Origin of the sequence: Vreelandella gomseomensis, assembly GCF_031451645.1 — a bacterium.
In the GTDB taxonomy this organism is placed as follows: domain Bacteria; phylum Pseudomonadota; class Gammaproteobacteria; order Pseudomonadales; family Halomonadaceae; genus Vreelandella; species Vreelandella gomseomensis.
Window position 1 is genome coordinate 1 of record NZ_JARWAI010000010.1, and the last position, 115,343, is coordinate 115,343.

A 115,343-nucleotide genomic window follows, 5' to 3' on the forward strand; every position below is an offset into this window, starting at 1 on the left:
GCACGTTCTTCAGTGCAGAGTTCAGAATATGACATGGATACAACACCCTACCGGTTTGGTCAGGTGTTGCACTCAGAATTTGCGGCCGAGCCCCCTCAAAAACGGCCACCCATTGCCCGTTTAAAGGTGACACGGTGTATTTCTCGCTGGGTGAGAGTAGTGATGTTGCTTGGAGTTATGAGCAGCCGGTTGAAGTGATGGAAGCGTTAGCGGGTAGGGTGGCGTTTGGTGGCGATTCTCAGGTGGAAGTGTAGTGCAGGTTAGTATCTTGGACAGATAAAAAACATGGGGCTAACAAGAAAATAATTATACTTTTTCTCATTTTTTTAAAAATTAAATAATCATTTAAATGGTATATAATTGGAAAAATTATGCAAGTAGTGAGATTAGAGCATTTTGTTAGAGCTGCAGAGGATATTGGCTCTCATGGTGACAATGACATGTTGCCATTTGATATCGATAATAGGTTTATTTCAGACAAAAGTGAACAGTTGGCCAAGGTTGCTTACCAATTTTTTAGCGGTTTAGAAAGAGGTGGGAAAAGTAATGCGAGTGATAAGATAAATTCAATTAATGTGTTTACGGAAAGGCTTTTATCTCCTGCCGGGGCGAGTGGATTTAGAATATCTACCAAAATTCACCCTTTCTGGAATATATATTTAAATGGGTTGGCGATAGCAATAGCAGAAGAAAATGAGGGCAATAGAAGTAGGTTTGCTCATTCATATAGGTTTGTTTCTGTTGGAGATAGTTTGTTTGATAGGGATCAGTCATGGAGAGCATATAAAGAAGCTACAATAAATAATCCAAAAATAAAAGACTCAAATTCCTATGTGGTACAGACTGATATATCAAGCTTTTATGAGCATATATACCATCATAGAGTTGAAAATTGCATAGCTGATCTCTTTGAAAAAGATTCTACTGTAGCTACTCAAGTTGATCGGCTGTTAAGTAAGATTTCATCTGGTCGTTCATTTGGTTTACCTGTGGGAGGGCAATGCTCTCGAATTTTAGCAGAATTGTTAATGACCTCTATTGATCAACTGCTAACACAATCCGGTGTGGTATGGCATAGATATGTAGATGATTACACACTGATTGCAAGTAGCCAAGCTGAAGCTTATAAGTTTTTATCAATACTTTCTAATGCATTAGCGGACTATGGTTTGTCACTTAATAGAACAAAAACTACAATATTGAAGTCGCAGCATTATGAAAATTTTGTTCATGCTCAACTGTTCTCAGAGGACGGGAGTGCAAGCAAGTTAAAAGAAATTGATTTGCACTTTGATCCCTATTCTGATAATCCGGACGAAGATTATGAAGAGCTTGTTGATACAGTACAAAAATTAGATGTGCAACATCTCCTTGGGCTTGAGATTCATAAGAGTCAACCTGATGCCTTTTTGATAGCTCAGATTAGTAGAACTCTTAAACTACATGATACAAGTGTGGCTTTGAATCTTTGTAGAGTTCTACTCTCACCATCTAATTTACATTCGTTTAGGGGGTCGTGGTCTACAATTATAAGAGGTGTAGGTTCATTGCGATCGGATGATGAGTATAAAGGCATTTTTCATGAAATTGACGAGTTGATTGATAACGTTATACTTACATCTAAGCACCTTTTGCTTCCTGAAGCTAATTGCTTACATTTTTTACGTATACTAAGACATCAAAAAACAGATATTAGGTCTCGATATGTTTATCAGGAGGTTTTTGATAATACAAACTCAAGCACGATTAAGCGAGCGTGCATTGATTGCTTTAGGTGTTGGAGGGATCGTCCGTCATTTATTCAAGTAAGGAATTCTTGGCATACATTAAATCCTGAAGTCCAAAGAATGCTCTGGCTGGCATCATATCAGTTTGATGATGAAGGAAGGCATTTTAGAAACCAAGTAAAGAAAACGATTAGCAACTTATGGAGCCTTGGTTTTGAGAAAAAAGGTAGTCAGACTTTTGAAAACTTGTACATAGATTGGGTAGAAAAAAATGCGATTTCATAGATTGCCAGTCAAAGATCCTAGAACCGTAGCTAGAGACATACCAGGTATATGTGATCTTCTTTTTCCTCAATTACTACCTGCGATTATTACCTATTTGAATAGGCACGCTAAGAGCGTAAAGAACTGTGAATCAATACCTGATTCTCATGTGAGAAAAGCATCTATCAATGCTGCAATGCTCTTCGAGGTTGCATACGTAAGAACTGAGCAAATACTGATGGGCAACAGTGATGAAAACTGGGACCTATACTTAAAAGCTGCGTTAAATAGACAGGAAAGATATTTTGATGCGGAGTTGCCAGAGAGTTTTACTGAGCATGATTTAGGTGTTGCGAGAGCTGCTTCTAATAATCTTGTTTTTGCTCTTGATAAATTTAAAGAATGGTCAGGTTTTAGTGTTGAGTTATCACCAACTATTCCTGGTTATCAATGGATTGCAGAAGGTCAGGGGGACTTTTCATTAGGCGCTACTTTGATAGAAGTGAAATGTACAAGCAAAAACTTTGGTTCAGCCGATTATAGGCAATTGTTGATTTACTGGTTGTTAAGTTTCGCTGCCGCTATAGAGGGCAAGTCGAAAGAGTGGAAGAGTTTTGTTTTGTTAAACCCGAGGAGTAATAAATATATTGAATTAGAATTTGATGAGCTTATTAGTTTTTCTGCTGCTGGAAGATCGAAAATCGAAATACTAGAGCTTTTTAATTCAATCGTATCTGATCAGTCAAATAAAGTTAACATTTAGCCGCCCATCATCTTGGTGAAAGTAATATGGAAGACTTAGATGGTTTTTAGGATGGGTTTTTGCTAGTTATTAATAACAAATTATGCAAGTTATTGATGAATAATAACTTCATTACTCATCCTTATCCTCATCACCGCATCATTCAAATCAAAAGCCCGCGTTTGGCTTTGATGAGTGTGAACCATTCGGGGGGGCGCGGATGATGCCGGTGTAGACCTGCTCGCGAGTGAGTATGGGCGTGGTCAGCAGCAGCAGGGCGGTGTGCAGAACTCTAAGCTCTGGGATCTGTGTACTGTCATCGCGAACACGGTTTCTCCCGCGTGCAGGAAGGAAGGCACCACCCAGTGTAAGGGTAATGCTAATATTGCTTATAATTAGCTACAAGCCGTAGTCATAGGAGATAATTAACCCTTTCAGTTTTACGATTCAACACTCTCACGCTATTTTCATGACTGGTTTGTTTAAAATGACCCATAAATATTAAGTAATTTTATTCATTAGGTTGTGATTTTGGTGAAGACTAGCGAGGCACCTAGTGCTATTAGTGCAATGCCAATACCCTTGTCGACGATGCTTTGCCGTTCAAGTATTCGCTTACGCATAGCAGGCGCGGCGAAGAATAGTGCGACAATGCTAAACCAAACCCAGTGGGCGGCTGACATGAATATACCATAGGCAAAATTTTGACTCAGAGTACTATCAGGTTGGACTACTTGGGTATAAGTAGAAATTACAAATAGCATTGTTTTAGGGTTGAGAGCATTTGTGAGAAACCCCATCCTAAAAGCAGCGGTAGGTGATGGAGCGATATTTGAAGTCTCCCCAAACGTTAGCTTTGTTGTATTCGTTAGTGATTTATATCCCAAGAAAATAAGATATGACGCTCCAATGATTTTCATAGCCATAAAAAGCGTGGGAGACTCTACGATAAGTACAGCAATGCCGAACATGGTGTAAAACACATGCACTTGGACGCCGCAGGCAATCCCTAGAGCTGAAAATAAGCCAATACGCGAACCAAATGCATAACTATTGCGCGTTACCATCGCAAAATCTGGGCCTGGACTAATAACTGCTAAAACAGTTATAGTAGCTACTGCTATCAGCTCATTCATCAATGAAACTCCAATAGTGAAGGCGGGGCACATGCCCCGCCTAATTTTCAACGCTTATTGAAAGTAATAACAAGAACATCACGGTAGCCATGCTCATTTGAGTCTTCTGCTGTTATGGGGGTTACCCCATGAAGGGTCCTCTCATCATTTACAATTGCAGCATCGAAGGGTGTAGTGAGAGTGTGTCGAACAAGTTCTTTCCTTTCTCGGTTGTAGATGCTGGTTTCGCCGTTAAGCACATTTTTACGATTGACGAGCATCATAAATACAAAGCTCACTCCATCACGATGGATGCCTTCGGGGGTAGGTAGTGCCTGATTATCAGTAGCAATGATCCGGAATTGATGCACCTCAATATGCCAGCCATAAAATGGGGCGATACTGCTAAATGTTCGTCGGCACAGTTCAAGTGCTGCCATCAATATTTTACAGTCGGCTATTGAAGGCTCTATAGGCGCAAAATCTCTAGCTATCCCACCATTAAGGGTGTTGTAGTCAAGACTCTGGTAATGCGGTTGGCGTGGTTCAGGTTTAACGCTTGAACTGGGCTCAGCACTGTAAACCCCATGGCGACGAAAGCGGTACTTGCCTCCATCTTTCATATGTTGATCTTGTTCCAGGCGGTTCCAGCTGTTCTGAAAGTCTTCCCAATCTTCTAATAAACTTTCGTCATCTAGTGTCAATAGGTTACGCACATGCTTAGCAGGCAGTAGTACGAAGTCATTTTTTGCAATTTCTTTGCACAAATCAATCACTTCGCTATGAACGCGATCATGCATGCGCGGTTGTGGTTGTGGCGGCATTGGGGACGATATATTTTGCATCACTTAACTCCCTGTATAGTTTATGTTGCACCTCTTTTTGAGGTGATTTAATTATTGAATGCTTGAAAAGCTTATAAAAGCGATTTATCGTGAAGTAAATCTGATAGATTTCATCGAGTATATGAAACTTCCATCGCTTGCTTCATTCCGCTTTTTCGAAGCGGCCGCGCAGACAGGTAGCTTTGTTAAAGCCGCCGAATCCTTGCATGTCACACACGGTGCAGTCAGTCGGCAGGTACGGCTTTTAGAAGATGCTTTGGGTGTCGAGCTATTTGAGCGGCGCAATAGGGCCATTTTTCTCAATGCAGCAGGCCGTTCATTACATGAGGTGACTCATTCAGTTTTCGAGCAACTTGAAGGTGCTGTTTATCGACTACAGCATACTGCTCAGAATGAGGTGCTGACTTTATCATGCGAACCAACCATTGCTATGAAATGGCTAATCCCACGATTACCCGCATTTCATGAAGCTAATCCCGATATCAATCTTCATCTAGTTGCTGCAGGTGGCCCAATCGACTTTGCACGAAGCGGCGTTGACTTAGCGCTGAGACGCGATGACTTTCACTGGGAGCCTGATATCTTTGCAGAGAAGGTATGCGATGAGTGGGTAGGGCCAGTAAGCCGAGTTAAGAAGAACATTAATGACAATTTTGAAGGTGAGTGCCTGCTACATGCTGGCACTCGTCCTAATGCCTGGCCAACTTGGGAAAAGCTTTCCAATATACCTACCAAAGGAAGCTGTCGAGTTGAGTATGAACATTTCTATCTATGTATACAGGCTGCTGTTTCTGGTTTAGGTGTCTCTATGGCGTCTTTCTTAATGGTTCAGGACGAATTGGAAAGCGGACAACTCCACGCACCTTATGGTTTTCTGTTGGATGGCTCAGCATACTATCTCTTATCACCTGAACCACTAGACATGAATAACAAATGTGCGTGTTTCGAAAGCTGGTTAAAAAAGGAAATGGCAGCTTGTCTGAAGTCATAACAAGATTAAATGGTTAGCCAGCGATCCAATAACCACTCCTACGCAAACTAACAATTACTGATAACACTAATGATATCTTTAGTAAGTAAAGCGCCTTCGACTGGTGACCATCGCCGCCAAGACACCTATATAATGCTTGAATCGGCACTCCGGCTAGGAGACCAGGATGGCAAGCTAGTTTGTATGCATTCGTGTACGGGACAATATGTACGTTTCTAGGTCATTCATTGGCAAGCCGCCAATTTCCTGGCATTTGGAGCGCCCGACGAAAAAATATAGCCCTAGCGACCATGTATGTTCAGTACGGCGATTTCATCGATTCCCGAGAGAAACGAATCAGTAGCCCCCGTGAATACAGGCATACAAACCGCCGTCGAGATGAGAGGATGCAATATTTGATTCGTCATACGGCGTTCTCTGGTGATAACCGGTAGCTGGTTATCGGATCTCCTTTTCGGCATCAAAGCTATAAGTCCGTAAATCATCAAAATAGATTGTCCCCCCGACCCGCATGACCTTTCCCTGTTGGTGAGCAAACCACAGAAGTTACCACTCATGTCGTGCCCGCCTTACCCCGTTGCCAGTCTGAATATTTTTATCAGTACCAAAGCCGAGATCAAACGGCTCAAAGAAGGCAAAGACCACCAGTTGGACTGCAAGGTAGACGGCGCTGGCGACATGATGGTCACTGCCCAGTTTGTGAAAAAGGCCTGAATAAGATCGCACATCCGGAATCGCGTCGACTGTTCTAGCTAAACGTCGAGACTCATGAACCCTTGGTCCGTGATCGCAGCTCGGCAGCCAGATTGGTGCGAGGCTTACTTTTAGCTGACGCAGCAGATTATATTTCTATTTCTCCTGGCATAATTGAGAGTTGTTTGGCCGGGTATTGAACCGAGTTATCATGACAACTATCTGTACACCCACGGCGATTATAGCGGCAACCGCCGCTGCCTTTGGCAGGGTTGAAGGTGTCAGTAATTCATTCTCGAGCAATACTCCACCAAGCATCGCGCCTATGGCACTGCCCAAATAGTTGGCGGAACTGTTCAAGGCAACTGCGACGCTGCCATGATCCGGTTCCAAGTCGAGCAGAACGTGTTGTTGCGGAGCCAGCGAGGACCAGCCCATCGCCCCCCAGAGGAGAAATGGAAGGAATGACACGACGGCAGGAACCGAGGCAGTTAACGGCAGACTCAGCAGGGAAAGAGAGAGAATCGATAAAATCACAAGAAGCACTATGCCGGGATGGCCGGTCCGATCAATAATGTGTCCTACAGAAAACGCTCCCGCGACACCGCCGATTCCCCATATCCATAAATAGACCGATGGATCCGCTCCCTTTCCTAGGTCGTTCAGCATGGGCGCGATGAAGGTGTATAAACCCAAACTGGCGATAGCCGTAAACAGGGTGACGGTCACTACAGAGGCGATACGAGGGTGCGTCAGCATCTTTAAGCGAGCACGTAGCGATGGTGGAGGGGCGACTGTGACCGCAGGTAGTTTGGCAAGTATCCCTATTACCGTGACTAGGCCTATCAATGCGACCAATAATAGAGTGGCCTGCCAGCCGAATTGTTTGGAAATCTGAATTCCGATAGGTACTCCGACGACCGTTCCGGTACCCATGCCCCCCAAAATCATGCCCAACGCACGTCCCTTGCGCTCTTTCGGGACCAGAGTGCCAGCAACAGCTGCAGCAACTGGTGCGAAAGTACCGGCACCAGCACCGGCAATACAACGCGACACGATTAACAGCGTAAAGCTGCTGACTACGACCGATAGGACATTACCGATTATGAATAGCGTCATAGCCAGTACGAGAATGCGCCGGATCGGTTGGCCTGCCAGCGCTGTTGCGATTATAGGGGCTGCAACGGCATAACAAAGCGTGAAGGCTGTTACCACCTGAGCGGCTTCACCTTCAGAAATACTGAATGAGGCTGCGATGCTGGGTAGTATACCGGCAAGGACATAAGCATCTAGTCCTAGCGCGAACATCGCGCCGGATAAAAGCAAAAGGTTGAACATGGAAGACATCCCAATTGGGCTCAGCCCAAGATTTCGGCCGAGAGAGTGGATGGATCAGCAGGGCTACGGCTGCCGCGGATGCGATAAGTCCCTACAGACACTGCCTCCTGCTCCATCCGGTTGAGGAGCTGCTGCAGACGCAGTGAATTGTCGAGATCGCAAAAGGGGATCTCAGGTTGAATCCTGTTTTCCGTGTAATCGACCGCTGCACGTACAAGCCGGGTTAACTTGGCTATAGTCGGGGTACTCATACGAGAAGTACCGTTATCAGTTGTTATCTCAACCAGGGGTGGGTCATCAGGTCGATCTGGATCACGAATCGTCAGTTGATCGTAATCCCAGTAGGGGGTGTCATAGACTGCATGCGCATATACGTTTGTGCCATCAGGGCGGTTAAAGACGAAGTCGACCGTGCGCTGACGAACGATATTTACGAAGCTGCTGTAGCCAGTAACCACCGCTTTATTGAGTTTGGCTCCGATATACAGGCTATCTAGTATTGACGACCCCGAGATAGAGAAATCTGAGTAGGTGCCGACTGAATGACCAAACTCGAGGTGTGCTGCGTTCCCCATCACATATTCGATCAGATCCAAGGAGTGGATTATTTCACTGACAGCACCACTCGTGCGCCGGTGATCATTGATGCGATCCTTGCCCCATATGAAGTGAACTCTGGATAGCGTTAGGTCGTGGTCATACACATAATTCCTAAGCGCTTGGGTGATCTCGGAATAACGCTCGACCATGTCCATACCAAAGCCGATTGTGCTCTGCATGCTTGTGCCTATACGCAGCAGATCATCAGAGCAATTAATCAGTGGCTTTTCACAAATCACGAAACCACGATATCCCTGAAGCTGCTGAAGCACGCTGTAGTGTTCGCCATCGGATACAGAGACCACCACTATGTCAGGCTTGTATTTTTTTAGAGTGGTTGCGATATCGCCATGAACAGGGATGGCCCCTCTTACAGGGGAACGGTTGACACAAATCGTCTCGATTGTGTCGCATGGCTCATTGGCTCGCTCAAGGTTGAGTTCACTGAAAGCATTCAGAAAACGCTGTCCGGCATAACCAAGTCCGATAATTAGAACTTTCATGATGTGCCCCTTAGACGTGGATGGTAGTAGAGCAGCTCTTCTCCGGAAGGCTCGAAGCCGAATGATGAATAAAGCCGTCGGGCGCTGGGTGTGGTTTCAAGGGTCACCTCCTCAATGCCAAGTTCTGAGAACCATTCCAATAGGAAATGAATCAGGGTCCGGCCAAGCCCCTGCCCGCGCCATGCCGGATCGATAACCACTGTCTGTATCCAACCGACACGCCCGTTAGAGCAATGAACGCCTGGAACCCGTTGATTCACTATGCCAATGGCGCAGCCCATGGCCTGGTTCGTTGTGGACTGGCGTGCGACTGCAACCCGTACCGTTTCATTGTCGGTAAGCCGATATTTGAGCCATTCCTGATAGGCACTCCGCCAGCGTTGTTCATCTTCTCGGTTCCGGGCTGCATAGTGAGCGGGCCCATTCGATAGCAGATAAGAGCGCAGCGTGAGGAGACGGGGAATGTCCCAGTCCATTGCTCTTTCGATAAGGATGTCCACCATGATTGGTTCCCTTACTTACGCTGTAGATATGGAAGATTTGTATTCTTGCCGGGGTTGAAGAAAGGGAATCTCAAACTTATGAAAAGTATCCTCTAGAGCTTCTATTAACTCCCCAATATGTGTCTCGGTATGACAGGGGGTAATGTTGATACGGAAGCGTTCAGTGCCTTGCGCCACAGTCGGCGAGTTAATCGGCTGTATATAAATGTTGTGATTATCGGCTAAATAATTGGCTGCTTGTGTACACTTAATGGCGTTACCAATTGATATTGGAAGGATATGTGTATCTGAACAACTCATGACGGGAATGCGTGCTTCATTTAGCCGCCGTCGAAGTATCCAGCTCTTGGCTAGTAGCGAATGACGCTCTTTTTCCGATTTTTTGAGATGTTCGATGCTTGCGCAGCAGGCCGCTACGACTGCTGGTGGTAGGGCAGTAGTGAAAATGAAGCCAGTACAGTAGGAGCGCACAGCATCAACCAAGGGGAGTGAACCAGCAATGTAACCGCCGATGACCCCGACTGCCTTGGCCATTGTGCCCTGAATGATATCGATCTGGTGATCAATCCCAAGTTCGGCAGCGATACCGGCTCCACGCGGGCCATACATACCTACTGCATGGACTTCGTCAAGATAAGTCAGGGCATTGTGTCGCTTAGCTAATGTAACGATTTCCTGGATGGGGGCGATGTCACCATCCATTGAATAGACAGACTCAAAAACAATAATCTTTGGAACATCTACTGGCGCTGCCTCAAGCTTTCTTGCAAGGTCGTTCACATCGTTGTGGGCGAAAATATGTCGTGTTGCACGGGAACTACGGATGCCATTAATAATGGAAGCGTGGTTGCTAGCGTCTGAAAATACCTGGCAATTATCGAGCAATCTCAGCAGGCATTGCAGAGTAGCGTCATTTGAAGAGAATCCTGTGGGGAAAATCAGAGCGGCTTCTTTATCATGCCAGTCAGCGAGAGAACGCTCGAGATCTATATAGTATGAGTGAGAGCCGCCGATATTTCGTGACCCGCCGGCCCCAGCCCCATGAGAACTGACGGCAAGGGCCATTGCCTCAAGAACAGATGGGTGTTGGGACATGTTGAGGTAATCGTTGCTACACCAGATCACCGCGCGTTCATCATAATTGCCATCCAGATAACATTGGGGATACTCACCGCAGACACGGTCGATTTGACGGAATACGCGATACTCTCCCGATGCTTTCAACGCATTGACTCTATCCTCGAAAAGATTGCGATAGCGCATAGTGGCTCCGATAGGTTGACGATGAGTAAAAACCGGCCACAACGCATGAAGCGGTGTGTGACTTGAAGACACCGACATGCTCTCCGAACACAGACGTAGGGGTACAGATACAGGTGGGAAGACTTTGCGAGGCACAGAATTGCTAATTTATAATCTGTACCCTACTTTCAGCGAGATGCAAAATGCAGGCGCCGATTTATCAGGATCTTGCTGACACTATCGAGGATATGATCCGCAGCGGTGTTTATGGGGCGGGTGAGCGGATGCCATCAATTCGTGCACTCAGCCGAGAGCGAGGGGTCAGTATCTCGACAAGTGTGCGAACCTATCATGAACTTGAACGCCGCGGTGTAGTTCAGGCGTTACCGAGATCAGGCTATTTCGCGGTTGGTCAGCATGAGTCTACCGGGTTACCGGCAATGGCTCGTTTCAGTGAGCAACCCTTACAGGCCAGTAGTGGTTCGGGCGTGCTGAAAATACTCGAAGCTGCCCACGATACCAGTGTCGTCGATTTCGCGACTGCCCGGCCTGCTATTGATGTCCTCCCGGATCGAGAACTGCTCCGTGCGAGTCGCCAAGTATGGAAGATCGAGCGTAGGCGGTTGATGAGACCTGCGTATCCGCCGGGTATTGAGGAGCTCCGTATACAAGTGGCAAGACGCTTGGCAAAAGTTAATTGCTTGGTCAGTCCTGACGAATTGATCATAACGCAGGGTTGTCAGGCAGCTATGGCGCTGGCACTGCGAATATTAACCGAACCGGGTGATGTGGTTGCTGTTGAGGCTCCAACGCACTATGGAATTCTGGAGTTGGTCGAGCACCTTGGCCTGAAAGCCCTACCGATTCCCACTGATCCGGCCTATGGCATCTCTATGAACGCCCTCGAGCTGGCGTGTCAGCAGTGGTCGTTGAAGGCCTTTATCGTTGTCCCAAATTTCAGCAATCCGCTTGGCTATTGTATGTACGACGTATGCAAACAACGCATCGTTGATGTCGCCCGGCGCTATGACGTGGCTGTTATCGAAGATGATGTCTTTGGCGAGCTGCGCGAGAATCGTCAGCGCCCCAGTCCAATCAAGCGTTGGGACGAAGAAGGCCTCGTCTACTACTGTGGCTCGACTTCCAAAATGTTCGGTTCAGGTTCTCAGGTGGGCTGGCTGACGGTGCCTCGTGAGGTTATGCAAAAAGCTAGAGAGATTCAGTATGCCCACACCGTTACCGTTGATATGTATGCCCAGTTAGCTACAACAGAGCTGTTAACAAATTCCAACATTGACCGTTTTCTCAATCATGCCTCTGTGGAGTACAACCGACGTACAACAGCCTTGGCATGTCGTGTGGCGGATAGCTTTCCAGCAGGTACTCGGATCAGCCGACCCCGGGGAGGTTATCTGCTGTGGGTCGAGCTTGCCGAGGGCACAGATACCTCGGAGGTGTTCGGTGAGGCGTTAAAACAGGGGATATCTTTTGCACCTGGTGCACTTTTTTCTGTTGATCACCAGTTCAGCAATTGCTTACGTCTCAATGCCAGCGAGTTTAATACCCGAAAGTCGGAAAAAGCGTTGATCCGATTGGGTAAATTGTTTGACTGAATACAAAAGAACATCGTCATTGAACACCACAAGCTATCATGTTGGATAAACTTTTGAATCCCATACGATCAGATGAGCTTCGGCGGATGAGCCTCTAGCTAGTACTGATCCGCATTCGAGGCACCTCGACGACATCGAGCTATCACCTTCTTAATCCGTTCTTCGGCGAACTACTCGGCTTGTCTAATACTAGGGGAGCTGTTGCGCATGGCGGGTTTCATTGGGGGCAGCGTTGATTGTATTCGGTCTGCTCCTGACCACCCAGGCAAGCTGGAGGGTAAGGCAGAGTTAATTACCAACACCGAACCCCGCGCAGTGCTCCATCACGCCAGTCAAGGCAGTGGTGGGTCGGTCGCAGTGAAATAGATGCGGCATAAATATGACCCAAGTCATATCCGTAGCCTAAAGTTTGATGAGGCAAGCGTGGGATTCAACGAATTTTGCTGCTAGGCTAATTTTACTAGAGCTACAAAGCCGCAGGGAACAATCTAATGCCGCAGGCACCACGCATCGAGCACCACCCCGTTAGCCAACGCGTGCAGGTGCATGTGGAGGAGAAGCTGCTTGCCGACTCCAATCAAGCCCTCGAACTGCGTGAAATCGGCTACCCGCCGCGCCATTATTTCCCGCGCGAAGACGTGAGGATGGATTTGCTTACCCCCTCTGAAACGACGAACCATTGCCCCTTTAAAGGGCATACGGTGTATTTCTCGCTGGGCGATAAACAAGATATTGCCTGGAGCTACGAACAGCCGATTGAAGGGATGGAAGTGATAGCAGGTAGGGTGGCGCTTGGTGGGGCAGAGAACGAGTGACGTCTTTTGATCCGGAGCGGACGTGCTGTGAAATGTAGCAGGAGCGCGAATTTTGGATATGCAGCCTAATGAAAATTAATAGCCAAATGAATCATAGGCTTGGAAGAGCCTGACAGGCTGCATTTGTTGGGAAAAAGTGTTGGCACGTTCAATCAATCATAGAACGCGCCGTCTAATACGCTGTTAAAGGGAATATTTTTCAGGCATGAAGTTTAAAAATTTATCTTTTGTATTCATTTGGCTTTTTCTGCTCGTATCTCTAGCATTCATACCTCAACGCAGTTTGATTCCACCTTTCTCCGTAGAGGCTGCCTTGTCTTGGATAGGGATTTTTGCCCTTTCGGTGCTCACAATAAGAAGCCTATTTAAAGCTAGAAATGAGTACGGCGAGTTTTTTCTACTTTTAAAGTCCAAGTTGAAGCCTAAGCCGCTCAAGGCAAGCAAAACAGTTGATCGATTAATATTGAGTGGTGGTGCCTGTTGGTTTCTGATTCTTCTTTTTAAGGATAGCCTTTTCCTCATACCTCTGTTTATTTTTGGTGCGATTCTGATGGTTTGGGGGCTTTCTCTATACTTAGAGGAAAATGGAGTTTATAAGTTTTCGGAGACACGCCTCTCCAATAAGTGGGTTTTGGCTGCAATATCTTCCTCTGTTTTATATTGGGCGGGCTTCACGGCTGCATCACAAATAAATTCAGTTTTTGGTATCGATCCTAGCTTTTTCCCTTTTTCCTTCTCGGCAATGATTGTATTTAACGTTGCCACCTTGCTATTTCTGTTAATGATTCCGGTTCTCCTTGCTTCAAGCGCTGTTATGGTAGTTGGTTTTATATCTGAGGTTAAAAATAGAGAGGTGAGCAAAGACAATTCTGCAATACTACCGTTCGTAATAACCTTTAGCGCCTACGCGTCAATTTTTGGACTGATGATGCTGCAGCCTGCAGTACAAGTGCAAGCAGCGAGGTCAATAGCTTTGAAGACAGACTTCAACTCAAAAAACGTATGTCAGTCAGAGTGGCTCAATGGGAGGCCCGTCATATTTATAGGTCCAAACTCGAAATACGTTTTGGCGCAATCAAAAGAAAATGCCGAAGAGTTCAAGGTCCAAGAATGTCTACCTCTTTAACAATCGCGTCAACGGGATCGCTTTGTTCCGCTGCCGCTCCACAAATCGGCCCGTTACGCCGGCGTTATACAGAAAAATTCGAATGAGGTTTATATGAAGCTACGGAAGGTAATCGTCCACAACTTTCGTTCAATTTTGGATAGTGAATTTGAAGTATCTAATTATGGACTGATAGTTGGTGAGAACAATTCGGGAAAGACGAACCTTCTAAGCGCGTTGCGTGTTTTCTATGAGGATGGAGGCACTAAGTTCGAGCCATCTAGAGATTTTCCCAAGGTTGCGACTAGTGATAATGAATCATGGATAGAGCTGCACTTTGCAACAACAGATATTGAACAAGACGGATTGAGGGATGCATATAGATCTTCAGATAAGGTTCTGAGAGTCCGGAAGTACCTCCAATCTGATGAAGGAAAGGTTAAGGCAAAACAGTCTAATATCTATGCTTACGAAGATGGATCATTGTCTGAAAATCTTTTCTACGGGGCTGCAAATATATCCTCATCTAAGCTTGGCTCAATTATTTACATACCCGCTGTAAGTAAGGTGGAAGATACACTTAAAACAACAGGGCCTTCTCCTTTTAGAGATTTGATTAATCTTGTAATGAAGAAGGTCATAGCGAAGAGCCCAATTTTTGAAAGCCTAAATATAGCCTTCTCTGATTTTAACGAAAGTTTCAAAGAAGAAGAGTCGAGCGGCCTATCTATAGAAGCGATAAAAAATGATATTAATGGGGAGCTTTCGCAATGGGGTGTTGGGTTAGATATTGAGGTTACTCCAATAAAAACCGACGATCTTGTTAAGAATCTTCTGAAGCCACATATAGAAGACCAGAAATTAAATGGGCAACGAGTCGACATCGGCTCATTTGGTCAAGGTCTTCAGCGGCATTTAATCTATACGCTTATAAAAATGTCTGCGAAGTATTCCAACACTGCGCCGCAGAGTAAAAAAGAATTCAATCCCGACTTTACGCTGTTATTGTTCGAGGAGCCAGAGGCTTTCCTTCACCCTTCTCAGCAAGACGTGCTTTTTAGAAGCCTTAAAGAATTGGGGAATACCGAAGGTCAACAAGTACTGGTGTCCACGCACTCTGCACAATTCGTAGGAAAATCAGTCGATGATATTCTATCAATCGTTCGCTTACACCGGACTGAAGAGCACACTGAAATTCATCAGTTAACTAGCGCCAAGCTACAGGACCTTTTGGATAACAACCTGGTTGCCGCGAGAGCATTTGGCGAAGACGCAGATCCTGCTTTCGATCAAAAGGCAAGGATGGCGGACGAAGAGCTTAGATATTTTCTTTGGCTAGATTCGGAACGGTCGAGCTTATTCTTTGCCAGGCATGTTCTGCTTTGCGAGGGTGCATCAGAGAAAGTCTATTTAGACTACTTGGCAGACAATGAGTGGGGTTTTCTGAGGGATTCCAGAGTTTATGTTTTGGATTGTCTTGGAAAATTCAACCTACACAGGTTTATTCATTTACTGACTGAACTCGGCGTACCTCATTCTGTCCTTTTTGACGGCGATAATGACCGGGGTAAACATCAGAAATGGAATCAAATAGTAAATGATGCGGCTACGCATCTTACTCTGGGAATCCATCAGTTTGATGAGGATTTAGAGGATTTTCTTGGTTTACCTAAACCAGCAGGAAGACCTGACTTAAAACCCATCAACGTTATAAAAAGTCATGTTTCTGGAGGCATCGACGCAGCCAAAAAGCATGATCTTGAGAACATTGTCCGAAAAATCATGAATGTATAACAAAGTGGTCAACGGGACGCCAACTACGCTGCGCTCCGTTGCCGCCCATTACCACCGGCGTTAGATCATAAGAATTATTTAGGGAGATTAATTTGGACATCGAAGATGAGTACAACCAAGAAGAAATTGAGGAAGCAGAAAGGGCTAAACAACTCGTTGACGAGATAATCGAGCGTTGCGAAGAAGCCGGCATTGAATATGAAGATTTATGTGCCACTGAAGATTTTGGCATTGTCGATGTTAATCTTGATATCTATTTACCATCAGGTCGAAAAAAACGGGAAGTAAATCTTTACAGCATTGATGACCTTGAAGAATTAGTCAGTATTGATTTTGAAAAATATGTTGTTATTGGTAATTACGCCGCGGTATGTTGTTACGATAAAGGTACAATCGAAACTGCCTTTCAAGTAGTTGACGAGGTCCGGGTAAGCCTTCCGTTTTTTCGGCGTCGTTTGCTTAAGAAGCTTGGGTTGATGGTTGACGGAGAGAATGAAATTACTCCAGTTGAACTTAGCTCAGATGTTGGTGGACACAAAGTGAGAATCACATTAGGACCACTAAGCAAAGAGCTTCATGTATTGGCTGCCCCACCTCGCGGGCTAGATATTGGGTTAGTGATTCATCACCCAAAATTTTCTACTCATGCTGACGCACTGCGTATTCTAGAGAAGTTTTGTCACGCTTTGTTTTTTCAAATTGAATCAAAAGCAAGCTTGGGAATAACACTGCTAAGAAAGCGAGATCGAAGAATTTCGTTAATTTCAAATAAAAACCCAATTAAACTTGAGTTTCCAAAATACGAATATGATGATGGCCCTATGGCCCTCTATTGGTATGCTCGTAGTGCTAAAAACATGCCTTTGTTGCAATTTCTGGCATTCTATCAGGCTATAGAGTTCTATTTTCCCGCATACTTTAATGCTGAAGTAAGTAAAAAGATGAGGACAATAATTAAGGACCCTGCGTTCCGGGTAGATCGTGAGGCCGATCTTGCACGGTTAGTTAATGCAGCTAGGTCTAGATCAGGAGCAACAGGCAGCGAGAGAGAGCAGTTGCGGGCGACATTACGCGAGTGTATTGATGATGAAGTAATTGCTAGTTTTCTTGAAGATAGTAAAGAAAGACCTGATTTTTTCTCCTCTAAGCAAAAAGGACTTACTGCTTGCACGTTAAACGCAAAGAATAAAGGAGCAACTTTGGTTGATCAGGTAGCTGATCGAATATATGACATTAGATGTAAAGTGGTGCATGTAAAGGCAGAAGAAGGTGAAACAGAGTTAGAGCTTTTGCTACCGTATACTGAAGAGTCAGAAAAACTTGGCCACGATATCGAATTGGTTAGAATTGTAGCCAGAAAGGTTCTTGTTGCCTCCAGCAGCGCTATACGGGCTTCTTGAGATATGAATATAACAAGTGCAGACACGGCGACGCCCATTACATTGCGCCTTTGGCTCCACTCCATGTGCGCGCATGCTGCAAGCGTTAAATTTCCTCCAACCCACTAACCCTCATAACCTCCCTAGTCACCGCCTCATTCAACACCCCGCGCTTGGCTTCGACGAGCGTGAGCCAATCGCGGGCGCGGGTGATGCCGGTGTAGACCAGCTCGCGGGTGAGGATGGGGTTGATGGTGGGCGGTAGCAGCAGGGCGGTGTGGTTGAACTCCGAGCCTTGAGATTTGTGCACCGTCATCGCGAACACGGTTTCTACCGTGTGCAGGCGAGAGGGCAGCACCCAGCGGATGGGTTTTTCTACATCGCTTGTAGGGAAGGCGACTCTAAGTAGCGTTTTACCCGGCGTGCGGGGATCAGGCACTGCTAGCGTGATGCCGATATCGCCGTTCATCAGTTTCAGCCCGTAGTCGTTTTGAGTGACCAGCACCGGGCGGCCTTCATACCAGCCTTTTTCCAGCGTGAAGTCACTCCCATACAGCAGTTTTTCGTGGCGCAGCGTTTTGGCGATGCGCAGGTTCAAACCTTCTACTCCCCACGGCCCTTTGCGCAGCGCGCAGAGCAGCTGGAAGTGGCTGTAGGCGCTTAACACATTGCTTGCCCAGTCGTTGTAGGCGTCTGCATTTTCCTCAAACGATGCCCCGCGCGGTCGCTGGGTGTTCAGTACGTTCAGGTAGTGGCGGTAGCCGGTGGGTGGGGCGATGGGGGCGCCGTTGTGGTCGGTGCGGCCTTCGCCGCCGTTGATAAATTTATCGTGGCTGCCGTGAATGACCAGTTTATCCAGCGCGGCGTCGTCGGTCAGCGTCAGGTGGTGCAGGTCCGGGTAGCCGTGGCGCAGTACCTTGTTCAGCGCCTGGTGTTTTTCCTGGTCGCTTTGGGCGTGGCTTGGCTGGTTGATTGCCTGTGCCAGCTGGCCGATGCCGCTGTACTCGTTAAAGCGGTGGCTGACCCGCAGCATGGTAATCGCCTGGTCGAGGGGCTGGCCCTGGGCGTCGATGTAGTCCGGCGGCAGTGGCTGGCCGGTGGCGCTTTCCAGCCATTGGGCGGTCTCTGGCGTGTAGTGGGCAGCCTCGGCGCGGCGGCACAGGTCGCCCAGTACGGCACCGGCTTCCACCGAGGCGAGCTGGTCTTTATCTCCCAGCAGTACCAGCTGCGCCTGGGCGGGCAGGGCGCGCAGCACGGCGGTCATCATTTCGATATCCACCATCGAGGCTTCGTCGATCACCAGCACGTCCAGCGCCAGGGGATTGGCGGCGTTGTGGCGGAAGTGGCGGGTGTCGGGCCGGGCGCCCAGCAAGCGGTGAAGTGTGGTTACCTCAGTGGGAATAGACGCCTTTAGCTGTTCGGTAACGGCTTCATCGCACAGGTCGGCCAGTGCCTCCGTCGGCAGCAGGCTTACCTGACCGGCGATGGATTCATTTAGCCTGGCGGCGGCTTTGCCGGTGGGCGCGGCGAGGCGGATGCGTAGCGGTTGGGCATCGGGCTCAGCCAGTTGCAGGGTTTGCAGCAGGGCGAGCAGGCGCACCACGGTGGTGGTTTTACCGGTGCCGGGGCCGCCGGTGATGATGCCGAAGCGGTTGCGGGCGGCGAGTGCGCAGGCGGTTTTTTGCCAGTCTAGGGTGGTGGTGGGCTGGAATAGAGTATTCAAAGCTTGGGGGAGTATTCCGGGGTGACTATCGTCACCCATCGCCCGATGAATCTGGCTCCTACAAGTACCAGCGGGCTCCGTGCCTGAATCTATCGTCCAATGAATTGGGCTCCTACAAATACCGTTACCTTCTTCGCCGGTGAGGCGGTTGGCGATTTCCTGGTGCAGGGTTTGTTCGTATTGCCAGTAGCGGCGTAGGTAGAGCTTGGTGGTGTTGCCGTTGTGGCTGACGACCAGCGGGGTATTGCCGGGGCCGTTGCTGGCTAGCATGGGGTGGTGCAGGGCGGCTTGCCAGTCGGCGAGCGTTAGCGTGGCGAGCACCTGGCTGGGCAGCGGCGGCGGGTCGGTTAGGTCGTCGCCTTCCGGCGGCAGCGAGAGCGCAAAGTCCGGCGCGTTGAGCGTGGCGTTTAGATCCAGGCACACATGGCCGCGGCCTAGCTGGTGGCTGGCAAGCGCGGCGCCGAGTAGCAGCAACGGTGGGGCGTCCGGTGCTTCCATGGCGAGGAAGCGCACCAGGGCGCGGTCCAGGTCCCGCAGCCAGCCACGTGCTACCCAGCGTTCGCACAGTGCCAGTAGTTCGGTCGTGTCGCTTAGCGCAATGTGAGCGCTTACTTGCGTGGCATCCGTCGTGGGCGTTGGTTCGCTTGCCTCTCTCTTCTCTTTTGGCTCGCTCGTTTCGGCGGCGGTATCGTCGAACAGGTCAAACGTTTGGGTGTCGCCTGGGTGGCCGTTGGTGCTTTTGCGGCTCATAGCGTGGCCTCTTGCGACGTGGTGGAAACCGGCTCACCGGCAAACAGGGCATCCAGGGCTTCGATCAGTTCAACCGGGGCGGGCTCGGCAAAGACGCCGCGCCCTGGGCTGCGGCTGCCGCGCAGAAACACCGTCATCGAGCCGCCCAGGTGCTGGTGGGGGTCGTAGTCGGGCAGGCGTGCCTTGAGTAGCCGGTGCATGGCCAGCAGGTAAAGCGCGGCCTGCAGGTCGTAGCGTTTGGTCAGCAGCGCCTGGCGCAGGGCCTCGGGTTCGTAGGCGCTGTCATCCGGCCCCAAATAGTTGGATTTCCAGTCCAGCACGTAGAAGCGCCCTTGGTGCTCGAAGGCCAGGTCGATAAAGCCTTTCAGCATGCCGTTCAGGGTGTCGGCATCCAGCGCGGGCCGTTCAATCCCATGCAGTAAGTGCTTGCTAACCAGGGCGTCGATGGCCTGGGTGTTGACCTGTTTGGCGGCGAACCAGAACTCCAGCTCGACCTGATAGCTGCCAAGCTCGGTGAGCGGAACGCTGTCGCTGTGGTTCAGCGGTAAGGGCGTGGTTAGCAGTGTGGTGAGCCAACCGGCCAGCGGTTCTTGCCATGCCTGCCAGCCGCGCAGTTGCACCCGCCGCCAGAGCAGATCATCAAGGGTAGCGCTGTCGGTCGCGGCGGTGGCAAAGCCTTCCCTGCCTGCCCATTCCAATAAGCCGTGCAGGAAGGTGCCGGGGCCGGGGCCACGCGGAAACTTGTGCAGGTGAAACGCGTCCGGCTCGGAGAGATCCTGAGGTTCATCCAGCACTTCGAACGCCGTGGCTTCCTGGGCGGTGGTGGGCTCCAGGGGCGTGGGCACGGGGGCGGTGAGCGTACCGGAAAGGCGCAGCGCCGAGTAGCTGGCAATCCACCAGTGTTCCTTGGCGGGGCGTTTGGGCGTGCGGGCGTGCCCCAGGGTGGTGGTTTGCTGGGGCGGCGCAAGGCGCAGCGCCGTGGGCTCGGGGGGCGCATCAACGCGAATGTCGCTGCCTTCAACCAATTCCGCCAGCTTGGCGGTGAGTGCCTCCGGGTCGAGGGGCTTGCCACCGTTGATCAGGTGGCCGATGGCGCTGTTTTCCAGCCCCTTGAGCGGCGCCATACCCAGCCAGGTGGCGTGGCGGGCGCGGGTGAGCGCCACGTAAAGCTTGCGCAGGTCTTCGCCCAGGCGCTCGCGGTCGGCGGTGGCTAGGGTCTCTTCATCGGCGCTCAGGCTGAGTTGCAGGTTGCCGAGGGCGTCGTGCCAGCGCAGCGGCAGGTCCTTGTCGCTGACCGGGCGGTGGTTGGCGATAAACGGCAGAAATACCAGCGGGTACTCAAGCCCCTTGGACTTGTGGATGGTGACCACCTTGACCAGGTCGGCGTCGCTTTCCAGGCGCAGCTTGTGGCTGTCGCCGTGGCTTTCCGGGTCGGCGATGGCGTCGTAAAGAAAGCGAATCAGCGCGTGTTCGCCGTCCAGTTCAGCGCTTGCCTGCTGGAGTAGTTCGCCCAGGTGCAGCAGGTCGGTAAGCAAGCGCTCACCGTCTTCGAACTCGGCCAGCAAGCGGGCGGGAATGTCGAAGTCCACCATCATGCGGCGGACCAGCGGCAGTACGCCCTGGCGCTGCCAGAGGCGGTGGTAGTGGCTGAACTGCTCGACCCGCGCTTCCCAGGCCAGCTCGCTTTGTTGCAGGTGGTCCAGGTCGGCCAGGGTAAGACCTAGCACCGGCGTGGCCAGGGCGGCGCGCAGGTGGGCTTCGGCCTGGCGGGAGCTGGCCAGCGGTTCGGCGCAGGCGCGCAGCCAGCGTTCTACCTGGGCGGCCATGGGTGAGCTGAATACCTTGTCGTGGTCGGAAAGGTAGACGCTTTTGACGCCACGGCTGGCCAGCGCCAGGCGAATCGCACGGGCTTCCTGCAGGCCGTTGACCAGCACCGCCATGTCGGAAGGCTTGAGCGGCGTGAGCTGGTCGTCTTTCTGGAAGCCACTTTCTGCCTGTTGCCCGGCGCTGAGCAGTTCGGTCATGTGCGAGGCGCAGCGCTCGGCCATCTCGGTCTGGTAGGCGGTTTTGGAAAGCGGTTCTTCGCTTGGAAGATTCCAGAGCGTCATGGCGGGCAGCGGTTGGCCCTGGTGTCTCAGCTGTTCGTCGCGGCCTTTGGCGGTCACAGGTTGGAAGGGCAACGGGTTGTCGCCGTCTTCTTCGCGGAACAGAAACGCCCCGGCGGGTTGCCGGTCGGCGTAGGCGAAGCAGTGGTTGACGGCCTCGACCATGGCGCGGCTGGAACGGAAGTTGGTGCCCAGCGTGACGTGGCGGCCGGCGGTGTCCTGGCGGGCCTGCAGGTAGGTGAAAATATCCGCGCCGCGAAAGGCGTAGATGGCCTGCTTGGGGTCACCGATCAGCAGGATGGCGGCGTCGCGGCGGGGCTTGGCGACCTCGAACACCGCGTTGAAGATGCGGTACTGGATGGGGTCGGTGTCCTGGAACTCGTCGATCAGCGCGACGGGGAACTGGCGCAGGATCTGCGCGGCCAGGGCTTCGCGGTTGGGGCCTTGCAGGGCGCGGTCCAGGTGGCTGAGTAGGTCATTGGGGCCCATTTCGGCGCGGCGTTCCTGTTCGCGTTCCAGGCGTACCTTGCACCATTGCACGGCGTGAATCAGCAGGTCGTTGCGCGGTTCCGGCAGGGCCTTGAGCGCCTCGGGCAGTTCGGCCAGCGCTTCAAAGGCTTGTGGGCAGGGCGGCGTGCCATCTTTCCATATCTCGGCCATGCCCTCCGGGGTGAGGCGTTTCCAGGCGGCGGGCGTCAGCGCGGGGCGTTCCAGGTCGCTTTCGCTCCATTCGCGCAGCGCGCCCAGCCAGTTGGCGCGGCTTTTAGCGTTGAAGCTTTGGCCTTTGAAGGCCTTGCGCTTGGCGGCGTCTTCAAGCGCGGGCACCAGTTCGTCCAGCCAGGTGGGCCAGGGGGCTTTCAGGGTGCTGAGCGTTGCCTGGCGTTCGGCCTCGGCGGCGCTCAGGGTCTCCGCCGGGTCGGGGCGCTGGCTGCCGAGGGCCTCGCTTTCGGCGAGCAGCCGGGCGACCTGGGCGTGCAGCTCGTCGGGGGATTTCCAGTAGCGGGTAATGTGGCCGAGTGCTTTGGCATCCAGCGGGTAGTAGAAGGTGCGCCAGTAGTCGCGCACCACTTCCTGTTCCAGCTCGTGCTGGTCGTTTTCCAGGTCGAGGGAGAACAGGCTGCCGCTGTCGAAGGCGTGCTCGCGCAGCATGCGGTAGCACCAGCTGTGGATGGTGGAAACCGCCGCTTCGTCCATCCATTCCGCGGCCAGCTCCAGGCGCCGGGCGCAGGCGGGCCAGGTGGCTTCATCGTATTGGGCGCGGAGCTTTAGGAGCAGCGGGTCTAGCTTGGCTTGCGGTGCTGCTCCGCCGGGGGTATGCCGTAGAGGAGGTTGTCCGACAGGGATGTCGGACGTAGCGCCCAAGGATGGGTTCACAGCGCCTCCTCGTAGGCATACCCCCGGCTCCTCATGCAATACTTCTGCCCGAAACACCCCGGCGGCTTCTACCAGCCGGTTGCGGATGCGTTCGCGCAACTCCTGGGTGGCGGCGTTGGTGAAGGTGACGACCAGGATTTCCGGCGGCGTCAGCGGTCTCACAAAGGCGGTGTCGTCTTCGCTGTGCTGACCGCCCAGCACCAGTCGCACGTATAAAAGCGCAATGGTGAAGGTCTTGCCGGTGCCCGCGCTGGCTTCTATTAGCCTGCTGCCGTGGAGGGGTAGGCGTAATGGATCGAGTGGTGCGGGCTGGCTCATGACGTATCCTTCTAATCAATCGGGAGCGCTTCGGCCAGGACGCTTGCCTGGGTGGGGCTTGGCTTGTCCGTCGATACGTAGGTGACGATGTCCACCGGCAGCTTGAGGTATTTTTCGAGCACCTGCTTGAGTGCAGCACAGGACTGCGGCGGTATCGCTGTCCGGGAAATCAGCAGTAGCTCAACGCTGCCGCCTCGCTCGGCATCATCTAGCCTTGAGCCAAACACACGGGTTTCCACATCATCACCGATAAACTCGCTCACGCCAGACAGAATGATGGTGCGATGTGTTTGGGTAATACGCATGAAGCTAGCCTCCTTAACTGTATGACAGCCCCGCCACCTGATAATCTTGTTGCCGAGCCATTGGGGTGCATTCTAGTTTACGCTACCGGCGGCTTCGGTTCATTCTAACGACGGGATCTCATGCTGACATCGCTGCTGGATAACGACTTTTACAAGATCACGATGCAGAACGCCGTGATCAAGCGCTTTCCCTATGCCCATGCCCGCTATGCCTTTATCAACCGTGGCGAGCACGCGTTTCCCGAAGGCTTCGGCGCCACGCTGCGCCAGGAAGTGGACAAGATGGCGACGTTGCGGTTGAGCGATGCAGAGAAGCGTTATCTCGAAATCACCTGCCCTTATCTCGACCCTACCTATCTCGACTTTCTCGCCGGGTTTCACTACAACCCCAGCGAGGTGAGTATCGAGCAGCAAGGGAGTGATCTTTCGGTGATTATCGAAGGGCCCTGGTACCGCACCATTCTCTGGGAAGTGCCGTTGATGGCGTTGATCAGCGAGCTCTGGTATCGCATGCGCGGGGTGACGATCACGCCCGAGACCGATGCGATGGTCGAGCAGCGCGCCCAGGAGAAGATCGAGCTCTACCGGCGGCTGGGGCTGAAGATCGCCGAGTTCGGCACCCGCCGGCGTTTTTCCTTTGAGGTTCACGACCGGGTGGTGGGGGCGCTTGGTAACTATGGTGGCGAGGCCTTCAGCGGCACCAGCAATGTGCTGTTGGCCATGCGTCACGACGTCAAGCCGATCGGCACCCACGCCCACGAGTGGTTCATGTTTCACGGAGCGCGCTTCGGCTTCAAGATGGCCAATAGCCTTGCCCTTGAGCATTGGGTGGATGTGTACCGTGGGGATCTGGGTATTGCCTTAACGGATACCTTCACCACGCGGGCCTTTTACGACAGCTTCGATAAGAAATTCGCCAAGCTGTTTGACGGCGTGCGCCACGACAGTGGCGACCCGATCGATTTTGCCTCACAGACCATTGCCCACTATGAGCGCCTGGGGATTAACCCGCTGAGCAAGACGATTATCTTTTCCGATGCGTTAACGCCCGAGAAGGTCGAGCGCATTCACGCTTTTTGTAAGGATCGCATTGGGATGGCATTCGGCATCGGCACCAACTTCACCAATGACGTGGGTGTTGAGCCGATGAACATGGTGATCAAGATGGTCGAGGCGCGCCCGGAAGGGCAGGGCTGGCTGCCGGTGATCAAGCTTTCCGACGTGGCGGAAAAGAACACCGGCGACCCGGAGATGATCTCGCTGGCGAGGCGGATATTGTCGCTTAATGGGAAGCGTGATTAGCGCCTGCTCGAGGAGTTTTCCAGCGCCCTGCGCCAGATCGTGGCCTTTGAGTTGGAAACGCTGGAACCCGGTGCGGATTAGTCATCCCTTTACCGATTTGTGTAGAGGGGCATAGAGCGCCTCGGTCAGCGCGGCGAAGCTGTGTGCCTGTTCGCGGTGGTCATTGAACAGCCGCTCGAAGCGGGGCCACTGGTGGGCCAGGTACTCGCTTTGGGCGACTTCGCCGGTCTGGAAGCGGCCGCCGTCATAGGCGCCTTCGGCGGCGGCGTAGGCGTCGCTTTCCCGGCCTTTTTCTTCAGCGATCTCCGGCGTGCCTAGCTTGGTCAGCCAGGCAAACGCCGCCTGGGGGGCTAGCGGTAGCGGGGCTTGAAGGCCTGCTTGCCAGGCGGTCATCTGGGTGTCCAGGTGGGCGCGGGCGGTGTCGGCGGCGATGGGTTCCAGCGTGATGTTGCCTGCCTTGGAAAGTAGCTGGGTGGTCATCGGGCCGCTGAGGTTGCCCGCCAGGTGCGCCACCCAGGGGCGCAGCAGGTGGGTCCAGCGGTACTGACCGCGCCCGCTGCCCTGGCTGATCAGGCTGCTGCTGAGGAGTAACAACCGGCAGCGCTCGCCGGCCTCGTTCTGGCGCAGTTCGTTCAGCCAGTCTTCCAGCACGATGCCGTCGGCACTTTCTACGCGAACCGGCTCCGGCGCGGGTAAGGCAATGGGCCACTGGTCCAGGGCTTCCTGATAGGCGCTGAACAGGTCGTCCATGGGTTCGGCCAGCGACTCGCGCATGCGCTCCCCAAAGGCCCCCATGGCGAGCACGCCCTGGCGCTGGAAGCGTTCCAACTGGGCGTCGAGGGCTTCCAGGCGTGGCTCGCCGTTGTCCACCGCGTGGCGCTGGGCGGCGATGAGCCGGTCCTGCAGCTGCCAGTTCTGCAGGCCGTCCAGGGCGAAGGGTTCGGCGTCCAGCTCGGCGATGGCTTCCTGCTCGAAATACACCCCTAGCCGAGTATTGAAGAAGCTGCGCACCGGTTCGCGCAGAAAGCCGCCCAGTTGGCCGAGGGACAGGCTGGCGGGGGCGTTTTCCGGCGGGGGGAGCTTTTCGGGCTGAGACCGTGGCGCTCTGGGGGATTGATCGTCGCGCCATTCATGGACCCCACGCCACTCATGGATATAGGTGAATAGCTGGGCGGACTCGGTGCTGTCTTCGAAATAGCGGCGGCTGAATGGCTGCAGCGGGTGCTCGGTGGTCAGGGGATCCAGCAGCGGCACGCCGTTTTCAAAGTGCCAACCGGCGGCCAGGTGGTCGCGCAGCTGGCCGACCAGCACCGAGGGCGGAAGCGGCGTGTTGTCGATCTGGCTGCGGCCGACCCAACTGATGTAGAGCTGGTCGCGGGCGGAGAGCAGCGCTTCGAGAAACAGGTAGCGGTCGTCTTCCCGGCGGGAGCGGTCGCCGGGGCGGTAGTCGCTGCCCATCAGGTCGAAGTCCAGCGGCGGCTGGGAGCGGGGGTATTCGCCGTCGTTCATACCCAGCAGGCACACCCGCTTGAAGGGGATGGCGCGCATGGGCATCAGGGTGGCGAAGTTGACCGCCCCGGCCAAGAAGCGCTGGGAAAGGCTGTGCTCATCGATCTGCGCGAGCCAGTGTTCGCGCACCATGGAAAGCGGCAGCGGATCCTCCAACTGGGCTTCGCGGCTGCTTTCGAGGATTTGCTGCAGGCCGTTTTCCAGCTTGGTGAGCATCACGCTTTCCTGGGCGTCGTCGGTCAGGAAGAAGGTTTCCAGCAGGGTGCGCAGCCGTTCTACCCAGCTGGCGGCATCGGTGGGCTGGCGGAAGGTCTCCCAGGTGGCTTCGAGTTTTTCCAGCAGCGTCGCCAACGGCCCGGCAAGGCCCGCTTCCAGCCCGCCGATATCGTCGAACGGCTCGATGCCCTGCCAGGCGTCGCCGTCGCCCACGGTGTAACCCAGCAAGAGGCGGCGCAGGCCAAAGGCCCAGGTGTTCTGGCTGAGCCCGCCGGGCAACTCCAGGGTTTGACGCTGCTTGGCGTTGAGCCCCCAGCGAATCCCCGCGCCTTCCATCCAGCGCTCGAGCACCGGCAGGTCGCGCTCTTCCAGCCCGAAGCGCTGGCGCAGGGCGGGGACGTCGAGCAGGTCCAGCAGGTCGCTGACGGACAGGCGCAGCTCCGGCAGGCGCAGCAGCTTTTCCAGGGCGATCATCATCGGCAGGCGGTGGCGGCTGGCCTGGTCGGAAAGCGTGTAGGGAATGAAGCGCGGGTCGTCGCTTTGAAGCTGGCCGAATACTGCGTCGATGTGCGGCGCGTAGCGGTCGATATCCGGCACCATGACGATGATATCTCGCGGGCGCAGCTCGGGGTCGGCGCTGAAGACGGCCAGCAGCTGGTCGTGGAGAATCTCGACTTCCCGCTGGGGGCCGTGGGCGATATGAAACACCAGGGAGTCATCCGCCGGGTCGAGGGCGGGCCAGTGGGTTTGGGTTTCCGCTACCGGGCGCAGCTCGCGGATATCGTCCTGCAATTGGCTGAGCAGGCAGCCGCGTTCGCCGGAAAACGGCTCGAACATGTCGATGCGCAGCGCCTGCTGCTCGAACAGGGTCTGGTAGTCGCCGGTGTCGTCGTGCTCATCCAGCAGGCGCAGGTAGTCGCGGCCCTGTTTGCCCCAGGCGGCGAGCAGCGGCTGGGCGTGAAGGTGCAGGGCATCGTCAGCGTCACCGGTGCCCAGTACGTCCAGCGCTTCGGGCATGCCGGTCTTGCGCCGCTGGCGGTAGCGGCTGGCGCGGAGCAGGTCCTTGTGCTCGATGATATCCGCCCAGTAGTACTGGCAGGGGTTGTGCACGCAGAGCACCACCTGGCAGCAGCGTGAGAGCGCTGCCAGGGCTTCCAGGGTTTGCTGGGGCAGCGACGAGATGCCGAAAATGATCAGCCGCCGGGGCAGGCCCGGCGGGCAGGCCTGGCCCTCAAGCTGTTCGGTGGCCTTCAAAAACCGCCGATGCACCTGGGCGCGGCTGCTGTCGAGGCCCGCAGCGCCCTGGGTGGCGGCCACGTCTTCGCGCAGGATGCGCCACAGGGCGGGCTGCCAGCGCTGGTGGTCTTCCAGCGGGCGGGCCTCGCCGCGAGCGGTGATCAGCACGTCCTCGCCGTTGGCCCAGGCGTCCAGCCAGTCGGCACGATACACTTGGTACTGATCGAAGAGGTCAGCCAGCCGCTCGGCCAGCTGGTAGTGCTTGCGCTGGTCGCGGTCGACTTCCAGGAACTGCGCCAGCGGCGCGAACACTTCCTGCTCGGCCAGGGTGGGCAGCAGGCGGAGTAGCCGCCAGACCAGCCGGGATTTGTCGAACGGCGAGGTTTCCGGCACGGCGTCTTCGTTGTGCGATACGTGAGTCAGCACCGTGCGGTAGGCCTGCCACAGAAACCGCGCGGGCAGCATCACGTCCAGCGCCGCCGCAATCCCCGCGCCGCCGTTTTCCGGGTCTTCCGCCAGCGCCAATTTCAGCCACTGCCCGATACCGTTGCTCTGCACCAGGATGGTTTCATTCTCCAGCGGCGAGAGCGGGTGCAGGCGCATCCATTCCACCGCCAATCCGCGCAAATCTTCCAGGCGGTTGCCATGCACCACCATGAAACCTGGCGTTAGCGATGTTGGCGAAAGCAGCGAATTGGCGGGCATGCGCAAGGTTCCTTCACGGCGGTGGTGGTGGCTAAGGGTATGGTGCCATAAGTTAACGTCTTGCGGGATGCGTATTGGAAAGAGGAACTTTTACGACAAATGAGTTATCATAAAAGATAACCTTCAGGGAGCTGGGTAATGTAAATAGGCTCGTATACGCCAACGTGAGGTACAACGGTCATGAGCTTACAAGCACTAAAGGATAGGGCGCTCCAAAATCCCGAGGTCAAAGCGGAATACGAGCGCTTGGCACCTGAGTTTGAATTGGCCAACACGCTGATCACCATGCGACAGCAAGCAGGCCTGACTCAAGACGAATTGGCAAAGCGTCTGCATACCCAAAAAAGTAATATTAGTCGGCTAGAGCGTGGTGACAGTAACCCCGGTTGGAAAACGCTTCAGCGTTATGCGAAAGCCTGCGGGTTTGAGTTATCAGTGCAGGCTCAGAGGCATAACACGGCCGTCTAGGAAACTAGTGAAATGAGATGTCCGCGGGAGCATAGCGTTCCGTCGCAATAAGTTAACATCTTGCGGGATGCGCGGTAAGCGCGTTAGCTATGTGCTTTCGGCCGTGAAAGCGGTTCGATGGACAGGCGCAACCCTAGGGAGTTGGCGACTTTGCTGATGGTTGAAAATGCCGGATTGCCTTCCCCAGACAGGGCTTTGTAGAGTCCTTCGCGGCTCATGCCCACGTCCTTGGCAAGTTGACTCATGTTGCGCGCACGGGCGATATCACCGAGTGCGGCTGCGAGAAGTGCTGGATCATTTTCTTCCATTACTGCGTCAAGATAAGCCGCAATATCTTCCTCAGTTTGAAGGTAATCGGCAGTATCGTAGTGGCTGAAAGTGACGTTAGAAACGGTCATAGAATTACTCCTTCCATTGCGCGGCAATGGCTTTGGCCTGTTCGATGTCGCGGGACTGGCTGATAGCTATAGTTGGCAGTGCTGAAAGTGTCAACTTTGGTTTACACTTGATGATAAGAAAAAGCAATAATCAGCATACTGTTAAGGCGCTTTAAATGAACATCTTGCGGGATGCGCGATATATCGCCAAGCTATGCCGATACCGTGAACAATGCTGAGAGATATTTCCCCATGACTGAGTCATCACAAAATTCCCGCCGTCATTCTTCCGCAGTGGTCGATGGTCCAGGCAAAGCCGCCAGCCGCGCCATGCTGCGCGCCGTGGGTTTTAACGATGAGGATTTCAAAAAGCCCCAGGTGGGCGTTGCCTCGACCTGGAGCATGGTGACGCCCTGCAACAGCCACATTGGCGAGCTGGCTGAACATGCCCGCGACGGCGCAGACGCGGCGGGTGGCAAGGGTGTGATCTTTAACACCATCACCATTTCCGATGGCATCGCCAACGGTACCGAGGGCATGAAGTACTCGCTGGTGTCCCGCGAGGTGATCGCCGATTCCATCGAGACCGTGGCGGGCTGCGAAGGGTTTGATGGCCTGGTGGCGATTGGCGGCTGCGACAAGAACATGCCCGGCTGTGTGATGGGTCTGGCGCGGCTCAATCGCCCCAGCGTGTTTGTCTATGGCGGCACCATCATGCCCGGCGAGGGGCATACCGATATCGTGTCGGTCTTCGAGGCCATGGGCGCGCACTCACGCGGCGATATCGACCTGATCGAACTCAAGAACATCGAGGAAACGGCGATTCCCGGCCCGGGTTCCTGCGGCGGCATGTACACCGCCAACACCATGGCCTCGGCGATTGAAGCCCTGGGCATGAGCCTGCCAGGCAGCTCGGCGCAGAACGCCATTTCCCGCGACAAGCGCGAGGACTGTGAGGCGGCGGGCGAAGCCGTGCTGGCGCTACTGGCCAACGATATCAAGCCTTCCGACATCATGACCCGCGAGGCGTTTGAAAACGCCGTGACCGTGGTCATTGCGCTGGGGGGATCGACCAACGCCGTCCTTCACCTGGTGGCCATGGCGCGCACCATTGGCGTCGAACTGTCGCTCAAGGACTTCACCGAGATCGGCAAGCGCGTGCCGGTCGTGGCTGACCTGCGCCCCAGCGGCCACTACATGATGAGCGAGCTGGTGGCGATTGGCGGTATTCAGCCGCTGATGAAGATCCTGCTCGACGCAGGCCTGCTGCACGGTGACTGCCTGACGGTCACCGGCAAGACGTTGGCGGAAAACCTCGCCGACGTTGAGCCGTACCCGCTGGACCAGAAAATTATCGCGCCGCTGGGTAACCCACTTAAGGCCGAAAGCCATCTGCGTATTCTCCATGGCAACCTGGCGCCGGAAGGGGCGGTGGCTAAGATTACCGGCAAGGAAGGCACGCGGTTCAGCGGTTCGGCACGGGTGTTTGGCTCTGAGGAAGAAGCCCAGGCGCGCATCAATGACGGCACCGTCGTGGCCGGGGACGTGATAGTGATTCGCTACGAAGGCCCCAAGGGCGGCCCCGGCATGCGCGAAATGCTCACGCCTACGTCGGCCATCATGGGCCGTGGGCTGGGCAGCGACGTGGCGCTGATTACCGATGGCCGTTTCTCCGGCGGCAGCCACGGCTTTGTCGTTGGCCATGTGTCCCCCGAGGCGTTCGAGGGCGGCCCCCTGGCGCTGGTCGAAGACGGCGACACCATCACCATCGACGCGGTGGCCGACACCATTGAAGTGGCGGTTTCCGACGACGAGCTGATTCGCCGCCGTGCCGCCTGGCGCCAGCCGACACCGCGTTACCGCCGTGGCGTGCTGGCCAAGTATGCGCGGTTGGTCAGCTCCGCGAGCACTGGCGCGGTCACCGACAACGAAGAGTAAACGACAGTCAAGCGGAACGTTGTCATGTGTATGTCAAACGCCAGGGATAACCTGGCGTTTTTATTGGCGTAAAGGAATCGTTTCAATGGCGACGCAAGCGAACTCCAAGACGTCACGGGTCAGCGAAGTTTTCAAGGCGTTTCTGCTGCTCGGGCTCACCTCCTTTGGGGGGCCGGTGGCGCATCTGGGTTACTTCCGCAGCGAGTTTGTTGCGCGCCGGAAGTGGCTGACGGAAAGCGCCTACGCGGATATGGTGGCGCTGTGTCAGTTTCTACCTGGCCCGGCCAGCAGCCAGGTGGGCTTTGCCCTGGGGCTGATGCGGGCGGGCCCCTGGGGCGCGGTCATGGCCTGGCTGGCGTTTACCCTGCCGTCGGCCATTGTGCTGGTGCTGTTCGCCTTTGGCGCTGCGGTGCTTGAGGGGCCGATTGCCAGTGGTATTATTCATGGCTTGAAGGTCGTCGCCGTGGCCATTGTTGCCCATGCGGTGTGGGGCATGGCACGTAATCTCTGCCCGGACCGTACCCGCGCGGGTATCGCCCTGGCCGCCGTCTTTGCCGTTGTGGCGGTGAGCGGGCCGCTGGGGCAGGTAAGTGCCATTGTGCTGGGTGGCGTCGCCGGGCTGTTGCTATGCCGGGGCGTGGCCGCGGCCGCTGAAAGTGATCCACTGCATTTCCCGGTGTCGCGCCTGGTCGGCATCATCGCCCTCGTGCTGTTCGGCGGGCTGCTGGTGTTACTGCCCCTGTTGGCCGGCATGGCGATCTGGCTGGATATCACCGATGCCTTTTACCGTTCAGGCGCGCTGGTGTTCGGCGGTGGTCACGTGGTGTTGCCGCTGCTTGAAGCCGAGGTGGTGCAGTCGGGCTGGGTTTCCGCCGACGAATTTTTGACCGGCTACGGGGCGGCTCAGGCGATCCCCGGGCCGCTGTTTACCTTTTCGGCCTACCTGGGCGCGCTGATACCGTCAGGCGGTAGCTTGCTGACCGCGACGCTTGCCCTGCTGGCGATTTTCCTGCCGGGGTTCTTGCTGTTGGTGGGCGTACTGCCGTTCTGGAATCACTTTCGTCAGTGGCAGTGGGCTCAGGCGCTGATGCGCGGTGCCAATGCAGCGGTAGTCGGTATTCTGGGGGCGGCGCTCTATGATCCGGTATGGACGAGTGCGATTGTTGGCGCTCCCGAGTTTGCCCTGGCGCTCACCGGCTTTCTGCTGTTGAGCGTGTGGAAGCTGCCTGCCTGGGCGGTGGTGATCGTAGTGGCGTTTGGCGGCGTGTTGATTGCGCCCTGAGGGCGTTGCATGAAGCGGGCACAAAAACGGCCGCTGCAAGGGCGGCCGATATAGCGAGAGAAAAACAGCCAATAGGAGGCGTGGAGGATCTATTCGCTATGGCGCCTCCATTTCCAGCGTGCGACGCAAAACGTGAAGTTCATCCACGTTAAGGTGCTCAAGCTTTCCAGCGAGCAGGTCGCTGACCTTCTGAACGGGTAGCCCCGCTCGGCGGGCGATTTCACGGCTTCCCATGTCTGATACCGCAATCAGCCGTGTGATGATACGCATAAGACGCGTGCGTTTTTCGAGTTCCCTGACATCGAGGTCAGGGCTGCTTCGCGGAGGATCGAGCAGATCCGCGTGGGCAGTTGAGCGTGCCGTACTCATGAGGCTCCATCTGTCTGAAGTGACATCGACACAATGCCGCCAACCGAAGGGCTTTTCAATACCTTTTTTGGCGAAAATTTCATGACGTGCAGACCCCCCCGAAAAGCCCTTGGCTCTGGTAAACTAACCGCTTAATTTTTTTGCGTGCCCCGTCGCATGGGGGCACGGTCTATCAGCGTTTTGACAAGGCCTCGGGCCGGGGAGTAGTGGCATGTCGTCGAACAGCGCACCCAAAGTGGGCGTGATCATGGGGTCAAAATCGGACTGGCCGGTCATGGAGCACGCGGTGGCGATGCTCGAGCGGCTGGGCGTTGCCTATGAAACCCGGGTGGTGTCCGCCCATCGCACGCCGGACCTGCTGTTCGACTATGCCAAGACCGCCGCCGAGCGCGGCCTGCAGGTGATCGTGGCCGGGGCCGGTGGTGCTGCCCACCTGCCGGGCATGGTGGCGTCCCAGACGCCGTTGCCGGTGCTTGGTGTGCCGGTGGAGTCCAAGGCGCTGAAGGGGCTTGATTCGCTGCTCTCGATTGCCCAGATGCCCGGTGGCATAGCGGTGGGCACCCTGGCGATCGGTAAGGCAGGCGCGACCAATGCGGGGTTGCTGGCCGCGCAGATTGTCGGATTGCACGATGCTGCGGTGCGCGACGCGGTGGAAGCATTCCGCGCCGAGCAGACCCAGGCCGTGCTGGATAACCCCGATCCGCGCCCCGATGCCCAAGCGACCTGAGGAGTACTGCTCATGAGTTCTGTCATTCCTGCTAATATCGGTGTGCTGGGCGCCGGCCAACTGGGCCGCATGCTGGCGCTTTCGGGCTATCCGCTGGGCAACCGGTTCACCTTTCTGGATACCACCGGCAGCCCCAGCGCCGGGATTGGCGAGGTGATCGTCGACCCCGATAACCAGCACTTGGCGGCCTTTCTCGACAGGGTCGAGGTGGTGACCTACGAGTTTGAACACCTGCCGGTGGCCCTGGTGCGGGAAATCGAACAGCACAAGCCAGTCTACCCGGGAAGCCGGGCCATCGAGGTATGCCAGAACCGCGTTGAGGAAAAAGCGCTGTTCGATCGCCTGGGCATCCCTACGCCGGCGTACCGCGTGGTGGAAAGCGCCGACCAGTTGGAAGCCGCCGCCCGCGAGCTGGGCTGCCCGGTGGTCGCCAAGTCGGTGACCGAAGGCTACGACGGCAAGGGCCAGGCGGTGTTGAAACAGCCCGAACAGGCGCAGGAGGCGTGGCAATCGATTGGCCATTCGCGGTTGATCGTCGAGGCCTTTGTCGATTTCGTGCGCGAGGTGTCGATGATTGCCGTGCGCGGCCGTGACGGCCAGGTGGTTTTCTACCCCATGGCGGAGAACCAGCACGTCGACGGCATCCTGCGCTATTCGGTGGCACCGCTGCCGGATCTGGACGAACGCGTTCAGCAAACCGCCGACGGCTACATCCGCGCGCTGCTCGACGAGCTGGACTACGTGGGCGTGCTGGCGCTGGAGCTGTTCCAGACCCGCGATGGTAGCCTGCTGGCCAATGAAATGGCGCCGAGGGTGCATAACTCCGGCCACTGGACCATGGACGGGGCGGTGACCAGCCAGTTCGAAAACCACCTGCGCGCCGTGCAAGGCCTGCCGCTAGGCAGCACTGAGGCCACTGCGCCGACCTGCATGGTCAACGTGATCGGCCGTGAAGGCGACAGCGCGGCGCTGCTGGCGATTGGCAATACTCATCTGCATCGCTACGACAAGGCCGAGCGTCCGGGGCGCAAGCTGGCCCACGTGAATGTGGTGGCGGAGACCCATGCCGAGCTGCTCGACAAGGTGCGCGCCTGCCAGGCATTGCTGCCCGAGGCACCGCCGGTGGCCTGGAGTTTCGAGTCAACCCTTTAAGTCTGGTAGCCGCTTTTCCAGGCGGCTTTTTTGTGCCCTATCGATCCAATAGTCAACTTAAGTCGCCAAGGATTGGAAAATCGGCTAAAAAGGATTGAGTTTATTCATGAATAAGAATGGCTTGAAAGCCAGCTTGGCAACATAAGGGACATTGTATGCCAGAGCCTTTTAGCACGGCAGTCGCGTCGGGTCTGCGCAGCCGGTTTCAACGCGAACACCACATTGCGGTGAAAAGCCTGCGCGGCGAAAAGGTACGCCTGCTCTACGACAACATGTGGGCGCCGGTACTCACCAGTATCGTGGCGGCAACGCTGCTGGTGGCGGCGCTATGGCCCGAGGTGGCGCACTGGAAGTTGATCGCATGGTGGGGCCTGCTGGTCGTGGTGTCGGGCATTCGCCTTGGCCTGGCCTATCGTTTTTATCGCCTGCCGGCGGCGCAACAGCAGCGTCATCGCTGGCTGCGTCGTTTCAGCATCGGCACCGTTGCAGCGGGGTGCGTCTGGGGGCTTGGCAGCTTCGAGCTGTTTGACGGCGACCTGCCGGGGCAGGTCGCCGCGCTGTCGATTGTCATGGCCGGGATTTCGGCGGGGGGCGTGACCACGCTTTCCGCCGTGTGGTGGGTGTCGCTCGGGTTTGTGCTGCCGATCATGCTGCCCTTGCTGCTGCAGTTCTTACTTCACGGGTCGTCGCTGTCGATACTGGTCGGCGGCATGCTGGTGCTGTTTCTGGGGCTGATGCTGGTGACCAGCCGACGCTTGAGCCGCATTATTCATGACAATATCTCGCTGCGCGTCAGCATGGCATCGCGGGAAGCCCTGCTGATGGAAAGCGAGGATCGCTATCGGTCGATCTTTCACCAGTCGCCGATGGGCGTGATGCACTTCGACGAGCACGGCACCGTGACCGACTGCAACGGCAAGCTGCTGGAAATTCTCGGCGTGGAGCGGGCGCAGCTGATCGGCTATTGCATGCTCTCGCCCAATGCCGACAGGGCGGTTGCCAGCGCCGTCAGCGACGCCCTGCGTCAGGGCACCGGCTACTACGAAGGCACCTATTGCCTGCCCAACGCTCCTGAAGGCACGCCGCTGCGGGCGTTTTTCAACGGCGTGCACAGCGCCAGCCAGCGCATGGTCGGCGGTGTGGCGATGATCGAGGACTTCACCGAGCGCAAGCGGCACGAAGCCATCATCTACCGGCAGGCCTATTACGATGCGCTCACCGACCTGCCGAACCGGCGCATGTTCATCGAGCACCTGGAAACCCTGTGCGCCGGTGACCAGCACACCAGCGGCCTGCTGCTGTTCATGGATCTGGATCGCTTCAAGCTGATCAATGATACGCTTGGCCATGCTGCCGGTGACGATCTGCTGGTGCAGGTTGCGCGCCGTCTGAGTGCCAGCCTCCAGCCCGGCGACATGGCGGCGCGGCTGAGCGGCGACGAGTTCGTGCTGCTGGCGCTCACCGAGACCAGGACGCCCGAGGCGCTCGAGGCCTGGGCCGAGGACTATATGCAGGCGCTCCAGCAGGCGCTTGCGCCTCCTTATCGTCTGGGGGCCCAGGTTGTCGAGGTGACTCCCAGCATGGGCTACGCCTGTTTTCAGTCCTGGGGCTGCGACCACGGCGACCTGCTCAAGCAGGCCGACCTCGCCATGTATCAGGCCAAGATGGAGGGTCGCGACCGGTGCCGCCGCTATCACCCCTGGATGCGGGACGAGGCTGAGAAACTGGCCGGATCCCGGACGCTGCAGGAAAATGCCGCCAAGTAAGCGGGCCGCCGAACAACCAGACGCGTTCGGACGCGACGGGCAACCTAGGGGGATATGTTTCAATGCCACAGAATGTGAGTGCGTCGACGCCGCTGGATTCGGGTAGCCCGGACGACCATGCCGATTCCGGCAGGGCCCGACGGTTGACCTGCGAAAAGGTGCATATCCTCTACAGCAACCTGTGGCAGCCCGTATACGCCGGTATCCTGGGCGCTGTCCTGCTCGTCGGTATCATGTGGGAAGCCGTCGACCACGTGGTATTGATCAGCTGGCTGGTGGCCATCATCGCCATCTCGCTTGTGCGTTTGCGACTGGCATCGCTGTTTCTCCAGGCGGAGACAGCGTCACAGGCGCGCCCGATATGGACCGTCTGGTTTGCGCTCGCCGTTCTGGTGGCGGGGTGCGTCTGGGGCTTGGCCGGTGTGCTCATGTTTACCCCCGACCGCCCTGAATACATCGCGGCGCTGGCGATTATTCTCTCGGGCGTGGCGGCCGGAAGCGTGACCATGATTTCCGCTATCTGGTGGATCGTGATTCTGTTCCTGTTGCCGATTGGCCTGCCCCTGCAGTGGATGTTCTTCACATCAGAGGTGCCGACCCACACCATGATGGGGATTGTCATGGTGGTATTCTTGAGCTTGCTGGTGCTGACCAGTCGGCGTCTGGGGCGCATCATCCACGACAATATTTCGCTGCGCGTCAGCATGGCCGACCGCGAAGCAACCATTTACCGCCAGGCTTACTATGATGCGCTGACCGACCTGCCCAACCGGCGCATGTTCATCGAGCGGCTGGAAACCTTGTGCACGGGCGACCAGCACGCCAGTGGGCTGGTGCTGTTCATGGATCTGGATCGTTTCAAGCTGATCAACGATACGCTCGGCCACGCCGCCGGTGACGACCTGCTCATTCAGGTCGCCCAGCGTTTGAGAGCCAGCCTGTACGACGGCGATATGGCGGCGCGGCTGAGCGGCGATGAATTCGTGCTGCTGGCCGTCACCGACGCCCAGACATCCGACGCCCTGGAGGCCTGGGCCGAGGCGTATATGCACTCGCTACAGCAGGCCCTTTCGCCGCCCTATCGCCTGGAAGCCCGGACTGTCGAGGTCACCCCCAGCATGGGATATACCTGTTTCCAGGCCAGCGGCTGCGATTACGGCGAGCTGTTGAAGGAAGCCGACCTCGCCATGTACCAGGCCAAGGAGGAAGGGCGTGCCCAGTGGCGCCGCTATCAGCCGTGGATGCTGGATGAAGCGCAGCGGCTGGCTCAGGTGCCTTTCAGCGATTCGGCTAGCCCAGCTGGCCGCTGATCAACAGCCACAGCGCGATCAACGCAAAATGCCCCGGATACCAGCTCAGCCACAGGCGCCTGGGCATTGTCCATTGCAGGTCGGGAATGCGCCTGGCGGCGCCCGCCGCCAGCACCAGCACCCCAATACAGGTGCCCACCGTGAATGACTTGGCCATGTCGGAGCTGTTCATCTGCCCGGCAATCCACAGGGCGGGAAACGCGGCCAGCCCCGCCCACAGCCGGTTATAAAAGTCGCCGCTGGTTTCACGCAGCGCCTGCATGGCAAACATCATCAAGGGGATCAGCAGCAAGCCGTTATGGCCGTACTCGACCCAGAATCCCAGCAGGTACCAGAGCGTCACGCCGGCCGCTGCACCGGCAAGCACCCAGCCAAAGGGCAGGTTCTGCCGCTGATACTGCTGCCAGCCAAGGCGAACGAGCGCGCCGATGGCCAGGCCGCTGGCCAGGGTAAAGCAGACATTGAGGATAAAGGCGTCGGACTCGCGGGGCATCAGCATATAGGGCAGCTGCGCAACCATGCCGATCACCAGGATACGCCGTGCGTAACGCAGAGGGTTGCGGGTATTGAACAGGCCATGCCAGGCGACCATGGCGGCAAACAGCGGGAAGGCGATGCGCCCGATGGATGATCCCGCCCAGTCAAGCTCCCAACTGACAGGCAGCACGTAGCGGGTAAGGTGATCCACCGTCATGGTGAACAGCGCGAGCCATTGACCCCAAGCCGTCCAGCGGGATGAAGGTTTGGGTAATGTCGCCGCTTGGGCCATATGACCTCCGTGTGCATGGTCGCTTGGGTGGGCGTTGCAGTAATCGCGTCTGCCTTGCTAAGGCAATGACCCGCAATCGGGAGGAGGGTTCACTCAAAGCTGCGTTGCGTAAGGGAAAAGGTAAAGTGGCAGGGGGGAGAGGCGGGGATATCGCCAGACAACCTTCCCCGGCGGGCGCCAGGGAAGGGCAGCGATGGCGCTTACTCGACGTCGAAGTAACGCGCGTAGATTTCGTCGTAGGTGCCGTTGTCACGAAGGGTTTCGAGGGCGTCGTTGAACTGCTCGGCAAGTGCTTCGTCGCGTTGGCGGAAGGCGATACCAAAGCCGTCGCCGAAGTATTCTTTCGGCTCGGTCAGCATGTCGCCGACGACGACGTAGTCGCCTTCTTCGCTATCCAGCAGCGTGGACTTGCCCACCGGGAAGTCGAGGAACAGGATGTCCAGACGCTCGGACTCCATATCCAGTACCATGTCATCGGCGGTCGCGTAGCGATTGATATCGGCCACATCGCCGTACATGTCGGTGACGTAGTTGTCCTGCAGGGTGCCCCGCTGAACGCCGATGGTCATGTCGGTCAGCGCTTCTTCGCTAATCTCGTCCAGCTCGGTGCCTTCAGGCGCAAACCAGGCGGACGGCGGGGTGATGTAGGGGTCAGAGAACAGCACCTGCTTCCGACGGTCGTCGTTGATGGTCATGGACGACATGATGGCATCGTATTTACGCGCCATCAGGCCGGGGATGATGCCGTCCCAGCCCTGTACGATCCACTCGCAGCTCACGCCAATCTCGTCACACAGGGCGTTGCCCAGGTCGATATCGAAGCCGGTGAGTTCGCCGTCAGGGGTGCGATACTCCATGGGTTCGTAGGGAACGTCAACGCCAATGCGGACTTCTTCGCCGTCCTGCGCCTGGGCGCTGGTGGCCGCGATGGCCAAGCCGAGCAGAGAAAGTGTTAGGACTTTTTTCATTGTGAGTCTCCTGAGGGATGTAATCACTGAATGGTGAGTAACATAACCGCTGTTAGCTTAGCGCCGACGCGAATGGTTTGTCGACGCACGAACCAACGTTTGTTTCACACTAGCCGTTCTGCGGTTGCAGGTGGGCCAGCAGTTTTTTCTCCAGATGGCGGAAGAAGTACAGAATGGCAAAGGTCAGGCACAGGTAAATGGCCGCGACGAACAGGAACGCCTCGAAGGGCGCGTAATAGCGGGCATACACAAAGCGGGCCGCGCCGGTCAGGTCCATGATGGTCACCACGCTTGCGATGGCGCTGGCGTGAAGCATGAAGATCACTTCATTGCCGTAGGCGGGCAGGGCGCGACGGAAGGCGCTGGGAATGATGATCCGCCGCATGGTCAGCCCGGGGGACATGCCATACGCCCGTGCCGCTTCGATTTCACCTTTCGAGGTCGACTTGATGGCACCGCGGAAAATCTCGGTGGTATAGGCTGCCGTGTTCAGGGTGAAGGCAATCAGCGCGGGAACGAACGGGTCTTCGAGAATGATCCACAGCCACGATTCCTGAATGCCGTCGACGAACACCACGCCGTAGTAAATCAGGTAGAGCTGGATGAGCAGCGGGGTGCCACGAAAGACATAGGTGTAGGCGAAAATGGGCCATTTGATCCAGCCATGCCGCGAGCCTCGACCGATGGCCAGCGGCACGGCGGCGACCAGACCGATGACCAGCGAGAGGAACACCAGCTGGACGGTGGTCGTCAGACCTTCGCCGTAGTGCGACAGCGTCTGCAGGGTAAAAATACTGTTGTCGGCGAGCTGAGCCTCGAGCCAGGATAAAAGTGCTTCCATCAGTCTGCCTCCCCATAGCCCAGGCTATAGCGCTTTTGAAGGTAGGCGAAAAACCACTCTGACACGCTGGCAATGAGCAGATAGATCACCGCCACGACCATCATGAACAGGAAGGGCTCACGGGTGGCCTTGGAGGCCTCGGCGGCCACGCGCACCATGTCGGAAAGCCCGATGACCGAGACCAGCGCTGTGGTCTTGAGCAGCACCATCCAGTTGTTCGACAGGCCCGGCAGGGCGTGGCGCATCATCTGGGGAAAGCGGATGCGGCGAAATACCAGCGAGTTGCTCATGCCGTAGGCCTTGCCCGCCTCGATCTGGCCGTGATCCACCGCCATGAAGGCGCCGCGGAAGGTTTCGCCCATGTAGGCGCCGAAGATCAGTCCGATGGTCACCACGCCGGCCACGAACTCGTTGATATTGATGAAAATATCGATATCAAACTGATAGTAGAGCCAGTCGGTGATCATGTTGACGCCGATCTGTCCGCCGAAGAACAGCAGCATCATCAGAACCAGGTCGGGCACGCCACGGATAACGGTGGTATACAGCGTAGCCGTGCGGTGGGCTATCCAGCTGCGCGACATCTTGGCGACGGCAGTCACCAACCCCAGCACAATGGCGAGCAGCAGCGATAACAGCGCTAGCTGAACCGTTACGCCGGCGCCTTCCAGCAGGCGCGGGCCATAACCATGAAGATCAAGCATAGTGAGCCTCGCGAATCAGTATTTAGGCGCCAGGAATTGCTTCAGGCGCGGAGATTGAGGATTGCCGATCAGCTCTTCAGGTGGCCCCGCTTCTTCCACCATGCCTTCGTGGAGGTAAATCACCTGGCTCGAGACGTCCCGGGCAAAGCTCATCTCGTGGGTGACGACCACCATGGTGCGGCCTTCTTCGGCCAGGCCGTGCATCACCTTGAGGACGTCGCCTACCAGCTCGGGGTCGAGCGCCGAGGTCGGTTCGTCGAACAGCATGACCTCGGGATCCATGGCCAGTGCCCGGGCAATCGCGCCGCGTTGCTGCTGGCCGCCGGACATCTGCGCCGGGTAGGCATCGGCGCGGGCGGTCAACCCGACTCTGTCGAGCAGTGCATGGGCGTGCTCGATGGCCTCTTTCCTGGGCTTGCCCAGCACATGGATAGGCGCTTCGATGATGTTTTCGAGCAGCGTCATGTGCGCCCACAGGTTGAAGCTTTGAAACACCATCGACAGCTTGGCACGCATCTGCACGACCTGCTTCCAGTCGGCGGGCTCGCGGCCATGACGGGTCTGCTTGAAGCGGATTTCTTCGCCGTGCACGAAGAGGTCGCCTTCGTCCGGCTGCTCGAGGAGGTTCATGCAGCGCAGGAAGGTGCTTTTGCCTGACCCCGAGGCCCCAATGAGGGTAATCACATCGCCTTTATGGGCCTGCAGGGAGAGCCCTTTGAGCACTTCCGTATCGCCAAAGCGTTTTTTTATATGTCGCACTTCAAGAGGAATGGGCGTAGCGGCCATGTCATTGGCTCCAATACTGAGTTGCCGCAGCAACAGTGAGTGTTGAGGGCGGCTGGCGCGAAAAAAGGGGCGATTCTATCAGGCTAAACGGCGGGTGCACGCTTTCCTGATGTTTTTATGGCTCGACGTTGGTCGTAGTGAACGCCTAGCGGGTGATCATCGCCACTGCATTGTTATTGTCAAACGTTCATTCTGCGGGTGGCGCGCAGGGGGCCACCAGTAGCGCGGCACGCGCGCCTGTTTCAACGTTGGCGTTGGGAAACACCACGTGGAGCGGGGTGTCGCCCACCCTGAATTCTCCACTGACGTCGTCCTTGGCCAGGCAGGTGCCGGGCGCAAAGCGGGTAAAGTTGGGCGTGTCATCGGCAAAGCATAGCGTGAATGCGTCGCCGTGACGCATCAGTTCGTGCTGTACGCGGAAATAGGGAACCGATGCCGTTGCCCCAGCTTCCGGAGGCATACCTTCGCCGAGGCGGCTAATCAGTGCCAGCATCGGCTGCAGCGCTGCCATGTCGTTTTCCCCGAAGGGCGCCACGCGGCCGAGCTCGAAAGTAAAGGACTGAGCGCCGTGGTAGTGCTTGCTGTAGTGGGAAAACGTCCAGCTATGCTGGTGCTGATGCAACACGGCTTGCATGTCAGCGGCCGCAAGCCATCGCCACTGTTCGCTGTGTGTGTCGCTATCCGCATAGGGCTCTACGACGAAACGCGGGAATAGACTGGCGCGAATGGCCGTGTGCAGATCGTAATGCAGTCTGGGGAGCTCGGCGTAGTCGTCGAAAAAGCGATCCACCTCGGCCATCAACTCGCGGGCGCGATCCGGTTCGTCACCGCTGGCAGAGAGCCCGCGCTCAAAGAGCCGATTGAGGTTGGTGTGGACAAAGCGCTGCTGGGCCTTGAGGGCGGGAATATTGCCAAGAATCACCAGCACCGGCGCACCGAGCGTTAGCGTTCCGGCTTCCAGTGCGCTCAGCAGACGACCTATCAGCTCGACGGGGGCGGTTTCGTTGCCGTGGATGGCGGCTGAAAAGATACAGGCGTGAGCGTCAGGGCGTTGACGATGCGGCGTCAGGCGAAGAACACCAGGGGCACTGATTGCAAAGCGACCGCTGGCAAAGGTGCCTTGCCGGGAAGTATCGCGCTGCTCGTCGAGCGTGCAGTCCAGCCACTCGCCTAGCATGTGGGCACCCTATGGCGGGTAGCAGCGCCAGAAAGAGAAAGTCGCCTGGTAACTTTGTGTTGTGTCATTGGCAGTGCAACAAGCTGATAAACGTGGCCCACCTTTACCATCTTCGGCGCAACCGACAACCCTCGGCGTCGTTCGCATGAAAAAGCGCGGTGGGATCGTGAAAGATCGGCATCTCAAACAACTGGGGTGCAAGCCGCCGAGCGTCGATGAAATCGATGCTGGTGGTCGAAAACATTCGCTTTTATCTGCACCCCGCTGCGTTAAGGTTGAGGTGTCTATCTAAACGGCGTAAATCGCAGCACAAAGGAGTGAGCAATGACGAAAGTATTGGTGCTTTATTATTCCATGTACGGTCATATCGATACCCTGGCCACCGCCGTCGCCGAAGGCGCAAAAAGTGTCGGGGGCGTTGAAGTGACCGTCAAGCGCGTGCCCGAAACCATGCCGGAAGACGCCTTCAAGAACGCCGGCGGCAAGCAGGACTTTGCAACGCCTGAAGCCACGCCCCAGGAGCTTGCGGATTACGACGCCATCATCTTTGGCACGCCCACGCGCTTTGGCAACATGGCCGGCCAGATGCGCACCTTCCTGGATCAGACCGGCGGCCTGTGGGCCAGTGGCGCGCTGCGCGGCAAGGTGGCCAGCGTCTTCACCTCTACCGGAACCGGCGGCGGTGATGAAATGACCATCACGTCTACCTGGACGACGCTTGCCCACCACGGCATGGTGCTTGTGCCCATCGGCTACGGCATCGAAGAGCAGTTCGACATTTCCAAGGTGAGCGGCGGTACGCCCTATGGCGCCGCTACCATCGCCGGTGGCGACGGCTCTCGCCAGCCGGACGAGCGCGAGCTGAAAATTGCCCGCTTCCAGGGTGAGCATGTGGCGGGAATAGCGGCCAAACTGGCAGGCTAATTCACGCTATCGCGCGTGTCATGCAATGCAAAGCGCCCCATCGCTCATCCAGCGATGGGGCGCTTTCGTTCGCGCTAGTTCGTCAGGTGCTCGGCAATCGCCTTGCCCAGGCGTTCCGTGGTGCCCTGGCCGCCCACGTCCCGGGTCAGTACCTGGCTGTCGCCTTCGCCAAGCACCGCTTCGATGGCCGCCACCATGGCGTCGGCCGCCTCTTTATAACCCAGGTGTTCCAGCATCATCGCGCCGGACCAGATCTGGCCGATGGGGTTGGCGATGCCTTTGCCGGCGATATCCGGGGCGCTGCCGTGGACCGGTTCGAACAGGCTGGGGAAATGGCCTTCCGGATTGATATTGGCCGACGGCGCAATGCCGATGGTGCCGGTGCAGGCCGGCCCCAGGTCGGAGAGGATATCGCCGAACAGGTTGCTGCCCACCACCACGTCGAACCAGTCCGGGTGCAGGACGAAGTTGGCGGTCAGGATGTCGATATGGAATTTATCCACGGCGATGTCCGGGTACTGCCGGGCCATGTCGGCCACGCGTTCGTCCCAGTAGGGCATGGTGATCGAGATGCCGTTGGACTTGGTGGCCGAGGTGAGCTTTTTGCGCGGGCGTGTCTGGGCCAGGTCGAAAGCGTATTTCAGCACCCGGTCGACGCCGGTGCGGCTCATCACGGTTTCCTGAATGACGATTTCGCGCTCGGTGCCTTCAAACATCTTGCCGCCGATGCTCGAGTACTCGCCCTCGGTGTTTTCGCGCACCACGTAAAAGTCGATATCGCCGGGTTCGCGACCGGCCAGCGGGCTCTTGATGCCGGGCATCAGCTTGCAGGGGCGCAGGTTGATGTATTGATCAAACCGGCGGCGGAACTGGAGCAGCGAGCCCCATAGTGATATGTGGTCGGGCACCTTGTCGGGCCAGCCGACCGCCCCGTAGAACAGCGCATCGAAGTCTTTTAGCTGCTCGAACCAGTCGTCCGGCAGCATCTTGCCGTGCTCCAGGTAGTAGTCGCAGCTGCCAAATTCGAAAGTGGTGAACTCGAGGTCGATATTGAAGCGCCTGGCGGCGGCTTCCAGGGCGCGAATGCCCTCGGGCATGACTTCGGTGCCAATGCCGTCGCCGGCAATCACGGCAATATGGTGGGCCATGGGGACTCCTTCTTTGATCAGTGGCGTTTGCCGGGACTTTCTGCGCATGAAATGTGCGTCATGGGGAGAGTGTAGCCCCTGTCAGCGAGAAGATAATCAGGCTACTATTCAAGCTATTGTTGCCTTAAAGTGGAGAATCAATGTCGCCCCTGGATGATCTGGCGTTTTTTCAGCAGCTGGCCCGGGCGGGCAGCCTGACCGCCACCGCGAGGGAGCTGGGGCTGTCGCTGTCGGCCGTCAGCAAGCGGCTCAAGCAGCTGGAGGCACGTCTTGGTGTCGTGCTGGCGGCGCGAACCACGCGGCGGTTGACGCTGACCGCCGAAGGCGAGCGCTATCTTTCCCGCGGTGCGTTGATTCTTGACGAGCTCAATGAGCTGGAAAATGACCTGGGCGATACGGCAAGCCAGGCGCTCGGTGGGCGTTTGCGGGTCAACGCGACCTTTGGCTTTGGCCGGCGCCATGTCGCGCCGTTACTGTCGGCGTTTTGCCGCGCGCACCCCGGTATCGACAGCTGGCTGGAGCTGACCAACTTCCCGCTCAACTTGAGCGACCATGGCTTCGACGTGGGCATTCGCATTGGCGAGCCACCGGACTCGCGCCTGGTGGCGCGGCGGCTTCTGGCCAATCGCCGGGTGCTATGCGCGTCGCCTGCGTATATTGCAGCAATGCCTGCGTTGGAGGTACCTGCCGATCTGACCGAGCATCGCTGCCTGGTCATCCGCGAAAACGACAGCGACTTTCCGCTGTGGCGGTTTGAGCGTTGTGATGCGCCCGGTTCCGGGCAATCGGTGAAGGTCAGCGGGCGCCTTGCGAGCAACGACGGTGAAGTGATTACCCGTCTGGCGCTGGATGGCCACGGCGTGATGCTGCGTTCCTGGTGGGATGTCAACGAGCACCTGGCCAGCGGGGCGTTGCTTCCTTTGCTACCCGGCTGGCAGGGGGTGCGCGCCGATTTCTATGCGGTATTCGAACACCGCCGCCATCTTCCCCGGCGCATCAGCGCCTTTATCGACTACCTGCAGCAGGGGATGGCCGGTCGGATACCGCCGTTGCCCTGACGTTAAGCTACAGTGCCCGCTAGCGTTCCGGGCAGGCGTCACCGTGCTCGACGTCAATCAGTTCGTCGGTGGGGAAATCCAGTTCGGCGGCCCGCTGGCGCAGCCGTTTTTCCGTCTCGCTATCCATGTCCGGCGAGCGGGACAGGATCCATAAATAGTCGCGGTTGGGGCCCGACACCAGCGCCCACTGGTAGTCGTCATCAAGGGCCAGGATGTTGTAGCCACCGTAGAAGGGGCCGAAAAAGCTGACTTTCAGGCGACCCACATCTTGCTCATCGATAAAGTAGGCGCGCCCCTCGGCTTCGTCCCATGCCTGGTCTTCCCGGTGGTAGCCGCGGTTGATCACCTTGACGCCGCCATCGTCGCGCAGGCTATAGCTTGCCGTGACGCAGTGAAGCCCTTCCTCGAAGGAGTGATCCAGGCGGGCGATTTCATACCACTGCCCCAGGTAGCGGTCGAGTTCGAAGCCGGTAACCGGCTGAGTGCCGTCAGGGATGCCGGTGCAGCCTGACAGAGCAGCGCTGCACAGGATGACCTTCCAGGGTAGTGACATGGGGGCTCCAGAGATACGGCGTGGGTTTGCTAATTTGAACGTCGCCGCCAACAATGAGTGGGTCAACATTTTCTACTATAAAGGTGATGGCCATGTGGCACCAAGATGAGATTCACTTATCCGCGCGGCCACGGGGCTTCCATCTTGTCACCCATGAACTGGTCGAGGCGCTTCCAGGGCTTGAGGCGTGCGAGATGGGACTGGTGCATCTGCAGCTGCTGCACACCTCGGCCTCGTTGACCCTCAACGAAAACAGCGACCCCGATGTCCGCCATGATATGGATGCCTTCATGCGCCGACTGGTGCCGGAAGGGCTGGATTATTTTCGCCATACCCTGGAGGGCCCGGATGACATGCCCGCCCATGTCATGGCCAGCCTGCTGGGCACGCAGCTGACACTGGCGGTGCGCGATGGCCGTTTGGCGCTGGGCACCTGGCAGGGCATCTGGCTGGGCGAGCACCGCGAGTACGGGGGCAGTCGCCGCGTGATCATGACCCTCAACGGCCGGGATAGCGCCTAGCCCTGTATTGCTCGCTGAAAAGCTTGCTGTATAGTCTCAGGCGCTATCCAAGCGCAGCGCGTTTGGCCGCATGCCCACTTGACTCAGAGACCCTTGCCTTCTCATGCCACGACGTCGTCTTTTTCGATTTTCCCGCCTGCGCTGGCTGCGGCTGCTGTTCGTCCTCAACCTGGCACTGGTGGCGGGCCTGGTGATTCATCAGGTGTGGCTGTATGTGGCCGAGCCGCAATTCGAGTCGGTGCACACTCGGCAGGTGGCCGATATCCGCGATGCCTTGTCAGGGCGCGACGACTTTCGTTTTGCCGTGGTGGGCAATATCAACAACTCGGTCAATGTGTTTCAGGACGAGATCGTCCCGCTGGTCAATCAGGGCGATATCGACTTTCTGGTCTCGGCGGGCAATGCCGTCAGCGGCGGTCAGCAGGAAAGCTATCAGGCGATCTACAAGAGCCTGGAGCTGCTCGACGTGCCGTACTTGCTGACCTATGGAGAACATGAAGACAGCGACTTCGGCAGCTATCGGTTCTACGAATATTTCGGGCCGCATTTCTATTCGTTTGTCGCGGGCAATAGTCACTTCATTTTCCTGGATGGCACCGGCAAGTCGTCCACGTCGTGGCAGCTGGATTGGCTGGAACGCGAGCTGGCCGCGTCCGAGGCACAGCATCGCTTCCTGTTCATCGGGGAGCCGCTGCACAATGTGGTCAGCGATGCGCCGCTGTTCGAATCCGACAACTACCTGAATAACCCTCAACTTGCCCAGGGGATCATGCGTCTGTCCGAGCGCTACGCGGTGGATACAGTGTTTTCGGCCAATCTGTCGCTGTTCTCCCACCAGACGCTCAACGGGGTGGACTACGTGACCACCGGTGGCGCGGGCGGCATCCTCATCGATGCCGACAGCAGCTTTCACCACTACGTGGTCACCCAGGTGGACGGCGAATCGGTCAGCCTGTTCCCCGTGCGCCTGAATGTGGACAGCCCCGCCTGGTGGCGAATGATCACCAGCGTATGGTCGACGCTCTATGCCTTCTTTTATGTCAGCTATCTGCGGTTTTTGCTGATTGTGGGCTTGTTGACGCTGCTGGCCATGCGGCTCTACCGGCTGATCTTCGAGGAGCGTGACTACTATCCGGATTTTGATATCGACCCGACGCCCTATCTGGATAAGCCGCTGCGCGTCGCCATGGTCTCGAACAACTATTTTCCGTTTGTGTCCGGGGTCTCGGTCTCGGTAGAGCGCCTGCGCCAGGGGGTGCAGAAAGCGGGGCATCGGGTTCACCTGCTGGTGCCGCGCTACCGCGACACCTGGCAGGACGACGACACCATCCACCGCGTGCCCACGCTGATGGCTTTCGGAGAGAAGCGCGAGTTTCGCCTGACCAACCCCTTCAGCGTTCACTTTCGCCGCTGCCTGCGTGCCTTCAGGCCGGATGTGATTCACGTTCATCACCCGTTCTGGCTGGGCTCCATGGGGCTGTGGATGGGACGCCGGCTGGGCGTGCCGGTGGTCTATACCTACCACACGCGCCTCGAGCATTACGCGCATTTCGTGCCGCTGCCCGGGGCGCTGTTCCGCAACCTGATTTCCCACTACCTGATCAAGCGCTTCTCGAACCGCTGCCAGGGGGTAATCGTGCCGACGCACTCGGCGGAAGAGTACCTGCGCATGATCGGGGTCAAGACGCCGACGCTGGTGCAGCCCACCGGAATCGACGCCCAGCGCTTTGCCAGCGTGGATGCCCATGCCCTTGAGGCATTGCGTGGGCAGTTGAACGTATCCCCATCGGCCACCTTGCTGATCAGCGTCTCGCGCATCAGCAAGGAGAAGAATATTGGCTTCATGCTGGAGTCACTCGCCGAGCTCAAACGCCAGGGCCACGACGACCTGCACCTGCTGTTGATCGGCGATGGGCCCGACCGGCAAACGCTGCAGACGCAGATCGACACCCTGGCGCTGGCGGATCAGGTCACGCTGGTGGGCGCGATCCCACCGGATGAAATGGCGCTTTACTACCACCTGGGCGATGTCTTTGTGTTTGCCTCGACCTCGGAAACCCAGGGCATGGTGATTCTTGAGGCCATGGCGGCGGGGCTGCCGGTGGTGGCGGTGCGCTCAAGCGGTATCGATGACGTGGTGCGCGATGGCTTCAACGGCTTCAAGACGCCGCAGAATCGCCAGCAGTGGGGGCAGCGGGTGTGGGAACTTGCCGAGGACGATGACCTGCGACACTCGCTGGGCCAGCAGGCACAGCAGTTTGCCGCCGATTACGATATCCCCAGGTTTGCCTCTTCGGTGACCCATTTCTACGCCGAAGTGCTGGCCAAATACCACGAGAAAAAATCACGGTAATACCCAGGGAGTGCCAGGATAGCCTTATGGGTGATCGTTCTGGCCACGGCTGGCCGTGCGTGACGCCGCGTAGCGCTTCAGGCCCAGCAGCAGGCCCACACCGGCGGCCAGGCCGAGAACGGCCAGGCCAAGCTCTTGATAGGAAGCGGCGGTGAGCAGGGCGCTCAGCTGACTGCCAAGCAGGATCACCGCCGCGAGCCCCGGCACGATGCCCAGCGTCGAGCCGATCATGTAGTCACGGAAGTTGAGGTGGAAAGCCCCCGCCAGCATGTTGGTCAGGGTGAAGGGGGCGAGCGGCAGCAGGTTAATAACCGTCATGGTGCGCACGCCGCGCTGCGACAGATAGCCGGAAAGCCCGCGCAGGTGGCGACCGCCGTAGCGCATCAGGGCGTCGCGCCCCAGCCAGTAGCCCGCCCAATACGACACCACGGACGACGCAAGCGTGCCCAGGGTGGCGTAGCCGAGTCCCCATAGCGGGCCGAACAGCAAACCGGTCACCACGACCAGCAGGCTCAGCGGAAACATGATCAGCAGGGAACCCACGTATACCGCGACCACTGCGGCAAACATCCAGGGCGCGGTACGCCACTGGCCAATGGTGCGGGTTAATTCGGTAAGGTGGGCCTGGGTGAGGATCTCGTAGCGCTGCAGCATATGCCACATGACGCCCAGCGCCACGAGGGCAATCACCAGGCCTATGCCTTTGAGGAGCGTGCGTGACATGCGTGTTCCCACCGGTTTAAAAAGCGCTAGCATACGCTAGCGCACCGGTGGAAGGTAAGGTTGCCTGCGTCCTCAGTCGTTCAGCTCGGCTTCGATAACCGGCCAGGCGGGGTCGCCGTCGGTGGTGGTGACGTCTGCAAGCATGGCTTCGACCCGCTCGGCGTTGTCGTTGATCCACTGCTCGGCGACACCGTCCAGTTCACGCTCTTCCTGGCCGAACTGCTGGATCATCCAGCTCTGTTCTTCGGCGCTGAAGGTGAACTGTTCAAAGAACGTCACGACATTAGGGTTGGCGTCGGCGTAGCCGGCACGCAGTAGCGTAAGTACGTCGCTTTCGCCATTGTTCTCGCCGAACAGGTCTTTCTCGTCGCCGAGATAGCGCATCGGCAGCTCAAGGTTCATCCAGTGCGGTGTCCAGCCAACCCATACGATGGGCTCTTCCCGGGAAATCGCATCCCGCGCGGCGGAGAGCATCGCGACTTCGCTGGTATCGACCAGTTGCCAGTCGCCGAGTCCCCAGGTGTCGTTATCAATGGCGTTGTTGAGGATTTCGCTGGCCGCCGAACCGGCACCAAAGCCATGAATCTCGCCATTCAACTGGTCACGGTAATCATCCAGATCGGCAAAGCGTTGCAGGCCGTCTTCATAAAGGTATTCCGGCACGGCCAGGGTCATTTGCGCGCCATCGACGTTGTTGGCCACATCCACCAGTACGCCGGATTCCTTGCGCGGGTTGAACATCTCACGCTGAGCCGGCAGCCAGGCACCCAGGAAGGCATCGATATCGCCGCTTTCGATCCCCTGGTAAATCACCTGCAGGCCGATTTCCTGGGTCGTGGTCTCGTAGCCTAGCGGGTTGAGCAGCTGCTCGGCGATGGCGGTCTTGACGGTAATGCCGGGCCAGGCGGGTACGCCAAAATCGAGGGTCTGGTCGTCGGCCTGGGCTGGCGAGGTAAACAGGGCGGCGCTTGCCAGGGCAATGCCCGAGGCGAGAGGTTTGAGGTGTGTCATGTGATCTCCTTGCTTGGGGTTATTTTATGCGCGGCGCGCGAGTACGCGCAGCCGAGAGGTGAGCATGTCACGATCCAGGTAGGTGCCCTGCAAGTGGCGAGCGCCGCTGTTGGGGTCGAATTCACGCCGTCCGTGCAGCACGCGTCGGTTGTCGAACGCGACCATCTCGCCGGGGCGCAGCGTGAACTCGATCTGGTGCGCTTCGCTGTGGAAGAGCTGCCAGAGCACACGGTAGGCGCGATACCAGGCGGCCATCTTGGACGCCGGCAGGTGCAGGGTGTCGCGAATCCAGTTGTTGAGGCGCATTTCGACGAGGTTGCCGTCGTCGTCGAGCTTGATGACCGGCGCGCGCACCGAAATGTCGTGGGTGTCATCCTGGAAACGAAAATCGATCGGCGTGTCGCTCAGAATGGCCAGGGCGTCCGGATCCTGTTCGCGCAGCGCGTTGGCGACGCGGGCACCATCGGCAAACAGCGATTGGCCGCCGCTGGCCTCGTTTTGCAGGCAGTAAAGCAGTTGAATATCCGGCGGCTGGCGCCAGTTGGGCAGGTCGATATGCAGCGGCAGGCCTACCGCCGTGTAGGCAGCGTTGTTGGGGTTCGGCTTCGAGCGCACATCAAAACGCGCGCCAAAGTTGGTGGCCCGCTGTGGGCCGATGCGCTCCGCCAGGCGGCTGACTTCTTCTTCCACCAGCGGGCCTTCGGTAATCAACGCCAGGCCATCGCGCAGCATGGCGGTCAGCCAGGCTTTTTCGCCCTCGGGCGTCAGAAAATCGGCATGGCGAATACGCTCGGGCGTGAACGGATCCCGCCAGGGGGTCAGCGAGGGAACCGCCGTGGGCAGTTCGGTTTCCGGGCGGCGCTGGTAAAGCCAGCCGCTGTGAAAGGCGCTCTCGTGGCCATCCTGCCACGTCAGGTACAGATGCCCGTCGGCCAGCTCGATCGCCGGTGTTTCACGGATGTCGTCAAGCGGCAGATAAAGGCGTTCGCGGGTTTGCGGATGGCGACACGCGGCGCAGGCGCAGTGGTCGCGTAGCCACAGCAGGGGCAGGGTCGTGTGCTGCCCATCCTGCCAGGTAAGCCGAACTCCGTCGTCGCTGGCCACCGCCTCGGTAAGCAACGGACCGTCCTGGTAGGGGGCCAGTTCGCCCATTTGGGGGGCTTGGCGTTGCGCTTCGGCAAAAACGGCACTGTTCATCACTTTCTCCCGACGTAGAACTCAATAACCTTGTGCTAAGGCCTATGTCATCAGGATGCGCAGTCGCATTGGCCGTGACAAACGATTAATCTGACCCCTAAGACCTCATTCAACTTATAGGTTGCTTTCCCATGAGTGCATTGCCGCCGTTATTGTGGCTACAGGCCTTCGAATCCGCCGCCCGCACGCTCAGCTTTACCGCTGCCGGTAACGAACTGGGGGTGACACAGGCGGCGATCAGCCAGCGCATTCGGTTACTGGAAGATCGTCTGGGCCAGAAGCTGTTCGTCAGGCATGCCCGAAGCCTGACCCTTACGCCTGCCGGACAGGCCTGGCTGCCGAGTATTCACGATGCCTTCGCGCGGATCAGCGAGGGCACCTCGGAAGTGTTTGGCATGACCCCCGAGCAGCCAGTCACGGTGCGCGCCACGCCGGTCATTCAGCAGGCGTGGCTGGCGCCGAGGCTGATTCAGCTGCATCACCGTCACCCCAGGCTACTGCTGCGCCTGGTCAGCGCTATCTGGCCCGATGATTTCGGCCCGGAGGGCGCCGATATTGAAATTCGCTACGGGCGGGGCGACTGGAGCGGCGTCGAGATGTCCCCGCTCGGCGACGAGCAGCTATTGCCGGTCTGTACCCCCGCTATCGCCGCAACGCTGCGTACACCGGGCGACCTGGCCGGGCATACCCTGCTTCACGCGGTGGGTTTTGGGGTCGGCTGGCCCGGCTGGTTGCAGACGGCGGGGGTGTCACATCTGGAGGCACAGTGCCACGCGCTGACCTGCGATAATCAGGTCATGACGCTGGCGCTGGCAAGCCAAGGGGGCGGGATTGCCCTGACGCACTGTCGTCTGCTCGAGCAGCGCGACGATCTGGTGGCCCCGTTTTCGATCAGCGTGCCCAGTGAGGAGCGGTTCTGGCTGGTGAGGCCCAGCCGGCGCCAGGTAAGCGAAGATGCCGAGACGGTGTGGCAATGGTTGCAAGCAGCGATATAGACCGCTTTATTCACTGTCAGGTACCGATTTGGCCAATTTCCTTGCCATTTTGGTGCATTCGTGAAGAATAATGCGCCTCCAATGAACTAAAAAGGCGCAAGACGCATGGATTTTTCCCTTCCCCCGCTTATCACGTCATTTATCGATCGCGGCAATGGACTGCTATGGGGCAGCGTGCTGATTTATCTGCTGATTGGCGCAGGCCTCTATTTCACCGTGATGACCCGCGCCATTCAGGTGCGCTATTTCGGTCACATGTTCAAGCTGCTGCGTAGTTCGCGTCAGAGCAGCGGCGGTATCTCATCGTTCCAGGCGCTGTCGACCAGCCTGGCCGCCCGGGTGGGCACCGGCAACCTGGCGGGTGTCGCCGTGGCGATCTATTTCGGCGGCCCCGGCGCGATCTTCTGGATGTGGATGACCGCCATCGTGGGCATGGCGACCAGCTTTGTGGAATCGACGCTGGCCCAGGCCTATAAAACCGACCACGGCGACAACACCTTCCGCGGCGGCCCTGCCCGCTACATCGAGCGCGGCCTGGGCATGCGCTGGCTGGCGGTGCTGTTCTCGATCTGTCTGATCATTGCCTTTGGCCTGGCGTTCAACAGCGTCCAGGCCAATTCCATCGCCCAGGCAATGGAGCAGGCCTTTGCGATTCCTACCTGGGTCATGGGCCTTGTGCTGATGGCGGTGGTCGCGCCGATCATCTTTGGTGGCTTGAAGTCCATCGCTAAAGTAGCCGAACTGGTCGTGCCGCTGATGGCGCTGCTTTATCTGGCCCTGGCGCTGGTAGTGGTCGCGCTCAACATCGGCGATCTGCCGGCGGCATTGAGCACCATCATCAAGAGTGCCTTCGGTATCGAGCAGGCAGCCGGCGGTGCCGTGGGTTACGCGGTGTCCCAGGCCATTATCAACGGTATCCAGCGCGGTCTGTTCTCTAACGAAGCGGGCATGGGCTCGGCGCCCAATGCGGCGGCGACGGCCAGCACCCGCCCCAATCACCCGGCCGCCCAGGGCTTTATCCAGATGCTCGGGGTGTTTATCGATACCCTGGTCATCTGCACGGCGACCGCTGCGATTATTATCATGGCAGGGCCTGAGCTGCTGGCGGGCGATGAAAACAACGGCATTCAGCTGACGCAGATGGCGCTTTCCAGCCACGTCGGTGACTGGGGCGGCATGTTTGTGGCCATTGCCATTCTGCTGTTTGCCTTTACCTCGGTGATCGCCAACTATTCCTATGGCGAATCGAACATCGAATACCTGGCGGGACGCCGTGCGCCCATGGCCGTGCTGGTCTATCGTCTAGCGGTACTGGCCATGGTGATGATTGGCTCCGTGGCAAGCCTCGGGGCGATCTGGAACTTTGCCGACCTGTCGATGGGCATGATGGCCATCATCAACCTGGTGGCGATTCTGCTGCTGTCGCCGGTGGCCTTCGCGCTGTTCCGTGACTACGACGAGCAGCTCAAGGCCGGTAAAGAGCCGGTGTTCGACCCCAGCCGCTTTCCCAAGCTCAAGCACAAGGTGGATCCCAAGGCCTGGCCGGCCCGCCACGATAAACGCTAACCCTCGGTAGCCGGAGACACGACCATGCCCCGTCCTGAACTGCTCGAACAGATCTACACCATTGTCGACCAGATTCCGGCGGGGCGGGTGACGACCTACGGGCGGATTGCCGCCATGACCGAGGGCGCAACGCCGCGCATGGTCGGCTCGGCGATGCGTCATCTACCCGACGGCCACCAGCTACCCTGGCACCGGGTGATTGCCGCATCGTTGAAGCTCGCCGACCATGGTGGCGCCGTCCGCCAGCATCAAAAACTGCGCGACGAAGGCGTCGTATTTGATGCCAAAGGGCGGGTGCCCAGGCACCTAGTCTGGCCTGATTAATCAGTCAGTCGCCCGGATCGGAACAACCCTCCGCGGGGGCGCTGTAAACCCATCCCTGGGCGCTACATTCGCCATCTGACCGCCACGGATGGCGGAAATGCCGGAAACGTCGGGAATAGTTTTCCGGCCCTGGCGAATAACCCCCGCTTCGGGCTGATTCCGATCCTACTTTTGATGGCTGATTGGAGTTAGTAAGCTAACTTCAAATCAGTCGTCGAGGTTGGCGCCTGACTTCCATGACCAGTCGCGCCAGCGCAGGTCGAAAAGGTCCTTGCGGCGGTCTTTCAGGTTGGTCACCGAGCCTTCGGCACGCACCACGGTCAGGCGGGTCAGATCCAGGTCCGAGAAGAAGATCATCTCGGTATTGGGCGTGGTTTCGGCCAGCACCGCATCGTGGGGGAAGGCAAAGTCGGACGGCGAGAACACCGCCGACTGAGCGTACTGGATGTCCAGGTTCTCGATCGACGGCAGGTTGCCGACGCTGCCGCACAGCACCACGTAACATTCGTTTTCGATGGCCCGCGCCTGGGCGCAGTGGCGCACCCGCAGGTAACCGTTCTTGGTGTCGGTCCAGAAGGGCACGAACAAGATGTCCATATCCTGGTCGGCGAGCAGGCGACCAAGTTCCGGGAACTCCACGTCGTAGCAGATCAGGATGCCCACGCGTCCCGCGTCGGTATCGAATACCTGCAGGTCATCGCCACCTTCGATCACCCAGTCGCGACGCTCCTGGGGCGTGATGTGCAGCTTCGACTGCTTCTCGATGCTACCGTCGCGGTGGAGAAGGTAGGTGACGTTGTAGAGCCGGTCATCGTCGCGGGCTTCGATCATCGAGCCGCCCACGATATTGATGTTGTAGGACACGGCCATGCGCGAAAGCTCGGTGACGAATCGTTCGGTAAAGCCGGCCAGAAAGCGAATGGCGCCCATCTGATCCTGCTGAGCCTCGCGGTCCTGCAAACCCATCAAGGGCGCATTGAAAAGCTCCGGGAAGACCGCAAAGTCGCTCTGGTAATCCGAGAGCGCATCCACGAAGTATTCGATCTGCTGGAGCGCAGCCTCGACGGAGGAAAACTCGCGCATCTGCCACTGCACCGCGCCGACGCGCACCTGGGTCGGGCGGGTATCGAGTACGCTTTCGGCGGGCTCGAACAGGATGTTGTTCCATTCCAGCAGCGTCGCGTAGCCCCGGGACTGCTCGTCTTCGGGCAGGTACTTGCGCAGCAGGCGCTTGACCTGGAAGTCGTTGGCCAGCTGGAAGGACAGAATCGGGTCGTAGATCTCCTTGCGGGAGACCTTGTCAATGTACTGGGCCGGGGAGAGCTCGTCGGCGTGCTGGCAGTATTCGGGAATACGTCCGCCCGCCAGAATCGCCCGCAGGTTATGCGAACGGCATAGCTCCTTGCGCGCCTCGTAAAGGCGACGCCCCAGGCGGTAGCCACGGTAGTCGGGGTGGATCAGGATATCCAGCCCGTACATGGCATCGCCGTCCTGATCGTTGAGAATGATCTCGCGGTGGCCGATCAGGTCGTCGTACTTGTGCGGATTGGAAAACTCGTCGTAGTCCACCTGCACGGTGAGTGCGACGCCAACCAGCACGCCGTCGTCCTCGATGGCAATCTGACCGTCGGGGAATTCCTGGATCAGCTTGTCGATGGTGTGCTTGGGCCAGGCACCCCCGATGTCGTGATACACCGCATCCATCAGCGTCTTGAGCTGCTCGTAGTCGTCGCTTGCGAGGTTGCGGAGGTTAAGGTGCAGTTCTTCTAAGGACATGCATTACCCTTCGTGTGAAAATCATGGCGCAATGATACCACTCTCGGTCGATCTACAGGGACAGCAACCTCAGTGGGTACCATAGAGGCGCCAACGAAAAAGCCCCGGCGAATGCCGGGGCTTTTCATAACCGATGGCGTACCAGCGATCAATCTTCGGGATCGTTAGCGGAGTCGACACCGTTGTCAGAAGCAACTTCGCCTTCTTCAAGCTGGCCATCGGGATCGTTCATGGCATCTTCTGGATCGTTGGCGCTGTCAGTGACGTTTTCCTCTTCCACGACAGCGTCGTCGGACATTGTCGCGTTTGGTTCAGTCTGGCCATCGTCCGGATCATTGGCGGAATCAACGCTGGTTTCCGCTTCATTTAGATCGTGGTCTTTCATGTCTTCGTGATGGTCGGCAAAGGCCATGCCTGACATCAAACCGAATGTACCTACTAGCGCGACTGTCCTGATGACGTTTTTCATAGCAAATCCTTATGATCTGATTAATTGCTTTTTCATTCAAAGGCATCGTGTCGATGAATGATATGTACAATCCTAGTAGAGATATTTTGTTTTTCAAGCATGGATTTTCGTTAGCTGCGTTTGCGTACCGTGGCACCTTCGTTCTTGACGGCCTGGGAAAAGGATTGAGTCAGCGTCTGTGCCATGATGACGCCCGCCAATATCAACAGGCCGCCGATAAAGTGGAACCCGGCGACCCGTTCCCCCAACAGCGCCATGGCGATGAGCGCGCTGAACAGCGGCATCAGGTTGATGAAGATACTCGCCTGACTCGCCCCGATCTGGCGCACCGCGCGCATCCACAGGAAGGTGGTGATGATGGAGGCTGGAATGCCTGCGTACAGGATGAGTCCAATATTCTGAGTGTCTACCGGCGTCATCGGGCCCAGCAGATAAGGTGGCAGCAGGATGAGCACGGCAAAGCACACCTGAGCGTAAAGCATGACCCAGGGGGGGAGGTTCATCGACCAGCGTTTGAGCATGACACCGTACAAGGCGTAACAGGTGGCGGCCACCACCATCAGTGCATCGCCGTAGGCCACCCGTAACTGCAACAAGGACAGCGGATTGCCTCGGCCAAGCAGAACGGTCACGCCGATAAAGGCGACCACGCCGCCCAGAATGCCGCCCAGAGTGGGCGGTTCGCGCAAGATCAAGGCGCTGAGCAGTACCGTCAGCAGCGGCACCATGGCGGCGAGGATGCCCATATTGGTGGCACTCGTGGTTTCCGCTGCCACGTACGCCAGGCCCTGCCATAGCCCCATGCCCAGCAACCCCAGCAGGGCGAGCTTGGGCCAATGGCGGCGAATCTCATCGCGATGGCGAAGTGCCGCGGGCAGTACAAAAGGGGTCATGACGACCAGTGCCAGCAGCCAGCGCAAAAAGGCGATACTGCTTGGCGCAATGGCGCCCACGGTGAGCTGGTTGATGGTCATGTTGCCCGACCAGATCAGCACGGTGGTCAGCGGCGCTAAAAAATACATCAATGGCATGTCGCGATCCTTATCGTTAGCCGGGTAATGTGACCTGCTTTGTGGTGATGAGCAAGCCCCAGGACTGTACGTCACGGTCAGGATGTCATACGCTTGTTTGAATAATAGTCGAATTATTCTCTGGAGAACCGTGATGACGCATTCGCCTGCGTATCCCCACCTGTTTCGTCCGCTGACCGTTGGCCACTTGACGCTGCCCAACCGGGTGTTGATGGGCTCCATGCATACCAACCTGGAAGAAGCGCCCAATGGCTTCGAGCGACTGGCGGCGTTCTACGCTGAACGCGCACGCGCGGGCGTTGGCCTGATTGTCACCGGGGGGATCGCGCCCAACGCGGAAGGCGCCGTGTTTCAGGGCGCCAATGCGTTAACCGATACGTCGCAGCTGGCACAGCACCGCCAGGTGGTCGAGGCCGTGCACGCCGAGGGTGGGCATTTATGCATGCAGATATTGCATGCCGGTCGCTATGCGTACTCGCCTGGGCTGGTGGCACCTTCGGCGATCCAGGCGCCCATCAACCCCTTCACGCCCCGCGCGCTGACCGGTGATGAGGTCGAACAGCAGATCGAGGACTACGTGCGCTGCGCCAAACTCGCCCAGCAGGCGGGCTACGACGGCGTTGAAGTCATGGGGTCGGAAGGCTATCTGATCAATCAGTTCATCTGCCGGCGTACCAACCAGCGCGATGACGCATGGGGCGGCGACGTCGAGCGCCGGATTCGCTTCCCGCTCGAGATCGTCAAGCGCATCCGCGCCGCCGTGGGCGAGCGCTTCCTGGTGATTTTCCGCCTGTCGATGATCGATCTGGTGGAAGAGGGCAGTTCGTGGGAGGAAGTCGTTGCCTTGGGGCAAGCCATCGAAGCCGCCGGTGCCGATGTGATCAATACCGGCATTGGCTGGCATGAAGCCCGGGTGCCGACCATTGTGACCAGTGTCCCCCGCGCGGCGTTCAGCGACGTGACCCGGCGCATGAAGGCGGCGCTGTCGATCCCGCTGATCACCACCAACCGCATCAACATGCCGGACGTGGCCGAGCGGGTGCTGGCCGAAGGGCACGCCGACATGGTGTCCATGGCGCGACCGTTTCTCGCCGACCCGGACTGGGTGCGCAAGGCCGAAGCGGGCCTGGCCGACGAGATCAACACCTGTATCGCCTGCAATCAGGCCTGCCTGGATCATACCTTTGCCGGCAAGCTCACGTCCTGCCTGGTCAATCCCCGCGCCTGCAACGAAACCGAATTGACGCTTACGCCTGCTCAGTCAGTGAAGCGCGTGGCAGTGGTCGGCGGCGGCCCGGCGGGCCTTGCCACGGCGACGGCCGCCGCCAGCCGGGGGCACCAGGTGGTGCTGTTCGAGCGTCGCGATGAGCTTGGCGGGCAGTTCAACTACGCCCGCAAGATCCCCGGCAAGGAAGAGTTCAATGAAACGCTGCGTTACTACCGCGTCATGCTCGACAAGCATGACGTCGAGGTGCGTCTGAACACCACCGCCACGGTCGAGGCGCTGGCCGGGTTCGACGAGGTGGTGATTGCCACCGGCGTGATGCCCCGCGAACTGACGCTATCCGGCGCCGATCACCCAAGCGTGCTGAGCTACGCCGAGGCCATCGAGCAGCCCGAGCGTGTCGGCCCGACCGTCGCGGTGATCGGCGCGGGCGGTATCGGCTTCGATGTCTCCGAGCTGCTGGCCCATACGGGGCATCCCACGCTGGACCTCGCTGCCTGGTGCGACGAGTGGGGCGTGGATCTGGCGGTGGGCGAGCGCGGCGGCCTGAAAGCCCCCGCGCCGCCTGCCTCGCCCAGGGACATCGTCATGCTCCAGCGTAAAACCTCCAAGCCGGGCAAATACCTGGGCAAGACCACCGGCTGGGTGCATCGCGCTTCGCTCAAGCAACGTGGCGTCAAGACCCTGACCGGGTGCGAATACCTGAAAATCGACGATCAGGGGCTGCACATCCGCCGCGACGGCCAGGAGCAGGTGCTGGCCGTTGCCTCGATCGTGGTGTGCGCGGGCCAGGAGTCAGTGCGTGAGTTGATCGCGCCGCTGGAACAGGCGGGTGGGCGCGTTCACGTGATCGGCGGCGCCGACGAAGCCGCCGAGCTGGACGCCAAGCGCGCCATCGACCAGGGCACACGGCTGGCGGCTTCCTTATAGCGTTGAAATGGCGATAGACTGGTGACGTTAGCCAACCTAACGGATGACGACGACGCGGGTGGCACCCAGCCTGCGTCGTTCGATTGCCAGATAAAGGACTACCCAAAAGGACGATCGCCATGACCTCGGAGTGTACCCCGCGATTTTTAGCCAGTGACAACACCTCCGGTATTTGCCCGGAAGCCATGGACTACCTGCTGGAGGCCAATCAGGCCGATGATCTGGCCTACGGCAACGACCGCTGGACGGCGCGTGCCGCCGACCGCTTTCGCGAGATGTTCGACTTCGATTGCGACGTGTTTTTTGTGTTCAACGGCACCGCAGCCAATTCACTGGCACTTTCCGCGATGGGGCGCAGCTATCACAGCGTGATCTGCCACGAGCTGGCGCACATTGAAACGGATGAGTGCGGCGGCCCGGAGTTCTTCTCCAATGGGGCCAAGCTGCTGACGTCGCCGGGCGCCGACGGCAAGCTCACCCCGGAAGGCATCGAAGCGCTGGTCACCAAGCGCAGCGATATCCACTACCCCAAGCCCAAGGTCATCTCGCTGACCCAGGCCACCGAAGTGGGGACGGTGTATTCCCGCGAGGAGCTGCTGGCCATTCGCGCCATGGCGGACAAGTACGACCTGCGCCTGCACATGGACGGCGCGCGGTTTGCCAACGCCTGCGCCAGCCTGAACGCCACCCCCGCCGAGCTGACCTGGCAGGTGGGCGTCGACGCGCTATGCTTTTCCGGCACCAAGAACGGCCTGGCCTTCGGCGAGGCGATTCTGTTCTTCAATCGGGAACTGGCCGAGGACTTTTCCTACCGCTGCAAGCAGGCGGGGCAGTTGGCCTCCAAGATGCGTTTTGTCTCCGCCCCCTGGCTTGGCCTGCTGGAAAGCGGTGCCTGGTTGACCAATGCCCAGCACGCCAACGCCATGGCGCGTTACCTGTCTGACGGCCTGCAGGCGTTACCCGGCGTGTCGCTGATGTTTCCCACCCAGGCCAACAGCGTGTTCGTTGAATTGCCGCCTCACGCCATTGAAGCGTTGAAAGCCCGCGACTGGACCTTCTATACCTTTATCGGCGCGGGCGGGGTACGTTTTGTATGCGCCTGGAACACCACCGTTGAATTGCTCGACCAGCTGCTGGCCGATATCCAGGCGGTGCTTGAATAACCCGACTGATTGGCACTTTCTGAGCTGGCGCCGCCTCTTTACAGGCGGCGCTTTGCGTAGGGAGGTAGGTGGCCTTTGAGCCAATTCAGTCATCAGCGAGCCGATTATTTTCAACGCAACTAATCGCCTGCCCTTACGCTCATAGCATTAACGCCGCAGCGTTGAAGTTTGAGCCATCACATTTTGCTAATGCTGACTACGCTGATAGAGCGATACCTCGTTTGGCACACCGTGACGACATTGGCCGCTTGACGGTGACCGCCTGGGGATGGGCTACAGGAGAGTTCAATGAGCATCTTTGATCACGTTCAAGACCGTTTTGCCCGCGTTCAGCAGGAAGATATGAGCCTCGAGGAATATCTGGCGCTATGTCGCCGTGACCCCAAGGTTTATGCCAGCGCCGCTGAGCGCATGCTGGAAGCGATTGGTGAGCCTGAAGTCATCGACACCGCTAAAGACTCGCGCCTCTCGCGGATTTTTTCCAACAAGGTGATTCGCCGCTACCCGGCCTTTGCCGAATTTCACGGCATGGAGGAAGCCATCGAGCAGATCGTGGCCTACTTCCGCCATGCGGCGCAGGGACTGGAAGAGCGCAAGCAGATTCTCTACCTGCTGGGGCCGGTGGGCGGCGGCAAGTCGTCCCTGGCCGAACGCCTCAAGCTGCTGATGGAACGGATTCCCTTTTATGCCATTAAAGGCTCGCCGGTGTACGAATCACCGCTTGGCCTGTTTTCGCCGGAGGAAGACGGCGAGCTGCTGGAAAAGGAATACGGCATTCCCCAGCGCCACCTCAAGAGCGTGATGTCGCCCTGGGCCGCCAAACGGCTGAAGGAATACGGCGGTGATATTTCCCAGTTCCGGGTGGTGCGCCTGTATCCTTCACGGCTGAATCAGATTGCCATCTCGAAAACCGAACCCGGTGACGAAAACAACCAGGATATTTCCTCGCTGGTGGGCAAGGTCGACATCCGCCAGCTCGAGCTTTATTCCCAGGATGACCCGGATGCCTACAGCTTCTCTGGCGGGCTGTGTCGCGCCAACCAGGGGCTGATGGAGTTCGTCGAGATGTTCAAGGCGCCCATCAAGGTGCTGCATCCGCTGCTGACCGCGACCCAGGAGGGCAACTATAACCCCACCGAGGGCATGGGCGCGATTCCCTTCGACGGGGTGATTCTCGCCCACTCCAACGAATCCGAGTGGCAGGCGTTTCGTAACAACCGCAACAACGAGGCGTTTCTCGACCGGGTGTACATCGTCAAGGTGCCTTACTGCCTGCGGGTGACCGAAGAAATCAAGATCTACCAGAAGCTGCTCGAGCATTCGTCGCTCAACGCCGCGCCCTGCGCCCCGGATACCCTGCGTATGCTGGCGCAATTCTCTGTTCTCTCGCGGCTCAAGGTGCCGGAGAATTCGAGCATCTATTCCAAGATGCGCGTCTACGACGGCGAGAACCTCAAGGATACCGATCCCCGCGCCAAGTCGATGCAGGAATACCGCGACGCCGCCGGGGTGGATGAAGGCATGCAGGGACTGTCGACCCGCTTTGCGTTCAAGATCCTCTCCAAGGTGTTCAACTTTGATGGCACGGAAACGGCGGCCAACCCGGTGCATTTGCTTTACGTGCTGGAGCAGGCGCTCGAGCGCGAACAGCTGCCGTCGGAAGTCTTCGAACGCTATATCGGCTTCATAAAAGAATTCCTGGCGCCGCGTTACGTCGAGTTCATCGGCAAGGAAATCCAGACCGCCTACCTCGAGTCCTACAGCGAGTACGGCCAGAACATCTTTGACCGCTATGTCACCTACGCCGACTTCTGGATTCAGGATCAGGAGTACCGCGACCCGGAAACCGGCGAGCTGCTCGATCGCCAGTCTCTCAATGATGAGCTGGAAAAGATCGAGAAACCGGCCGGCATCTCCAACCCCAAGGACTTCCGCCACGAAGTGGTCAATTTTGTACTGCGCGCCCGGGCGCAAAACAACGGCATGAACCCCAGTTGGCAGTCCTACGAAAAGCTCAAGGGCGTCATCGAGCACAAGATGTTCGCCAATACCGAAGAGCTGCTGCCGGTGATCTCCTTCAATGCCAAGGCATCGAAGTCCGACCAGAAGAAGCACGAGGACTTCGTCGCCCGGATGGTGGACCGAGGTTATACCGAAAAACAGGTGCGGTTGTTGTCGGAATGGTACCTGCGCGTCCGTAAGTCCCAGTAGCGGCTAGCGCTCAAGCCAAGAGCTAGGAGGTCGCATGACCTACTTTATCGATCGCAGGCCCAACGCCAAGCACAAGAGCGCAGTCAACCGGCAGCGCTTCCTGGAGCGCTATCGGCAGCATATCAAGCGTTCCGTGGAAGAGGCGGTCAACCGTCGCTCGATCACCGACATGGAGCGGGGAGAAAAAGTCTCGATTCCCACCAAGGATATTTCCGAGCCGGTGTTCCAGCACGGCCCCGGCGGGGCGCGGGACATCGTCTCCCCCGGCAATAAAGAGTTCCTGGCGGGAGACAGGATTCGCCGCCCGCCGGGCCAGGGCGGTGCTGGCGGCGCGGGGGAGGGCGGCGCCTCCGATCAGGGCGAGGGTACCGACGAGTTTGCCTTTACCCTGAGCCGCGAGGAGTTCCTGGAGTTCGTCTTTGATGGTCTAGAGCTTCCGCACCTGCAGCGCAAACCGCTCAAGTCACTCCAGGAAGTCAAGATGGTGCGCGCCGGCCTGGCCCGGGACGGTGTGCCCTCGCGAATTAGCATTACTCGCTCGATGCGCGAGGCGTACGCGCGACGTATCGCCATGCGCGCGCCCATCAAGCGCGCCTTGAAAGAAGCCAGGCAGGCGCTGGAGGCGGAGGAGCGCAAGGACGCTGTGCTGCGAAACCCGGCGCGTATCGCCGAGCTCAAGGCGGAAATCGAGCGTCTGGAAAAACGTATCGAAGCGGTGCCGTTTATCGACACCTACGACCTGCGCTATCACCAGCTGTCCGCCCAGCCGCAGCCGTCGAGCCAGGCGGTGATGTTCTGCGTGATGGACGTGTCCGGCTCCATGACGCAAAACCACAAGGACATCGCCAAGCGCTTTTTCCTGTTGCTGTACCTGTTTCTGGAGAAACATTACGAAAAGGTCGAGCTGGTGTTTGTCCGCCACCACACGGCGGCGCGGGAGGTCAGCGAAGAGGAGTTTTTCTACTCCCGGGAAACCGGCGGCACCATCGTTTCCAGCGCGCTTACGCTGGTCAACGGCATCATCGAAAAACGCTATCCCCCCGGGCAGTGGAATCTGTATGTCGCCCAGGCCTCCGACGGCGATAACTGGGACGATGACTCCAACGTGTGCCGCGACCTGCTGATCAAGCAGCTGATGCCGCAGCTACAGTACTACGCCTATGTGGAAATCACGCCCCACGATCATCAATCGCTATGGCAGGAATACGAGACCGTGGCCGCGCGCTTTCCCGAGCAGTTTGCCATGCGCCAGATTGTCGAGGCCGGGGATATCTACCCCGTCTTCCGTGAACTCTTTAAGCGCCGCTTGAACCAGCAGCGCTGACCGCCCGTTGAGGAGTGCGCCATGACTGCCACCCGCCAACCCATCGCGACCGGTTCCGACTGGAACTTTCGCGTGCTGGAACAATTCGACGAGGAGCTTGCACGCCTGGCCGATGAATACCGGCTGGATACCTACCCCAACCAGATCGAAGTGATCACCACCGAGCAGATGATGGACGCCTACGCCAGCGTGGGGATGCCGGTGGGGTATCACCACTGGTCGTTCGGCAAGCAGTTCCTGGCCGTCGAGCAGGCCTACAAGCGTGGCCAGATGGGGCTCGCCTACGAGCTGGTGATCAACTCCAACCCCTGCATCGCCTACCTGATGGAAGAAAACACCCTGATGATGCAGGTGCTGGTCATGGCCCACGCATGCTACGGGCATAATTCCTTCTTCAAGGGTAACTACCTGTTTCGTACCTGGACCGACGCGGAGTCCATCGTCGACTACCTGGTCTTTGCCCGTCAGTATATCGCCCGGTGTGAAGAGCGCCACGGCGTGCAGGCGGTCGAGCAACTGCTGGATGCCTGCCATGCGCTGCAGAACTACGGCGTGGACCGCTACAAGCGGCCGTCGCCGATTTCGGCCGAGGAAGAAGCCAAGCGCCAGGAGGAGCGCGAAGCGTACCTGCAAACCCAGGTGAACCTGCTGTGGCGCACCATTCCGGATGCGCCAGAAGGCGCCGAACAGCTGCCCGGCAGCCTGGCGTCGCAGGTGGATGACCCCCTGGGGCTGCATAGCGGTGGTCGCTACCCGCCGGAGCCCCAGGAGAATCTGCTCTACTTTATCGAGAAAAACGCGCCGCTGCTGGCCCCCTGGCAGCGTGAGATCGTGCGTATCGTGCGCAAGCTGGCGCAGTATTTTTACCCCCAGCGTCAGACCCAGGTGATGAACGAGGGCTGGGCGTGCTTCTGGCACTACACGCTGATGAATCGCCTCTACGACGATGGCCATGTGGATGAGGGGCTGATGCTCGAGTTCCTGCAGTCCCATGCGGCGGTGATCAATCAGCCGGCCTTTGACAGCCCCTACTACAGCGGTATCAATCCCTACGCCCTGGGCTTTGCCATTTTCATGGATATCAAGCGTATCTGCGAGGCACCCGCCGAGGAGGATCGACAGTGGTTTCCGGATATTGCCGGCACGCCCTGGCGGGAAACGCTTGAATTCGCCATGCGCAATTTCAAGGACGAATCGTTCATCCAGCAGTTCCTGTCGCCCAAGGTGATACGCGACCACAAACTGTTTCTGGTGGTGGATGACGATCAGGAAGAAATGCTGGAGGTGGCCGCCATTCACAATGAGCAGGGCTACCGTCAGGTACGCGAAGCCCTGGCGGCCCAATACGCGCTATCGGTGCGCGAGCCCAATATCCAGGTGGTGGAAGCCGCCATTCGTGGCGATCGCTCGCTGACGCTGCATCACGTTCAGGACAGCCGCCGCCCGTTGGCGAGAACCGTGTATCCGGTGATTCGGCACTTGCAGAAACTGTGGGGGTTTCCCGTGCATCTGGTATCGATGGAGGAGGGGCGCGTGACGCGTCGCTATCGCTGGCCGGTGGAAGAGCCGGGCCAAGACGATAGCTGATAACCAAGTGATGGCAGGGGAGAAACACGCCCCTGCCGACATAATTACAGTACGGGTGCTAGCTCTGTGCAACCCAGGACTGGCACCAGCCAGCGGGCTCCACGCTCTTGCCAGGGAAAAGCTGGCAGCCTTCATTGTCGGCGCTGTAGAACATGCAGTTATCGCACCGCTGGCCCTCTTCGTAGGCCGGGTGGTCGCTGGCATCCGCTGCGTCTTCCACATAGTTCAGCGCCTGGGCATTGCTGGAGGACGGATCCAGGCGGGGAAGCGCCTGGGCAAAGGCCGTTTTAGACAAGATACCCGCCCCTAGCGGCAAGGCAGCAAGGCTAAGCATGCTGTTACGCATGAAGGCACGTCGGCTCTGATTGGCCATGGTCTCTCCTCGTCGTCATTGTCTGACGTCTCGTCACGGTATGGTTATTTATTATACAGCACTCCATGTAACAAGTGCTTGCTTTCATCCTAGCGGAAGGCCCCGTGGAGTGCGAATACGCCCGCTTAACAGCGACAATCGGTCACGCGGTTCAATCGGCTGGCCAAACCCCTACCCAAGCGACTACGCCCGTTGCCAGCGCCCTGTTATACTCGCGCCATGATGGAGCCTACCTAATACCGACATAGAAGAGGACGCGATGCAAAACGCAGTCATTCTGATCAATACCGAGAAAGGCCAGGTGAGAGCCGTCGCTGAGCGTTTGGCGGATGTGGAGGGTATCAGCGAGGTGTACTCGACCTGCGGACGCTACGATCTGGTCGCCATTGCGCGCACCCGCGACTTCGAGAGCCTGGCCGACCTGGTCACCGAGCGTCTCAACGCGGTGGAAGGCATCAGCGATACCGAAACGCTCAACGCCATGCAGGTGCATTCGCGCCACGATCTGGAAACCATGTTTTCACTTGGCTGGTAATCGGTCCTTGTTCATGCGTCGCTTGGCCGTCGCCAGTGTGGAGTTGTAGTAGTGAGTAGATTGCGCTTGGGCTGGCGTCGGCAAGCCAGACGTATGGGGATTCTCGTGCTGTTCGTGGCGCTGGGAAGCGTGCTGTGGCAGTACCAGGAACGCCAGCATAAAGATGCCTATACCTGGCAGGGCGTGCCCACCTGGGAAACGCTGAGCCTTACGTCTTTCCACCGCGTGCTGCGCAATGACGGCTTTCTGGTCGGCTGGTCGGACGTGCGCGTCAATCCGCTGTGGGTCAGCTACCAGGTAGCCGCCGTCGACGATTCGCGGATTGGCTCGCGGCCCGATTTCCGACCGGATTGGCGCACCCTGTGGCCGGTGGGCACCGACAGCTACTCGGGCAGCGGCTACGACCGAGGTCACCTGGCGCCCAACTATGCCATTGCCGCCGTGCACGGGCGTAGCGCCCAGCTCGATACCTTTTACATGAGCAACATGACCCCGCAGCGACCCAAGTTGAATCGCCAGCTCTGGCAGCGCCTGGAGGAAGCGGTGATGGATCACTTTGCGCCGCGCTTCGATAGCTTGCAGGTGATTACCGGGCCGATCTTCCCCGAGCCTTTCATGGATAACGTCTTCAATCGGGTCGGGCTGGTTCAGGTGCCGGAGGCGTTCTACAAGATCATCGTCGCCCCGCACGACAGTGCGCCGCTCGCCCTGGCGTTCATCATGCCCCAGGACGTTCGCGGCAACGAGCCGCTGGACGACTACCTGGCCAGCATCGACGACATCGAAGCGCAAACCGGGCTGGATTTTTTCCCTGAGCTCGATGACAACGTAGAGCGTGTGCTGGAAAGCGATATCCGCACGGAAGGCTGGGCGCTGGAAGAGGTCGCCAAGCGGCCGGGGCGTTATCAATAAGCCGGGCAGCAAGCGATGAAAGCATGCCTGAACGGCAGATGGTGCGGTAACGAGGGAAGCTAGAACAAGAAAGAGGAGTTAATAAAAAGAAAGGGAAGTTAAAACGAGGAAATGAAAGGCTGAATGATGCGGGCATCCATCAATGGTGCCCAGGAGAGGACTTGAACCTCCACGACCATACGGTCACTAGCACCTGAAGCTAGCGCGTCTACCAATTCCGCCACCTGGGCGAACAACAACCTGATAACACCTATCAACTCGTAGAAAGGGGACAACACGAGTTTGATTGGTGCCCAGAAGAGGACTTGAACCTCCACGACCATGCGGTCACTAGCACCTGAAGCTAGCGCGTCTACCAATTCCGCCATCTGGGCAAGTGGCGCGTATGATACCCGTGTAGTGGTTAAATGCAAGGGGTGCGCGTAGGTTTTTAACGCATTGATACGAGAATCATGGCCAAGGTGGTTGGGTGATGGGCGCCACGGCGCTATACTGCTGGCATGATTAAACAAAATACGACTTTTTTCAGCTTCGTGAATGCTGAAACCCTCCGCACGAGACGTACCTCGTCCGCGCTTTTTTTACGCCTCCCGCTAACGCAATCAAGGATGTTGGTCGCATGAAGTACTGGACATTGAGTGATGATCCGCACGCCGAGCGCGAGGCGCACAAGTACGATAACCCGGCGCCCAGTCGCGAGTACCTGCTCGCTGCGCTGGAGCAGTATGGCAAGCCGATCACCCATGAAGAAATGAGCGGACTGCTGGGCCTGGAAGACGAAGACCATCACGAAGCCGTGCGTCGTCGTCTGGCGGCCATGGAGCGCGATGGTCAGGTGCTGCGCGACCGCCGTGGCGCCTATGCGCTGATCAACAAGCTCGATCTCATCAAGGGCAAGGTACTCGGCCACCGCGATGGCTTTGGCTTTCTGCTGCGCGACGACGGCAAGAAGCCTGACCTGGTGCTGCCGCCACGCCAGATGCGCCGCGTGTTTCACGGCGACCACGTTCTGGTGCGCATCAGCGGCCGTGATCGTCGCGGCCGCGACGAAGCCACCATTGCCGATGTTATTTCGCGCAACACCCAGACCATTGTCGGTGTGTATCGCAGCAATACCCCGGAGTTCGGCATCCTGATCCCGGAAAACCCGCGGATCACCCAGGAAGTGATCATTCCGCACAGCGCCTGCGGCGGTGCCAAGGACGGTCAGGTGATTTCCGCCAAGATCGTTCAGCAGCCCGCGACCCGCACGCAGCCGGTAGGGGAGGTGATCGAAGTGCTGGGCGAACGTATGGATCCCGGTATGGAAATCGATATCGCCATTCGCAGCTACGAAATTCCTGCCGAGTTTCCGCCCGAAGTGCTTGATCAAATCAGCGAGATTTCCGCAGAAGTGCTCGAGGACGACAAGCAGCACCGGGTCGACCTGCGCGATACGCCGCTGGTGACCATCGATGACGAGTCCGCCAAGGACTTCGACGATGCCGTCTGCGCCTGGAAAACCAAGTCGGGTAGCTGGAAGCTGCTGGTGGCGATTGCGGACGTATCACACTATGTGCGCCCCGGCACCCCGCTTGACGACGAGGCGCGCAAACGCGGCAACTCGGTGTATTTCCCGGGGCAGGTCGTGCCCATGCTGCCTGAGCTGCTCTCCAACGGGCTCTGCTCGCTCAATCCGCATGTCGACCGCCTGGTCATGGTCTGCGAGATGAATATCTCGAAGACGGGCGCCATCAGCCGCTACCGTTTCTACGAAGCGGTGATGAACTCCCATGCACGCCTCACCTACAACAAGGTGGCGGCGATGCTCGAGGAGGGTAACGAGGAAGGCAAGGCGCTGCGTGAAGAGCATGCCGGGCTGGTTCAGCCGCTGGAAAATCTCCACGAACTGTACACCCTGCTTCGCCAGGCGCGGGAAGAGCGCGGGGCGATCGACTTCGATACCACCGAAACGGCGATCATCTTCAACGACGAGCGCAAGATCGACAAGATCGTGCCGCGCAGCCGTAACGACGCGCACAAGATGATCGAAGAGTGCATGCTGGCCGCCAACGTGGCCACCGCCCGCTTCCTGGACAAGCACGACCTGCCGGCGCTGTATCGTATCCACGAACGACCGACCCCCGAGCGGCTCGACAAGCTGCGCCTGTTCCTCAATGAGCTGGGGCTTTCGGTGGGCGGCGGTGACATGCCCACGCCCCAGGATTATCAGGCGCTGCGCGAGACCATCACCGACCGGCCCGATTTCGATATCATCCAGACCGTCATGCTGCGTTCGATGAACCAGGCCGTGTACTCGCCCCAGAACGAAGGCCACTTCGGTCTGGCCTATCAGGCCTACGCGCACTTTACCTCGCCGATTCGCCGCTACCCCGACCTGCTGGTGCACCGGGCGATTCGCTCGGTGATTCGCGGGCCGCGCCAGACCAATACCGTGTTGCGGGTTGAAGGCGCCCCGGTCGAGCCGCCGAGCAAGTGGTGCCCGTACACCTTCGAGCAGATGCTCGAGCTGGGTGAGCACTGCTCCATGACCGAGCGCCGCGCCGACGACGCCACCCGCGACGTGGAAAGCTGGCTCAAGTGCGAGTTCATGTCCGACAAGCTGGGCGAAACCTTCGACGGCACCATTGCCTCGGTCACCCAGTTCGGCCTGTTCGTCCGCCTCGATGCGTTTTACGTGGAAGGCCTGGTGCACGTCACCTCGCTGCCGTCGGACTACTACCACTACGAGGCGGAAAAGCACCGCCTGAAAGGCGAGCGTACCGGCACCACCTATCGTCTGGGCGATGGCCTGAGCGTTCAGGTGGCCCGCGTGGACATGGACGACCGCAAGATCGATTTTGCCCTGGCCGACGAGAAGCCGCGTCCGCGCCGCCAGCCGCGTAAAAAGCCATCGAGCGATGGCGCCAAGGCGGCTAGCAAGGGCGACAAGCAAAAGCCGGCCAAGGATAGCTCGAACAAAGATAGTTCGAACAAGGACAAGCCCGATACGCGGCGTGGTCCTCGGCGCACGCGCAAAGGCCCGCGCAAGCCATCGCCGAACAAGGGGTGAGCATGAAGTCGCCAGCTTCACACAAGCGCCCGCACACCCCGGATGGCCTGGATCAGGTCTACGGCGTTCATGCCTTGCAGAGCCTGCTCGAGCGCGGTGAGGCGCCTAGGGAAATCTGGGTGCAGCACGGGGCCGGCAGCCGGTTGAGCGAACTGCTGACCCAGGCCGGAGGTCTGGGGGCGCGTATCCTGGAGCACCCGCGTGCCGTGCTGGACCAGCTGACCCAGGGGGCTTCGCATCAAGGCGTGGTGGCCTTCTGCCCGCCGCTTGCGCCCGAAAGCGAAGAGTCGCTCTGGCTCAAGCTGCGCGCCTGGCCGTCGAACACACCGCCGTTGCTGCTGGTGCTGGATGGCGTCACCGATGTGCACAACTTCGGTGCTTGCCTGCGCAGCGCCGACGCCGCCGGAGCCCACGGCGTGATCGTGGCGAAAGACAAGGCCGCGCCACTGAACGCGACCGTGCGCAAGGTGGCCTGCGGCGCCGCCGACGTCGTGCCGGTGTATCAGGTCACCAACCTGGCCCGGACGATGGCCAAGCTCAAGGACGCGGGCGTGTGGATAACCGGCACCGCCGGCGAGGCTGACGCCAGCGTGTATGACATCGATATGTCGGGGCCGACGGCGCTGGTGGTGGGCGCTGAAGGCAAGGGCATGCGCCGCCTGACCCGCGAGGCGTGCGATAATCTGGCGAAACTGCCCATGGCCGGTCAGGTCTCGAGTCTCAACGTCTCCGTGGCGGCGGGTATCTGCTTATTTGAGGCGGTACGTCAGCGTCAGCTTGCAAGTTGACCCCACCCCCACTAAAATGCACGCGCCCGTTTGCTTGGCAAGCGGGCGCTTCGTCCTTATGGACGATTGCTACGTACGGCTTTACACGTCGTTGTTCTGCTTGATGCCCCTGCCATTGACGTGCTCAATGCGCGACGGCATTCAGTCAACTCCTTGCTTCTATGTCGTGTTGCCAAGCGCCCGCGCATAAGAAGCTGTCAAACCGCAAGGAGATCCCATGCGTCATTACGAAATCGTGTTTATGGTCCACCCGGATCAAAGCGAGCAAGTCCCTGCAATGGTCGAGCGCTACACCAGCCTCGTGACCGAAAGCGGCGGTACTGTGCATCGCCTGGAAGATTGGGGCCGTCGCCACCTGGCTTACCCGATCAACAAGATCCATAAAGCCCATTACGTGCTGATGAACGTTGAATGCACCGGTGAGACGCTCGACGAAATCGAGAACATCTTCCGCTTCAACGATGCCATCATCCGCAGCCTGGTCGTGCGCTGTAAAGAAGCCGTGACCGAAGCATCGCCGATGATGAAGCCGGCAGAAGAGAAGCGTCCGCGTCGCGAAGAAAAGCCGCGCGCTGAAGCCGAAGAATCCGAATCTGAATCCGAATCTGCCTGATTGCATTCACTCCACGTAACCTAAGGAGCTTATTCCATGGCACGTTTTTTCCGTCGCCGTAAGTTTTGCCGCTTTACTGCCGAAGGCGTCAAGCAGATCGACTATAAAGATCTCGACACGCTGAAGGCTTACGTCACCGAAACCGGCAAGATTGTTCCGAGCCGTATCACCGGCACCAAAGCACGCTACCAGCGTCAGCTGGCAACGGCTATCAAACGTTCGCGCTACCTGGCGCTGCTGCCCTATTCCGACAGCCACCAGTAAGCGTTTAACGTGATGCTAGCACTGGCGCGGTGGTTGATGCGCGGGACGCCCTACGCCGCAGGCGGGGCAGCCTTGGCCACGTTCGTGCCCTGGCTGTTCTGGCTGGGTGCGGCCATCAGCGCATTGGTGACGCTGCGCCGAGGGTTTGCCCAGGCGCTACCCGTGACCGTGGCGGCAGCGCTGCCCGCCGGTTTGTGGTGGGTGCAGGGCGATGTGATTCCGTTAGCCAGTATCTTGCTGGTGACACTGATGGCCGTTGTGCTGCGCGAGCGCATGCGCTGGAGCGAAGCGCTGATCCTTGGCGCGATTGCCGCCGCCGTGATGGTGCAGCTGGGCATTTTCAGCCCGCCGGCCGGTACCGAGCAGATGCTCGAACAGCTACGCCAGGGATCCCAGGAAGTCGATCAGATGCTCGACGACTTCGCCGCCCAAGGCTACGACACCCAGCAGTTGGCGGGGTTAGTAGTGGGCGGTGTGACCGGCTTTGTGGTGCTGCTTGCCGCGATTGCCTGTCTGGCACTGGCGCGTAGCTGGCAGGCCGGGCTGTATAACCCGGGTGGCTTCCGCGAAGAGTTTCACGGGCTGCGTTTAGCGCCCAAGGAACTGATCGTGCTGATTATTCTGAGTGTGGTCAGCATGGTGTTGGGCATCTCCGCGTTGGCGATGCTGGCATGGATTCCGCTGCTGGTGGCTGGTATTGCATTAGTGCATGGTGTTGTTGGATTAAAGGGGATGAACGGGCTGTGGCTGGTGGCCTTTTATGTGCTGCTGATCACGACCTGGCCCACGATTCTCATTGTGCTGCTGTTGGGGCTGATAGATACATTCGCGAACATTCGCGCACGCCTTGCCCGCAGCAATTGACTAGAGGTTTACGAGATGGAAGTCATTCTGCTCGACAAGATTGGTAAGCTGGGCGGCTTGGGTGACAAGGTCACCGTCAAGCCGGGTTATGGTCGTAACTACCTGGTGCCTTACGGCCTGGCAGTACCGGCAACGAAAGACAACGTTGCGGCGTTTGACGCCCAGCGTGCCGAGCTCGAAGCCCAAGCGGCCGAGCGCAAGGCAGAAGCCGAAGCGCGCGCTGAACAGCTCAACGACATCGAACTGTCGTTGGTCTCCAAAGCGGGCGACGAAGGCAAGCTGTTTGGCTCGATCGGTCCGCGCGATCTGGCAGACGCTATTTCCTCTTCGGGCATCGACGTGGCCAAGAGCGAAGTGCGCATGCCGCAAGGCCCGATTCGCCAGACCGGCGAGTATGACATTGCGCTTCACCTGCACGCTGAAGTGGACGCAACGGTACGCGTGGTCGTCGTCGCAGAGTAAACACTGCGCGTCTATCAACGTCCTGAAGGGCGCGGGGATTCCCTGCGCCCTTTATTTATGGCTAGCCGGTTGAGCCGCGCTAGTGATGAGCGCCCTGTGCGGCTAAGATGACGCCTTCATGGGCGATGAAAGGAGCTTGCTATGCAGGACCAGCCACCCGCTGACCGGGAAACGGCAGCACTAAAGCTGCCGCCGCACTCGCTGGAGGCAGAGCAGTCGGTCCTAGGCGGGCTCATGCTGGACAACCAGGCGTGGGACAGTATTTCCGACCGTCTGGTGGCCGACGATTTCTATCGCTACGAACACCGCCTGGTGTTCAACGTGATGATTCACTTGGCAGAGTCGGGGCAGCCGCTCGACGTCGTTACCCTGTCTGAAGCCCTGGAGGCGCGTGACCAGCTGGACACGGTGGGCGGTCTGGCCTTTCTGGCGGAGCTTGCCAGAAATACGCCCTCGGCGAGTAACATTCGCGCCTACGCCGATATCGTCCGCGAGCGGGCGACGCTGCGCAAGCTGATCCGCGCTGCCAACCAGATTGCCGAAGGCGCGTTTTCTCCCCAGGGTCGGCCTGCCGACGAACTGCTCAACGAAGCCGAGCGGCTGGTCTTCCAGATTGCCGAAGAGCGCCCCAAGACGGGCGGTCCCATCGGCATGAGTGATCTGCTGACCAAGGCCGTCGACCGTATCGACGAGCTCTTCAACCTCAAGGGCGAAATGACGGGGCTGTCGTCCGGCTTCCGCGACCTGGATGAGATGACCTCGGGGCTCCAGCCGTCGGATCTGGTCATCATCGCCGGAAGGCCCTCGATGGGTAAGTGTTTGATGAGTGGGTCGCGTCTGGTCGATCCAGACACTGGCGCGCTGGTCACGATTGATGAACTCGTGGCTCGTCAACAAGCCCCACTTCTGACGTTAACGGATGATTTCAAGCTGAAGCAATCCCATGCATCGGCGTTTGTCGACGATGGCGTAAAGCCCGTTTTCCGTGTTCGTACGGCGACAGGAAGAGAAGTGGCGACAACGCTGACGCACCCGTTTTTAACCGGTGATGGCTGGCAGCCGCTGGAAAAGATAGCCGTTGGCGAGCGCATTGCGGTGCCCCGTGAAATACCGGTGTTTGGCCAAGAGACCATGCCTGAGCATCAAGTCAAGATGTTGGCGTTTATGTTGGCCGATGGGGGCACAACGCAAACCTGCCCCATGTTCACCAACCATAGCGACGAACTGCGCGCTGAGTTTACCCAAGCAGTGAGCCATTTTCCTGGCGTCACTTGTCGTTTGGTTGAAAATGCTGACAAAGCGGCTGGACGGGCACCCGTCTTGCGGGTAAGCAGGGATGCAGCCCGCTTTCACCCTTTGAGGGAGCGGTTTTCACAAACACTGCGCGAGACACTAAAGGCCAAGCGCATGACCGGGGAGGCGTTGGCCGCATTGCTCAACGTGAGTAAAGCAGCGGTGAGTGCCTGGTGCAATGGAAACGCTGTGCCTGCTCAGGCAACTTACATGCGTCTCTGCGAGGCGTTAAACATGCCTTTGGACAGGGACAATGCTGAAGCTGACTATAGCGCTGTGGCTAAAAATGCGCCAAACCCTGTCAGGCAGTTTCTTGAAGCGCACGGTGTGTGGGCCAAAAAGGCACAGCACAAGCGCATGCCAGACTGCATATTTCGGTTACCTAAACAGCCGTTAGCGCTGTTTCTAAACCGTCTTTTTGCCTGTGATGGCAGCGCCTTTGTGCAGGCAAATGGCCAAGGCCGCATCAGCTATGCATCATCAAGCCGTGAGCTGATACGCGATGTACAGCATTTGCTACTCCGCTTTGGCATCTTGAGCAAAATCCGCGAGAAGCAGCATCGATATGCCAATCTGCGCCAATCACCCTGGGAGCTTGAGATACTTGACCAGGCAAGCCAAAAACGTTTCATCCAGGACGTTGGTATTTATAGCAAAGAGCAGGCATTAGAATCGCTTCTTGCCTGTCTCAATACAAAACGCGCGCACAGTAACCGCGATAGCTTGCCCAAGTCGGTCAATCGCTATGTGCTGGCCAGGAAAGGCGAGCGTTCCTGGCGCGAGCTGTTTGCGCAAGTGGGTGACCCCTTGCCGGTGGGTTATAACCCACATTTGTCAGGTCGAAGCGAGCGCTGTCTATCGCGTCACCGGGCTGCCGCGTTTGCCCATCTGCTCGGGGGAGACGTTTATCTCGACCATCTAGCGTCATCCGATGTTTATTGGGATGAAGTCGTCGCCATTGAGCCGCTCGGCATGCAGCAGGTCTACGACTTGACGGTAGACGATACACATAATTTTGTGGCGGAAGATATCTGTGTTCATAACACCACCTTCGCCATGAACCTGGTCGAGCACGCGGTCATTTCCAGCGACAAGCCGGTGATGGTGTTTTCCATGGAGATGCCCGCGGAATCGCTGATGCTGCGGATGCTGTCTTCGCTTGGGCGTATCGACCAGACTCGGGTGCGTACCGGCCAGCTGGAAGACGAAGACTGGCCGCGCCTGACGTCGGCGGTCAATTTGCTGAAAGACAAGCAGCTGTTCATCGATGACACTGCGGCGCTGTCGCCCAACGAAATGCGCTCGCGTATTCGCCGCGTGGTGCGCGAGCACGGCAACATGGCGTTGATCATGATCGACTATCTGCAGCTGATGCAGATCGCCGGGTTTTCCGAAAACCGCACCGGTGAGATCTCCGAGATCTCGCGTTCATTGAAGGGGCTGGCCAAGGAATTCAACTGCCCGGTGGTGGCGCTGTCGCAGCTCAACCGCTCGCTCGAGCAGCGTCCCAACAAGCGCCCGGTCATGTCGGATCTGAGGGAATCCGGAGCGATTGAGCAGGATGCAGACGTTATCGCCTTTGTTTACCGCGACGAGGTCTACAACCCCGATAATCCCGATAACCAGGGCATTGCCGAACTGATTATCGGCAAGCAGCGTAACGGGCCCATTGGTACCGTGCACATGGCCTTTATCGGCCGCTATACACGCTTTGAAGATTTGGCGCCAGATAGTTATGGCGAGGCCTTCGGCGACTAGGTGAGTGGTTAGTCGCTTGAGCATGGGCGGCAAGCTCGTATAATGCCCGGCCAATCAGCAAACAGAACGGGAGCACAACATGGCAGGTGGTTTTCGGCGCGGCAATCGTCAGCGTCTACCCAAGTTAGAAGCGCGCGGCGAGCTGCAGTCGCTCGAGCGTGAAGGGCCGTTCAAGGAGTGGCTGGGCATGCCCGACCTTTACCGCTACTACATCGAGGTCGACGGCGAAAAGTACAGCTACCAGACGGAAGACGCAGAGCTGCCGGTTCAGGTCGGCGACAGGGTGGTCTTTCGCTACAAGCAGACCAAGGCGGGCAACTGGATCGATCGCAATTCGCTGGGCAAGGCCATCGACCCTTCCGAGTACCAATAGCCGGCGCGTGCCGAGGAACTCTCCTGGGGAAACAGCGTCATAGTCACGACATAGCGCTGCAACAAAAATGCCATGAGCTTGCGGCATGCTGTGTCATCGAACCGCTAATAAACCCAGGAGGGAACCATGGAAATGACGTCACTCAAGGCGTTCGTTGCCCACCATGATAATTTTGAAATACGCGTTATCAGCCACGCCGGCAGCCGCTTCTACCAGGTAGAGCTGGAAGACGTCGAGGGCGAGCGGCATATGCTGACCCAGCGCGGCAAGCCGATGATGTTTCGGGCCCTGGACGACATCTATCTGGAGCTCAAGCGCGCCGATATCCACCGCGCCTATCTGGTTCAGCATGTCGCCCACGACGAAATGATCGGCCGCGAAGCCCACTACAGCGCTCCGCTGAGCTCGCGCGTACCGCTTGTTTTCTAAGCTGACGTCAAGTTTGTCACGATGATTTGCTAGCCCGCTTTTCCCACCACTGGCCCAGCCGCACCCGGCGACGGGCAAACCACCGATAGCCCATATCCAGCGCCCCTCTCAAACCCGGCAGGCAGGACAGCCAGACAAGCCGCCGGTAGCCCAGCACGGCATACAGGGCGCGGCTCGCTTCCATCCCGATATACCAGTTGCCTTGATGATCCTTGACGTGAAGCAGGCCCATCATGGCCTCGAACTCGCGGTTTTCGTGGGCCGCGTTGAAATCCTCGCTCTGGATATCCACCAGCTCGACGCGATCGCAATGCCGATGCTTGGCAAGCCAGTTGACCTCGACGCGGCAAAAGGGGCAGTGGCCATCGTGGAAAAGTGTCACGGGGGCGCTGGCGTCAAGGGGTTTAAAACGGCTCATGAAGTGTTCTCCGAAGCATAATAGCCGGCGGTATGGCCTGGCTGGCCATAGCCGGGGGAAGTGTCGAGCCGATCGAGAAACTGCTCGGCCTGGTGCTGGATCGCGGCGCGCTTGTCGGGCGCCATGCGATCAAAGGATCCATAGATCAATTTCATGCGCGGGTTCTGGTTCAACTGGTCGCGGTGGCGCGCCAGAAAGTGCCAGTACAGGCTGTTGAACGGGCAGGCGTCGTCGCCGGTCACCTGCTTGGGCGAGTAGCGACAGTGCTGACAGTGATCCGACATCTTGTCGATATACTTGCCGGAGGCGCAGTAAGGCTTGGAGCCCATCAGGCCGCCGTCGGCATGCAGTACCATGCCCAGGGTGTTGGGCAGCTCGACCCACTCGCAGGCGTCGACGTACACCGACAGGTACCAGTCGCATAGCGCCTCGGGCTTGACCCCGCACAGCAGGGCAAAGTTGCCGGTCACCATCAGCCGCTGGATGTGGTGTGCGTAACCGTTCTCCATGGTCATTTCAACGGCCCGCTTGAGGCAGTGCATGTCGGTGTCGGCATCCCAGTAAAAGGCCGGCAGGTCGCGCTCGAAGCCCAACTGATTGAGCTGCTTGTAGCCGGGCATCTGCGTCCAGTAGAGGCCGCGCACATATTCACGCCAGCCCAGTATCTGACGAATAAAACCTTCCACCGCGTTGATGGGCGCGGCGCCGTCGGTATAACGCGCTTCCGCCGCCTGGCAGACTTCCTGGGGGGAAAGCAGGCCGATATTCAGCGCCGCCGACAGGCGGGAATGAAACAGAAACGCCGAACGCTCGCTGATGGCATCCTGGTAGCGACCAAAATCGGCCAGGCAGTGGTCCAGGAAATGGCGCAGATCGCCCAGTGCCTGGCGGCGCGTTACCGGCCAGTTGAAGGTTGCCAGATCCCCCATGTGGTCGGGAAAATGCCGTTCAACGGCGTCAAAGGCCGCCCGGGTGAGGTCATCAACCGGGTGGTCGGGTGGGGAAGGGAACGTCAGGTCGCGCCGGATGGGGTCGCGGTTGTCGTGGTCAAAATTCCACTGCCCGCCTGCCGGTTTGCCGTCCGCCATCAAAAGCCCGGTGCGTTTGCGCTGCTCGCGGTAAAAGTATTCCAGGCGCAGTTGCTTGCGCCCCTGGGCCCACCGGCTGAAGTCATCAGGCGTGGTGAAAAAGCGATCATCCTCGAAGAGCCGCCAGGGTAGCTCGCCGGTCTGGCGGTCCTGCATGGCGCTGAACAGCCGCCATTCACCCGGGCGCACCACGCGGATTTCATCGCAGCCGTAAAGCGTGGCCAGGCGCTCGGCTTCGTCGATCAGCGAGTGCGTATTGTCGGCATCGTCGAGGTCGCTGTAGTGAACCTCAAAGCCTTTGTCGCGAAGCTCACGGGCAAAGTGGCGCATGGCGGCGAAGAACAGCCCCAGCTTGTGACTGTGATGAGGCACGTAGCGAGCCTCGTCGGCCACTTCGCATAGAGCGATAACGGCGTTGTCGGGGGCTTGGCGCAGGGTCACCAGGGACTGCGACAGCTGGTCACCCAATATCAGCAGCAAAGGCTTGGACATAAATTGACTCAACCGTGTACAAATAATGTTAATAGTATAACTTTATGCCGCCGTTGTGCCGAAAAGTGATAGGATTTATTTTTCAACAGGCGTTGTCAGCAGGAGTGAATGTCATGACCGAGCAAGTCGCAAAGGATCAGCCGGGCGAAGGTCGCCTAACGCATGCCCCAAGCGACCATCCCCCTGTGCCCCGCGCGAAGGTCGGGGTGGTGCTGGCCAATCTGGGTACCCCCGACGCCACGGACTACTGGTCGATGCGTCGCTACTTGAGCGAATTCCTGTCTGACAAGCGGGTGGTGGACTACGCCAACTGGAAGTGGCAGCCGCTTTTGCAGCTGATCATTTTGACCAAGCGGCCATTCTCGTCAGGTAACGCCTACAAGAGCATCTGGAACAACGAGCGCAACGAAAGCCCGCTGCTCACCACCACCCGGGCCCAGACAGAGAAGATGACCGAGCGCCTGAAAGCGCTCTACGGTGACGATGTGGAAGTCGACTTCTGCATGCGCTACGGCAACCCGTCCACCGAAAGTGTGCTCAACCGCTTGAAGGAAAAAGGCTGCGAGAAAATCGTCTTCTTCCCACTCTACCCACAGTACGGGTCACCGACTACGGCCACCGCCAATGACCAGGCGTTCCGCACGCTGATGAAAATGAAATGGCAGCCGTCCATCCGCACCGTGCCTGCTTACTTCGATCATCCCGCTTATACTGATGCCCTGGCCAATTCGGTGCGGGAGGCGTACGCAGGCTTCACCTCGCGGCCCACCAAGCTGGTGGCCAGCTACCACGGCGTTCCCGAGCGCTACCTGCTGGAAGGCGACCCCTACCATTGTCAGTGCCAGAAAACCACGCGCCTGCTGCGGGAAAAGCTGGGGCTGCCCAAGGAGGAAGTCGACACCGCTTTCCAGTCGCAGTTTGGCCCCGAAAAGTGGGTCGGCCCGCAAACCGTCGATCACGTAGCTGAATTGGCCAAGCAAGGCCACAAGCACATCGCCATCCTGTCGCCAGCCTTCTCCTCGGACTGTGTGGAAACGCTGGAAGAGATCAAGGAGGAAATTCATGACAGCTTCATGGAGGCCGGAGGCGAGACCTTCAGCTATATTCCCTGTCTGAACGACCGCGACGACCATATTGATGCGCTGCTCGCCGTCGTCAATAACGAGCTATCGGGCTGGTTGCCGCGGACTTAAGTGACTATGACCATAAGCCATGTGGTTTTCTTCAATATAGGTAAATGACATTTTAGAATGTCGTCATAAAAAGGCCTGCGTTATCGATTGGATAACGCAGGCCTTGTTTTGGGAGGAGTGAATTTAACGATTGTCTAGGAGGTTTGCACTGAAGGTGTTGTGCCTGCCGATGGCGCGTCGTCGGGAATAGGTTGGGTTCGCCAAATGGCGATATTAGCGAAACCGTAGAAAATGGAGATGGCAATTACCAGCATGTGGAACCACAGAAATGGTAGGTAAGTTAGCGTAGAAACACCCAGCGTTGCGGCCATGAACACGCCGCCGTCTGTCCAGGGGACCATGGGGGTGGTGATAGTGCCACCGGCTTCGGTATTACGTGAAAGAACGCGCCGATCAATTCCCTGCTTGTCGTAGTTCTTTTCGGTGATTGTGCTCGCAGTGATTAATGAAACGTAAGCTGCGCCCCCGAAGAAGTTCCCGAAGAAGCCGCCGAGCATTGTCGAGATAGTGAGGCGGCCGGGGTTGTTGGCCCAACGCAGGAACCCGTTGCTGATTGACTGAAGAATACCAACTCGCTCCATTAGTCCGCCAAGCCCAAGCGCAAACAAGATGAGGGCAATAACGCCGAGCATCGACTCAATGCCGCCTCGATTCAGCAGTGTGTTCAGGAATTCCACATCGGATTCAATGGCGTTACCCACATAAGCAATTCTAATCGCTTCAATGGGCGCAATTCCCTGGGCCCACCAAGCGCAAATGCTTCCTAAAACCGCACCGAAGGTGATGACAGGAATGGAAGGGAAACGACGCGTCAGCAACAAAATGACAATGGCAGCGGGCAATAGAAGCCAGGGGCTGACGGTAAAGTGGGATTCAAGTGCCTGCATGGCCATCGTGGCCCGTGAGGTGTCGGCACTATCGTCTACGTAGAAAAAGCCGACCACTAAAAATAACACGGAAGCAATTAGAATGGCGGGGACGCTTACCCACATCATTGACCGGATATGGTCGATTAGACCCACCTTGCATAATGAGGCCGTCATGACGGTTGTGTCGGAAAGCGGTGACATCTTGTCGCCCACATAAGCACCAGAAATAACCGTACCGGCCACAAGGGGAAGCGGGATGCCAAAGCTATGACCTATGCCCATCATCGCGACCCCTGCTGTTCCCACGGTCCCGAATGACGTACCAGTGGCAAGTGACGTTAAAGCACAAATAATAAAGGCAGCAAACAGGAAAATCTGCGGATTCATGACTGATAAGCCATAGTAGATAATGCTAGGGACGATCCCTCCGGCAATCCAGGTGCCAATCAGTGCCCCCACCGTGGTCAGAACCAAAACAGCTTCCATACCGTTATGTATGCCATCAATTAGTCCCTTCTGCATGTTCTCGTAAGAAAGCTTGAGTTTTAAACCCAGAGCCATAACTAAAAACCAAGAGGCAAAAAGAGCCAACTGAATGGGTAATTGCAACACATTGATACTGACAAACATGATGGCAATAAAGCCGACCATGACGGCCAGCACTTCCACCATGCTAGGGAGCCTTGTTTGCGTTACAGATGAAGACATAGTGTTTCCTCTACGATTGTTTTGGGCTTGTGTATCGAGGGTTAAGAAGTGAACCGACTCAGTCGGTAGGGGAATACATCAGGCAATTGGTTGGACGTGTGGACTGTTGTTTCTCCTTGTCTTGCTAGGTTGGCAATAATTTCTGCGGTCACAGCGGCTTGCGTGAGGCCAAGATGGTGATGTCCGAAGGCCAGCAATACTTTTCCGTCTTTCACGCAGTCGATGATGGGTAAAGAGTCGGGCAGGGAAGGTCGAAATCCCATCCAGGGACTCGCCTCGGTAATATCAAGGTCGGAGCAGAAGAGTCCTTGGCTCAACTGATGGAGCTTCCATGCGCGTTCTATGTTGGGAGGTCGCTCCAGCCCGGCAAACTCGACGGTGCCTGCTAAACGCAATCCTTCCTCCATAGGTGTCATGATAAAACGGCGTTCCAGAGAGGTAATGGCGACGGGAAGGCGTGCTTTTTCATTGGGAAGCATCAGGTGGTAGCCCCTTTCTGTATCGAGAGGCACCTTGTTACCGGTTAGCGAAGCTGTAAGTTTGCGCGAATGGGCACCGCAAGCGATCAGTACTTTGTTGGCACGTATTGTCCCGGTTTGGGCCGTTCGTAACGTTACACCTTGGCTATTTGTCGTCCCTGAAAGGACGTCTTCTTGTATGAACCGCACGCCGTTCCGCTGAGCATCCATTACTAGCGCATTGGACACTTGCCACGGGTCGACTACATGGGCGGTGTCAGGGAAGAAGAGCCCGCCTTGTATTGAGGTGGAAAGTTGCGGAGCGAACTTCCTAATAGCGTCCCCTTGCCAGTGATCCGCCGCAACGTTTTGGGCGTTCATTCGTGACTGCAGCGCTTTTATCTCTGGAGCGGATGCTTCGTTCTCGTAGATCAGAAAGGAGCCGTCCTCTTTCAACAATGCTCTACCATTGATCGAATCGAGTAGTCGGTGCCATGCGGATAAGCTGGATTGATTGAGCGCCCGAATCCCAGCAGTACTGGCTTGATAAGGAGTTTGGCGAAGGTTTAAAAGTAGCTTGGTAAACCATGGAAGGGCTTTGGGTAGATATCGCCAGTCAAGACGTAGCGGCCCCATGGGGTCTAGCAGCATGGAGGGAAGGCGCGTCAAAATCGAGGTATCGGCAATAGGGAATACCTGTTCGGTTGCCATGTGTCCTGCATTACCGAAAGAGGCTCCCAGCCCTGGGCGCTGTTTATCGATAACAAGCACCTGCCAGCCTTGCTGACTGAGTGCCAAGGCGCAGGCTATCCCGATAATGCCGGCACCGACCACGGCGATCTCGGCGTCAACATTGGGCGGAGGCGAAGAGGTATGTGCCATAAAGCTGCGTCCCTTTCTAATTTTGTCGATTGTATAAAATATAATGTATGTATTTTTTGAGTGCAACACGTATAGGGCGGAAAGTAGGTTAGGGAGTAGGTGAGGGAGTAGTGAGGGGATAGATATCAGGGGGGAGGAATGTGGAGGAAACGCAGTTAGGGCAAATTAACGAAGCTGATAACGCCACCCGCATGGCTCAGAGATAAGCAGCAAGTGGCGATTTCTATGAGGTGAGTTGCAGTGATTTCGTGGTAGCAGCGAAATGCGTGGGGCTTTAGCCTAGGTACCTTCTGTATTGAGCGTGCGTTCTTTCAGCAGGCTGACAATCGCCTCGCAGGCTTCTTGAATATGATTCTTTAATAGTTCGCAGGCTTCATCGATATTGCCTTTGCGTGCTAACGCTAATAAGGCATGGTGCTCCTCTTCAGCTTTCTCTATTTCTTGGGTGTAGAGGAGTTGCATACGGATATAGCGATCAGATTTGGTGTTCAGTTGGTTAATTAACGCCAGCGTTTCGGGAAGCTCGGCAGGCGCGTATAAGGTGAGGTGAAAAGCGTAGTTGTACTCGCTCCAATTATTGATTTCCCCGCCTGTATTTAACGCTTCATCGTATTTACGCAGTATATTGTCTGCTTTTTGGAGGTCTTCTTCTGTCAGTTTGGGGATGGAGTGCCTGAAAACATAGGTCTCAAGCAGGATACGAAGGTCAAACAACTCTTGTATTTTGGCGACGGAGAGCTCAGTGGTGAAGGCCCCGCGATGGGCATAAAATTCGACCAAACCTTCCGATTCAAGGGTTAACAGGGCTTCGCGCACGGGTATACGGCTAACATCGTAGTCTCTGGCCAGTGCGTCCTGACGTAACTGCGTGCCGCCCTTGAATTCGCCGCCCAAAATGCGGCCGCGCAAGTCGTCGGCGACAAATTGTGCGCGTGTTTTATACGTAGCCATAGCCCCCACATCTACCAAAATAATGTTTGCACATTTTATACAAAATGCGCCGGGTGTCTATGGTTGCAGAATGGCTTGTTTGAAATATCACTAATTAGAGATGGCGTATATAAGACCCAGTTGGATATGTGAGTCGTTAGTGGTGGGGGTAGCCGCTCTCCGCGTAGCTGGGAAGAACGGCTAGGAGAGTGTTTATTTTATGGGGCGCTGCCCATCTACAAGACGGTTGAGCGCCAAGGGATTATCGTCCGCAAGCGCATCGGGCAACAATTCGGCAGGTAAGTCTTGATAACAGATGGGGCGCAGAAATCTGAAAATGGCTGCAGTCCCAACCGAGGTGGTTCGCGCATCTGATGTCGCTGGGAAGGGGCCTCCGTGAACCATTGCATCACATACCTCGACGCCGGTCGGCCATCCGTTGACCAGTATCCGTCCGGCTTTTCGTTCGAGTACCGGCAACAGGGCACGCGCGACTTCAGTATCGTCGTCTTCCATGTGTAGCGTTGCTGTTAATTGGCCCTCTAGGTGTTCGGCCACATGGCGGCGTTCGGCTTCGTTTTGGCAGGCCACAATAAGTGATGTTGCACCAAACACTTCAGCTTGTAGTGTTTCATCGGCTAAAAAGTCAGTGGCGGAGGTCATGAACAGACCTGGCCGACACTGGTTGGGGCCTTGCTCGTTCTGTCCACGCGCAACTTCCTGGGCTTTGCTGGTAGAAAGCGTTTTTAAGCTAGCCTCATAGGCCTCATGAATACCTGGCGTGAGCATTGTCTGTGCTTCGCTACCCTCCAGCGCGTGCTTCGCGGCGCTGATGAACGTATCGAGCTCTGGACCCTGGACCGCGATCACTAATCCTGGGTTGGTGCAAAATTGACCCGCCCCCATGTTCATGGAGCCGATAAAGGCTTCACCTAGCGTAGCTCCCCTCGATTTAAGTGCCTCCGGCAGTAGAAAAACCGGATTGATTGAACTCATTTCTGCATAGAACGGAATGGGCTCGGCGCGCGACTGGGCCGCTCGCCATAGCGCTAATCCGCCGCTCTGCGATCCTGTGAAACCGGCGGCTTTAATAGTCGGATGGGTGACTAGGGCATGGCCAACTTCGCGACCAGAGCCAAAGATAAGGGAAAAGACCCCCTCCGGTAGGCCGCTTTGAGCAATGGCTGATTGTATCGCTCGCCCAACCAGCTCACTGGTGCCAGGGTGAGCAGAATGGGCTTTCACAATCACCGGGCACCCAGCCGCAAGCGCCGAGGCGGTGTCTCCTCCCGCTACTGAGAAAGCCAGTGGAAAGTTGCTAGCACCAAAAACGACAACGGGGCCTAGGGCAATATGGCGTTGACGAAGGTCAGCTCGAGGTAAAGGGTGGCGTTCTGGAATGGCGTTATCAATGCGTACGTCAAGCCATTCACCGGCGCGGACGGTTTTGGCAAACAGGCGCAATTGCTGGCAGGTGCGCCCGCGTTCGCCTTGAATTCGGGCGTGTGGTAACCCTGTTTCTTCTACGGCACGGTCAATCAGCTCGTCGCCAAGTGATTCGATATTATCGGCGATGGTTTCAAGAAAATTGGCCCGATCGGTCAAGGGAATTTCACGGTAGATATCGAAGGCGTCCCAGGCGAGTTGGCACGCGATATCAACATCTTCTTGCGTCCCGCCGGGGTAGGCCGGTTCAAGACGGTGGTTGGTGGCTGGATTGATGGCGAAAATGGCATCACGCTGGCCACGAATGGCTTGTTGGCCAATCAACATCTTGCCTTCAAGGGTCATGGTCGTCTCCTTGGTGAGTGTCGAGAGCGTATTCCGCATTGTTTTAGTTACTCAGGGATTCGCACCACTCTGCGTACCAGCGACGGAATAAATCATATTGAGTTTCTACATAGTGGCGTTGGGCATCGCTTAACTGGTCGGTTTCATTAAAGTGCAATGCGTATTCAGTATCACCGTTAAGTACCATCAGATGTTTGTAGTACAGGACGAGGTCTGCCCCTTCATCAAAGGAGGAAAGTACGCTTAGCGCATCCTCAAGCTCTTTGGCTTGACGACGAGCCTCAACGTCACCTTGGGCGGCTTTTTTACTCAGTGATACAAGATGCAGGACTTCGCGTGGAAGGGCGTTGCCAATGCCTGTGATCGCACCTGTGGCGCCGCAATTTACGAAGCCATGAAAAACGGTGGTATCGACACCCACCATAAGCGTCACTTTATCGTCCTGGGAGGTAATGTTTTCAGCTGCGTAGCGTAGATCATCGGCACCGCCGAACTCTTTAAAGCCGATTAAGTTGGGGTGCTGGTCACGTAGTGCGAAGAATAGATCGGCGCGGGTGGCAAAACCGTAATAGGGGCTGTTGTAAATAACCGCAGGCAGGTCCGGCGCAGCTTGCAATATCGCCGAGAAATGGGCTTTTTGGGCGGCCACCGACGTGCCACGTGACAGTACCCGTGGAATTACCATTAGCCCTTGAGCGCCGACTCTGGCGGCATGGTCAGCATGGGAGATAGCTTCTTTGCTATTGACTGCACCGGTCCCGACGATAGTGGGAATACCGGCTTTAACAAGGCGTTCGACGCCTTCTTGGCGTTGTGCTTCACTTAACAGAGGCCAGTCGCCCATCGAGCCGCAATACACGACACCACTCATGCCGGTTTCGATTAATTCACGTCCTTTGGCGACCAGGGCGTCAAAATCAGGCTGCCGGTCGGCGTTGCAGGGGGTCATTAGCGCGGGTATGCATCCGGTAAAAATTTGGTCGTTCATTGTCGTGCTTTCCTTTTCGGATAGGTGATTGATAGGTGTTGCATGCTACTGATTCAGCGCCTTGTTTGAGCTTGGCGTGTCGGCGCTGGGTGTTTAAAGCTGTGTGACGACGTCCTGATTGGCTTGGTCAGGTTAAGGGCGTCTCATGAGGTAATCCCCCATGCGAAGGGATCCTGTTCATCAATAAGTAAGGTGGCGTCTGCACTGAGGTAAGCGTGTCCTTTGATATAGGGGCGAATTTGCTCGCCTTCCCACTCGTAATAAGCTTCGAATTGACTGCCGCAAATGCTTGCCTGCCGCCAGGTGGTATGGGGTGGCAGCTTGCTGTCTGCGGCCAGGCAGGCGAGCTTTGCACTTGTACCGGTGCCGCAAGGTGAGCGGTCATAGGCTTTACCTGGGCAGAGTACAAAATTGCGGCTATCCGCCTCTGGGTCATCCGCGAAGAGTTCGATATGGTCGATCAAGCCTTGATTTGCGCCGGTAATGGATGCTGCTTCAAGGCCTTGACGCACTGCCCAAGTGAAAGCGGTTAAAGCTTCTACATTGTCGAGTCGTAGCGACTGCCCATGGTCACTGATAAGGAAAAACCAGTTGCCTCCCCATGCGATATCTCCATGGACGACGCCATAGCCCGGCACATCGACGGAGACTTCACGACGGTAACGATAGGCTGGCACGTTGCGTACGGTGACGGCGCCATCTTCATGAAGCGTTGCACTCACAGGCCCCACTGTGGTGTCAATGTAATGCTCGCCTGGAGTGATAACCCCCAAATGATATAACGACGCCACTAGGCCAATGGTGCCGTGACCGCACATACCTAAGTATCCGGTATTGTTGAAAAAGATAACGCCACAGGTGGCTCCGGGTGATACCGGTTCACAATACAGAGCACCTACCAACACATCATGCCCGCGGGGTTCCAGCATGCTGACGCGCCGCCATTGATCGTGATGCTGCCTCAGGTCATCGCATTTTTCCGCGATGGTCTTGCCTGCCAGAGAGGGGAAGCCTTCCATGACGAGTCTGGTAGGTTCACCTGCCGTATGGGAGTCGATGACACGGATTTTCTTCATGGAGCACCTTGGTTTGTCGTTGTGCGATAGCCAGATTTTCAGTGATAGGATATTCGTCGATTGTCTTTTTTATATTTTATACAATCTTAAAGCGCTTTTGTGAAGCCATGATGGCAATGAATTGATAGTTAGTGGGCTCAAGGGGAAAGAAATCGGCCAAGCAGGGGCACAAGCACATCGCCATTCTATCGCCGGCGTTCTCCTCGGACTGTGTGGAAACGCTGGAAGAGATCAAGGAGGAAATTCATGACAGCTTCATGGAGGCCGGAGGCGAGACCTTCAGCTATATTCCCTGCTTGAATGACCGTGACGACCACATCGACGCGTTGCTTGCAGTGGTCAACAATGAGCTCTCGGGCTGGTTGCCGCGAACCTAGGGGCTGCCGACCAGCCAGTAGCCACTGAATGAAGCGCCACCTGCGGGTGGCGTTCGGCTATCTGACACCGCGTGGGTATTTTAGGGTTGCACGGGACATTACGTGTACAATAATTGTACGACATGAGGTATGATGTTCATGTTTATGCGACACCGCCCACGGTGAAGGCAATGTCTACATGGCACATCAACACCACTTACCAGAAAAAATCTGCGCTCACTGCCAGCGTCCATTTACTTGGCGAAAGAAATGGGCGCGATGCTGGGATGAGGTCCGCTATTGCAGCACACGCTGCCGGCGCGATGCCCGGATAGCAAAACGCGCTGAGGAGACAAGAGCATGAACAGCACGATCGATATCGTCTGGCTGCACGACGACCTCAGAGTGACAGATAACCCCCTGCTGCACTTTTCCGATAGGCCGGATCACCTGGTTTGCCTCTATGTGCTGGATGAGGCCTGGCTGGCCCCGCTGTTTGATGAGTCCGACGAAGCGCGTATAGGGCCTGCGCGGTTGCGTTTTCTATGGCAATGCCTGATGGAGCTGCGCGGCGAGTTACTGCAGCGGGGGAGTGACCTGCTGGTGCGCATCGGTAACCCCGCTGACGTGGTGGTTTCCCTGGCCGAGCAGCTGCAGGCGCGCAGCGTCAGGGTGGCCGAGCACGTGGGGCTGGAAGAGACGCAGCAGATTGAAGGCGTCAAGCGCCAGTTGCCTGCCGACATTAGCCTCGAGCGTTTCGAATCCGGTCGGCTGATCGATGAAAGCGCGCTGCCGTTTGAGGCGTCACAACTGCCGGAGAGCTTTTCGGCGTTTCGTCGCCAGGTCGAGAAGCACTGCGTGATTCCGCCGGCCAAAGCCGCGCCGATCACCCTGCCCGCCTGGCCCGACGCACCGCGTGGCTTCCCCCCCCTGTGCAACGTCTGCGAAACCAGCGCCGCCTGGCAGCCCGACGAGCGCCAGGGCCTGGCATTTGTAGGAGGAGAAGCCGCCGGCCGGGAGCGGTTGCAGCACTACATCTGGCGTCAGCATGGCCCCGCGTCGTACAAGAAAACCCGCAATGGGCTGCTCGGCGCCAACTTCTCGACGCGGTTTTCGCCCTGGCTGGCGCGAGGCTGCTTGTCCGCGCGCCAGGTGCATGACGAAGTGAACGCCTGGGAAGCGGAGCACGGCAGCAGCGAGTCCAGCTACTGGATCGGCTTTGAACTGCTGTGGCGTGAGTATTTCCTGCGCGCCGCCCGGTTGGAAGGCAAGGCGCTGTTCGGCGATGCCTGGCTACCTCCCGTCAACGCAGATTTTGACGCCTGGCGCCAGGCCAACACCGGGGTGCCGTTTATCGACGCCGCCATGCTGGAACTCAGCAGCACCGGCTGGATCTCCAACCGCGCCCGACAGAACGTCGCCAGCTTTCTGGTCAAGGACCTGGGCGTGGACTGGCGCCTGGGCGCGGCCTGGTTCGAGCACTGCCTGATTGACTATGATGTTGCCAGCAACTGGGGCAACTGGCGCTATATTGCCGGAGTCGGCCGCGACCCGCGCCAGGATCGCTATTTCAACGTGTTGAAGCAGGCGGGCCACTACGACCCCAAAGGGCTTTACGTTGCTCACTGGCTGCCAGAGCTGGATACTCTACCCGTTGGCCTGGATCGGCAGCAGCCCTGGCGGGTGGCGCCCGAGACGTACATGGCGCCGCGTGTGGAGCCCGAGGCATGGCAACGTTGGCTGATCGGTGAGGCCCAACTGGAACAAACCGGCGAGTAAGTAATAAGTAATGAGGGTATCAATGAGCGACCGGCGAATCGCATGGCTATTGGGACTGGCAGGGCTTGTGCCCTTTGCGTTGACGCTTGGCTTATCAGGATGGGGGCCCATCACCTGGCAGGCAACGGCAGTCAAGGCGTTCTTGGCCTATAGTGCGGTGATTCTTTCGTTTCTGGGCGGTACCCACTGGGGCGCCGCACTCCAGCGCGCCGAACCGGGTCAACGAGGGCGGCTGATGATCGCCATGTTGCCCAGTCTGATCGCCTGGCCGGCCTTATTGCTGCCTGCCCTGTGGGGGCTTGTCATACTGGGCCTCGGCTTCGTTTTCATGTGGGCGTATGACCTTGGTCGCCATGGGTGGCCGCGCTGGTACTGGCTGCTGCGCAGCGTGTTGACGGTCGGCGTGGTGCTGGCCCACCTGGCCCTGCTGACACACCTGCTGCGCTGATAATGCAAAACGAGCAGGCAGCGTCGCTACAACGCCTAGTATGATTGATTATTCTCGGGCATGCTTGGCGCTGACAAGGACTGCGCTGAGGAAAACATGATGATGGATGGAAAGGTGACCCTGCGTTCGGCAAGCGCCGTACTTGGCATGACTGCGGCCCTGGCGTTGAGCACCCCGGTGACGGCCAATCAGCAATTGATGACCGAGGTCGACGCCCAGGTGGCTGAAGAGGTGCAGCACGCCAGTTTTAATCAGTGGCGCGGTGCCTTTCGGCGCTATGCCAGTGAGCAAGGCATCAGCGAGGCAACGCTGCGCGAGGCGTTCGATGGCATTCGCTATCGCGAACGGATTATCGAGCTCGACCGCTATCAGCCTGAATTCGTGCGACCCATCTGGGAATACCTGGATACCGCTGTCTCCAGCACGCGCATCACTAATGGGCAGGACCGCCTGGCAGAGCACCGTCGTACCGCCGAGCAAATGGAAGAGCGCTATGGAATACCCGCAGAGATTATCGTGGCCATCTGGGGTATTGAAAGCAACTATGGCAGCAACTTCGGCGATTTTTCGACCCTCGAGGCCCTGGCTACCTTGGCCTATGACGGCCGCCGCCAGCAGTTTGCCCGCAGTGAGCTGTTGGCCGCCCTGCGCATTATCCAGGAGGGCGACATTGCCGCCGAGGACATGCGCGGCTCGTGGGCCGGAGCCATGGGCCATACCCAGTTCATTCCCACCAGTTTTGAAGCCTACGCGGTAGACGGCGACGGCGACGATCGTCGCGATATCTGGGGCAGCATCCCCGACGTCATGGCCTCAACGGCCAACTACCTTGCTCGAGCAGGCTGGCAGCCAGGCCAGCCCTGGGGCGTGGAAGTCAACCTGCCCGATGATTACGACTATGCTCAGACCGGCCGTCGCAGCACCCAGACCTGGGCCGAGCAGGGTGTGGAAGCGGTCAACGATGATCTGCCCCGTTTTGACAGCGCCGAGGTGATCGTGCCGGCGGGAGCAGAAGGGCCCGCTTTTCTGGTAGGGCCGAATTTCCGTGCCATTCTGCGCTACAACAACGCCACCAGCTATGCGCTGGCCGTGGCGACGCTTGGCGACGCCATCGCCGGTCGCGACGGTATCCAGCAGGGCTGGCCCCGCGAGCAGGCACCCTTGACACGCGATGATGTCCAAGCGCTGCAGCGTGGACTCAATCAGGCCGGATATGACGTCGGCGGCGCTGACGGTATCATGGGGCCCAACACCCGCAAGGGGCTGCGCGCCTTTCAGCGGGACGAGGGCTTGACCCCCGACGGCTTTGCCACGCAATCGCTGCTTGAACGTTTACGTGAGCCGCACGGAGAGTGAGTGCGCGGCTTGGAGACGCCAGGATCGCATACCGTTTTATATTCAAACCGTGACAGGAATCGATCATGTTCAAGGTGTTAACGACGTTGCTCAGCAGTGCTGCGATGATGTCGGCACTGGCCAGTAGCCAGGCCGTCGCCGACGACGACCAGGTGTTTGGCTGGGTGGAAAACGCCACGCTTCACCCTTGGGGTACCGAAGTCAAAGCCAAGCTGGATAGCGGGGCGTTGACCTCGTCGCTGGACGCCCGGGATATCGACATGTTCGAAAAGGACGGCGAAGACTGGGTGCGCTTTCGCCTCAAGCTCGAAGACCAGGAAACCGGTGAGGTCTTCAGCGATGTGCTGGAGCGCCCGCTGTACCGCGAGCTGCGCGTTCGCGGGGCGGGGGGCAGGGATGAGCGCCCGGTCGTGCTGCTGAACGTGTGCATGGGCGATAAAATATACGAAGAGCAGTTCAGCCTCCGCAACCGAGAAAACATGAACTACCCGCTGCTGCTCGGACGCCGCACGATCAGCCACCTGGGCCTGCTTGACGTGCGCGAGACCTTCCTCCAGACCCCCACCTGCGACGATGATACCGAGGTGGTCGCCCACGACCCCGACGAGGATGACGCCAGCGACAAAAGCTGACCGTCTAGAACAGCCGCGACAACAAGGCCGTCACGGCCGTTTCCACGCGCAGAATACGCGGGCCCAGGTGCATGCCCTGGCAGCCCGCGTCGAGCAGCTGCTCCACTTCCCAGTCGATAAACCCGCCTTCGGGGCCGATGAACAGCACCGTGTCGTCACTGATGCCCCGCGGGCATGGGTCGGCCATGCCCGGGTGGGCGACCAGGCCGCGCCCCTCCGTAAGCAGCGTGGGCAAATGGTCATCGAGAAACGCCCGGAAGCCTTTGACCAGCGTCACCTTGGGCATCAGGGTGTCGCGTGACTGCTCGAGGCCGAGCACCAGGTGCTGATGTATCTTGTCGGGACGTAGTTCGGGCGATTGCCAATAGCTTTTTTCGACCCGTTTGGTGTGCAGCAGCGTAATACGCTTCACGCCCAGCGCCGTCACATGCTCCAGGGTACGGGCCAGCATGCGCGGGCGGGGCAGCGCCAGCACCAGATGGACGGGCAGGGCGGGCGGAGGCGGCTCGCTGAGCGACGTCCAGCTTAGCCGGGCATGGTCGGGCTCGAGCGCTGTGAGCTCTGCCTTGCCGATGCAGCCGTCGGTGCAGCCGACGCTGAGCCTGTCGCCCGGCCGGGCGCGATGGACGTCGCGCAGGTGCGTCAAGCGACGTTGATCGCGAAGTATCGCCTGGCCCGGCTGGGCCACATCGTGGGGTTCGAGTAAAATCAGGTTCATGGACGTGGTGGATCAGTCAGTGGTTGGAGACGATACGCCGACGGAATATCGATACATGGCTTGCATGGGTGCGTGTTGCAGGCACAATAACAGCAACGGGAATAAAGCCCTATCGCGTCTAAGGAGAATCGCCGTGCGCGTCATTCGTAAATATGCCAATCGCAGATTGTATGATACCCGACAAAGTCGTTACGTGACCTTGGAGGATCTGCGTCACTTGATTCTGGAGGAAGAGCCGTTTCGGGTGGAGGACGCCAAGAGCGGCGAAGACCTGACGCGTACCATCCTTCTATCGATCATTATCGAGCAGGAGCAGGCCGACAGCGACGCGGAAGTGTTCTCCAATGACCTGCTGGCGCAGCTTATCCGCGTCTACGACATGTCATCGCCGCTGCCGCTGGCGCGCTATCTGGAGCAGGGCACCCAGATCATGATGGAGCAGCAGAAGCGCATGCAAAACCAGTGGCAGCAGGCCATTCGTCACACGCCCATGGAATTCATGCGCGAACTGGCGGAAGAGAACATGCGCTTTTGGCAGAACACCATGAACCAGGCGCCGCCGACGAGTCAGCACGATAGCGATAAGGCATCGCCCCAGAAGGGCAAGGCGAAGGACGACAACGCCAACCAGGATCCGTCGTCCTAAGCGTCACCGACGCGCGGGTAAGCTGTGGCATAATGTCGCCACGAATCTGCTTTTCCGTTCAAGAAGGATATCCATGAAGGTTTTGATGATTGGCGGCGGTGGTCGCGAACACGCGTTGGCATGGAAACTGGCTCAGTCGTCGCTTGTCTCGCAGGTGTTCGTCGCCCCGGGCAATGCGGGCACCGCCGGTGAAGACAAGCTGACCAACGTGGCCATCGAGGCGACCGACATTGACGCCCTGGTGGCGTTTGCCCGCGACGAAGCGGTGGCGCTCACGGTGGTAGGGCCTGAAGCACCGCTGGTGGAAGGCGTGGTGGATCGCTTCCAGGCGGCCGGCTTGACCATTTTCGGCCCCACCCAGGCGGCCGCCCAGCTGGAAGGCTCCAAGTCGTTCACCAAGGATTTCCTGGCACGCCATGCCATTCCGTCGGCCGCCTATCAGACCTTTACGGCCGTCGAGCCGGCGCTTGCCTACCTGGCCGAGGTGGGGGCGCCGATTGTCATCAAGGCCGACGGCCTGGCCGCCGGTAAAGGGGTCATCGTGGCCATGAACCAGGCCGAGGCCGACGCCGCGATCCGCGATATGCTTGAAGCCAACGCTTTTGGCGATGCGGGCGCTCGGGTGGTGATCGAAGAGTTTCTGGAAGGCGAGGAAGCCAGTTTCATCGTCATGGTCGATGGCGAAAACGTGGTGCCCATGGCCACCAGTCAGGATCACAAGCGGGCCTACGACGGCGACAACGGCCCCAACACCGGCGGTATGGGCGCCTACTCGCCCGCGCCGGTGGTGACCCCCGAGGTCGACGAGCGCATCATGCAGCAGGTGATTCTGCCCACCGTCAACGGCATGGCCGCCGAAGGGCACCCCTACAGCGGTTTTCTGTACGCCGGGCTGATGATCGACGCCCAGGGCAATCCCAAGGTGATCGAGTACAACTGCCGGTTTGGCGACCCCGAAACCCAGCCCATCATGATGCGTCTCACCTCTGACCTGGCGGCGCTATGCCTTGCCGGGGCGGAAGGCAGGCTCGACGGGCAGCGTTGTGAATGGGACCCGCGCGCGGCGGTCGGTGTGGTGCTGGCCGCCGGTGGCTACCCGGGTAGCTACCGCAAGGGCGACGCCATCCAGGGAATTGCCAACGCCGAGCGTCATGGCTGTAAAGTGTTCCATGCCGGCACCCGTCACAATGACCAGGGAGACGTGCTCACCGCCGGCGGGCGCGTGCTGTGCGTCACGGCACTTGGCGAGCGTGTTTTCCAGGCTCAGCAGGCGGCTTACAGGGGCGTTGACGAGATCCACTGGGAGGGCGTCATCTGCCGCCGGGATATCGCTCACCGTGCCATTGCCCGCGAAGAAGGGTAAACGCAGACGACACACTCAGGCATCCTGCTGCGATGGCCAACCACAACAAGGACAAGAGATGGAACGGGTTCAGCTTGATTTCCCCGACGCCGCGATCATTCATCGCCATTCGCTGAGCGTTCGCGTCACGGACATGAACTATGGTCGTCATCTCGGCCATGATGCGCTGGTATCGCTTCTCCACGAAGCGCGGATTCAGGCCTTTGCCTCCCTCGACATGCCCGAGTGGGACATGCACGGCTATCCAAGCGTAGTGGCCGACCTGGCCGTGCACTACCAGAGCGAAGCGCGCTGGCCGGATGCGCTGGTGGTTGAAACCGCCGTGCCGGCCCCCGAAGGCAAGGCGCTGACCGTCTATCAGCGCATGGTTCACGCCGACTCGGGCAAGCCCGTGGCGACCGCCCGCGTCAACCAGCTGCTGATTGATATGGCCGCCGGTCGCCCGGTGGCCGTGCCCGCGTCGGTCGTGGATGCACTAGCGCAAGCGAGAAACGCCTGATGTCCCGTGAATATCCCATCATTGCCGTCACCGGTTCGTCTGGTGCGGGCACCACGACCGTCCGGCGCAGCTTCGAGCGGATGTTTTTGCGCGAAGACGTGCATGCCGCCATGGTAGACGGCGATGCCTTTCACCGCTATACCCGCCAAGAGCTGCATCGCATGTTCCGCGAAGAGCCGGAGCGCAAGAACGAGCTGTCGCACTTTGCCGTGGAAGCCAACCTGCTCGACCGCCTCGAAGGCATGTTTGTCGAGTATGCCGAGCACGGAACGGGCACCTTTCGGCACTACATCCACGCCGAAGACAAGCAGAAGATCGAGGCGGGCTATCAGGTCGGCACCTTTACCGAGTGGCAGCCGCTGCCCAGCGGGACGGATCTGCTGTTCTACGAAGGCCTCCACGGTGGTCTGGTGACCGAAGAATTTGATATTGCCCGTCACGTCGACCTGCTGGTAGGCGTCGCTCCGACCATGAACCTGGAGTGGATCCAGAAGATCGACCGCGACACCAAGATGCGCGGCTACTCCCAGGAAGCGGTGATCGATACCATCCTGGGGCGCATGGACGACTACGTGCGCTATATCCAGCCCCAGTTTTCCCGAACCCATATCAATTTTCAGCGCGTGCCCACGGTGGATACTTCCAACCCCTTTGAGGTGCAGGATATCCCCACCGACGCCGAGTCGTTCGTGGTGATTCGCTTCCGTGACCCCTCGAAGGTGGATTTCCCCTGGCTGCTGGCGATGATTCAGGATTCCTTCATGACCCGGCCGCATACGCTGGTGGTGCCCGGCGCCCGCATGTCGTTGGCCATGGAGCTGATATTGGCGCCGCTGGTACGCCACTTGTTGTCCCAGCGTCGTTTTCGTTAGGCTCGCGGGTAAATTGATTGCCCGTAATACCCGGTCACGCTCACCAAGGAGCTTTATATGGACTGTCTGTTTTGTCGCATCATCAACCGCGAAATCCCGGCGGATATTGTTTATGAAGACGAGCACGTGCTGGCCTTCAATGACATCAATCCCCAAGCCCCCACGCATCAGTTGATCATTCCCAAAAAGCACATTGCCACGCTCAACGATATCCAGACCGACGACCTGACGACCGTGGGTCGCCTGCAGTACACCGCCGCGAAGCTCGCCGACCAGCAAGGCTTTGCCGAAGACGGCTATCGGGTGGTAATGAACTGCAACGAAATGGGCGGACAGACGGTCTACCATATCCATATGCATCTGCTCGGCGGGCGCGAATTCACCTGGCCTGCCGGGTGACGCTGCCGTTCAATGCGACCCTGCGGCCAAGGAGCGCGCCATGATGCGTCAAGGTACCCCATCGGACCAATGGATCTATCAGTTTGACCGTGCGCTGCGCACCCTGGTGACGCCCACGGCGAACGCCAAGGCGCCGATTCCTGTCTCGCCAAGCGACGAGGCGCTAACGGACTTTGAAACGCGTCACGTGGTCGGGGCGATGCGCGTCAACCACTGCGGCGAAGTCTGCCTGCAAGGGCTCTATCAGGGCCAGCGGCTGTTTGCCCAGCGCCCGGCAGCCAGCGCGCAGATGGAGCGCTCGGCGACCAAGAACCTTGAGCACCTGGCCCGCTGTAGCGAGCGGCTGCACCAGTTGGACAGCCGTACCAGCCTGCTGGCGCCGGGTTTCTATATGGCCGCGTTGAGTATTGGGGCGACGACCGGTGCGCTAAGCGAACGGGTCGGGCTCGGCGTATTGGCGGCAAGCGAAGCACAGGCCGCCAAACGCTTGAGCGAGCAGCAGAGTCGCTTGCCGGACACCGATCACACCTCCAGCGCACTGCTGCGCCAGATGAGCACGGACAAGCACCACCACGCTCAACTGGCGCTGGAAGCTGGTGGCCTTCGCCTGCCGGCACCGGTGCAGTGGATGATGCGCGGCGCCTTCAAGGCGGTCAGCAAGACGACGTATCACCTTTAGCCTAGCGTCTAGTCGTGCGCTCGTTCATCGTTAGGCAGCGTCGGCCAGGCACAAAAAAGCCCCGCAAAGCGCGGGGCTTTTTGATTGACGGCACGCGGCCGGTCGACGTCTAGGCGTCGATGCGCTTGTACTTCATGCGCTTGGGCGTGTCGTTGCCCACACGTTTTTTGTGATCTTCTTCGTAGTCGGTGTAGTTACCGTCGAAGAAGACCACTTCCGAATCGCCCTCGAAGGCCAGGATGTGCGTGGCAATCCGATCCAGGAACCAGCGATCGTGAGAAATCACCATGGCGCAGCCCGGGAATGCCAGCAGGGCTTCTTCCAGGGCGCGCAGGGTCTCGATATCCAGGTCGTTGGATGGTTCGTCCAACAGCAGTACGTTAGCCCCTTGCTTGAGCGTCTGCGCTAGCTGCAGGCGACCGCGTTCACCACCGGACAGCTCGTCGAGACGCTTCTGCTGGTCGTTGCCCTTGAAGTTGAAGCGACCCACATAGGCACGCGAGGACACTTCGTAACCGTTGATGTTGAGGATGTCCTGGCCATCGGACACCGCCTGCCAGACGGTCTGCTTGTCGTCGAGGGCGTCGCGCAGCTGCTCGACGTAGGCGATATCGACGGTCTCGCCGATGACCACTTCGCCGGCATCGGGCTGTTCCTGACCGGTAATCAGTTTGAACAGGGTCGACTTACCGGCGCCGTTACCGCCCACGATGCCGACAATCGCACCGGGGGGCACGGTGAAGGACAGATCCTGATAGAGCAGCTTGTCATCGAAACGCTTGGCCACGTCATGGAATTCGATGACCTTGTCGCCCAGGCGCGGGCCGGGCGGAATGTAGATCTCGTTGGTTTCGTTACGCTTCTGGAAGTCGCCGGACTGCATTTCCTCGAAGCGATTGAGGCGCGCCTTGCTCTTCGCCTGCCGGCCCTTCGAATTGGAGCGTACCCACTCGAGCTCTTGCTTGATGGCTTTCTGGCGCGAGGCTTCCTGCTTGGCTTCCTGGCCGAGGCGCTGTTCCTTCTGCTCGAGCCACTGGGAATAGTTGCCCTCGAACGGAATGCCCTGGCCACGGTCCAGCTCCAGAATCCAGCCGGCAACGTTGTCGAGGAAGTAGCGGTCGTGGGTGATTGCCACCACGGTGCCGCTGTAGTCGTGCAGGAAACGCTCGAGCCAGGCGACCGACTCGGCATCCAGGTGGTTGGTCGGCTCGTCGAGGAGCAGCATGTCGGGGCTGGAAAGCAGCAACCGACACAACGCCACGCGGCGACGCTCACCGCCGGACAGGTTGCCTACCTGGGCTTCCCAGGGCGGCAGACGCAACGCTTCAGCGGCCACGTCCAGCTTGCGCTCGAGGTTGTGCGCGTCGGCGGCCTCGATAATGTTTTCCAGGCGCGCCTGTTCGCTCGCCAGGGCGTCGAAGTCGGCATCCGGCTCGGCGTAGGCGGCGTACACGGCGTCGAGCTTTTCCTGGGCTTCCTTGATCGCGCCCAGGGCTTCTTCGACGGTTTCGCGGACGTTCTTGCTGTCGTCCAGCTCGGGTTCCTGGGGAAGGTAGCCGACATTGATTCCCGGCATGGGGCGGGCTTCACCTTCAAACTCCGTATCGACACCGGCCATGATGCGCAGCAGTGTGGATTTACCCGCGCCGTTCAAACCCAGTACGCCGATCTTGGCCCCCGGGAAAAACGACAGCGAGATATCTTTGAGAATTTGCTTCTTGGGCGGCACGATCTTGCCGACCCGATTCATGGTGAAAACGTATTGCGCCATGGAAATCCGTTAGGTTGATGAAAAAATGTCAGCGTCGCCGCTGGACGATACGCAGATGATAGAGCCCTGCGTGACGAAAGGCCAGCCATGGGGCAAGGCCATGGGCAGACGGCGACAATGATGATCGGTAACGCCTCGCGGACGGGACGACCTTACGCTTCTTCGTCCCAGTCGTCCTCGATGGCGCGTTTCAGGCGGCGCTCTTCAAGCCAGGCTTCTACCTGGCGTCGAGCGCGCAGGCTATCGGCTTTGCTACTGGGCCGAGAACGACCATAGTGCTCGTCGTTGACGGCATCCAGGGAATCTAAGTCATCCGATTCGGCGTCTTCGGGGGAGAAAGTTTCACGACTCAAGGGGTCACGGCTCATGACAGGCCCTCCAACCCAAGCCGGCGTACCGGCATCACAATGGCTTCCTGGCAGGCAGGGTGCAAGGAAGCACCTGACGCTGTGTCAGCGCCTTGTCGCTATATAACGGCGCTTGGGTCGAAGTTCAAGTATTACGGCCGTTTTTTCGTTTTATGATGTCAAGCGCCGGCCAGGGTGCGTTACTCGGCGTTCTCGCGCTGGCCCTGCAAGGCCGCCAGCGCCTGTTGGGCCTCCACCCGCTCGGTGACGTCCTTCTGCACGCCGATGTAGTACATCAGGTGATCGTCTTCATCGAACACCGGGGTAATCGAGAGCTCGTTCCAGAACATGGTGCCGTCCTTGCGGTAGTTGCGCAGGACTTGCCTGGAGGGAAGGCCATCACTCAGCGCCTCGCGAATCGCGTTCAGCGGAGCCTGGTCGCGATCCTCGTTCTGCAGGAAGCGACAGTCCCGATACAGAATTTCATCGGCGCTGTAGCCCGTCAGGCGCTCAAAGCCTTTGTTGACGTATATCAGGATGTTTTCATCGCCTTCCTGCTCAGCAACTACAATGCCGTCTTCGGAGGCGTCAACCATGCGTTCGAGCAACGCCGGGCTGATCAAGGGAGATCGTTTCATCAAGGGGTCCTGTTGCAGCTCCAAACCTATCGCGGGCCGTGATCATGTTGATGGTCACGAAGCTTATGCGTCCGGGCGATATAAATTATTATGGTAGCAAAAACGCGCTTAACAATTGCCACCTACCTACCATCATGGCGAGCGTTGCCGAGCATTGCAATCGTGAGCGTTACTCAACCTCAGGTAATCGCTTTGCAGAGGCCATGGCGGCAACCGCCGTGGCGGACAACACCAGCAGCAGCGCTGCGCTGCCCAGCCACTGTGCCAGCAGGCCGATAACCCCGCCCACCACCAGCATTAGTACGCCCGTCAAGGTGTTCGATAGCGCCACATACAGCGCGCGATTGTCCTGGCTGGCCATATCCACCAGATAGGTTTTACGCCCTAGACGCACCCCGTGGTGAACAATGACCAGCAGCGCATAGACCGCCGCGTAGGGCCATATCTGCTCGGAAACGCCGGCGGGCAGCCAGGTAACGCCGGCGCCCATCAAGCAGCACAGCGCCGTCCCCACGGCGGCATCGCGCATTACCCCGCGGCTTGATTGGTCGGCGCGCTTGCCCCATACCGGGCTTGCGACCATGGCGGCGACCCCCGAGACCACGACCAGCAGGCCCAGGCCGCTCAGCTCGGTACCGCTTTGCTGCTGGCCAAGCAGCGCCAGGTAGGGCAGTGCCAATGCGCTTGATAGCAGCAGCGCCCGCGACAGGTTGAAGTGCAGAAAGGTGCGGTCTTCCTTGAGCAGCGAAAGCCCCTGTTTGATGCTGTCCCAGGCGTTTTCGCCGCCTTCCACGGCGCCGGGGGTCTCCTCAATGCGCGCGGCGCAGAGGCCGTTCACTGCCCAGCCGAGTGCGGCGAGGCCTAGCAGGGCCGCGAGGGTCAGGCTACCGCGCGAATCGTCGAGCAGCATCAATACCGCACCCGCCGCCAGGGTCGCGCCTCCGGCAATGCTGCCGCTCCAGCCCATCAGGGTGCCCCGGCGGCGCTTGGCAATGGTCTTGCCCATCACGTCCTTGGTGGCAATGGAGGAAAGCCCGCGGGCAAGCGAGAGCATCACCAGCACCAGCAAGACCAGGCCGCCGCCCAGGCTGCCACTGCCCCATAGCGCCAGGCACGCAAGCAGCAGCGCGGCAATCGCCTGCAGGCAGGCGCCGGTCACCCACACCCATTTGCGCTGGGGCTTGAGGCGAATGAAGCCGGCGACAAAAATCTGCGGCAGCAGCGCGCCGGACTCGCGAATGGGCACCAGAAACCCCACCATCCATACCGGCGCGCCGATGAGGCCCATCAGCCAGGGTAGCACCAGCCGGGCGCTGGATAGCTCGTCGGCCAGTTTGTTACCCAGCGCCGCCCATAAATGGAGCATGAAATTGCGCGGCTGTTCACGGCAGGCGCTATCCGGAATGTCGTCGCACATCCGGCTGTCTTCATCGCCGGTAAGCCATTCGTAAATTCGCGATTCCGCAATATCGTGTCTAGCCATGTGAGCTCCTTGGCGATAGTGTCCTTGGCGATCATTTTGACGCGCCCGGTGATCCAGTACACTCTTGAGGAATGTCGTCAGACATATACATTATTGATCAAGGATAATGGCCAGTCAGGCCCGGGAGCTCAAGGATGTCGCGCGTTCAAATTCGTTATTGCACTCAATGCCAGTGGCTGCTACGGAGCGCCTGGTACGCGCAGGAACTGCTCTCTACCTTTGGCGAGGCGCTCAATGAAGTGGCGCTTTCCCCCGCTCACGGCGGTACCTTTGAAATCTGGTGCGATGAGCACTTGCTGTGGGAGCGCAAGCGTGACGGTGGCTTTCCCGACATCAAGGTGCTCAAGCAACAGGTACGCAACCATGTCGAGCCTTCCCGCGACCTGGGGCACACCGACCGATGAACCAAGATCGTCGAGCGATTCTCTATGGCCTGGGGGCGGTGGCCCTTTGGTCCACCGTTGCCACCGCCTTCAAGGTGGCGCTGGCCTGGATGTCGCCTCTGGAGCTCATGTGGCTGGCATCGCTGGTGTCCTGGGCGCTGATGGGCGCCATCGTGGTCTATCAAGGCCACGCCAGAGTGGCGCTGAGCAAAGGCTGGAAGACCGCCGCCTGGGCCGGTCTGATGAACCCGGTGGGCTATTACCTGGTACTGTTTGCCGCCTATGACCGGCTGCCCGGCCAGGAGGCCATGGCGCTCAACTACACCTGGGCGCTGGCCATGGCGTTTCTGGCGGTGCCATTGCTTGGCCACCGCCTGACCCGCACGGATGTGGCCGCCGGGCTGGTCGCCTACTCGGGCGTATGGGTGATAGCCACCCGTGGCGATGTGTTCAACGTCAATTTTGCCGACCCTCTCGGCGTGGTTTTTGCCCTGGCGTCCACGCTGCTATGGGCGCTTTACTGGCTGCTCAACGCCCGCGACAAGCGCCCGCCGCTGGTCGGCCAGTGGCAGAACTTTACCGTCGGCCTGCCGGTACTCACGCTGCTGCTGTTAGGGGGCCCTGGCTTTCAATGGCACAGCGGCCCGGCACTGCTGGCCGGTATCTACGTCGGGCTGTTCGAGATGGGAATCGCGTTCATCCTGTGGCAGCTGGCGGTACACAAGGTCTCGCGCACCGCCAAGGTGTCGAACCTGATCTTTCTGTCGCCGCCGGTGTCATTAGTTTTATTGGCGTTGGTAGTGGGTGAAGCAATACGAGCTTCAACATTGGCCGGGCTCGTATTAATACTTGTTGGCTTGGCGTTGCAACAGCGTCGCAAGTGATTGTTTTTTTCGTCACCTATTGAATGATGAGTGCAGGTCATATAAAAAGTATTAAAAAATTAGGGTCACAGTACTTTTCAGAGGAGAAGACAAAGAGTGCCCAATGAGATTTCCCGTGTGAAGTGATATCACCTTTTCCTTGCACAGGCGTCTTTAAAGGCTATGCAAATAGCAATAACGCAGGGCTATGGAAAACTAGTCGTATACACACCGAGATGACGCTGTAACCTGGGTAATGGTAAGCAGCTTCTATTTGTATGCGTTAATCTTTAATGATCAATTTTTTGGAGTAGATTTTGAATAGCCTGGTGATAGTAGAACGAAGCGTGGATGCTTGCTTTAGTATTCAAGGAGGAAGTGTGTAGCATGGAGAAGTCTTTATATAAGTGCTGGGTCGCTTTATTTGTTCTTTTCTATAGTATCGTCTTCACCTTAGTCATTACAACACCTATGAGTTTAGAAAATCAATGGGTGTTTGGTGGTATGACAGCTTTTCTGCTTATATGTATGGGTAAAACGGGCTCCAGACGTTTTCGTCTTGCTATGGTACTTTTGACGGCTATTACGTCTACCAGGTACATGTATTGGCGTGTCACGGAAACACTCGTTACAGAAGGGTTTGTAGAGGCCGTATTGAGCTTAGGTTTGTTAGCGGCTGAATGCTATGCCTGGCTCGTACTAATTATCAGTTTCTTTCAAACCGGAAGGCTTCTAGAAAGAAAAATCGTTCCGTTACCTGACGAGACATCTGAATGGCCGACGGTTGATGTCTATATTCCCACTTATAATGAAGGGATGGAGGTTGTCAGGGATAGTTTGCTGGCAGCTCAAAATCTGGACTATCCAAGTAACAAGTTAAATATTTATCTGTTAGACGATGGGAAAAGACCAGAGTTTGGTGCTTTTGCCTCTAAGGCAGGTGTGGGCTATATCACGCGTGATAATAACGAGCATGCCAAAGCGGGTAACTTGAATAACGCTCTCAAGGTTACGAGCGGCGAGCTGATTTGTATATTTGATTGTGACCACATCACAACAAGAGCTTTTTTACAAGCAACGGTAGGTGCTTTTTTAGACGACGAAAACTTGGCGCTGATTCAGACGCCACATCATTTTTATTCGCCTGATCCTTTTGAGCGCAACCTGGCCAGTGGTCGCGATATACCGCATGAAGGCAACCTTTTTTACGGCGCAATTCAAAAAGGCAACGATTATTGGAATGCCACTTTTTTCTGCGGCTCATGTGCGGTAATACGTCGTTCCGCTTTGCACGATACGGGCGGGTTTGCCGTTGAGACGGTTACTGAGGATGCACATACGGCCTTGAAACTTCAGCGGAAAGGGTGGTCAACTGCGTATTTGGGCATACCCTTGGCGGCTGGTTTGGCAACCGAGCGCCTATCACTGCACATTGTTCAGCGCGCACGTTGGGCGAGGGGGATGACGCAAATAATGCGTAGGGATAATCCCTTGCTTGGCGCTGGCCTGACACTTGCTCAGCGGTTATGTTATCTGAACGCCTTGCTCCATTTTCAGTTCCCTCTAGCGCGTTTTGTGTTTTTGACAGCGCCGTTAGCTTATTTATTATTTGGCTTGAATATAATCGAAGCCTCTCCCCAGGCTATTGCAGCGTATGTGTTGCCACACTTGTTTGGAGTGGTTTACACCAACGCAAAATTAGTCGGCCGTTACCGCTATACGTTCTGGAACGAGATTTACGAAACGGTGTTAACCTTCCATCTGTTAAAGCCAACGTTGGTGACACTGTTTGATCCCAAGCGTGGGAAGTTTGATGTGACCGATAAAGGGGGTGTTTTAGCCCATAGTTTTTTTGATTTTAATGCTTTGCGACCGCATCTTTTTGTATTAGTGCTGCTGTTAGCTGGGGTTATATGGAGTACGTTTCGGCTTGTTTGGTGGAATTCGGGTGATGAACAGCTGAGCGTTCTGCTGTTTAACGTTATTTGGGCATCGTTCAGCGCGCTTTTCCTTCTGGCGGCGGTCGCCGTAGGGAGTGAACAAAAACAGGTAAGGGAGTATGTGCGAATTGATCTGGAGGTTCCTGCGGTTATTCATCTTGAAGGTGAATATACATTAATGACATCCACCCAAAACCTATCTATGGGTGGTGTTCAACTTGAAACACCTCCAGGTCTGCCTAGTGATGCTTATATAGAATATATAGAAATGTCGTTTGATAATAGGCCAATGCTTTTTCCTGTCGAAATGGTTATGCAAGATAAGAACCATACACGGCTGAAATTTCATGATTTGCATGTAAACCAGAGACGCGAGCTAGTTAAGCTGGTGATGGGAAGAGCCGATTCCTGGCTAGAAAAAGGAGAGGTGCACCAAGACAAACCGATTCGTTCGATTATCACCGTTATTCGAGCAGTGGCAGGTTTGTTTTTCAAACGTTGGAAGGAGCACACACTTTTCAGTGGTGGTGCGGGTGGCGGCCAAAAGAGCCGAGCAATGGCCAGCAATGGCATTACCAGTGGAGCGGTAGCGACGACATCAAAAAGTACGTGGGCTTGGAGAGCACTCCTGGTTGCTTTGATTGTGTTAGGTATTATTTCAAGCCAACGGGCGTGGAGCCTAACACCCGGTGAAGGGCGCTTACCTCTCGATAACCAGATATTACAAAGCGTGAACAAAGAATGCAGCGCTACCGATGCGACAGACAACGATGTCGTGAAAGACGCCGCAACATAACCAAGGCACGGAATAAGCGCCGTGTCCGCCTGATAAGTGGCTACCCAAAAGCATTGCCAGCGCACGTTATTGGCGTATGTGGTATCCAATAAGTACTACGGTGTCTTACCGTTTTAACGGCAATGCCAGGTCTTTGCGTGCTATGGGCTGACATCTTTGCAACAGCATCTTGGCCCACTGGATGGCGCAGGTAAGAGCGCATTGAACCGCCATGCTGATCGAGGTTTACGCCAGCTTTGGCTGGCGACTCCCCTGATTCAATCCGTTGAGGAAACGCTCCAAGTCAAAGGCATTGCTCGTCACTTTAAATGAGGTCGAAGGGAACGGGTGTCAGACCAACACCACGCCTTCGCGACAGTGCCGACCTTCAGTAATGATGACTCCCGCACGCTTTAACCCTGTGAAGTGGGAAGAGACGTCATCTGGCTGAAGATGACGGCCTAAGCGTGATGATTGGATCGCATGCCTCGTGCGTTTTGGCTAGGTCTTGCAACAGTATTGCGAGGGTATGTGTACTTTTGTGTACTAGTATTGCCCAACGTATATTTTTTTTTCATCACCCCTTGAATGATAGCCGTAAGTCATATAAAAGTATTAAAAATATAAGGGTGACGGTATTCACTCAGCTCCAAGGAAAAGGAACGTTCAACGCGACTGACCGTGTAATGACCGTCATCATAGCCGTTACCTTTGGGGTCAGAGTGTTGATTATGCAAAAAGATACCGATATAGAGGCGTTAAAAGGGCAGGCGGATCGAGAATTCGAGTATAGACAGTTTGAAAAGGGGGCGAGAACCAGCAGTAACAAGAGTCGTTGGAAGCTACTTGAGGGTGTCACAAACTGGTCACCTGGTTTGAAGTCGACACCTCGGCATCGTACGGCTATCAAAGATGAGTCCAGGCTTGATGGCGATGGCCGGGAATCACCTGGACAAGCGACGCAAGTAACTCAGCATGAAATGGGTGTGCCGCCATTGCTGGCGGAAGCGCCTGTTCCAAAGCATGATCTCTTCAAGGCAACGTCTCCCTTGCCGGATACCTCTGCCGAAGAAGCACCCGTTCACCGAATGAATGAACAGCAACAGGCGCCAGAAGGTGCTAATGATGGTCATCATTTGCCTCCGTCGAGTTCATCAACCAAAGCAGCATCAGCTCAGTCTTTCGGAGGTCTGTTCAAAGATTACGCCGATGATGGTCAAGATACCAAAAGTGCCCGTAATACTCCTTTAAAAGATTTACTAAGGCAAATTGACTCATGACTTTGATTTGTATGACATCGCCTAAAGGTGGGGTTGGTAAGACAACGCTAACAGCTAATTTAGCGTACACATTTCAACGCCAGGGTAAGCATGTCACCGTAATTGATTTTGATAGCCAAGATGCTCTTAAGCTACACTTTGGCTTTTCATTTGATGACACCGAAGGCTTTGTGGCTGAAGGTCAACAGCTTTCGTCTTGGGAAAATCTCGTTATACAGACTCATAATGGTATTAACGTGCTGCCTTATGGAAGGGCCAGTCGCGAAGACCGGTTGGCTTTTGAGAACTATTTAAAGACTCCGGGAAAGCTGGAAGAAGCGCTTTTTCCTTTTTATCAAGGAGAAAACAATGTGCTGCTTGTTGACTTGCCTCCAGGGCATTCGGGAGCATTGGACGCTCTCTCAAGACTGAATCCCATATTTCTTACTATATTAATGGCAGATGGTTCGTCGTTGGCAGTGCTGCCAACCATAGAGAATGGTGATTTCTTTCCTGTGGAAGTAGAGGATAATATCTATTTCGTCATCAATCAGCTTGATATGCGTCAGCGCCTAAGTATCGATGTATATGACTTGTTAAGAAGCCGGTTAGGGCCGTTATTGCTAGGTTCTATACATCGGGATGCTGCTGTACCCGAGGCGCTGGCAGCGCAAACATCCATCTTTCAACATGCGTACTCATCTTCTGTTATCAATGATCTTGAGCAAATAGTAGATAACCTGGCAAGGGTAACACTGAGTACGAATGCTCGCTTTAGCAGTCAAGGAAGGGGCATTTAGTATGCAAGGTCTTTTATATAAATGCTGGGTTGGCTTTTTTTTACTATTATACAGTATTGTTTTTATCGTGGTGATGTCGACCCCCATGGGGTTGGCAAACCAATGGGTATTTGGCGGTGTGACTGTTCTATTGCTTATATGCATGGGGCAAACCACATCCAGGCGTGTACGTCTGGCCATGGTGCTGTTGACGGCCATTACTTCAACTCGGTACATGTACTGGCGTGTTACAGAGACTCTCGTTACAGACGGTATTGCAGAGACAGTTCTGAGCACAGGCTTGTTGGCAGCTGAGTGCTATGCCTGGCTCGTTCTAATTATCAGTTTCTTTCAAGTCGGACGGCTTCTGGAAAGGAAAATCGTTCCGCTACCTGACGATACCTCTGGATGGCCCACAGTTGACGTCTATATTCCAACGTACAATGAAGGTATGGAGGTTGTCAGGGATAGCGTCCTAGCGGCTCAAAACCTGGACTACCCCAGTGACAAGTTAAATATTTATCTGTTAGACGATGGAAAAAGACCAGAGTTTGGTGCTTTTGCCTCCAGAGCAGGCGTGGGCTATATCACGCGTGATAATAACGAGCATGCCAAAGCGGGTAACTTGAATAACGCTCTCAAGGTTACGAACGGCGAGCTGATTTGTATATTTGACTGTGATCACATCACAACAAGAGCTTTTTTACAAGCAACGGTAGGTGCCTTTTTAGATGACGAAAACTTGGCGTTGATTCAGACACCACACCATTTCTATTCGCCTGATCCTTTTGAGCGTAATCTAGTCAGTGGTCGCGACATACCGCATGAAGGCAACCTCTTTTACGGTGCGGTTCAAAAGGGCAACGATTATTGGAATGCCACTTTTTTCTGCGGCTCATGTGCGGTAATACGCCGATCTGCGTTGGAACAAACGGATGGGTTTGCCGTTGAGACGGTTACTGAAGATGCTCATACAGCCTTGAAGCTTCAACGTAAAGGCTGGTCAACTGCTTATCTGGGTATACCCTTGGCGGCTGGCTTGGCGACCGAGCGCCTATCACTGCACATTGTTCAGCGAGCGCGTTGGGCAAGGGGGATGACGCAGATAATGCGTAGGGATAATCCCTTGCTTGGCGTTGGCCTCACATTTGCGCAGCGATTGTGTTATCTGAACGCCATGCTCCATTTCCAGTTCCCTCTAGCACGTTTTGTTTTTTTGACAGCACCTTTAGCGTACTTGCTGTTCGGCCTGGATATCATTGAAGCCTCTCCCGAGGCTGTTGCAGCGTATGTGCTGCCGCACTTGTTTGGAGTGGTTTACACCAATGCTAAATTGGTGGGCCAGTATCGTTATACGTTCTGGAACGAGATTTACGAGACGGTGCTGACTTTTCACCTGCTAAAGCCAACGCTGGTGACACTGTTTGATCCCAAGCGAGGGAAGTTCGATGTAACAGATAAAGGGGGGGTTTTAGATCATAGCTTTTTTGATTTTAATGTATTAAGGCCCCATCTCTTCGTATTGGTGCTGTTGCTGGCAGGCGTTATATGGGGCACATTTCGGCTTTTTTGGTGGAATTCGGGTGATGAACAGCTAAGTGTTCTGCTATTTAACGTTATTTGGGCATCGTTCAGCGCGCTTTTCCTTCTGGCGGCAGTTGCCGTAGGGAGTGAACAAAAACAGGTAAGGGAATATGTGCGAATTGACCTGGAGTTTCCTGCGGTTATTCATCTCGAGGGTGAGTATACATTACTGACGTCTACTCAAAATCTATCCATGGGAGGGATCCAAGTGGAAGCGCCTTCAGGCCTGCCTGATGATGCTGATATAGAATATATAGAAATGTCTTTCGATAACAAGCCGATGCTCTTCCCTGTTGAGTTGATTATGCAAGATAAAGATCACATACGCCTGAAATTTTATGATCTGGACGTAAACCAGAGACGCGAGCTCGTAAAGCTGGTGATGGGAAGAGCCGACTCCTGGTTAGAAAAAGGCGAGACACACCAGGACAAGCCGATTCGTTCGATTATTACCGTCGTGCGAGCAGTGGCAGGCTTGTTTTTCAAGCGTTGGAAGGAGCGTGCACTTTTTAGTGGCGGGAATGGTGGTGGTCAAAAGAGCCGAGCAATGGCCAGCAATGGCAATGCTAGCGGAGCGATAACGACGACATCAAAAAGTACGTGGGCCTGGAGAGCGTTCCTGGTCGCTTTGATTGTGCTAGGCATCATTTCAAGCCAGCGGGCATGGAGCCAAACAGTTGATGAAAATAGCGTACCTCCGACTAGCCAAGTACTCCAAGGTGTTGATGCAGAGGATGACCCTCTTCAAGACCAGGAAAATGAACTTCCAAGTTCTTTTCTCTCCAATGCTCTGCCATCAGTCGGTTTGGATGCAGAGGGTGAGCTGGACTTTGGTAATGCCGTTTCGCCTGGACTAGAGTCGCGCGAGCACGTATTTCCATTGCAGCACTCAATGCATGAAAACGGGGGAGGAGAGAATCCCGTAAGAATTCAGGGTAATGGTTCTCAAGTAGGTCTGGATTTTTCAATCAGTAGCAGCGAAGTAGTAACAGATGCAACATTGAACCTGGAAATACAGTATTCCGATGCCATGCTCGAAGGGGTTAGCCGGTTAGACATCGTTCTAAATGGTGTCATTATCGATACAATTCAACTAGATCGTTTCAACGCAGAAGGCTATGTTGCCGAGATCGAGGTGCCGCCTGAACAGATAGTGACATATAACACATTGCTTTTGAGCGTTAACGGGCAAACGTTATCTCAATGTAATAATGTGCTCAGTGAAGATATCTGGGTAGAGGTAAATCCTGACTCTTCGTTAAATGTGAGTACACAGGTGTTGCCGCCTATTGTCGACTTGTCCAGGTTCCCTGCACCGTTTTTTGATGATGCTGCTATGGAACGACTCAGCTTGCCGTTTGTATTACCGGATGAACCTTCAGAACCCTTGCTGGCTGCCGCTGGAATAGTGGCTTCACAGTTTGCCGTGTTCTCGAGTTTTCGTGGTGCGGATTTTCCTGTTCATCATGATCAGCTACCCAACAGTCATGCGGTGGTAATGGGAACCAGACAAGAGATGCCGTTGGGGGTGCTGCTTCCCGAGACTATTTCGGGTCCTACCATACTTCAGTTACAACATCCCGATGATCCGCTATATCGGCTGCTGGTATTGACAGGGCGAAACGATCAGGAAGTGAGAACAGCGGCACGTTATTTGACACAAAGGCATGAAAGCTTCAGCGGTCAAAGCATAAAGGCTGAGAATATACCTGTAGAGCCCCGCCAAGCCTTTGATGCGCCCAAATGGCAATCATTGGATGAGCCGATTTATCTTGAAAGTCTTGTAAATAATGAAGATATGATGCGGGGAGAAGGCGTGAGGCCTGCTCCACAGCGCTATAGTTTTCGTCTGCCACCCTTGTTTGTCTGGGCCGGTGACGACGTGGGTTTACAGGTCAATTATCGTTTTCCACAGGGTGAGTGGCTGGATATTGACGAATCTCGTCTCGAAGTAAGTCTGAACGAGCAGTACCTTGATGGTTTGCCTGTCGAGAAAGATTCGATAGCGTGGGATATATGGAAACTGTTAGGTAATGATATTCGCCAGGAAGAAGCCGTTTTGCAAATTCCGCAAGAGCAACTTTATGGCAATAACCAGTTGACTTTCTACTTTAATATGGGGGTTCATCTGCCTGAAGAAGGTTGCGATCTTGGTCTGCCTGAAGAGATTGAGACGCGAATCTTGCCTCAATCCCATATCGATTTGCGCGAGGCTCATAAATTCGCTGCCTTGCCTGAACTTTCCTATTGGGTCAGCGCTGGCTACCCCTTTACTCAGTGGGCTGATCTCTCTCAAACGTCGCTACTAGTGCCTGAAGTACCGCAAGAAAGTGAAATCAGTGCGGCACTGGGGATGGTGGGGCGAATGGCAAATGCGGCAGGTTATCCCAGCTATGGCCTCGATATTAGAAAGGGGCTTGATTTAAGCGGTTCATTGGCAAATCGCGACCTCTTGGTTGTCGCGCTGTCAGACAGTATCGAACAGAGTTCGTTGAATGGCCTGATGGATCCTTTTGCCATTGAAGGTGAAACGGTGAGCATTGAGCCCTCTAATCTGTGGCAGAAAATTAAAATGTGGGCGAAAGCTGATTTATCGACCGATACGGAAAGGGCGAGGAACGAGCTGACCGCACAGGCGCCTCAGCAGGCACTCATGGCCACCCGCTCACCACTCAACGATAGCCGCAGCATGATTGTAGCCACCGGGTTCAGTGATAATGCTATTAGGCAATTTACGAGCGTTATTGACCAGCCCGAGATCAGCAACCAGGCCGTAGGGGATCTGGTAACCATTGATGAAAACGATGTTGAGTCCTACCGAGTCGCGGAGCAACGAATTCGAGGCGACATTAGCTGGAATCGCTTAGTCCGTTGGTACGCCGGTCAGTACATTATTCCCATATTGCTGCTGATGGCCGTCGTGGTCTTGCTAACGGCTCTTGTGCTGCATGGCACATTGAATCGTCGTGAAAAACAGCGCATTCACAGTAAGTGATGCAAGAAGGGACGGGGAACCTACATGCAAAATTTTTTCAATACGCTTGCACCGGCAACATATAAAAAAAGAGTTTTGATCGGTGCACTGGCATGCAGCTTGCCGGGCGGTATGGCACTTGCCCAGGAAAATACGTCGAGTGCGTTAAGCGCACTGCTGAACCAAGCCGATTATTGGCAAGAAAATCAGCGTCCCGATCTTGCCAGAGAAGCCCTGGAACGCTATCTCGATGGGCGTCCCGATCACCCGGAGGTGCTCTACCGGTTAGCAAGACATGCGCTGATGAATGATGATATTGCTGAAGCGCAGGAATGGATCAACCGCCTTGAGCAGCTCGATGGCAATGATCCACGTCTTGTGGATTTAAGGCGGTTAGAGAGAGGGAAAAACATCGACAGTAATCAACTGTCGCGTGCCAGGCAGTTGGCTCAAAACGGGCAGTATAAGGAAGCGGCCCGAATATATAGCGACCTTTTCAATGGTGATATGCCCTCCCGATCGCTTGCCGTTGAATACTATCAAACGTTAGCGGGCACTAGCGATGCAGGCTGGCGCGAGGCTCGTGACGGACTGCAGGAATTCAATGACGATTATCCTGATGACCAAGAGCTAGCCCTAGCATTAAGCGAAGTATT

General features: G+C 57.2%; 99 protein-coding genes, 2 tRNA genes and 3 pseudogenes (1 of these 104 running past the window's edge). 61 read left to right on the plus strand and 43 right to left on the minus strand.

Going from position 1 to position 115,343, the window contains the following annotated elements; translation table 11 throughout:
• Positions 1-77: 77 nt before the first annotated feature.
• The 3 genes from QC815_RS13275 to QC815_RS13285 all read left to right on the plus strand — a co-directional run bounded on the left by QC815_RS13275 (position 78) and on the right by QC815_RS13285 (position 2,754).
• Positions 78-254, plus strand: coding sequence for a DUF427 domain-containing protein (locus tag QC815_RS13275; RefSeq protein WP_310540404.1), 177 nt, complete (start codon positions 78-80; stop codon positions 252-254).
• Between the two features lie 117 nt (positions 255-371).
• Complete coding sequence (locus QC815_RS13280) at positions 372-2,012, plus strand: RNA-directed DNA polymerase (protein ID WP_310540256.1); 1,641 nt, start codon at positions 372-374, stop codon at positions 2,010-2,012.
• Positions 2,013-2,160: 148 nt separating this feature from the next.
• Positions 2,161-2,754 carry a hypothetical protein gene (locus QC815_RS13285; RefSeq protein ID WP_310540258.1) on the plus strand — a complete coding sequence of 198 codons (594 nt, stop codon included), beginning with the start codon at positions 2,161-2,163 and terminating at the stop codon, positions 2,752-2,754.
• A gap of 142 nt (positions 2,755-2,896) precedes the next feature.
• Here the strand turns inward: QC815_RS13285 and QC815_RS17390 are convergent.
• The 3 genes and pseudogenes from QC815_RS17390 to QC815_RS13295 form a co-directional block, all read right to left on the minus strand.
• Positions 2,897-3,107: pseudogene (locus QC815_RS17390) on the minus strand (hypothetical protein); the annotation flags it as partial.
• Positions 3,108-3,251: 144 nt separating this feature from the next.
• Positions 3,252-3,869, minus strand: a complete 618-nt coding sequence (locus QC815_RS13290; RefSeq protein ID WP_310540259.1) for a LysE family translocator — start codon at positions 3,867-3,869, stop codon at positions 3,252-3,254.
• 47 nt (positions 3,870-3,916) lie between these two features.
• A complete protein-coding gene (locus QC815_RS13295) occupies positions 3,917-4,693 on the minus strand; it encodes a 2OG-Fe dioxygenase family protein (protein ID WP_310540261.1) in 777 nt (258 codons plus the stop codon).
• Positions 4,694-4,751: 58 nt separating this feature from the next.
• Between QC815_RS13295 and QC815_RS13300 the strand changes: the two genes are divergently transcribed.
• A complete protein-coding gene (locus QC815_RS13300) occupies positions 4,752-5,684 on the plus strand; it encodes a LysR substrate-binding domain-containing protein (protein ID WP_310540263.1) in 933 nt (310 codons plus the stop codon).
• Between the two features lie 597 nt (positions 5,685-6,281).
• Positions 6,282-6,398 (plus strand): annotated as a pseudogene (locus tag QC815_RS13305) (PhnA domain-containing protein); the annotation flags it as partial.
• A 135-nt stretch (positions 6,399-6,533) separates the two neighbouring features.
• On the opposite strand, the gene QC815_RS13310 reads toward QC815_RS13305, so the two are convergent.
• Genes QC815_RS13310 through hemA form a run of 4 tightly spaced genes read right to left on the minus strand, consistent with a single transcriptional unit; the run spans position 6,534 to position 10,584 of the window.
• On the minus strand, positions 6,534-7,715 hold the full coding sequence (locus QC815_RS13310; protein ID WP_310540264.1) for an MFS transporter: 1,182 nt from the start codon (positions 7,713-7,715) through the stop codon (positions 6,534-6,536).
• A gap of 20 nt (positions 7,716-7,735) precedes the next feature.
• Positions 7,736-8,818: a Gfo/Idh/MocA family oxidoreductase gene (locus tag QC815_RS13315; RefSeq protein WP_310540266.1), complete on the minus strand. Its 1,083-nt coding sequence runs from the start codon at positions 8,816-8,818 to the stop codon at positions 7,736-7,738.
• Complete coding sequence (locus QC815_RS13320; protein WP_310540268.1) at positions 8,815-9,321, minus strand: GNAT family N-acetyltransferase; 507 nt, start codon at positions 9,319-9,321, stop codon at positions 8,815-8,817. Before QC815_RS13320 ends, QC815_RS13315 begins: the two co-directional genes overlap by 4 nt.
• 15 nt (positions 9,322-9,336) lie before the next feature.
• Positions 9,337-10,584 (minus strand): 5-aminolevulinate synthase, encoded by a 1,248-nt coding sequence (gene hemA, locus QC815_RS13325; protein ID WP_268900980.1) that lies wholly within the window; start codon positions 10,582-10,584, stop codon positions 9,337-9,339.
• Between the two features lie 182 nt (positions 10,585-10,766).
• On the opposite strand from hemA, the gene QC815_RS13330 reads away from it, so the two are divergent.
• The 5 genes from QC815_RS13330 to QC815_RS13350 all read left to right on the plus strand — a co-directional run bounded on the left by QC815_RS13330 (position 10,767) and on the right by QC815_RS13350 (position 17,290).
• Complete coding sequence (locus QC815_RS13330) at positions 10,767-12,176, plus strand: aminotransferase-like domain-containing protein (protein WP_310540272.1); 1,410 nt, start codon at positions 10,767-10,769, stop codon at positions 12,174-12,176.
• A gap of 491 nt (positions 12,177-12,667) precedes the next feature.
• Positions 12,668-12,991, plus strand: coding sequence for a DUF427 domain-containing protein (locus QC815_RS13335; RefSeq protein ID WP_310540274.1), 324 nt, complete (start codon positions 12,668-12,670; stop codon positions 12,989-12,991).
• A gap of 205 nt (positions 12,992-13,196) precedes the next feature.
• Positions 13,197-14,117 carry a hypothetical protein gene (locus QC815_RS13340; protein WP_310540276.1) on the plus strand — a complete coding sequence of 307 codons (921 nt, stop codon included), beginning with the start codon at positions 13,197-13,199 and terminating at the stop codon, positions 14,115-14,117.
• A 93-nt stretch (positions 14,118-14,210) separates the two neighbouring features.
• The gene (locus QC815_RS13345) at positions 14,211-15,890 is read left to right on the plus strand and encodes an ATP-dependent nuclease (protein WP_310540278.1); all 1,680 of its coding nucleotides are present in this window, start codon (positions 14,211-14,213) and stop codon (positions 15,888-15,890) included.
• Positions 15,891-15,982: 92 nt separating this feature from the next.
• On the plus strand, positions 15,983-17,290 hold the full coding sequence (locus tag QC815_RS13350) for a hypothetical protein (protein ID WP_310540280.1): 1,308 nt from the start codon (positions 15,983-15,985) through the stop codon (positions 17,288-17,290).
• Between the two features lie 85 nt (positions 17,291-17,375).
• On the opposite strand, the gene recD is transcribed toward QC815_RS13350, so the two are convergent.
• From recD to QC815_RS13365, 3 genes are read right to left on the minus strand one after another with little or no spacing between them, the layout of a single operon-like run.
• The gene (gene recD / locus QC815_RS13355; RefSeq protein ID WP_310540282.1) at positions 17,376-19,742 is read right to left on the minus strand and encodes an exodeoxyribonuclease V subunit alpha; all 2,367 of its coding nucleotides are present in this window, start codon (positions 19,740-19,742) and stop codon (positions 17,376-17,378) included.
• A complete protein-coding gene (gene recB / locus QC815_RS13360) occupies positions 19,739-23,539 on the minus strand; it encodes an exodeoxyribonuclease V subunit beta (protein ID WP_310540284.1) in 3,801 nt (1,266 codons plus the stop codon). Before recB ends, recD begins: the two co-directional genes overlap by 4 nt.
• An 11-nt stretch (positions 23,540-23,550) precedes the next feature.
• Positions 23,551-23,844, minus strand: coding sequence for a nucleotidyltransferase domain-containing protein (locus tag QC815_RS13365; RefSeq protein ID WP_230447369.1), 294 nt, complete (start codon positions 23,842-23,844; stop codon positions 23,551-23,553).
• A 120-nt stretch (positions 23,845-23,964) separates the two neighbouring features.
• On the opposite strand from QC815_RS13365, the gene pncB reads away from it, so the two are divergent.
• A complete protein-coding gene (pncB, locus tag QC815_RS13370) occupies positions 23,965-25,146 on the plus strand; it encodes a nicotinate phosphoribosyltransferase (protein WP_310540286.1) in 1,182 nt (393 codons plus the stop codon).
• Between the two features lie 81 nt (positions 25,147-25,227).
• Here pncB and recC read toward each other — a convergent pair whose 3' ends face one another.
• The gene (recC, locus tag QC815_RS13375) at positions 25,228-28,812 is read right to left on the minus strand and encodes an exodeoxyribonuclease V subunit gamma (protein WP_310540288.1); all 3,585 of its coding nucleotides are present in this window, start codon (positions 28,810-28,812) and stop codon (positions 25,228-25,230) included.
• Positions 28,813-28,992: 180 nt separating this feature from the next.
• On the opposite strand from recC, the gene QC815_RS13380 reads away from it, so the two are divergent.
• On the plus strand, positions 28,993-29,280 hold the full coding sequence (locus QC815_RS13380; RefSeq protein ID WP_074397082.1) for a helix-turn-helix domain-containing protein: 288 nt from the start codon (positions 28,993-28,995) through the stop codon (positions 29,278-29,280).
• An 83-nt stretch (positions 29,281-29,363) separates the two neighbouring features.
• Here QC815_RS13380 and QC815_RS13385 read toward each other — a convergent pair whose 3' ends face one another.
• Positions 29,364-29,678, minus strand: a complete 315-nt coding sequence (locus QC815_RS13385; protein ID WP_074397081.1) for an addiction module antidote protein — start codon at positions 29,676-29,678, stop codon at positions 29,364-29,366.
• A 231-nt stretch (positions 29,679-29,909) separates the two neighbouring features.
• Between QC815_RS13385 and ilvD the strand changes: the two genes are divergently transcribed.
• Both ilvD and chrA read left to right on the plus strand, forming a co-directional pair.
• Positions 29,910-31,595 (plus strand): dihydroxy-acid dehydratase, encoded by a 1,686-nt coding sequence (ilvD, locus tag QC815_RS13390; RefSeq protein ID WP_310540292.1) that lies wholly within the window; start codon positions 29,910-29,912, stop codon positions 31,593-31,595.
• Positions 31,596-31,680: 85 nt separating this feature from the next.
• Positions 31,681-32,877 carry a chromate efflux transporter gene (gene chrA / locus QC815_RS13395; RefSeq protein ID WP_230447373.1) on the plus strand — a complete coding sequence of 399 codons (1,197 nt, stop codon included), beginning with the start codon at positions 31,681-31,683 and terminating at the stop codon, positions 32,875-32,877.
• Between the two features lie 96 nt (positions 32,878-32,973).
• On the opposite strand, the gene QC815_RS13400 is transcribed toward chrA, so the two are convergent.
• Positions 32,974-33,246, minus strand: a complete 273-nt coding sequence (locus QC815_RS13400) for an XRE family transcriptional regulator (protein WP_230447374.1) — start codon at positions 33,244-33,246, stop codon at positions 32,974-32,976.
• Between the two features lie 211 nt (positions 33,247-33,457).
• On the opposite strand from QC815_RS13400, the gene purE reads away from it, so the two are divergent.
• The 4 genes from purE to QC815_RS13420 all read left to right on the plus strand — a co-directional run bounded on the left by purE (position 33,458) and on the right by QC815_RS13420 (position 38,201).
• The gene (purE, locus tag QC815_RS13405) at positions 33,458-33,973 is read left to right on the plus strand and encodes a 5-(carboxyamino)imidazole ribonucleotide mutase (RefSeq protein ID WP_230447375.1); all 516 of its coding nucleotides are present in this window, start codon (positions 33,458-33,460) and stop codon (positions 33,971-33,973) included.
• 12 nt (positions 33,974-33,985) lie between these two features.
• Positions 33,986-35,125 (plus strand): 5-(carboxyamino)imidazole ribonucleotide synthase, encoded by a 1,140-nt coding sequence (locus tag QC815_RS13410; RefSeq protein WP_230447376.1) that lies wholly within the window; start codon positions 33,986-33,988, stop codon positions 35,123-35,125.
• Between the two features lie 155 nt (positions 35,126-35,280).
• The gene (locus tag QC815_RS13415; protein ID WP_230447377.1) at positions 35,281-36,891 is read left to right on the plus strand and encodes a sensor domain-containing diguanylate cyclase; all 1,611 of its coding nucleotides are present in this window, start codon (positions 35,281-35,283) and stop codon (positions 36,889-36,891) included.
• 62 nt (positions 36,892-36,953) lie between these two features.
• Positions 36,954-38,201, plus strand: coding sequence for a diguanylate cyclase domain-containing protein (locus QC815_RS13420; RefSeq protein WP_310540295.1), 1,248 nt, complete (start codon positions 36,954-36,956; stop codon positions 38,199-38,201).
• Here QC815_RS13420 and QC815_RS13425 read toward each other — a convergent pair.
• The 6 genes from QC815_RS13425 to QC815_RS13450 all read right to left on the minus strand — a co-directional run bounded on the left by QC815_RS13425 (position 38,182) and on the right by QC815_RS13450 (position 43,446).
• Entirely contained in the window at positions 38,182-38,970 is a 789-nt protein-coding gene (locus tag QC815_RS13425; RefSeq protein ID WP_230447378.1) for a TraX family protein, read from the minus strand. The two genes, QC815_RS13420 and QC815_RS13425, sit on opposite strands and share 20 nt — an antisense overlap.
• A 200-nt stretch (positions 38,971-39,170) precedes the next feature.
• Positions 39,171-39,938 (minus strand): transporter substrate-binding domain-containing protein, encoded by a 768-nt coding sequence (locus tag QC815_RS13430; protein ID WP_230447379.1) that lies wholly within the window; start codon positions 39,936-39,938, stop codon positions 39,171-39,173.
• Between the two features lie 109 nt (positions 39,939-40,047).
• The gene (locus QC815_RS13435) at positions 40,048-40,779 is read right to left on the minus strand and encodes an ABC transporter permease (RefSeq protein WP_230447380.1); all 732 of its coding nucleotides are present in this window, start codon (positions 40,777-40,779) and stop codon (positions 40,048-40,050) included.
• Positions 40,779-41,483: an ABC transporter permease gene (locus QC815_RS13440; RefSeq protein WP_230447381.1), complete on the minus strand. Its 705-nt coding sequence runs from the start codon at positions 41,481-41,483 to the stop codon at positions 40,779-40,781. Before QC815_RS13440 ends, QC815_RS13435 begins: the two co-directional genes overlap by 1 nt.
• Positions 41,484-41,498: 15 nt before the next feature.
• Positions 41,499-42,269 (minus strand): ABC transporter ATP-binding protein, encoded by a 771-nt coding sequence (locus QC815_RS13445; RefSeq protein ID WP_310540299.1) that lies wholly within the window; start codon positions 42,267-42,269, stop codon positions 41,499-41,501.
• A 187-nt stretch (positions 42,270-42,456) separates the two neighbouring features.
• On the minus strand, positions 42,457-43,446 hold the full coding sequence (locus QC815_RS13450; RefSeq protein ID WP_230447383.1) for a succinylglutamate desuccinylase: 990 nt from the start codon (positions 43,444-43,446) through the stop codon (positions 42,457-42,459).
• 324 nt (positions 43,447-43,770) lie between these two features.
• Here QC815_RS13450 and wrbA point away from each other — a divergent pair, with 324 nt between their 5' ends.
• Entirely contained in the window at positions 43,771-44,370 is a 600-nt protein-coding gene (gene wrbA / locus QC815_RS13455; protein WP_230447384.1) for an NAD(P)H:quinone oxidoreductase, read from the plus strand.
• Between the two features lie 74 nt (positions 44,371-44,444).
• On the opposite strand, the gene QC815_RS13460 is transcribed toward wrbA, so the two are convergent.
• Positions 44,445-45,518 carry a tartrate dehydrogenase gene (locus QC815_RS13460; protein ID WP_230447385.1) on the minus strand — a complete coding sequence of 358 codons (1,074 nt, stop codon included), beginning with the start codon at positions 45,516-45,518 and terminating at the stop codon, positions 44,445-44,447.
• Between the two features lie 140 nt (positions 45,519-45,658).
• Here QC815_RS13460 and QC815_RS13465 point away from each other — a divergent pair, with 140 nt between their 5' ends.
• Positions 45,659-46,576 (plus strand): LysR family transcriptional regulator, encoded by a 918-nt coding sequence (locus QC815_RS13465; RefSeq protein WP_230447386.1) that lies wholly within the window; start codon positions 45,659-45,661, stop codon positions 46,574-46,576.
• Between the two features lie 19 nt (positions 46,577-46,595).
• Here the strand turns inward: QC815_RS13465 and QC815_RS13470 are convergent, their stop codons facing one another.
• Positions 46,596-47,129, minus strand: coding sequence for a lipocalin family protein (locus QC815_RS13470; RefSeq protein ID WP_230447387.1), 534 nt, complete (start codon positions 47,127-47,129; stop codon positions 46,596-46,598).
• 92 nt (positions 47,130-47,221) lie between these two features.
• Here QC815_RS13470 and QC815_RS13475 point away from each other — a divergent pair, with 92 nt between their 5' ends.
• Positions 47,222-47,650 carry a secondary thiamine-phosphate synthase enzyme YjbQ gene (locus QC815_RS13475; protein ID WP_230447388.1) on the plus strand — a complete coding sequence of 143 codons (429 nt, stop codon included), beginning with the start codon at positions 47,222-47,224 and terminating at the stop codon, positions 47,648-47,650.
• 103 nt (positions 47,651-47,753) lie between these two features.
• Positions 47,754-50,003: a glycosyltransferase gene (locus QC815_RS13480; RefSeq protein ID WP_230447389.1), complete on the plus strand. Its 2,250-nt coding sequence runs from the start codon at positions 47,754-47,756 to the stop codon at positions 50,001-50,003.
• A gap of 24 nt (positions 50,004-50,027) precedes the next feature.
• Here the strand turns inward: QC815_RS13480 and QC815_RS13485 are convergent, their stop codons facing one another.
• From QC815_RS13485 to QC815_RS13495, 3 genes are all read right to left on the minus strand, one after another.
• On the minus strand, positions 50,028-50,726 hold the full coding sequence (locus QC815_RS13485) for a TVP38/TMEM64 family protein (RefSeq protein ID WP_230447390.1): 699 nt from the start codon (positions 50,724-50,726) through the stop codon (positions 50,028-50,030).
• Between the two features lie 72 nt (positions 50,727-50,798).
• Positions 50,799-51,737: an ABC transporter substrate-binding protein gene (locus QC815_RS13490; protein ID WP_230447391.1), complete on the minus strand. Its 939-nt coding sequence runs from the start codon at positions 51,735-51,737 to the stop codon at positions 50,799-50,801.
• A 24-nt stretch (positions 51,738-51,761) separates the two neighbouring features.
• Complete coding sequence (locus QC815_RS13495) at positions 51,762-52,934, minus strand: TauD/TfdA family dioxygenase (protein WP_230447392.1); 1,173 nt, start codon at positions 52,932-52,934, stop codon at positions 51,762-51,764.
• A 131-nt stretch (positions 52,935-53,065) separates the two neighbouring features.
• Here QC815_RS13495 and QC815_RS13500 point away from each other — a divergent pair, with 131 nt between their 5' ends.
• From QC815_RS13500 to QC815_RS13510, 3 genes are all read left to right on the plus strand, one after another.
• Positions 53,066-53,929 carry a LysR substrate-binding domain-containing protein gene (locus QC815_RS13500; protein ID WP_230447393.1) on the plus strand — a complete coding sequence of 288 codons (864 nt, stop codon included), beginning with the start codon at positions 53,066-53,068 and terminating at the stop codon, positions 53,927-53,929.
• 105 nt (positions 53,930-54,034) lie between these two features.
• Complete coding sequence (locus QC815_RS13505) at positions 54,035-55,495, plus strand: alanine/glycine:cation symporter family protein (protein WP_230447394.1); 1,461 nt, start codon at positions 54,035-54,037, stop codon at positions 55,493-55,495.
• A gap of 24 nt (positions 55,496-55,519) precedes the next feature.
• The gene (locus QC815_RS13510; RefSeq protein ID WP_230447395.1) at positions 55,520-55,819 is read left to right on the plus strand and encodes an MGMT family protein; all 300 of its coding nucleotides are present in this window, start codon (positions 55,520-55,522) and stop codon (positions 55,817-55,819) included.
• 207 nt (positions 55,820-56,026) lie between these two features.
• Here QC815_RS13510 and QC815_RS13515 read toward each other — a convergent pair whose 3' ends face one another.
• The 3 genes from QC815_RS13515 to QC815_RS13525 form a co-directional block, all read right to left on the minus strand.
• Positions 56,027-57,595 carry a carbon-nitrogen hydrolase family protein gene (locus QC815_RS13515; RefSeq protein WP_230447396.1) on the minus strand — a complete coding sequence of 523 codons (1,569 nt, stop codon included), beginning with the start codon at positions 57,593-57,595 and terminating at the stop codon, positions 56,027-56,029.
• A gap of 148 nt (positions 57,596-57,743) precedes the next feature.
• Positions 57,744-58,064 carry a hypothetical protein gene (locus QC815_RS13520; RefSeq protein ID WP_230447397.1) on the minus strand — a complete coding sequence of 107 codons (321 nt, stop codon included), beginning with the start codon at positions 58,062-58,064 and terminating at the stop codon, positions 57,744-57,746.
• 110 nt (positions 58,065-58,174) lie between these two features.
• Entirely contained in the window at positions 58,175-59,095 is a 921-nt protein-coding gene (locus tag QC815_RS13525; RefSeq protein ID WP_230447398.1) for a DMT family transporter, read from the minus strand.
• 133 nt (positions 59,096-59,228) lie between these two features.
• Here QC815_RS13525 and QC815_RS13530 point away from each other — a divergent pair, with 133 nt between their 5' ends.
• The 5 genes from QC815_RS13530 (at position 59,229) to QC815_RS13550 (ending at position 67,535) form a co-directional block, all read left to right on the plus strand.
• Complete coding sequence (locus tag QC815_RS13530) at positions 59,229-61,250, plus strand: FAD-dependent oxidoreductase (RefSeq protein ID WP_310540311.1); 2,022 nt, start codon at positions 59,229-59,231, stop codon at positions 61,248-61,250.
• A gap of 119 nt (positions 61,251-61,369) precedes the next feature.
• Entirely contained in the window at positions 61,370-62,413 is a 1,044-nt protein-coding gene (locus QC815_RS13535; RefSeq protein ID WP_310540313.1) for a threonine aldolase family protein, read from the plus strand.
• A 288-nt stretch (positions 62,414-62,701) separates the two neighbouring features.
• The gene (locus tag QC815_RS13540) at positions 62,702-64,624 is read left to right on the plus strand and encodes a PrkA family serine protein kinase (RefSeq protein WP_230447401.1); all 1,923 of its coding nucleotides are present in this window, start codon (positions 62,702-62,704) and stop codon (positions 64,622-64,624) included.
• Between the two features lie 34 nt (positions 64,625-64,658).
• Positions 64,659-65,948: a YeaH/YhbH family protein gene (locus QC815_RS13545; RefSeq protein WP_310540316.1), complete on the plus strand. Its 1,290-nt coding sequence runs from the start codon at positions 64,659-64,661 to the stop codon at positions 65,946-65,948.
• Between the two features lie 21 nt (positions 65,949-65,969).
• Positions 65,970-67,535: a SpoVR family protein gene (locus tag QC815_RS13550; RefSeq protein WP_310540318.1), complete on the plus strand. Its 1,566-nt coding sequence runs from the start codon at positions 65,970-65,972 to the stop codon at positions 67,533-67,535.
• A 58-nt stretch (positions 67,536-67,593) separates the two neighbouring features.
• On the opposite strand, the gene QC815_RS13555 is transcribed toward QC815_RS13550, so the two are convergent.
• Positions 67,594-67,908 carry a high-potential iron-sulfur protein gene (locus QC815_RS13555; RefSeq protein WP_310540320.1) on the minus strand — a complete coding sequence of 105 codons (315 nt, stop codon included), beginning with the start codon at positions 67,906-67,908 and terminating at the stop codon, positions 67,594-67,596.
• Positions 67,909-68,167: 259 nt separating this feature from the next.
• Here QC815_RS13555 and QC815_RS13560 point away from each other — a divergent pair, with 259 nt between their 5' ends.
• Both QC815_RS13560 and QC815_RS13565 read left to right on the plus strand, forming a co-directional pair.
• Complete coding sequence (locus QC815_RS13560; protein WP_230447405.1) at positions 68,168-68,443, plus strand: Lrp/AsnC family transcriptional regulator; 276 nt, start codon at positions 68,168-68,170, stop codon at positions 68,441-68,443.
• Positions 68,444-68,536: 93 nt separating this feature from the next.
• Complete coding sequence (locus tag QC815_RS13565) at positions 68,537-69,355, plus strand: DNA/RNA non-specific endonuclease (RefSeq protein ID WP_310540406.1); 819 nt, start codon at positions 68,537-68,539, stop codon at positions 69,353-69,355.
• A gap of 143 nt (positions 69,356-69,498) precedes the next feature.
• Here the strand turns inward: QC815_RS13565 and QC815_RS13570 are convergent.
• Positions 69,499-69,585: transfer RNA gene (locus QC815_RS13570), tRNA-Leu, on the minus strand.
• Positions 69,586-69,642: 57 nt separating this feature from the next.
• Positions 69,643-69,729: transfer RNA gene (locus QC815_RS13575), tRNA-Leu, on the minus strand.
• A 245-nt stretch (positions 69,730-69,974) separates the two neighbouring features.
• On the opposite strand from QC815_RS13575, the gene rnr reads away from it, so the two are divergent.
• From rnr to QC815_RS13620, 9 genes are all read left to right on the plus strand, one after another.
• On the plus strand, positions 69,975-72,407 hold the full coding sequence (gene rnr / locus QC815_RS13580; protein WP_230447406.1) for a ribonuclease R: 2,433 nt from the start codon (positions 69,975-69,977) through the stop codon (positions 72,405-72,407).
• 2 nt (positions 72,408-72,409) lie between these two features.
• Positions 72,410-73,195, plus strand: a complete 786-nt coding sequence (rlmB, locus tag QC815_RS13585; protein ID WP_230447407.1) for a 23S rRNA (guanosine(2251)-2'-O)-methyltransferase RlmB — start codon at positions 72,410-72,412, stop codon at positions 73,193-73,195.
• A gap of 217 nt (positions 73,196-73,412) precedes the next feature.
• Positions 73,413-73,808: a 30S ribosomal protein S6 gene (gene rpsF / locus QC815_RS13590; protein ID WP_186255159.1), complete on the plus strand. Its 396-nt coding sequence runs from the start codon at positions 73,413-73,415 to the stop codon at positions 73,806-73,808.
• 36 nt (positions 73,809-73,844) lie between these two features.
• Positions 73,845-74,072: a 30S ribosomal protein S18 gene (rpsR, locus tag QC815_RS13595; protein ID WP_085919816.1), complete on the plus strand. Its 228-nt coding sequence runs from the start codon at positions 73,845-73,847 to the stop codon at positions 74,070-74,072.
• Between the two features lie 12 nt (positions 74,073-74,084).
• Positions 74,085-74,936 carry a hypothetical protein gene (locus QC815_RS13600; RefSeq protein WP_310540408.1) on the plus strand — a complete coding sequence of 284 codons (852 nt, stop codon included), beginning with the start codon at positions 74,085-74,087 and terminating at the stop codon, positions 74,934-74,936.
• 15 nt (positions 74,937-74,951) lie between these two features.
• Positions 74,952-75,398 carry a 50S ribosomal protein L9 gene (gene rplI, locus QC815_RS13605; RefSeq protein WP_230447408.1) on the plus strand — a complete coding sequence of 149 codons (447 nt, stop codon included), beginning with the start codon at positions 74,952-74,954 and terminating at the stop codon, positions 75,396-75,398.
• Positions 75,399-75,539: 141 nt separating this feature from the next.
• Positions 75,540-78,449, plus strand: coding sequence for a replicative DNA helicase (gene dnaB / locus QC815_RS13610; protein ID WP_268902780.1), 2,910 nt, complete (start codon positions 75,540-75,542; stop codon positions 78,447-78,449).
• A 79-nt stretch (positions 78,450-78,528) separates the two neighbouring features.
• Positions 78,529-78,822: a hypothetical protein gene (locus tag QC815_RS13615; protein ID WP_230447409.1), complete on the plus strand. Its 294-nt coding sequence runs from the start codon at positions 78,529-78,531 to the stop codon at positions 78,820-78,822.
• Positions 78,823-78,948: 126 nt separating this feature from the next.
• Positions 78,949-79,251: a DUF6482 family protein gene (locus tag QC815_RS13620; protein WP_230447410.1), complete on the plus strand. Its 303-nt coding sequence runs from the start codon at positions 78,949-78,951 to the stop codon at positions 79,249-79,251.
• Between the two features lie 16 nt (positions 79,252-79,267).
• Here the strand turns inward: QC815_RS13620 and QC815_RS13625 are convergent, their stop codons facing one another.
• On the minus strand, positions 79,268-79,669 hold the full coding sequence (locus QC815_RS13625; protein ID WP_230447411.1) for a thiol-disulfide oxidoreductase DCC family protein: 402 nt from the start codon (positions 79,667-79,669) through the stop codon (positions 79,268-79,270).
• A complete protein-coding gene (locus QC815_RS13630) occupies positions 79,666-81,249 on the minus strand; it encodes a cryptochrome/photolyase family protein (protein ID WP_310540328.1) in 1,584 nt (527 codons plus the stop codon). Before QC815_RS13630 ends, QC815_RS13625 begins: the two co-directional genes overlap by 4 nt.
• Positions 81,250-81,362: 113 nt before the next feature.
• Between QC815_RS13630 and hemH the strand changes: the two genes are divergently transcribed.
• The gene (gene hemH / locus QC815_RS13635) at positions 81,363-82,442 is read left to right on the plus strand and encodes a ferrochelatase (protein WP_310540330.1); all 1,080 of its coding nucleotides are present in this window, start codon (positions 81,363-81,365) and stop codon (positions 82,440-82,442) included.
• A gap of 134 nt (positions 82,443-82,576) precedes the next feature.
• Here the strand turns inward: hemH and nhaC are convergent, their stop codons facing one another.
• The 6 genes from nhaC to QC815_RS13665 form a co-directional block, all read right to left on the minus strand.
• Complete coding sequence (gene nhaC, locus QC815_RS13640; protein ID WP_310540333.1) at positions 82,577-83,983, minus strand: Na+/H+ antiporter NhaC; 1,407 nt, start codon at positions 83,981-83,983, stop codon at positions 82,577-82,579.
• A gap of 77 nt (positions 83,984-84,060) precedes the next feature.
• On the minus strand, positions 84,061-85,359 hold the full coding sequence (locus QC815_RS13645) for an NAD(P)/FAD-dependent oxidoreductase (RefSeq protein WP_310540335.1): 1,299 nt from the start codon (positions 85,357-85,359) through the stop codon (positions 84,061-84,063).
• Positions 85,360-85,638: 279 nt separating this feature from the next.
• Positions 85,639-86,310: a GntR family transcriptional regulator gene (locus QC815_RS13650; protein WP_310540338.1), complete on the minus strand. Its 672-nt coding sequence runs from the start codon at positions 86,308-86,310 to the stop codon at positions 85,639-85,641.
• Positions 86,311-86,502: 192 nt separating this feature from the next.
• The gene (locus tag QC815_RS13655) at positions 86,503-88,080 is read right to left on the minus strand and encodes an aldehyde dehydrogenase (NADP(+)) (protein WP_310540340.1); all 1,578 of its coding nucleotides are present in this window, start codon (positions 88,078-88,080) and stop codon (positions 86,503-86,505) included.
• A gap of 43 nt (positions 88,081-88,123) precedes the next feature.
• On the minus strand, positions 88,124-89,068 hold the full coding sequence (locus QC815_RS13660; RefSeq protein ID WP_310540342.1) for a dihydrodipicolinate synthase family protein: 945 nt from the start codon (positions 89,066-89,068) through the stop codon (positions 88,124-88,126).
• Positions 89,069-89,211: 143 nt separating this feature from the next.
• Positions 89,212-90,144 carry a 4-hydroxyproline epimerase gene (locus QC815_RS13665; RefSeq protein ID WP_310540344.1) on the minus strand — a complete coding sequence of 311 codons (933 nt, stop codon included), beginning with the start codon at positions 90,142-90,144 and terminating at the stop codon, positions 89,212-89,214.
• A 155-nt stretch (positions 90,145-90,299) separates the two neighbouring features.
• Here QC815_RS13665 and QC815_RS13670 point away from each other — a divergent pair.
• From QC815_RS13670 to rloA3, 6 genes and pseudogenes are all read left to right on the plus strand, one after another.
• Positions 90,300-90,521 (plus strand): annotated as a pseudogene (locus QC815_RS13670) (ferrochelatase); the annotation flags it as partial.
• Positions 90,522-90,699: 178 nt separating this feature from the next.
• The gene (locus QC815_RS13675) at positions 90,700-90,864 is read left to right on the plus strand and encodes a DUF2256 domain-containing protein (protein ID WP_230447414.1); all 165 of its coding nucleotides are present in this window, start codon (positions 90,700-90,702) and stop codon (positions 90,862-90,864) included.
• On the plus strand, positions 90,861-92,279 hold the full coding sequence (locus QC815_RS13680) for a DASH family cryptochrome (protein ID WP_230447415.1): 1,419 nt from the start codon (positions 90,861-90,863) through the stop codon (positions 92,277-92,279). The genes QC815_RS13675 and QC815_RS13680 overlap by 4 nt, the downstream gene beginning before the upstream one ends.
• A 22-nt stretch (positions 92,280-92,301) precedes the next feature.
• The gene (locus QC815_RS13685; RefSeq protein WP_230447416.1) at positions 92,302-92,727 is read left to right on the plus strand and encodes a DUF3429 domain-containing protein; all 426 of its coding nucleotides are present in this window, start codon (positions 92,302-92,304) and stop codon (positions 92,725-92,727) included.
• 102 nt (positions 92,728-92,829) lie between these two features.
• Positions 92,830-94,083 (plus strand): lytic murein transglycosylase, encoded by a 1,254-nt coding sequence (locus QC815_RS13690; protein WP_422828725.1) that lies wholly within the window; start codon positions 92,830-92,832, stop codon positions 94,081-94,083.
• A 65-nt stretch (positions 94,084-94,148) separates the two neighbouring features.
• On the plus strand, positions 94,149-94,715 hold the full coding sequence (gene rloA3, locus QC815_RS13695) for a retropepsin-like aspartic peptidase RloA3 (protein WP_230447417.1): 567 nt from the start codon (positions 94,149-94,151) through the stop codon (positions 94,713-94,715).
• A 4-nt stretch (positions 94,716-94,719) separates the two neighbouring features.
• Here rloA3 and QC815_RS13700 read toward each other — a convergent pair whose 3' ends face one another.
• Entirely contained in the window at positions 94,720-95,433 is a 714-nt protein-coding gene (locus QC815_RS13700; RefSeq protein ID WP_310540347.1) for a 16S rRNA (uracil(1498)-N(3))-methyltransferase, read from the minus strand.
• 133 nt (positions 95,434-95,566) lie between these two features.
• Between QC815_RS13700 and phaR the strand changes: the two genes are divergently transcribed.
• The 6 genes from phaR (at position 95,567) to coq7 (ending at position 99,891) form a co-directional block, all read left to right on the plus strand.
• Entirely contained in the window at positions 95,567-96,079 is a 513-nt protein-coding gene (phaR, locus tag QC815_RS13705) for a polyhydroxyalkanoate synthesis repressor PhaR (RefSeq protein WP_230447419.1), read from the plus strand.
• 73 nt (positions 96,080-96,152) lie between these two features.
• Positions 96,153-97,442 carry a phosphoribosylamine--glycine ligase gene (gene purD, locus QC815_RS13710; RefSeq protein WP_310540350.1) on the plus strand — a complete coding sequence of 430 codons (1,290 nt, stop codon included), beginning with the start codon at positions 96,153-96,155 and terminating at the stop codon, positions 97,440-97,442.
• Between the two features lie 58 nt (positions 97,443-97,500).
• The gene (locus QC815_RS13715; protein WP_230447421.1) at positions 97,501-97,941 is read left to right on the plus strand and encodes an acyl-CoA thioesterase; all 441 of its coding nucleotides are present in this window, start codon (positions 97,501-97,503) and stop codon (positions 97,939-97,941) included.
• Positions 97,941-98,813 carry a phosphoribulokinase gene (locus QC815_RS13720; protein WP_230447422.1) on the plus strand — a complete coding sequence of 291 codons (873 nt, stop codon included), beginning with the start codon at positions 97,941-97,943 and terminating at the stop codon, positions 98,811-98,813. The genes QC815_RS13715 and QC815_RS13720 overlap by 1 nt, the downstream gene beginning before the upstream one ends.
• A gap of 57 nt (positions 98,814-98,870) precedes the next feature.
• Positions 98,871-99,212 carry a histidine triad nucleotide-binding protein gene (locus QC815_RS13725; RefSeq protein ID WP_230447423.1) on the plus strand — a complete coding sequence of 114 codons (342 nt, stop codon included), beginning with the start codon at positions 98,871-98,873 and terminating at the stop codon, positions 99,210-99,212.
• A gap of 40 nt (positions 99,213-99,252) precedes the next feature.
• Positions 99,253-99,891 carry a 2-polyprenyl-3-methyl-6-methoxy-1,4-benzoquinone monooxygenase gene (coq7, locus tag QC815_RS13730; RefSeq protein ID WP_230447424.1) on the plus strand — a complete coding sequence of 213 codons (639 nt, stop codon included), beginning with the start codon at positions 99,253-99,255 and terminating at the stop codon, positions 99,889-99,891.
• 109 nt (positions 99,892-100,000) lie between these two features.
• On the opposite strand, the gene ettA is transcribed toward coq7, so the two are convergent.
• The 4 genes from ettA to QC815_RS13750 form a co-directional block, all read right to left on the minus strand.
• The gene (gene ettA / locus QC815_RS13735; protein WP_310540356.1) at positions 100,001-101,662 is read right to left on the minus strand and encodes an energy-dependent translational throttle protein EttA; all 1,662 of its coding nucleotides are present in this window, start codon (positions 101,660-101,662) and stop codon (positions 100,001-100,003) included.
• Positions 101,663-101,814: 152 nt separating this feature from the next.
• On the minus strand, positions 101,815-102,030 hold the full coding sequence (locus QC815_RS13740) for a PA3496 family putative envelope integrity protein (protein ID WP_230447426.1): 216 nt from the start codon (positions 102,028-102,030) through the stop codon (positions 101,815-101,817).
• A 179-nt stretch (positions 102,031-102,209) separates the two neighbouring features.
• Positions 102,210-102,647 carry a PAS domain S-box protein gene (locus tag QC815_RS13745; protein ID WP_230447427.1) on the minus strand — a complete coding sequence of 146 codons (438 nt, stop codon included), beginning with the start codon at positions 102,645-102,647 and terminating at the stop codon, positions 102,210-102,212.
• A 169-nt stretch (positions 102,648-102,816) separates the two neighbouring features.
• A complete protein-coding gene (locus tag QC815_RS13750) occupies positions 102,817-104,130 on the minus strand; it encodes an MFS transporter (protein WP_310540358.1) in 1,314 nt (437 codons plus the stop codon).
• Positions 104,131-104,264: 134 nt separating this feature from the next.
• On the opposite strand from QC815_RS13750, the gene QC815_RS13755 reads away from it, so the two are divergent.
• The 7 genes from QC815_RS13755 to QC815_RS13785 form a co-directional block, all read left to right on the plus strand.
• Complete coding sequence (locus tag QC815_RS13755) at positions 104,265-104,534, plus strand: Rdx family protein (protein WP_230447429.1); 270 nt, start codon at positions 104,265-104,267, stop codon at positions 104,532-104,534.
• Complete coding sequence (locus tag QC815_RS13760) at positions 104,531-105,397, plus strand: DMT family transporter (RefSeq protein WP_230447430.1); 867 nt, start codon at positions 104,531-104,533, stop codon at positions 105,395-105,397. The genes QC815_RS13755 and QC815_RS13760 overlap by 4 nt, the downstream gene beginning before the upstream one ends.
• A gap of 366 nt (positions 105,398-105,763) precedes the next feature.
• A complete protein-coding gene (gene bcsA, locus QC815_RS13765; protein ID WP_310540361.1) occupies positions 105,764-108,112 on the plus strand; it encodes a UDP-forming cellulose synthase catalytic subunit in 2,349 nt (782 codons plus the stop codon).
• 710 nt (positions 108,113-108,822) lie between these two features.
• Positions 108,823-109,371, plus strand: coding sequence for a hypothetical protein (locus tag QC815_RS13770; RefSeq protein WP_230447432.1), 549 nt, complete (start codon positions 108,823-108,825; stop codon positions 109,369-109,371).
• The gene (bcsQ, locus tag QC815_RS13775) at positions 109,368-110,150 is read left to right on the plus strand and encodes a cellulose biosynthesis protein BcsQ (RefSeq protein WP_310540363.1); all 783 of its coding nucleotides are present in this window, start codon (positions 109,368-109,370) and stop codon (positions 110,148-110,150) included. Before QC815_RS13770 ends, bcsQ begins: the two co-directional genes overlap by 4 nt.
• Position 110,151: 1 nt before the next feature.
• On the plus strand, positions 110,152-114,708 hold the full coding sequence (gene bcsA, locus QC815_RS13780) for a UDP-forming cellulose synthase catalytic subunit (RefSeq protein ID WP_310540365.1): 4,557 nt from the start codon (positions 110,152-110,154) through the stop codon (positions 114,706-114,708).
• 24 nt (positions 114,709-114,732) lie between these two features.
• On the plus strand, positions 114,733-115,343 hold the beginning of the coding sequence (locus QC815_RS13785; RefSeq protein ID WP_310540367.1) for a cellulose biosynthesis protein BcsC. 3,553 nt of this gene lie beyond the right edge of the window; the window shows 611 of its 4,164 coding nt (coding positions 1-611); it begins with the start codon at positions 114,733-114,735; the stop codon falls past the right edge of the window.

Coding starts and splice junctions, on each gene's coding strand:
- QC815_RS13280 (WP_310540256.1), top strand. CDS start 372: ATGCAAGTAGTGAGATTAGAGCATTTTGTTAGAGCTGCAGAGGATATT.
- QC815_RS13290 (WP_310540259.1), bottom strand. CDS start 3,869: ATGAATGAGCTGATAGCAGTAGCTACTATAACTGTTTTAGCAGTTATT.
- QC815_RS13295 (WP_310540261.1), bottom strand. CDS start 4,693: ATGCAAAATATATCGTCCCCAATGCCGCCACAACCACAACCGCGCATG.
- QC815_RS13300 (WP_310540263.1), top strand. CDS start 4,752: ATGCTTGAAAAGCTTATAAAAGCGATTTATCGTGAAGTAAATCTGATA.
- QC815_RS13310 (WP_310540264.1), bottom strand. CDS start 7,715: ATGTTCAACCTTTTGCTTTTATCCGGCGCGATGTTCGCGCTAGGACTA.
- QC815_RS13315 (WP_310540266.1), bottom strand. CDS start 8,818: ATGAAAGTTCTAATTATCGGACTTGGTTATGCCGGACAGCGTTTTCTG.
- QC815_RS13320 (WP_310540268.1), bottom strand. CDS start 9,321: ATGGTGGACATCCTTATCGAAAGAGCAATGGACTGGGACATTCCCCGT.
- hemA (WP_268900980.1), bottom strand. CDS start 10,584: ATGCGCTATCGCAATCTTTTCGAGGATAGAGTCAATGCGTTGAAAGCA.
- QC815_RS13330 (WP_310540272.1), top strand. CDS start 10,767: ATGCAGGCGCCGATTTATCAGGATCTTGCTGACACTATCGAGGATATG.
- QC815_RS13335 (WP_310540274.1), top strand. CDS start 12,668: ATGCCGCAGGCACCACGCATCGAGCACCACCCCGTTAGCCAACGCGTG.
- QC815_RS13340 (WP_310540276.1), top strand. CDS start 13,197: ATGAAGTTTAAAAATTTATCTTTTGTATTCATTTGGCTTTTTCTGCTC.
- QC815_RS13345 (WP_310540278.1), top strand. CDS start 14,211: ATGAAGCTACGGAAGGTAATCGTCCACAACTTTCGTTCAATTTTGGAT.
- recD (WP_310540282.1), bottom strand. CDS start 19,742: ATGAGCCGCAAAAGCACCAACGGCCACCCAGGCGACACCCAAACGTTT.
- recB (WP_310540284.1), bottom strand. CDS start 23,539: ATGAGCCAGCCCGCACCACTCGATCCATTACGCCTACCCCTCCACGGC.
- QC815_RS13365 (WP_230447369.1), bottom strand. CDS start 23,844: ATGCGTATTACCCAAACACATCGCACCATCATTCTGTCTGGCGTGAGC.
- pncB (WP_310540286.1), top strand. CDS start 23,965: ATGCTGACATCGCTGCTGGATAACGACTTTTACAAGATCACGATGCAG.
- recC (WP_310540288.1), bottom strand. CDS start 28,812: ATGCCCGCCAATTCGCTGCTTTCGCCAACATCGCTAACGCCAGGTTTC.
- QC815_RS13380 (WP_074397082.1), top strand. CDS start 28,993: ATGAGCTTACAAGCACTAAAGGATAGGGCGCTCCAAAATCCCGAGGTC.
- QC815_RS13385 (WP_074397081.1), bottom strand. CDS start 29,678: ATGACCGTTTCTAACGTCACTTTCAGCCACTACGATACTGCCGATTAC.
- ilvD (WP_310540292.1), top strand. CDS start 29,910: ATGACTGAGTCATCACAAAATTCCCGCCGTCATTCTTCCGCAGTGGTC.
- chrA (WP_230447373.1), top strand. CDS start 31,681: ATGGCGACGCAAGCGAACTCCAAGACGTCACGGGTCAGCGAAGTTTTC.
- QC815_RS13400 (WP_230447374.1), bottom strand. CDS start 33,246: ATGAGTACGGCACGCTCAACTGCCCACGCGGATCTGCTCGATCCTCCG.
- purE (WP_230447375.1), top strand. CDS start 33,458: ATGTCGTCGAACAGCGCACCCAAAGTGGGCGTGATCATGGGGTCAAAA.
- QC815_RS13410 (WP_230447376.1), top strand. CDS start 33,986: ATGAGTTCTGTCATTCCTGCTAATATCGGTGTGCTGGGCGCCGGCCAA.
- QC815_RS13415 (WP_230447377.1), top strand. CDS start 35,281: ATGCCAGAGCCTTTTAGCACGGCAGTCGCGTCGGGTCTGCGCAGCCGG.
- QC815_RS13420 (WP_310540295.1), top strand. CDS start 36,954: ATGCCACAGAATGTGAGTGCGTCGACGCCGCTGGATTCGGGTAGCCCG.
- QC815_RS13425 (WP_230447378.1), bottom strand. CDS start 38,970: ATGGCCCAAGCGGCGACATTACCCAAACCTTCATCCCGCTGGACGGCT.
- QC815_RS13430 (WP_230447379.1), bottom strand. CDS start 39,938: ATGAAAAAAGTCCTAACACTTTCTCTGCTCGGCTTGGCCATCGCGGCC.
- QC815_RS13435 (WP_230447380.1), bottom strand. CDS start 40,779: ATGGAAGCACTTTTATCCTGGCTCGAGGCTCAGCTCGCCGACAACAGT.
- QC815_RS13440 (WP_230447381.1), bottom strand. CDS start 41,483: ATGCTTGATCTTCATGGTTATGGCCCGCGCCTGCTGGAAGGCGCCGGC.
- QC815_RS13445 (WP_310540299.1), bottom strand. CDS start 42,269: ATGGCCGCTACGCCCATTCCTCTTGAAGTGCGACATATAAAAAAACGC.
- QC815_RS13450 (WP_230447383.1), bottom strand. CDS start 43,446: ATGCTAGGCGAGTGGCTGGACTGCACGCTCGACGAGCAGCGCGATACT.
- wrbA (WP_230447384.1), top strand. CDS start 43,771: ATGACGAAAGTATTGGTGCTTTATTATTCCATGTACGGTCATATCGAT.
- QC815_RS13460 (WP_230447385.1), bottom strand. CDS start 45,518: ATGGCCCACCATATTGCCGTGATTGCCGGCGACGGCATTGGCACCGAA.
- QC815_RS13465 (WP_230447386.1), top strand. CDS start 45,659: ATGTCGCCCCTGGATGATCTGGCGTTTTTTCAGCAGCTGGCCCGGGCG.
- QC815_RS13470 (WP_230447387.1), bottom strand. CDS start 47,129: ATGTCACTACCCTGGAAGGTCATCCTGTGCAGCGCTGCTCTGTCAGGC.
- QC815_RS13475 (WP_230447388.1), top strand. CDS start 47,222: ATGTGGCACCAAGATGAGATTCACTTATCCGCGCGGCCACGGGGCTTC.
- QC815_RS13480 (WP_230447389.1), top strand. CDS start 47,754: ATGCCACGACGTCGTCTTTTTCGATTTTCCCGCCTGCGCTGGCTGCGG.
- QC815_RS13485 (WP_230447390.1), bottom strand. CDS start 50,726: ATGTCACGCACGCTCCTCAAAGGCATAGGCCTGGTGATTGCCCTCGTG.
- QC815_RS13490 (WP_230447391.1), bottom strand. CDS start 51,737: ATGACACACCTCAAACCTCTCGCCTCGGGCATTGCCCTGGCAAGCGCC.
- QC815_RS13495 (WP_230447392.1), bottom strand. CDS start 52,934: ATGAACAGTGCCGTTTTTGCCGAAGCGCAACGCCAAGCCCCCCAAATG.
- QC815_RS13500 (WP_230447393.1), top strand. CDS start 53,066: ATGAGTGCATTGCCGCCGTTATTGTGGCTACAGGCCTTCGAATCCGCC.
- QC815_RS13505 (WP_230447394.1), top strand. CDS start 54,035: ATGGATTTTTCCCTTCCCCCGCTTATCACGTCATTTATCGATCGCGGC.
- QC815_RS13510 (WP_230447395.1), top strand. CDS start 55,520: ATGCCCCGTCCTGAACTGCTCGAACAGATCTACACCATTGTCGACCAG.
- QC815_RS13515 (WP_230447396.1), bottom strand. CDS start 57,595: ATGTCCTTAGAAGAACTGCACCTTAACCTCCGCAACCTCGCAAGCGAC.
- QC815_RS13520 (WP_230447397.1), bottom strand. CDS start 58,064: ATGAAAAACGTCATCAGGACAGTCGCGCTAGTAGGTACATTCGGTTTG.
- QC815_RS13525 (WP_230447398.1), bottom strand. CDS start 59,095: ATGCCATTGATGTATTTTTTAGCGCCGCTGACCACCGTGCTGATCTGG.
- QC815_RS13530 (WP_310540311.1), top strand. CDS start 59,229: ATGACGCATTCGCCTGCGTATCCCCACCTGTTTCGTCCGCTGACCGTT.
- QC815_RS13535 (WP_310540313.1), top strand. CDS start 61,370: ATGACCTCGGAGTGTACCCCGCGATTTTTAGCCAGTGACAACACCTCC.
- QC815_RS13540 (WP_230447401.1), top strand. CDS start 62,702: ATGAGCATCTTTGATCACGTTCAAGACCGTTTTGCCCGCGTTCAGCAG.
- QC815_RS13545 (WP_310540316.1), top strand. CDS start 64,659: ATGACCTACTTTATCGATCGCAGGCCCAACGCCAAGCACAAGAGCGCA.
- QC815_RS13550 (WP_310540318.1), top strand. CDS start 65,970: ATGACTGCCACCCGCCAACCCATCGCGACCGGTTCCGACTGGAACTTT.
- QC815_RS13555 (WP_310540320.1), bottom strand. CDS start 67,908: ATGGCCAATCAGAGCCGACGTGCCTTCATGCGTAACAGCATGCTTAGC.
- QC815_RS13560 (WP_230447405.1), top strand. CDS start 68,168: ATGCAAAACGCAGTCATTCTGATCAATACCGAGAAAGGCCAGGTGAGA.
- QC815_RS13565 (WP_310540406.1), top strand. CDS start 68,537: ATGGGGATTCTCGTGCTGTTCGTGGCGCTGGGAAGCGTGCTGTGGCAG.
- rnr (WP_230447406.1), top strand. CDS start 69,975: ATGAAGTACTGGACATTGAGTGATGATCCGCACGCCGAGCGCGAGGCG.
- rlmB (WP_230447407.1), top strand. CDS start 72,410: ATGAAGTCGCCAGCTTCACACAAGCGCCCGCACACCCCGGATGGCCTG.
- rpsF (WP_186255159.1), top strand. CDS start 73,413: ATGCGTCATTACGAAATCGTGTTTATGGTCCACCCGGATCAAAGCGAG.
- rpsR (WP_085919816.1), top strand. CDS start 73,845: ATGGCACGTTTTTTCCGTCGCCGTAAGTTTTGCCGCTTTACTGCCGAA.
- QC815_RS13600 (WP_310540408.1), top strand. CDS start 74,085: ATGCTAGCACTGGCGCGGTGGTTGATGCGCGGGACGCCCTACGCCGCA.
- rplI (WP_230447408.1), top strand. CDS start 74,952: ATGGAAGTCATTCTGCTCGACAAGATTGGTAAGCTGGGCGGCTTGGGT.
- dnaB (WP_268902780.1), top strand. CDS start 75,540: ATGCAGGACCAGCCACCCGCTGACCGGGAAACGGCAGCACTAAAGCTG.
- QC815_RS13615 (WP_230447409.1), top strand. CDS start 78,529: ATGGCAGGTGGTTTTCGGCGCGGCAATCGTCAGCGTCTACCCAAGTTA.
- QC815_RS13620 (WP_230447410.1), top strand. CDS start 78,949: ATGGAAATGACGTCACTCAAGGCGTTCGTTGCCCACCATGATAATTTT.
- QC815_RS13625 (WP_230447411.1), bottom strand. CDS start 79,669: ATGAGCCGTTTTAAACCCCTTGACGCCAGCGCCCCCGTGACACTTTTC.
- QC815_RS13630 (WP_310540328.1), bottom strand. CDS start 81,249: ATGTCCAAGCCTTTGCTGCTGATATTGGGTGACCAGCTGTCGCAGTCC.
- hemH (WP_310540330.1), top strand. CDS start 81,363: ATGACCGAGCAAGTCGCAAAGGATCAGCCGGGCGAAGGTCGCCTAACG.
- nhaC (WP_310540333.1), bottom strand. CDS start 83,983: ATGGTGGAAGTGCTGGCCGTCATGGTCGGCTTTATTGCCATCATGTTT.
- QC815_RS13645 (WP_310540335.1), bottom strand. CDS start 85,359: ATGGCACATACCTCTTCGCCTCCGCCCAATGTTGACGCCGAGATCGCC.
- QC815_RS13650 (WP_310540338.1), bottom strand. CDS start 86,310: ATGGCTACGTATAAAACACGCGCACAATTTGTCGCCGACGACTTGCGC.
- QC815_RS13655 (WP_310540340.1), bottom strand. CDS start 88,080: ATGACCCTTGAAGGCAAGATGTTGATTGGCCAACAAGCCATTCGTGGC.
- QC815_RS13660 (WP_310540342.1), bottom strand. CDS start 89,068: ATGAACGACCAAATTTTTACCGGATGCATACCCGCGCTAATGACCCCC.
- QC815_RS13665 (WP_310540344.1), bottom strand. CDS start 90,144: ATGAAGAAAATCCGTGTCATCGACTCCCATACGGCAGGTGAACCTACC.
- QC815_RS13675 (WP_230447414.1), top strand. CDS start 90,700: ATGGCACATCAACACCACTTACCAGAAAAAATCTGCGCTCACTGCCAG.
- QC815_RS13680 (WP_230447415.1), top strand. CDS start 90,861: ATGAACAGCACGATCGATATCGTCTGGCTGCACGACGACCTCAGAGTG.
- QC815_RS13685 (WP_230447416.1), top strand. CDS start 92,302: ATGAGCGACCGGCGAATCGCATGGCTATTGGGACTGGCAGGGCTTGTG.
- QC815_RS13690 (WP_422828725.1), top strand. CDS start 92,830: ATGGATGGAAAGGTGACCCTGCGTTCGGCAAGCGCCGTACTTGGCATG.
- rloA3 (WP_230447417.1), top strand. CDS start 94,149: ATGTTCAAGGTGTTAACGACGTTGCTCAGCAGTGCTGCGATGATGTCG.
- QC815_RS13700 (WP_310540347.1), bottom strand. CDS start 95,433: ATGAACCTGATTTTACTCGAACCCCACGATGTGGCCCAGCCGGGCCAG.
- purD (WP_310540350.1), top strand. CDS start 96,153: ATGAAGGTTTTGATGATTGGCGGCGGTGGTCGCGAACACGCGTTGGCA.
- QC815_RS13715 (WP_230447421.1), top strand. CDS start 97,501: ATGGAACGGGTTCAGCTTGATTTCCCCGACGCCGCGATCATTCATCGC.
- QC815_RS13720 (WP_230447422.1), top strand. CDS start 97,941: ATGTCCCGTGAATATCCCATCATTGCCGTCACCGGTTCGTCTGGTGCG.
- QC815_RS13725 (WP_230447423.1), top strand. CDS start 98,871: ATGGACTGTCTGTTTTGTCGCATCATCAACCGCGAAATCCCGGCGGAT.
- coq7 (WP_230447424.1), top strand. CDS start 99,253: ATGATGCGTCAAGGTACCCCATCGGACCAATGGATCTATCAGTTTGAC.
- ettA (WP_310540356.1), bottom strand. CDS start 101,662: ATGGCGCAATACGTTTTCACCATGAATCGGGTCGGCAAGATCGTGCCG.
- QC815_RS13740 (WP_230447426.1), bottom strand. CDS start 102,030: ATGAGCCGTGACCCCTTGAGTCGTGAAACTTTCTCCCCCGAAGACGCC.
- QC815_RS13745 (WP_230447427.1), bottom strand. CDS start 102,647: ATGAAACGATCTCCCTTGATCAGCCCGGCGTTGCTCGAACGCATGGTT.
- QC815_RS13750 (WP_310540358.1), bottom strand. CDS start 104,130: ATGGCTAGACACGATATTGCGGAATCGCGAATTTACGAATGGCTTACC.
- QC815_RS13755 (WP_230447429.1), top strand. CDS start 104,265: ATGTCGCGCGTTCAAATTCGTTATTGCACTCAATGCCAGTGGCTGCTA.
- QC815_RS13760 (WP_230447430.1), top strand. CDS start 104,531: ATGAACCAAGATCGTCGAGCGATTCTCTATGGCCTGGGGGCGGTGGCC.
- bcsA (WP_310540361.1), top strand. CDS start 105,764: ATGGAGAAGTCTTTATATAAGTGCTGGGTCGCTTTATTTGTTCTTTTC.
- QC815_RS13770 (WP_230447432.1), top strand. CDS start 108,823: ATGCAAAAAGATACCGATATAGAGGCGTTAAAAGGGCAGGCGGATCGA.
- bcsQ (WP_310540363.1), top strand. CDS start 109,368: ATGACTTTGATTTGTATGACATCGCCTAAAGGTGGGGTTGGTAAGACA.
- bcsA (WP_310540365.1), top strand. CDS start 110,152: ATGCAAGGTCTTTTATATAAATGCTGGGTTGGCTTTTTTTTACTATTA.